At 54.5% G+C, this 115,343-nt stretch carries 105 protein-coding genes, 2 tRNA genes and 1 other RNA gene (2 of these 108 running past the window's edge); 70 read left to right on the plus strand and 38 right to left on the minus strand.

The genetic code is table 11. The features are described 5' to 3' along the window. The 9 genes in view from HY751_09410 to HY751_09450 are tightly spaced (at most 33 nt apart) and all read right to left on the minus strand, a layout consistent with a single transcriptional unit that may run on beyond the window. Positions 1-148, minus strand: partial view of a hypothetical protein gene (locus tag HY751_09410; protein MBI4666612.1) — the start only. Its footprint begins 347 nt before the window's first position; the window shows 148 of its 495 coding nt (coding positions 1-148); the start codon lies at positions 146-148; its stop codon lies off the left edge, out of view. A 7-nt stretch (positions 149-155) separates the two neighbouring features. Then, complete coding sequence (locus HY751_09415; protein MBI4666613.1) at positions 156-395, minus strand: sulfurtransferase TusA family protein; 240 nt, start codon at positions 393-395, stop codon at positions 156-158. Between the two features lie 16 nt (positions 396-411). Beyond that, entirely contained in the window at positions 412-687 is a 276-nt protein-coding gene (locus tag HY751_09420) for a hypothetical protein (protein MBI4666614.1), read from the minus strand. A 4-nt stretch (positions 688-691) separates the two neighbouring features. After that, complete coding sequence (locus HY751_09425; protein MBI4666615.1) at positions 692-1,654, minus strand: cysteine synthase family protein; 963 nt, start codon at positions 1,652-1,654, stop codon at positions 692-694. Positions 1,655-1,678: 24 nt separating this feature from the next. Continuing rightward, the gene (locus HY751_09430) at positions 1,679-2,014 is read right to left on the minus strand and encodes a DsrE family protein (protein MBI4666616.1); all 336 of its coding nucleotides are present in this window, start codon (positions 2,012-2,014) and stop codon (positions 1,679-1,681) included. Then, entirely contained in the window at positions 2,011-2,316 is a 306-nt protein-coding gene (locus tag HY751_09435; GenBank protein MBI4666617.1) for a DsrE family protein, read from the minus strand. The genes HY751_09430 and HY751_09435 overlap by 4 nt, the downstream gene beginning before the upstream one ends. A 5-nt stretch (positions 2,317-2,321) precedes the next feature. Beyond that, the gene (gene moeB / locus HY751_09440; protein MBI4666618.1) at positions 2,322-3,140 is read right to left on the minus strand and encodes a molybdopterin-synthase adenylyltransferase MoeB; all 819 of its coding nucleotides are present in this window, start codon (positions 3,138-3,140) and stop codon (positions 2,322-2,324) included. 22 nt (positions 3,141-3,162) lie between these two features. Then, on the minus strand, positions 3,163-3,447 hold the full coding sequence (locus HY751_09445; protein MBI4666619.1) for a MoaD/ThiS family protein: 285 nt from the start codon (positions 3,445-3,447) through the stop codon (positions 3,163-3,165). 33 nt (positions 3,448-3,480) lie between these two features. Then, positions 3,481-4,710: a threonine synthase gene (locus HY751_09450; GenBank protein MBI4666620.1), complete on the minus strand. Its 1,230-nt coding sequence runs from the start codon at positions 4,708-4,710 to the stop codon at positions 3,481-3,483. Between the two features lie 484 nt (positions 4,711-5,194). On the opposite strand from HY751_09450, the gene HY751_09455 reads away from it, so the two are divergent. Genes HY751_09455 through HY751_09465 form a run of 3 tightly spaced genes read left to right on the plus strand, consistent with a single transcriptional unit; the run spans position 5,195 to position 8,775 of the window. After that, positions 5,195-6,724: a flagellar hook-length control protein FliK gene (locus HY751_09455; GenBank protein MBI4666621.1), complete on the plus strand. Its 1,530-nt coding sequence runs from the start codon at positions 5,195-5,197 to the stop codon at positions 6,722-6,724. A gap of 14 nt (positions 6,725-6,738) precedes the next feature. Continuing rightward, positions 6,739-7,488, plus strand: a complete 750-nt coding sequence (locus HY751_09460) for a flagellar hook assembly protein FlgD (GenBank protein ID MBI4666622.1) — start codon at positions 6,739-6,741, stop codon at positions 7,486-7,488. A 36-nt stretch (positions 7,489-7,524) separates the two neighbouring features. Next, on the plus strand, positions 7,525-8,775 hold the full coding sequence (locus tag HY751_09465; protein MBI4666623.1) for a flagellar hook protein FlgE: 1,251 nt from the start codon (positions 7,525-7,527) through the stop codon (positions 8,773-8,775). A gap of 176 nt (positions 8,776-8,951) precedes the next feature. Here the strand turns inward: HY751_09465 and thiD are convergent, their stop codons facing one another. Continuing rightward, on the minus strand, positions 8,952-9,755 hold the full coding sequence (thiD, locus tag HY751_09470) for a bifunctional hydroxymethylpyrimidine kinase/phosphomethylpyrimidine kinase (protein ID MBI4666624.1): 804 nt from the start codon (positions 9,753-9,755) through the stop codon (positions 8,952-8,954). A gap of 145 nt (positions 9,756-9,900) precedes the next feature. Between thiD and dnaA the strand changes: the two genes are divergently transcribed. From dnaA to HY751_09560, 18 genes are all read left to right on the plus strand, one after another. Beyond that, positions 9,901-11,259 (plus strand): chromosomal replication initiator protein DnaA, encoded by a 1,359-nt coding sequence (dnaA, locus tag HY751_09475; protein ID MBI4666625.1) that lies wholly within the window; start codon positions 9,901-9,903, stop codon positions 11,257-11,259. 188 nt (positions 11,260-11,447) lie between these two features. After that, entirely contained in the window at positions 11,448-13,838 is a 2,391-nt protein-coding gene (gene gyrB, locus HY751_09480) for a DNA topoisomerase (ATP-hydrolyzing) subunit B (protein MBI4666626.1), read from the plus strand. Beyond that, positions 13,835-14,653 carry a sugar phosphate isomerase/epimerase gene (locus HY751_09485; GenBank protein MBI4666627.1) on the plus strand — a complete coding sequence of 273 codons (819 nt, stop codon included), beginning with the start codon at positions 13,835-13,837 and terminating at the stop codon, positions 14,651-14,653. The genes gyrB and HY751_09485 overlap by 4 nt, the downstream gene beginning before the upstream one ends. 23 nt (positions 14,654-14,676) lie before the next feature. Then, positions 14,677-15,498 carry a glutamate racemase gene (locus HY751_09490; protein ID MBI4666628.1) on the plus strand — a complete coding sequence of 274 codons (822 nt, stop codon included), beginning with the start codon at positions 14,677-14,679 and terminating at the stop codon, positions 15,496-15,498. Beyond that, positions 15,499-16,215, plus strand: a complete 717-nt coding sequence (gene rph, locus HY751_09495; GenBank protein ID MBI4666629.1) for a ribonuclease PH — start codon at positions 15,499-15,501, stop codon at positions 16,213-16,215. It begins immediately after the preceding gene. A gap of 117 nt (positions 16,216-16,332) precedes the next feature. Continuing rightward, positions 16,333-16,467 carry a 50S ribosomal protein L34 gene (gene rpmH / locus HY751_09500; protein MBI4666630.1) on the plus strand — a complete coding sequence of 45 codons (135 nt, stop codon included), beginning with the start codon at positions 16,333-16,335 and terminating at the stop codon, positions 16,465-16,467. Between the two features lie 2 nt (positions 16,468-16,469). After that, positions 16,470-16,856 carry a ribonuclease P protein component gene (rnpA, locus tag HY751_09505; GenBank protein MBI4666631.1) on the plus strand — a complete coding sequence of 129 codons (387 nt, stop codon included), beginning with the start codon at positions 16,470-16,472 and terminating at the stop codon, positions 16,854-16,856. 114 nt (positions 16,857-16,970) lie between these two features. Beyond that, positions 16,971-17,180 (plus strand): membrane protein insertion efficiency factor YidD, encoded by a 210-nt coding sequence (gene yidD, locus HY751_09510; GenBank protein MBI4666632.1) that lies wholly within the window; start codon positions 16,971-16,973, stop codon positions 17,178-17,180. Further along, a complete protein-coding gene (yidC, locus tag HY751_09515; protein ID MBI4666633.1) occupies positions 17,177-18,931 on the plus strand; it encodes a membrane protein insertase YidC in 1,755 nt (584 codons plus the stop codon). The genes yidD and yidC overlap by 4 nt, the downstream gene beginning before the upstream one ends. Positions 18,932-18,945: 14 nt before the next feature. After that, on the plus strand, positions 18,946-20,133 hold the full coding sequence (locus HY751_09520; GenBank protein ID MBI4666634.1) for a KH domain-containing protein: 1,188 nt from the start codon (positions 18,946-18,948) through the stop codon (positions 20,131-20,133). Positions 20,134-20,233: 100 nt separating this feature from the next. Further along, positions 20,234-21,643, plus strand: coding sequence for a tRNA uridine-5-carboxymethylaminomethyl(34) synthesis GTPase MnmE (gene mnmE, locus HY751_09525; protein MBI4666635.1), 1,410 nt, complete (start codon positions 20,234-20,236; stop codon positions 21,641-21,643). Continuing rightward, positions 21,640-23,511 carry a tRNA uridine-5-carboxymethylaminomethyl(34) synthesis enzyme MnmG gene (gene mnmG / locus HY751_09530; GenBank protein ID MBI4666636.1) on the plus strand — a complete coding sequence of 624 codons (1,872 nt, stop codon included), beginning with the start codon at positions 21,640-21,642 and terminating at the stop codon, positions 23,509-23,511. The genes mnmE and mnmG overlap by 4 nt, the downstream gene beginning before the upstream one ends. Next, positions 23,477-24,118 (plus strand): class I SAM-dependent methyltransferase, encoded by a 642-nt coding sequence (locus HY751_09535; protein ID MBI4666637.1) that lies wholly within the window; start codon positions 23,477-23,479, stop codon positions 24,116-24,118. Before mnmG ends, HY751_09535 begins: the two co-directional genes overlap by 35 nt. Positions 24,119-24,311: 193 nt before the next feature. Then, positions 24,312-25,220, plus strand: a complete 909-nt coding sequence (locus tag HY751_09540; GenBank protein ID MBI4666638.1) for a ParA family protein — start codon at positions 24,312-24,314, stop codon at positions 25,218-25,220. A 29-nt stretch (positions 25,221-25,249) separates the two neighbouring features. Beyond that, positions 25,250-26,095 carry a ParB/RepB/Spo0J family partition protein gene (locus HY751_09545; GenBank protein ID MBI4666639.1) on the plus strand — a complete coding sequence of 282 codons (846 nt, stop codon included), beginning with the start codon at positions 25,250-25,252 and terminating at the stop codon, positions 26,093-26,095. Between the two features lie 129 nt (positions 26,096-26,224). Further along, positions 26,225-26,647: a polymer-forming cytoskeletal protein gene (locus tag HY751_09550; GenBank protein ID MBI4666640.1), complete on the plus strand. Its 423-nt coding sequence runs from the start codon at positions 26,225-26,227 to the stop codon at positions 26,645-26,647. 95 nt (positions 26,648-26,742) lie between these two features. Further along, positions 26,743-26,818: transfer RNA gene (locus HY751_09555), tRNA-Arg, on the plus strand. Positions 26,819-26,947: 129 nt separating this feature from the next. Beyond that, the gene (locus tag HY751_09560; protein MBI4666641.1) at positions 26,948-27,247 is read left to right on the plus strand and encodes a winged helix-turn-helix transcriptional regulator; all 300 of its coding nucleotides are present in this window, start codon (positions 26,948-26,950) and stop codon (positions 27,245-27,247) included. 515 nt (positions 27,248-27,762) lie between these two features. On the opposite strand, the gene HY751_09565 is transcribed toward HY751_09560, so the two are convergent. From HY751_09565 to HY751_09575, 3 genes are all read right to left on the minus strand, one after another. Further along, positions 27,763-28,761 carry a hypothetical protein gene (locus tag HY751_09565; protein ID MBI4666642.1) on the minus strand — a complete coding sequence of 333 codons (999 nt, stop codon included), beginning with the start codon at positions 28,759-28,761 and terminating at the stop codon, positions 27,763-27,765. Positions 28,762-28,909: 148 nt separating this feature from the next. Then, complete coding sequence (locus tag HY751_09570) at positions 28,910-30,157, minus strand: trypsin-like peptidase domain-containing protein (protein MBI4666643.1); 1,248 nt, start codon at positions 30,155-30,157, stop codon at positions 28,910-28,912. Positions 30,158-30,306: 149 nt separating this feature from the next. Continuing rightward, positions 30,307-31,800 (minus strand): DegQ family serine endoprotease, encoded by a 1,494-nt coding sequence (locus HY751_09575; GenBank protein MBI4666644.1) that lies wholly within the window; start codon positions 31,798-31,800, stop codon positions 30,307-30,309. Between the two features lie 444 nt (positions 31,801-32,244). On the opposite strand from HY751_09575, the gene HY751_09580 reads away from it, so the two are divergent. The 3 genes from HY751_09580 to HY751_09590 all read left to right on the plus strand — a co-directional run bounded on the left by HY751_09580 (position 32,245) and on the right by HY751_09590 (position 36,701). After that, positions 32,245-32,430, plus strand: coding sequence for a ribbon-helix-helix domain-containing protein (locus tag HY751_09580; protein MBI4666645.1), 186 nt, complete (start codon positions 32,245-32,247; stop codon positions 32,428-32,430). A 522-nt stretch (positions 32,431-32,952) separates the two neighbouring features. Next, complete coding sequence (locus HY751_09585; GenBank protein ID MBI4666646.1) at positions 32,953-35,394, plus strand: hypothetical protein; 2,442 nt, start codon at positions 32,953-32,955, stop codon at positions 35,392-35,394. Next, positions 35,391-36,701: a hypothetical protein gene (locus HY751_09590; GenBank protein ID MBI4666647.1), complete on the plus strand. Its 1,311-nt coding sequence runs from the start codon at positions 35,391-35,393 to the stop codon at positions 36,699-36,701. Before HY751_09585 ends, HY751_09590 begins: the two co-directional genes overlap by 4 nt. On the opposite strand, the gene HY751_09595 is transcribed toward HY751_09590, so the two are convergent. Next, entirely contained in the window at positions 36,689-37,684 is a 996-nt protein-coding gene (locus HY751_09595; protein ID MBI4666648.1) for a sigma-70 family RNA polymerase sigma factor, read from the minus strand. The genes HY751_09590 and HY751_09595 overlap by 13 nt on opposite strands. A 166-nt stretch (positions 37,685-37,850) precedes the next feature. Here HY751_09595 and flgB point away from each other — a divergent pair, with 166 nt between their 5' ends. Together flgB and fliE are read left to right on the plus strand one after the other, a co-directional pair. Further along, on the plus strand, positions 37,851-38,297 hold the full coding sequence (gene flgB, locus HY751_09600; protein MBI4666649.1) for a flagellar basal body rod protein FlgB: 447 nt from the start codon (positions 37,851-37,853) through the stop codon (positions 38,295-38,297). 13 nt (positions 38,298-38,310) lie between these two features. Beyond that, a complete protein-coding gene (gene fliE, locus HY751_09605; protein MBI4666650.1) occupies positions 38,311-38,613 on the plus strand; it encodes a flagellar hook-basal body complex protein FliE in 303 nt (100 codons plus the stop codon). 16 nt (positions 38,614-38,629) lie between these two features. Here fliE and HY751_09610 read toward each other — a convergent pair whose 3' ends face one another. Together HY751_09610 and HY751_09615 are read right to left on the minus strand one after the other, a co-directional pair. Beyond that, positions 38,630-39,079, minus strand: coding sequence for a response regulator (locus HY751_09610; protein MBI4666651.1), 450 nt, complete (start codon positions 39,077-39,079; stop codon positions 38,630-38,632). Between the two features lie 2 nt (positions 39,080-39,081). Further along, complete coding sequence (locus HY751_09615) at positions 39,082-41,349, minus strand: MEDS domain-containing protein (protein ID MBI4666652.1); 2,268 nt, start codon at positions 41,347-41,349, stop codon at positions 39,082-39,084. A gap of 115 nt (positions 41,350-41,464) precedes the next feature. Between HY751_09615 and dut the strand changes: the two genes are divergently transcribed. Then, positions 41,465-41,914, plus strand: a complete 450-nt coding sequence (gene dut / locus HY751_09620) for a dUTP diphosphatase (GenBank protein MBI4666653.1) — start codon at positions 41,465-41,467, stop codon at positions 41,912-41,914. A gap of 1 nt (position 41,915) precedes the next feature. Here the strand turns inward: dut and HY751_09625 are convergent. Both HY751_09625 and HY751_09630 read right to left on the minus strand, forming a co-directional pair. Continuing rightward, positions 41,916-41,991: transfer RNA gene (locus HY751_09625), tRNA-Lys, on the minus strand. A gap of 145 nt (positions 41,992-42,136) precedes the next feature. After that, the gene (locus tag HY751_09630; GenBank protein ID MBI4666654.1) at positions 42,137-42,445 is read right to left on the minus strand and encodes an ATP-dependent Clp protease adaptor ClpS; all 309 of its coding nucleotides are present in this window, start codon (positions 42,443-42,445) and stop codon (positions 42,137-42,139) included. 85 nt (positions 42,446-42,530) lie between these two features. On the opposite strand from HY751_09630, the gene HY751_09635 reads away from it, so the two are divergent. From HY751_09635 to HY751_09645, 3 genes are all read left to right on the plus strand, one after another. After that, positions 42,531-43,670 carry a GAF domain-containing protein gene (locus HY751_09635; protein ID MBI4666655.1) on the plus strand — a complete coding sequence of 380 codons (1,140 nt, stop codon included), beginning with the start codon at positions 42,531-42,533 and terminating at the stop codon, positions 43,668-43,670. 316 nt (positions 43,671-43,986) lie between these two features. Beyond that, on the plus strand, positions 43,987-44,931 hold the full coding sequence (locus HY751_09640; protein ID MBI4666656.1) for a site-specific DNA-methyltransferase: 945 nt from the start codon (positions 43,987-43,989) through the stop codon (positions 44,929-44,931). Positions 44,932-44,949: 18 nt separating this feature from the next. Beyond that, positions 44,950-45,558 carry a hypothetical protein gene (locus tag HY751_09645; GenBank protein ID MBI4666657.1) on the plus strand — a complete coding sequence of 203 codons (609 nt, stop codon included), beginning with the start codon at positions 44,950-44,952 and terminating at the stop codon, positions 45,556-45,558. 32 nt (positions 45,559-45,590) lie between these two features. Here the strand turns inward: HY751_09645 and HY751_09650 are convergent, their stop codons facing one another. The 3 genes from HY751_09650 to HY751_09660 are packed head-to-tail and all read right to left on the minus strand — an operon-like array spanning position 45,591 to position 47,425. Then, on the minus strand, positions 45,591-46,217 hold the full coding sequence (locus tag HY751_09650; protein MBI4666658.1) for a class I SAM-dependent methyltransferase: 627 nt from the start codon (positions 46,215-46,217) through the stop codon (positions 45,591-45,593). Positions 46,218-46,244: 27 nt separating this feature from the next. Next, positions 46,245-46,535 (minus strand): c-type cytochrome, encoded by a 291-nt coding sequence (locus HY751_09655; protein MBI4666659.1) that lies wholly within the window; start codon positions 46,533-46,535, stop codon positions 46,245-46,247. Between the two features lie 23 nt (positions 46,536-46,558). Continuing rightward, entirely contained in the window at positions 46,559-47,425 is an 867-nt protein-coding gene (locus HY751_09660; GenBank protein ID MBI4666660.1) for an exopolyphosphatase, read from the minus strand. Positions 47,426-47,544: 119 nt separating this feature from the next. Between HY751_09660 and HY751_09665 the strand changes: the two genes are divergently transcribed. Together HY751_09665 and HY751_09670 are read left to right on the plus strand one after the other, a co-directional pair. Next, positions 47,545-48,024, plus strand: a complete 480-nt coding sequence (locus HY751_09665) for a DinB family protein (protein MBI4666661.1) — start codon at positions 47,545-47,547, stop codon at positions 48,022-48,024. A gap of 32 nt (positions 48,025-48,056) precedes the next feature. Continuing rightward, a complete protein-coding gene (locus tag HY751_09670) occupies positions 48,057-48,812 on the plus strand; it encodes a twitching motility protein PilT (GenBank protein ID MBI4666662.1) in 756 nt (251 codons plus the stop codon). Positions 48,813-48,815: 3 nt separating this feature from the next. Here the strand turns inward: HY751_09670 and nagZ are convergent, their stop codons facing one another. Next, positions 48,816-49,844: a beta-N-acetylhexosaminidase gene (nagZ, locus tag HY751_09675; GenBank protein ID MBI4666663.1), complete on the minus strand. Its 1,029-nt coding sequence runs from the start codon at positions 49,842-49,844 to the stop codon at positions 48,816-48,818. A gap of 333 nt (positions 49,845-50,177) precedes the next feature. Here nagZ and ssrS point away from each other — a divergent pair. From ssrS to HY751_09690, 3 genes are all read left to right on the plus strand, one after another. Beyond that, a non-coding RNA gene (gene ssrS, locus HY751_09680) (6S RNA) lies at positions 50,178-50,378 on the plus strand. Positions 50,379-50,845: 467 nt separating this feature from the next. Further along, entirely contained in the window at positions 50,846-52,411 is a 1,566-nt protein-coding gene (gene rny, locus HY751_09685; GenBank protein MBI4666664.1) for a ribonuclease Y, read from the plus strand. A 12-nt stretch (positions 52,412-52,423) separates the two neighbouring features. Then, positions 52,424-53,212 carry a TIGR00282 family metallophosphoesterase gene (locus HY751_09690; protein ID MBI4666665.1) on the plus strand — a complete coding sequence of 263 codons (789 nt, stop codon included), beginning with the start codon at positions 52,424-52,426 and terminating at the stop codon, positions 53,210-53,212. Between the two features lie 43 nt (positions 53,213-53,255). Here HY751_09690 and HY751_09695 read toward each other — a convergent pair whose 3' ends face one another. The 3 genes from HY751_09695 to HY751_09705 form a co-directional block, all read right to left on the minus strand. Further along, entirely contained in the window at positions 53,256-54,107 is an 852-nt protein-coding gene (locus HY751_09695) for a flagellin FliC (GenBank protein MBI4666666.1), read from the minus strand. A gap of 263 nt (positions 54,108-54,370) precedes the next feature. Continuing rightward, positions 54,371-54,787 (minus strand): response regulator, encoded by a 417-nt coding sequence (locus tag HY751_09700; GenBank protein ID MBI4666667.1) that lies wholly within the window; start codon positions 54,785-54,787, stop codon positions 54,371-54,373. A gap of 56 nt (positions 54,788-54,843) precedes the next feature. Further along, positions 54,844-57,456: a protein kinase gene (locus tag HY751_09705; protein ID MBI4666668.1), complete on the minus strand. Its 2,613-nt coding sequence runs from the start codon at positions 57,454-57,456 to the stop codon at positions 54,844-54,846. Between the two features lie 254 nt (positions 57,457-57,710). Between HY751_09705 and HY751_09710 the strand changes: the two genes are divergently transcribed. Continuing rightward, entirely contained in the window at positions 57,711-58,526 is an 816-nt protein-coding gene (locus HY751_09710) for an aldo/keto reductase (GenBank protein MBI4666669.1), read from the plus strand. Here HY751_09710 and HY751_09715 read toward each other — a convergent pair. Both HY751_09715 and HY751_09720 read right to left on the minus strand, forming a co-directional pair. Beyond that, positions 58,519-59,508 carry a Fic family protein gene (locus tag HY751_09715; protein ID MBI4666670.1) on the minus strand — a complete coding sequence of 330 codons (990 nt, stop codon included), beginning with the start codon at positions 59,506-59,508 and terminating at the stop codon, positions 58,519-58,521. The two genes, HY751_09710 and HY751_09715, sit on opposite strands and share 8 nt — an antisense overlap. A 695-nt stretch (positions 59,509-60,203) precedes the next feature. Further along, positions 60,204-61,148 (minus strand): aldo/keto reductase, encoded by a 945-nt coding sequence (locus HY751_09720; GenBank protein ID MBI4666671.1) that lies wholly within the window; start codon positions 61,146-61,148, stop codon positions 60,204-60,206. 136 nt (positions 61,149-61,284) lie between these two features. Between HY751_09720 and HY751_09725 the strand changes: the two genes are divergently transcribed. Genes HY751_09725 through HY751_09740 form a run of 4 tightly spaced genes read left to right on the plus strand, consistent with a single transcriptional unit; the run spans position 61,285 to position 63,742 of the window. After that, positions 61,285-61,743, plus strand: coding sequence for a M67 family metallopeptidase (locus HY751_09725; protein MBI4666672.1), 459 nt, complete (start codon positions 61,285-61,287; stop codon positions 61,741-61,743). Then, positions 61,740-62,561 (plus strand): ABC transporter ATP-binding protein, encoded by an 822-nt coding sequence (locus HY751_09730; GenBank protein MBI4666673.1) that lies wholly within the window; start codon positions 61,740-61,742, stop codon positions 62,559-62,561. Before HY751_09725 ends, HY751_09730 begins: the two co-directional genes overlap by 4 nt. After that, positions 62,554-63,357: a metal ABC transporter permease gene (locus HY751_09735; GenBank protein ID MBI4666674.1), complete on the plus strand. Its 804-nt coding sequence runs from the start codon at positions 62,554-62,556 to the stop codon at positions 63,355-63,357. The genes HY751_09730 and HY751_09735 overlap by 8 nt, the downstream gene beginning before the upstream one ends. After that, a complete protein-coding gene (locus HY751_09740) occupies positions 63,350-63,742 on the plus strand; it encodes a DUF309 domain-containing protein (protein MBI4666675.1) in 393 nt (130 codons plus the stop codon). Before HY751_09735 ends, HY751_09740 begins: the two co-directional genes overlap by 8 nt. Positions 63,743-63,745: 3 nt before the next feature. Here the strand turns inward: HY751_09740 and HY751_09745 are convergent, their stop codons facing one another. Beyond that, positions 63,746-64,516: a response regulator gene (locus HY751_09745; GenBank protein MBI4666676.1), complete on the minus strand. Its 771-nt coding sequence runs from the start codon at positions 64,514-64,516 to the stop codon at positions 63,746-63,748. Between the two features lie 403 nt (positions 64,517-64,919). Here HY751_09745 and pyrR point away from each other — a divergent pair, with 403 nt between their 5' ends. From pyrR to HY751_09795, 10 genes are read left to right on the plus strand one after another with little or no spacing between them, the layout of a single operon-like run. Continuing rightward, positions 64,920-65,477 carry a bifunctional pyr operon transcriptional regulator/uracil phosphoribosyltransferase PyrR gene (gene pyrR / locus HY751_09750; GenBank protein MBI4666677.1) on the plus strand — a complete coding sequence of 186 codons (558 nt, stop codon included), beginning with the start codon at positions 64,920-64,922 and terminating at the stop codon, positions 65,475-65,477. Beyond that, positions 65,477-66,451, plus strand: a complete 975-nt coding sequence (locus HY751_09755; GenBank protein MBI4666678.1) for an aspartate carbamoyltransferase catalytic subunit — start codon at positions 65,477-65,479, stop codon at positions 66,449-66,451. Before pyrR ends, HY751_09755 begins: the two co-directional genes overlap by 1 nt. Before the next feature lie 45 nt (positions 66,452-66,496). Then, positions 66,497-67,780, plus strand: a complete 1,284-nt coding sequence (locus HY751_09760) for a dihydroorotase (protein MBI4666679.1) — start codon at positions 66,497-66,499, stop codon at positions 67,778-67,780. A gap of 36 nt (positions 67,781-67,816) precedes the next feature. Continuing rightward, positions 67,817-68,947 (plus strand): glutamine-hydrolyzing carbamoyl-phosphate synthase small subunit, encoded by a 1,131-nt coding sequence (gene carA, locus HY751_09765; protein ID MBI4666680.1) that lies wholly within the window; start codon positions 67,817-67,819, stop codon positions 68,945-68,947. Further along, positions 68,935-69,600, plus strand: coding sequence for a hypothetical protein (locus HY751_09770; GenBank protein MBI4666681.1), 666 nt, complete (start codon positions 68,935-68,937; stop codon positions 69,598-69,600). The genes carA and HY751_09770 overlap by 13 nt, the downstream gene beginning before the upstream one ends. Continuing rightward, positions 69,601-72,822, plus strand: coding sequence for a carbamoyl-phosphate synthase large subunit (gene carB, locus HY751_09775; GenBank protein MBI4666682.1), 3,222 nt, complete (start codon positions 69,601-69,603; stop codon positions 72,820-72,822). Positions 72,823-72,838: 16 nt separating this feature from the next. Beyond that, complete coding sequence (locus HY751_09780) at positions 72,839-74,317, plus strand: transglutaminase domain-containing protein (GenBank protein ID MBI4666683.1); 1,479 nt, start codon at positions 72,839-72,841, stop codon at positions 74,315-74,317. Between the two features lie 18 nt (positions 74,318-74,335). Next, positions 74,336-75,115, plus strand: a complete 780-nt coding sequence (locus HY751_09785; GenBank protein MBI4666684.1) for a dihydroorotate dehydrogenase electron transfer subunit — start codon at positions 74,336-74,338, stop codon at positions 75,113-75,115. A 4-nt stretch (positions 75,116-75,119) separates the two neighbouring features. Then, positions 75,120-76,040 (plus strand): dihydroorotate dehydrogenase, encoded by a 921-nt coding sequence (locus HY751_09790; GenBank protein MBI4666685.1) that lies wholly within the window; start codon positions 75,120-75,122, stop codon positions 76,038-76,040. Positions 76,041-76,097: 57 nt separating this feature from the next. Continuing rightward, the gene (locus HY751_09795; GenBank protein ID MBI4666686.1) at positions 76,098-76,403 is read left to right on the plus strand and encodes a hypothetical protein; all 306 of its coding nucleotides are present in this window, start codon (positions 76,098-76,100) and stop codon (positions 76,401-76,403) included. Between the two features lie 25 nt (positions 76,404-76,428). Here HY751_09795 and HY751_09800 read toward each other — a convergent pair whose 3' ends face one another. After that, the gene (locus HY751_09800; GenBank protein MBI4666687.1) at positions 76,429-76,650 is read right to left on the minus strand and encodes a hypothetical protein; all 222 of its coding nucleotides are present in this window, start codon (positions 76,648-76,650) and stop codon (positions 76,429-76,431) included. Positions 76,651-77,113: 463 nt separating this feature from the next. On the opposite strand from HY751_09800, the gene HY751_09805 reads away from it, so the two are divergent. The 5 genes from HY751_09805 to HY751_09825 all read left to right on the plus strand — a co-directional run bounded on the left by HY751_09805 (position 77,114) and on the right by HY751_09825 (position 82,292). Then, the gene (locus tag HY751_09805) at positions 77,114-78,259 is read left to right on the plus strand and encodes an amidohydrolase (GenBank protein MBI4666688.1); all 1,146 of its coding nucleotides are present in this window, start codon (positions 77,114-77,116) and stop codon (positions 78,257-78,259) included. An 86-nt stretch (positions 78,260-78,345) separates the two neighbouring features. Next, positions 78,346-78,924 carry a MotA/TolQ/ExbB proton channel family protein gene (locus tag HY751_09810; GenBank protein ID MBI4666689.1) on the plus strand — a complete coding sequence of 193 codons (579 nt, stop codon included), beginning with the start codon at positions 78,346-78,348 and terminating at the stop codon, positions 78,922-78,924. Positions 78,925-78,936: 12 nt separating this feature from the next. Then, positions 78,937-79,344, plus strand: coding sequence for a biopolymer transporter ExbD (locus HY751_09815; GenBank protein MBI4666690.1), 408 nt, complete (start codon positions 78,937-78,939; stop codon positions 79,342-79,344). Beyond that, complete coding sequence (locus HY751_09820; GenBank protein ID MBI4666691.1) at positions 79,341-80,030, plus strand: energy transducer TonB; 690 nt, start codon at positions 79,341-79,343, stop codon at positions 80,028-80,030. The genes HY751_09815 and HY751_09820 overlap by 4 nt, the downstream gene beginning before the upstream one ends. Before the next feature lie 27 nt (positions 80,031-80,057). Continuing rightward, positions 80,058-82,292: a TonB-dependent receptor gene (locus tag HY751_09825; protein MBI4666692.1), complete on the plus strand. Its 2,235-nt coding sequence runs from the start codon at positions 80,058-80,060 to the stop codon at positions 82,290-82,292. A 148-nt stretch (positions 82,293-82,440) separates the two neighbouring features. Here HY751_09825 and HY751_09830 read toward each other — a convergent pair whose 3' ends face one another. The 6 genes from HY751_09830 to HY751_09855 form a co-directional block, all read right to left on the minus strand. Continuing rightward, a complete protein-coding gene (locus HY751_09830; protein ID MBI4666693.1) occupies positions 82,441-84,747 on the minus strand; it encodes a GspE/PulE family protein in 2,307 nt (768 codons plus the stop codon). A gap of 144 nt (positions 84,748-84,891) precedes the next feature. Continuing rightward, entirely contained in the window at positions 84,892-85,974 is a 1,083-nt protein-coding gene (locus HY751_09835; protein ID MBI4666694.1) for a YeeE/YedE family protein, read from the minus strand. Positions 85,975-86,129: 155 nt separating this feature from the next. Then, a complete protein-coding gene (locus HY751_09840) occupies positions 86,130-86,945 on the minus strand; it encodes a hypothetical protein (protein MBI4666695.1) in 816 nt (271 codons plus the stop codon). Between the two features lie 128 nt (positions 86,946-87,073). Further along, on the minus strand, positions 87,074-88,225 hold the full coding sequence (locus HY751_09845; protein MBI4666696.1) for an alcohol dehydrogenase catalytic domain-containing protein: 1,152 nt from the start codon (positions 88,223-88,225) through the stop codon (positions 87,074-87,076). Continuing rightward, positions 88,222-89,739 (minus strand): acyl--CoA ligase, encoded by a 1,518-nt coding sequence (locus HY751_09850; protein MBI4666697.1) that lies wholly within the window; start codon positions 89,737-89,739, stop codon positions 88,222-88,224. The genes HY751_09845 and HY751_09850 overlap by 4 nt, the downstream gene beginning before the upstream one ends. Then, positions 89,739-90,386: a sugar transferase gene (locus HY751_09855; GenBank protein MBI4666698.1), complete on the minus strand. Its 648-nt coding sequence runs from the start codon at positions 90,384-90,386 to the stop codon at positions 89,739-89,741. Before HY751_09855 ends, HY751_09850 begins: the two co-directional genes overlap by 1 nt. A 266-nt stretch (positions 90,387-90,652) precedes the next feature. Between HY751_09855 and HY751_09860 the strand changes: the two genes are divergently transcribed. Genes HY751_09860 through HY751_09880 form a run of 5 tightly spaced genes read left to right on the plus strand, consistent with a single transcriptional unit; the run spans position 90,653 to position 98,088 of the window. Further along, the gene (locus tag HY751_09860; protein MBI4666699.1) at positions 90,653-92,278 is read left to right on the plus strand and encodes an alkaline phosphatase family protein; all 1,626 of its coding nucleotides are present in this window, start codon (positions 90,653-90,655) and stop codon (positions 92,276-92,278) included. A gap of 14 nt (positions 92,279-92,292) precedes the next feature. Further along, positions 92,293-93,915, plus strand: a complete 1,623-nt coding sequence (locus HY751_09865) for an alkaline phosphatase family protein (GenBank protein ID MBI4666700.1) — start codon at positions 92,293-92,295, stop codon at positions 93,913-93,915. A 31-nt stretch (positions 93,916-93,946) separates the two neighbouring features. Next, the gene (locus HY751_09870; protein ID MBI4666701.1) at positions 93,947-95,473 is read left to right on the plus strand and encodes a B12-binding domain-containing radical SAM protein; all 1,527 of its coding nucleotides are present in this window, start codon (positions 93,947-93,949) and stop codon (positions 95,471-95,473) included. Positions 95,474-95,482: 9 nt separating this feature from the next. After that, the gene (locus HY751_09875) at positions 95,483-96,478 is read left to right on the plus strand and encodes a lysophospholipid acyltransferase family protein (GenBank protein MBI4666702.1); all 996 of its coding nucleotides are present in this window, start codon (positions 95,483-95,485) and stop codon (positions 96,476-96,478) included. Between the two features lie 5 nt (positions 96,479-96,483). Continuing rightward, positions 96,484-98,088, plus strand: a complete 1,605-nt coding sequence (locus tag HY751_09880; protein MBI4666703.1) for a B12-binding domain-containing radical SAM protein — start codon at positions 96,484-96,486, stop codon at positions 98,086-98,088. A gap of 63 nt (positions 98,089-98,151) precedes the next feature. Here the strand turns inward: HY751_09880 and HY751_09885 are convergent, their stop codons facing one another. Together HY751_09885 and HY751_09890 are read right to left on the minus strand one after the other, a co-directional pair. Next, entirely contained in the window at positions 98,152-100,800 is a 2,649-nt protein-coding gene (locus HY751_09885) for a glycosyltransferase family 39 protein (GenBank protein MBI4666704.1), read from the minus strand. Further along, entirely contained in the window at positions 100,797-103,571 is a 2,775-nt protein-coding gene (locus HY751_09890; GenBank protein MBI4666705.1) for a hypothetical protein, read from the minus strand. The genes HY751_09885 and HY751_09890 overlap by 4 nt, the downstream gene beginning before the upstream one ends. Positions 103,572-103,720: 149 nt before the next feature. Here HY751_09890 and HY751_09895 point away from each other — a divergent pair, with 149 nt between their 5' ends. The 10 genes from HY751_09895 (at position 103,721) to HY751_09940 (ending at position 115,316) form a co-directional block, all read left to right on the plus strand. Continuing rightward, entirely contained in the window at positions 103,721-105,178 is a 1,458-nt protein-coding gene (locus tag HY751_09895; GenBank protein MBI4666706.1) for a flippase, read from the plus strand. Between the two features lie 81 nt (positions 105,179-105,259). Further along, positions 105,260-105,880, plus strand: coding sequence for an adenylyl-sulfate kinase (cysC, locus tag HY751_09900; GenBank protein ID MBI4666707.1), 621 nt, complete (start codon positions 105,260-105,262; stop codon positions 105,878-105,880). 10 nt (positions 105,881-105,890) lie between these two features. Next, a complete protein-coding gene (locus tag HY751_09905; GenBank protein ID MBI4666708.1) occupies positions 105,891-107,387 on the plus strand; it encodes a B12-binding domain-containing radical SAM protein in 1,497 nt (498 codons plus the stop codon). A 5-nt stretch (positions 107,388-107,392) separates the two neighbouring features. Further along, positions 107,393-108,670 (plus strand): cobalamin B12-binding domain-containing protein, encoded by a 1,278-nt coding sequence (locus tag HY751_09910; GenBank protein ID MBI4666709.1) that lies wholly within the window; start codon positions 107,393-107,395, stop codon positions 108,668-108,670. 7 nt (positions 108,671-108,677) lie between these two features. Beyond that, a complete protein-coding gene (locus HY751_09915) occupies positions 108,678-109,619 on the plus strand; it encodes a lysophospholipid acyltransferase family protein (GenBank protein MBI4666710.1) in 942 nt (313 codons plus the stop codon). Beyond that, positions 109,616-110,470 carry a hypothetical protein gene (locus tag HY751_09920; GenBank protein MBI4666711.1) on the plus strand — a complete coding sequence of 285 codons (855 nt, stop codon included), beginning with the start codon at positions 109,616-109,618 and terminating at the stop codon, positions 110,468-110,470. Before HY751_09915 ends, HY751_09920 begins: the two co-directional genes overlap by 4 nt. Then, the gene (locus HY751_09925) at positions 110,463-111,602 is read left to right on the plus strand and encodes a glycosyltransferase family 9 protein (GenBank protein MBI4666712.1); all 1,140 of its coding nucleotides are present in this window, start codon (positions 110,463-110,465) and stop codon (positions 111,600-111,602) included. Before HY751_09920 ends, HY751_09925 begins: the two co-directional genes overlap by 8 nt. 8 nt (positions 111,603-111,610) lie before the next feature. Beyond that, positions 111,611-112,852 carry a DUF362 domain-containing protein gene (locus HY751_09930; GenBank protein ID MBI4666713.1) on the plus strand — a complete coding sequence of 414 codons (1,242 nt, stop codon included), beginning with the start codon at positions 111,611-111,613 and terminating at the stop codon, positions 112,850-112,852. Positions 112,853-112,854: 2 nt separating this feature from the next. Continuing rightward, on the plus strand, positions 112,855-114,321 hold the full coding sequence (locus tag HY751_09935; GenBank protein MBI4666714.1) for a radical SAM protein: 1,467 nt from the start codon (positions 112,855-112,857) through the stop codon (positions 114,319-114,321). Continuing rightward, complete coding sequence (locus HY751_09940; protein ID MBI4666715.1) at positions 114,318-115,316, plus strand: glycosyltransferase; 999 nt, start codon at positions 114,318-114,320, stop codon at positions 115,314-115,316. The genes HY751_09935 and HY751_09940 overlap by 4 nt, the downstream gene beginning before the upstream one ends. A gap of 15 nt (positions 115,317-115,331) precedes the next feature. Here the strand turns inward: HY751_09940 and HY751_09945 are convergent, their stop codons facing one another. After that, on the minus strand, positions 115,332-115,343 hold the end of the coding sequence (locus HY751_09945; protein ID MBI4666716.1) for an EF-hand domain-containing protein. 891 nt of this gene lie beyond the right edge of the window; only the last 12 of its 903 coding nucleotides appear in the window; the start codon falls outside the window, past its right edge; the stop codon is at positions 115,332-115,334.

The following is a 115,343-nucleotide window of genomic DNA, read 5'->3' on the forward strand; positions in this document are numbered from 1 at the left end:
CCACACACGCCACAAGCCAGCCGGAATCGGCCGTTACCTTGGCCTGGAAAATGTTTACCGTTAGCCCAAACCGGCGCACAAGGGTGTATAGCACCGGCTCTTTCACCAGCCATTCAGGAAGGTTTATGGAAAAATAGCGTTCGCTCATGGCTGTCTTAATTTTTCTTTATGTAAAATTCCCAGGTGTTGTCCGCAATCTTGTGCGGCGGAGAGAGTATCTCGTGTCCCTCGTTCTCCATGCTCCTGGGCACGTTCTTGGTGGCGGGCTCATGGTCGGTCACTATCCGCAAAACCTGGCCCGGAGTCATCAACTCTATCTTGAGCTTTGATTTCACAAAAGTGTACGGGCACACTTCTCCGCGGATGTCTATTTCCTCATCGGGCTGGATGCTCATTACCTTTTCTCCAGTATCAAAGGGTTATTACCCTGTCGTTCGTCTCTATGGCGGAGGCCAGCTCCGTGTAACTTACAAGCCGCGCCTCGGCGGTTATGTTCCGGGCGGCCACATCGTCGGCCAGCGCCAGGATTTCCGCCCCGGCCGCCAGCTTCAGCCCGTGGGCTGTCAACCTGGCGGGAGTGTTGTACACGCCGTCCTGAATTAACGCCACTGTCCTGGCCTGGGCGAAAACCGCCTGCCCCAGGGCCGAGGGTATTTTCTCCGCCGTTTTGGTGACTATAACCAGCATGGGCTTATTCTTCCTTGTCGCAGAAAACCCCGTGGGTTACGTCGCACTCGCAAGAGTCGGGAAGCACCGTGACCACCACGCCGTTTGTCAATGTTTTGGCCAGCGTCACCGCGCCCCTTACCGCCGCGCCGGAGCTGGTGCCCACCAGCAGGCCCTCTTCATCTTTCAGCCGGTTCACCATATCGTAAGCGTCGTCGGTTTTCACCGCCAGCTTGCCGTCCAGCTCCGCCTCGTTGTATATCCCGGGGACGATGGAGGTGGACATGTGTTTCAACCCTTCGATGCCGTGCAGGGATTCGGCTGGCTCGATGGCGTAGCATTTAACGCCCTGGCTTTTGTTCTTCAAACCCCTCGACGTGCCCATAACCGTGCCCGACGTGCCAATGCCCGCCAGGAAATGGGTTACCTTCCCGTCCGTTTGCGTCCATATCTCCTCGGCTGTGGTGAAAAAGTGGGCGCGCCAGTTGGCCGGGTTGTTGTATTGGTCTGGCCAGAAATAATGGCCGGGGTCTTCCTTGAAAATCTCGCGGCATTTTAGAATGGCGCCGTCGGAGCTTAACAGGGGGTCTGAAAAAACTATCTCCGCCTTGTAGGCGCTGGCCATCAGGTGCTTTCTTTCATTGCAAACGTTGGCAGGCATCACAAGCTTCACATGGTAGCCTTTAACCAGCCCGATAAGCGCGTAGGCCACGCCGGTGTTGCCGGAGGTGGAATCCAGAATGGTCATGCCCGGGCGGAGCTTTCCGCTTTGCTCCCCTTCTTCTATCATACGCAGGGCGGGGCGGGCCTTCACCGATCCGCCAGCGTTGTACCATTCCGCTTTGGCGTAAATCTCCACGCCAGCGGGCAGGTTCTCGTATTTGGCGATGTTCCGTAGCGGGATAAGGGGAGTGTTACCGATTTTCCTCAGTATCTCGGTGGTAAGATCCTCCACCTTCACAAAGGCGGTGGAAACCAGTTTTGACATAAATTCGAAAGCCTCGCTATTTATTCAGGTCAATATGGCGCCAGCCGCCGATAGCAGGTCTTTTAGCCCCTCGCCGTCCACCAGTTTCACCCCGAACCGCGAAAGCTTGACGTTCCGCTGGCCGCAGGAAGGCTGGTGGGCGTAAATATCTTTTTTCATCAACTCCAGCATCGCAAGATGCTTGTCTATCTCCACGCCGGTCTTGGACCGGTCATGCCCCAGCCCGGCGTAAACGCCATCGTCTATCATCAACACCGAAACGTTGTTCCCGTCTTCCAGGGTCAGGCCCACGGCCATACGCAGTTTCTCGGAAACGGCGGGCGACGGGGCGGACGAAACAACCACCAAAACGTTTTTCATGAGAAACTCACCACCCGGTCGAAATCATGGGTGTACCCGGCCAGGTCGTACTGACTGCCGTAGTTCACCCCGGCCACCCCCTCGGGAGCTTTGAACTGGCCCCGGTTGTGTTCACACACGGTTATCTGCGTCCCACCCTGTATCAGCGAGGTGAAATCCTCCCGCGCCAGGTTTAAAACCCCGGCGGTCATGATGAAAACCGTCACCTCATCGCCCCGTTCCCGGGCGGCGCGGGCCAGGTTAATCACCGTGCCTGTGTTAAGGCTGTCGGGACCCGTGTGCAGAACCAAAGCCAGACGCATGACGATTAATGGCCTCCAGCCGCGGGTATGCCGCAGAACTGCTCGTAATCAATAAGCCCGGTAATGGTCGGCTTGTCACCGCAAATAGGGCAGTTCACGTCCCGCCTTATCTTCAGCTTGCGGAACTCGGAGTTTAACGCGTTGTACAGCATCAGCTCGCCGATTAGCGGTTTGCCCTTGCCCAACACAACTTTTATCACTTCCATGGCCTGTAAAGAGCCCACCACGCCGGGAAGCACTCCCAGCACTCCGGCTTCCTGGCACGACGGAACCATGCCGGGGGGCGGAGGCTCCGGATATAAACAGCGGTAGCAAGGGCCCTCTTTCGGCTTGAAAACCGTCACCTGCCCGTCAAACCGGAATATGGAGCCATGCACGTTCACCTTGTCGAGCATCACGCAGGCGTCGTTTACCAGGTAGCGGGTGGGGAAGTTGTCGCACCCGTCCACCACGATGTCGTATTCATTGAAAATGTCGAACACGTTGGCGGAGGACAACCGCTCGTTAATGGCCACCACGTCCACGTCGGGGTTTAGCTTGTTGATGAACGTCCGGGCGGACTCCACCTTCAACACGCCCACCGTAGAGGTGTTGTGGATTACCTGACGCTGAAGGTTGGAATAATCCACCTTGTCAAAATCCACCACCCCGATTTTGCCGATGCCCGCCGCCGCCAGGTACATAAGCGCCGGAGACCCCAGGCCGCCCGCCCCCAGGCAAAGAACCCTGGCGCCCAACAGCTTCTGCTGGCCAACCCCGCCCACCTCGGGAAGGATTATATGGCGGCTATACCTGTATATCTGCTCTTCAGTGAAGTTGATCATTTCACTTACGCAACCGCTTCTTTCAGGCCGCGCCGCCGGCGATGGCGGGGATCACCGAAATGTCGTCCCCGTCTTTCAACGCCGTGGTCTCGCCATCCAGAAAACGGATGTCCTCTTCATTTACATAGATGTTTATGAAACGGCGAAGGGCGCCTTTATCGTCATAAAGACGTTCCTTGAAACCGGGGTATTTGGACTCCAGCCCCTCGAAAACTTCCTTTATATTGCCGCCATCGCCAGTAACCTCACCCAAACCGCCGGTAAGCTTTTGCAACGGGGTGGGAATGCGGATTTTAACTTGCGCCATATCCCTCAAAACTCTCCTATATGCCGTACATGTCTATAAAGATTTTTGTAATTCCTCAAAAGCCGAAAGCTTCGGCTCTATTACCACTGGCTTGGCAAGATGCCCGTCAAGCGACTCCATGGTCTTCAACCCTTGCCCCGTGATGGAGATCACCGTCACGTCGTCTTTCCCGAACCGGCCCTGCTCGGCCAGCTTTTTGGTTACAGCCACGGTTACACCACCGGCGGTCTCCGTGAAAATCCCTTCGGTGCGGGCCAAAAGCCTCATCCCGGCGATTATCTCGTCGTCGGTCACATCCTCGCCCCAACCGCCGGTTTCCTTGACCACCTTTATCCCGTAAAACCCGTCGGCGGGATTGCCGATGGCTATGGATTTGGCGATGGTATTGGGTTTTACCGGCTTGAAGTCTGTCCGCCCCGCTTTTATGGCGCCGGTCACAGGATTGCACCCGGTGGCCTGGGCGGCGAACACTTTGGTTTTCACGGGGCCGATAAGCCCCAGCATCTCGAATTCCTTGAACGCCTTGTATATTTTCGTTATCAGGCTGGAGCCCGCCACGGGAACGATAACGTTGTCCGGAGCGCGCCAACCCAACTGCTCGGCTATCTCGTATCCGTAGGTCTTGGAGCCGTCTCCATAGAACGGGCGGATGTTGATGTTCACAAAAGCCCATTTGAACACCGCCGCCAGCTCGGAGCAGAACCGGTTCACGTCGTCGTAAGAGCCTTTGATGCCCACAAGGGTGGGCTCATATATGGACGTGCCCAATATCTTGCCCGTCTCCAAATCGTGCGGGATGAAAATATAGCTCCTCATCCCGGCGGAAGCGGCGTGGGCCGCCACGGAGTTGGCCAGGTTGCCAGTGGAGGCGCAGGCCACGGTGTCGTAACCGAACTCCCTGGCCTTGTTCACGGCGGCGGCCACCACCCGGTCTTTAAAACTCAGGGTGGGGTGGCAAACCGAGTCGTTCTTTATATAAAGGTTGTTTAACCCCAGTACAGCGCCCAGGTTCTTGGCCCGCACTAAAGGGGTGAAGCCGTTCTGCAAGCCCACCACTGGGTCTTTGTCTATGGGGATGAGCTCCCGGTACCGCCACATGTTGGCGGGACGGGATTCTATCTCTTTTCGGGTGAGTACCCGCTTTATGCCCTCATAGTCGTACCGCACCTCAAGGGGGCCAAAACAAAACTCACAAACGTGGATGGGTTCTTTGGGATATTCCCTGCCGCATTCACGGCACCGTAAACCAGAGGCAAAACTCATATATGAAATCTTCCTGTCCGCGGATATTGAACACCGGGGGTCCTAACAAATCCCCCGGAAAATTAACAAAATACGCCCGGCCTGATTCAATTTAAATAAAACCTACTGTTCTTGTCAAGTATTAATCATGTTAATAAATTTTGGTAGTGTCTCAGCTTGAAAGTGCAGGGGAGATTCTTCACTTACGCTCAGAATGACAATATAAAAGCCGTTGATAACATTGTCATCCTGAGCGAAGCGCCAGCGAAGTGAAGGATCTGTCCATTATTTGAGATTCAAACCGGGACACCACCTAAATTTTGCCGGACCATACAGGCAACATTTGCCCCGGCAGAACGGGAAAAAACTTTAGTGGAATTTTTTGCAAATAGAAAATGTAAATAAAACAATATGTTGCAAACAAGGCCGGTTTTGGCACAGCCCTTGTTATCTATTGTTACCGAAACCAGAGCACAACAGGGAGAAACAGATGCTAAACCCGATCATGACCGACTTACTGAGCATGGTCACACCCAGCGCCTCGCAGGCCACCGAAAGTAACCGGTCTGTGACGGACACCACGTTCCAGGAGGTGTTCAATTCCATCCAGGACACCACCACCGAGATGGCCGCCAAGTCCACCGGGCCGGGAACGAAAAAAAATAGCGATAACTCCAATAAAAGCGCCACCAGCGAACCGGCGGCCAACACTGAAAGCTCCAGCAATAACGTAACTGATTCTGGCCGGGAAGATTCTTCTTACGAGTCCGCCAGCGTATCTTCGAATGAAACAGCGCAGGCCGACAGCGAAAGTTCCTCCAGCGCCGATTCCACTTCAGCCCTTGTGGCCGCCAAGGCGGCGGAACTGGCCGCCACCGACCCCTATGCCTATCAGCAGATGCTGTCCAGCCTGGACAACATGAGCATGAAAGACCTGTTCACCGCCCTGGGGATGAGCGCCGAAGAGATCAACTCGTTATCTGAAAAAATAGATCTCACCGCCCCGGTCTCCGAAGAAATGAAAACCGCCCTCGTCTCGGGGGACGCGGCTAAAATAGCTTCCGCGCTGACCACGCTAACCGAACTGCCCGTCGCCGAAACCATCGCGGTTTCCTCCAATGAGCAGGTATCGCAGGCGGCTTCGGACGCCTCGCAGAAAAACTCGGAAGTTTCCAGGACGGATTACAGCGCCGCCAAATCCAGCGACTCCACCACTGAAAACAAAACTGCCGTGGCGCAGGAACCGGCTTCCCAGGAATCCTCGCTTTCCAATTCCAGCGCGGACAATAGCGGCTCCCAGTCTTCCCTGAACGCTAATAGCCAGAACGCCGCCCCGGCGGCCACGCTGAATACAAAAACGGAAAACCTTGTGGTGGCCCAGGGCATAGAAACCGCCAATGCCGCCCAGGCGGCCCAAACCGCCAGCCCTAATGCCCAGGCGGAAGCGGCCAAGCCGAACCTGACGGTGGTCAACTCCAAATCCGCCGTGGACGGGGCTTCCACCGCCGGATCCACCAACAGCGCCACCGCTAAAGGCGACAGCGCCGCCACCCAGACCCGCGCCACCACCGAGTCCACCCGCCAACTGCTGGAACGGTCGGTGATGAGCCAGATAGTGGACAAAGCCAGGATAATCGTGCGGCCCAACGGAACTTCCAACATGACCATGCGGATGGACCCGCCCAACCTTGGCAAGGTGGACATGCGCCTGGAAGTGACCGACAACAGCGTAAAAGCCGTGTTCGTGGCCGAAAGCCGCGAGGTTAAAAGCATCATAGAAAGCAATCTGGAAAACCTGAAAACCTCGCTTAACCAGAGCGGCATAAAGGTGGACGAAATATCCGTTACCACCGCCGACGACCGGGGTTTCCAGTTCCGTAACGAAAACCAGGCCCAGAACGCCGGTTCCGGTAACACCAGAAGGCAGGGCAATGGCAGGGGAGGGTTTAGCGACGCCGGTCACGAAGGTGACGCGCCCGAGTCCAACGGGCATGCCGCCCTCCGGCACAACGGCATTCTGGATGTTGTAGCGTAAGGAGCGCTAAGGTAATGATAGTAAGCACTTATTCAGGCGGATCAACGGCAACCGACACTAGCTCCGCCTCCGCTTCCACCACCAACTCCGACATGGGGAAGATGGAATTCCTGACCATGCTGGTCACCCAGATAAAAAACCAGGATCCGCTGAACCCCATGGACAACCAGGAGTTCACCGCCCAAATGGCGCAGTTCTCCTCGCTGGAACAGCTGTTCAGCGTCAACGACAACCTTAACATGTTGCTTACCGCTTCCAACGCCTCCACCTCGGCCCAGGCCATATCGCTTATCGGCAAAGAGGTGACCGCGCTGGGCCACAACGTGCACGTGAAAAACGGCGTGGCCACCGATGTGGCTTTCGATCTGCCGGAGAGCGCCTCGGAAGTAACCATAAACATCGAAGACGAAAACGGCAACATTGTAAGGACCATCACCGAGGAAAACCTTTCTTCCGGCCCTCACGCGACCGCTTGGGACGGCAAAGATGAATACGGCAACCAGTTGGCCGACGGCCTTTACAGCTACTCCGTGGAGGCCAAAGGCACGGAAGGGCAGACCCTGGAAGTTACCACCTACGCCAAAGGCGTGGTGACTGGGGTCTCTTTTGAAGACGGTGTGGCTTATGCCCACATTGGGGATTTAAGTTTCATGATGAGCGAGATAACCGAGGTGCAAGACGCTTCCACAGGCTCCACCGCGGCGGACAGCTCGACAACCACCAGCCAGGGAACGTCCACCGACCAGGGGACGCAGACAGTATAAACGCGAAGGATTTTTTAGAGTTAAGGAGAAACGACCATGAGCCTTTCCAGCGCAATGTACGCGGGCGTCAGCGGCCTAATGGCCTATGGCGACGCCATGAACGTCACCGGCGACAACATCGCCAACGTAAACACCATCGGTTACAAGGGTAACAGGACGATCTTTGCGGACATCCTGGCCAACTCGGTGGCCAACGGTTCCACCACCCTGCAGTTCGGGCGCGGCTCGCACATTCTTGGGGTCACCGCCTCGTTCACCCAGGGTTCGTTTGAGACCACGGGCAACGCCACCGACATGGCCATCCAGGGTAGCGGCTTCTTCGTGGTGAAAGACCCGTCTTCTGGCGGTCTCTATTACACCAGGGCCGGCCAGTTTACCCTTAACGAAGCGGGCGAGCTGGTAAATCCCAACGGGTTCAACGTGCAGGGCTACCAGTTAACCACCAACGCTTCCGGCGCGGTGACCAAGGCCGCCTCCTCCACCAACATAGACGTTACCGGTGTGCAGAGCGTTCCGAAAGCCACCACCACTTTCACCCTTGGGCTTAACCTGAACGCCACCGCCTCGGCGGGCACCACTTTCTCATCCTCGTTCAACGCGTATAACGCCCTGGGCGAGACCACCACGGTAACTTATACGTTCACCAAGACCACCACGGCCCAGACTTGGGACTTCGTGGCCAGCGGCCCGGCGGGCACCACCCTGTCCGGAACCGGGTTGTCCGGTTCGGTAACGTTCGATAGCGCGGGCATAATGACCGGCCCGGCCACTGACCTGGACCTGACCATAAGCGGGTTCCCCTCTGGCTCGGCTCCGCTGACCATCACCTGGGACCTGCTAAACAACACCACCGGCTTGTTGAACACCGACATTACGGGATACGCCGCCGGATCGGTGATGAACAGCATGGTGCAGGACGGTTACCCTACGGGCGTGCTAAGAGGCCTTTCGGTAAGTGACGACGGTATCATCTCCGGTCTCTTCTCAAACGGACAGACCCAGCAGATGTGGCAGGTTCAGCTGGCCGACTTCCTGAGCCCCTGGGGCCTCTCCAGGCAGGGCAACTCCATGTTCGCCGAGACCAGCCAGTCTGGCCAGCCGATCCTCGGCACGGCCAAGTCCGGCGGGTTCGGCACCATTTACGGCTCGTCGCTGGAACTTTCCAGCGTGGACCTGTCCACCCAGTTCGTGGACATGATCCAGAACCAGCGCGCCTACCAGGCCAACAGCAGGATCATCACCACGGTGGACACCATGATGCAGGAAGTGGTTAACCTGGTGAGGTAATTTAGGTGAATAAACCGGGGCGCGGCGTTTGGTAACGCCGGCCCCGGAAAGAGTTCTACGCGGAACGGCTCAATCCTTGCCTTCGCTCGGGGCGCTTGTTTCTCCCTGGTTTTAAGCGCCCCGATGATTAAGCCCCGGCGGCTTCAACCGCCGGGGCATTTCATTTTAAGCCAGCGTTATTTTTTATCCCGCTCCAGCGGCGCCATATGGTTCACGGGCCCGGGGCCTGCGCCTACGGAATACGCTGATTGCAAGGCGAGGGTAATGTATTTTTCCGCGTCTTCAATGGCCATAACCAGATCCCGCCCCAGGGCAAGCCCGGCGGTAATGGCGGCGGAAAGGGCGCAACCGGTACCATGGGTGTGGTTGGTTTCCACCCTGGGTTTTCTGAATTTGAATATCTCACCATCGGCAAAAAGCACATCCACAGCATCTTTGTCTACCAGATGCCCACCCTTCACCAGGACATTGGCAGGGCCCAGCCTGGCTATTTTCACTGCGGCCTCTTCCATGGAGCTTTCATCGTGAATTTTAATATTTACCAGCGTGGAGGCTTCAGTGATGTTCGGGGTAACAAGATGCGCAAGGGGAAAAAGATCCATCACCAGCGCTTTGGCGGCTCCCGCTTTCAATAAAGCCCCGCCGGTGGAGGAAACCATAACGGGATCCACCACAAGTTTTACATCTTGCCGGTTGCCCATGAACTTCGCCACCGCCAAGATTACGCCCATATCGTAAAGCATCCCGGTCTTGGCGGCCGCAATAGGGATATCCTCGAAAAGCGTTTCCAGCTGGGTTGTTACAAAATCCGGTTGCACAGCTAAAACGTCTTTTACTTTCAGGCTGTTCTGGGCGGTAAGGGCGGTTATCACGGAAACGCCGTACACTCCCATGGCGGCGAATGTCTTGATGTCCGCCTGGATGCCCGCCCCGGCGGAAGGGTCCGACCCGGCGATGGTCAAAGCAACCTTGCGACCCATTATTTTTTCTTTCTTTGTAAATTCAGTTAAATACACTACTTACATTAAACCAACTTTATGTTAGCGACAAGGATGTCTCTTGACCGCTTGTGGATAACTCCATACAATCTCCCTTTCTAAAACAGTTGGTGGATGGTTCAAGTTAATGCCTTCAACGGGAAAGCTGTGGGACGAGGTAAAGAGCTCCCTAAAAGAGCGTCTTCACCAGCATAACTATGATTCATGGATAGAACCCGTTGAATTTGTTTCGTATAAGAACCATGAGTTACTGCTGGCTGTTCCTTCGGCCTTCTTTATCGAATGGATAAACGAGCATTACAAGGAAAGCATCCTTGAGTTGATGGAGGAAGCCACAGGCTCCAGGGTCACCCTTTCCCTTTCCCTTGGCGCCCAAACCAAACCCCAGCCCCAGCCCCAACCTAAGGAAAAAGAAAAAGTCAAGGTTGATGTTGCTCAGGAAACTTTAAGTATCAAGCAGTTGCGAGAAAAGTCCAACCTGAACGAAAAATATACTTTTGACAATTTCGTAGTAGATAAAAGCAACGAGTTCTGTAACGCCCTGGCCAAGGGCATCGTGGCTAAAATGGGTGAAAATAATCCCCTTTTCATATACGGGGGTGTGGGGTTAGGCAAAACCCATCTGATGCAGGCCATCGGAAACGCTGTATTGGAAAAAGCGCCTAATTACAACGTGTTGTATCTTAGCTCAGAAAAGTTCGTAAACGACCTTATAAATTCCCTCCAGCGCGGATCCATGTCCGCCTTCAGGAAGAAATACAGAAACCTCGACCTTCTTTTAGTTGACGATATCCAATTCATAGCCGGTAAAGAGCGGACCCAGGAGGAATTCTTTCACACCTTCAACACGCTCTTTGAGATGAAAAAACAGATAATCCTCTCTTCCGACAAGTTCCCGAAGGATATTACAAACATGGAGGAGAGGCTTCGTTCCAGGTTCAGTTGGGGAATCATCGCGGACATAAAACCACCCGAGGTGGAGCTTAAAACCGCCATTATAAAAAAAATCGCCAGGAAGAATGGTTTCCATATTGATGACGAGGTGGGGGCGTTTCTGGCGAAAAGGGTGAAGTCCAACATCCGTGAACTGGAGGGGTGTCTGGCCAGGGTTATGGCCTATGCCTCCCTCACCGGTAAACCGGTGGACATGGAAATGGCCCGGGAAACTTTGAAAGGTATCTACGACGAGGCGGCAAAGATACTGGACATAAAGCAGATACAAAAAGCTGTTTGCGACTTCTATCTCATTAAACTTGTTGATGTTAAATCAAAAAGTAGGCTCAAAAGCGTTGCCATGCCCAGGCATGTGGCCATGTTCCTTTGCAGGGAATTCACAAACGTGTCGCTTCCAGAAATAGGAAGGGCTTTTGGCGGGCGGGATCACACCACAGTTATGCACGCCGTAGAGAAAATAAGGAATGAAGTTGAGGTTAACACCCAGTTGTATAACGAGATAAACGAAATAAAAAAGAACCTGGACCTGTAGGATACTTGTGGAAAACCTAATGGTATCTTGTGAAGAAAAAGTACCGCAGTTCATTTTAAATTCCGGGGGTGGAAAAACCCCGCTAGTTGTGGAAAAAATAAGGCCTTTAATGTACAATTGCTTAATGGACTTTTACACAGGAATGCCCGCTCTTATATTCCTACAAATATCTTCTCTTTAAAAAATACATGAGTAATAAAGAAGTAGAAAGTTACGGCGCGGAATCCATAAAGATCCTTGAGGGTCTTGAAGCCGTCCGGAAAAGACCCGCCATGTACATTGGCGATGTTTCCGTACATGGTCTTCATCACCTGGTCTATGAAGTGGTGGACAACTCCATAGACGAAGCCATGGCCGGTTACTGTAAAAACATTGATGTTGTCATTCATATAGACAACTCGGTTACGGTAATGGATGATGGGCGTGGTATCCCGGTGGATATTCATCCAGAAGCGGGCATATCCGCCGCCGAGGTGGTTCTTACCACATTGCACGCCGGTGGAAAATTCGACAAAAACACATACAAGGTTTCCGGTGGTCTTCACGGTGTGGGCGTTTCGGTGGTGAACGCCCTGTCCACCTGGTTCGATGTGGAGATACGCAGAAACGGCAAGGTTTACGCCCAGTCTTACAAAATCGGCGCTCCCGCGCATCCGCTAAAAGAAATGGGGGAGGCCAAGGGAACCGGCACAAAGATAACCTTCAAGCCAGATGGGGAAATATTCACCGAAACGGAATATAACTTCGATGTTCTCGCCGAAAGGTTGAGGGAGCTTTCATATCTCAACAAAGGCATCAGGATAGTTATACGCGATGAGAGAACCGACAAGGAGCGGGAGTTTCATTACGAAGGCGGCATAGTATCTTTCATCGAATACATAAACAGGAATAAAAACCCTCTTTTCACTCCACCCATATATATCAGCGCCGAGCGGGACAATATCATCCTGGAAGTGGCCATCCTGTATAACGACAGCTACAAGGAAGACGTATTCTCGTTCGTCAATAACATCCACACGCGGGAAGGTGGAACACATCTGTCCGGGTTCCGGTCCGCGTTGACCCGCACCGTAAACGCCTACGCCACCGCCAACGGCCTTTTAAAAGGGGACGCGGCCATCACCGGCGACGACGTGAGGGAAGGGTTGACGGCGGTGTTGACGGTGAAAATACCGGAACCGCAGTTTGAGGGCCAAACAAAAACCAAGCTGGGTAACTCCGAGGTTCAGGGCCTTGCGGCTCAAGTGGTGAATGATGGGCTTTCCCAATATTTCGAGGAGCACCCAAGAGAAGCCCGGTTGGTTGTATCCAAATCCCTCCTGGCCTCCCAGGCGCGGGAAGCGGCTAAAAAAGCGCGGGAGCTTACCCGTAGAAAAGGCGCGCTGGAAAGCTCCATGTTGCCGGGAAAACTGGCGGACTGTCAGGAGAAAGACCCGGCGCTGTGCGAAATATTCGTGGTTGAGGGGGACTCTGCCGGTGGTTCCGCCAAACAGGGGCGGGACAGGAAATATCAGGCCATCCTGCCTCTCAAGGGCAAAATCCTTAACGTGGAAAAAGCCAGGCTGGACAAAATGCTGGCCAACCAGGAAATCCGCACGTTGCTTACAGCCCTGGGCGCAGGTGTAGGCAAGGATGATTTTGACATAACAAAGCTCCGCTACCAAAAAGTCATCCTGATGACCGACGCCGACGTGGACGGTTCGCACATCCGCACCCTCCTGCTCACGCTTTTTTACCGTCACCTGGAGGAGCTGATCCGCAGGGGTTTCCTTTATATCGCCCAGCCACCATTGTACAAGGCTCAAAAAGGGAAGATGGAGCGGTACATTAAGGACGACCGGGAAATGAACGTGTTCCTGTTGGAGATGGGTTTGTCGGGAGCCAAGCTGGGTATCAACGGCGGCGGCGAGAAGATAGAGGGCCAAACCCTCATGAACCTGGTGAACAAGTTTATAGACTATCAGAAGCTGGAAGAAAAACTGATCCGGCGTGGCTACCCCAAAGCGGTTATCGAAACGCTCCTTTCCAAGAACGTGTCTGGCAAGGAATATTTCCTGGAGAAAGACAACCTTGTGACCCTGTCGGAAAGCCTGACGGACGCGGAGCACGAGGTTCGTATCATAGTCGATGAACAGCATGGCGGGTTCGCCCTGGTGTGGAACGACAAGAAAAGCGGCGTGCGGCGCACCATAAACTGGGACCTTATAATCTCCGCCGAGTACCAGAAGCTTCAGGCCATCCGGAAACAGACGGAGAATTACGATAAAGCCCCGTTCACGCTTACCACGGAAAAGGGCGCCGAGATTACGCTGGCCGACAGGGAAGAGCTGGTCATCCACACCCTGGCCGCCAGTAAAGAGGGGATAAGCATCCAGCGCTATAAAGGTCTCGGCGAGATGAACGCGGAGCAGTTGTGGGAAACCACCATGGATCCCACCTCCCGCACACTCCAGCAGGTGAGGATAGACGATGCCGTGGAGGCCGATTCCACCTTCACAATCCTCATGGGTGAAGCTGTGGAGCCCCGGCGCGAATTTATCCAGACCCACGCGCTGGAAGTGCGTCAGCTGGATATATGAGGTTAACGCCTTTTCTCTCCATACCCTCCCGGAGCCTTTACAGCCACTTTCGTCTGGTGGAGGAGCGGGGGTTGAACCTGGAGATCCAGCTTGACTGGGACAGCTTGGACAATCCGCAAAACCACGCATTCCATCTCGTGAGAAAAGCCCGTGAAAAAACCGGGATGGAGATAACCCTTCACGCCCCATTTATCGATATGGCGCCGGGCGCGTCGGATCCGCTCATGCGGAGAGCCACCATGACGCGATTGGAGCAAACCGCCAATCTGGCCCAGGAGCTGGGGGCAAGGATGATAGTGGTCCATCCGGGTTATGACGAAAAAAGGTACTGGATGGATTTGGACGGTTTTAAACGACGAAGCGTGGAAACCTGGCGCCGCTTTATGGACATGGCGGAGCCAGCGGGTTGTGATGTGGCGCTGGAAAACATCTTCGAGAGGCGGCCCGAAATCCTGGTGGAAGTTATGGAAATGGTTGATACGCCCCGGTTCGGCGCATGTTTCGACACTGGCCATTTCAATGTTTTCTCGAAGGTTTCCGTTGAAGAGTGGTTGAAAGTGGTTGGCCCTCATGTGCTGGAGCTTCATCTGCACAACAATTACGGGGAGCATGACGATCACAATGGAATGAAATCCGGCGTGTTCGATTTCGCCCGGTTCTTCTCCGCCTTCAACCAATACATCCGGCCCGGGAAAACCCTTTTCACCCTTGAGCCCCACAAGGAAGAAGGGGTGGATGAAAGCCTGGAAGCCCTGGCCGGTTTTGGGTATTCGTTACCCATGCCAGCCACGCTGGCGCAGGCCCAGGCGGTCTGATCCAAACCTCTCATTAAATAATCATGGGCGACCAGCGGGCTATAGGCGTTTTCGATTCCGGCATCGGCGGCCTTACGGTGCTAAAGGAAATCCAGAAAAGACTGCCCCACGAGTCGCTGGTGTATCTGGGGGACACTGCCCGGGTTCCCTATGGCGCAAAATCCAAAGACACCATAATCCGGTATTCCATAAACAACACCAGGCATCTGCTGAACGAAGGGGTGAAAATGCTGGTGGTGGCGTGCAACACCGCATCCGCTTACGCCCTGGAGGAGCTGGAAAAAATGTCCAGCGCGCCGGTAATTGGCGTGGTTGAAGGTGGAGTGATGGCGGCGGTACGGGCAACTTCCGGCAAAGTGGGCGTGATAGGAACCGAAGCCACGGTGCGTTCCGGCAAATATGTAACCGAGATTTTAAAAAGAATCCCCGGCGCCGAGATCGTTACAAAACCATGCCCGCTTTTCGTGGCGTTGGCGGAAGAGGGTTGGACGGATAACGAAGTGGCCCACGCCGTGGCAAAAGAATACCTGAAAGACATGGAGGGGAAAATTGACACGCTGGTATTGGGTTGCACCCATTACCCGGTGCTGAAGAACTCCATCCGGTACGCTTTGGGCGAAAATGTGAAGTTGATAGACTCCGCGGAGGAGACTTCCAGGCTGGTGGAAGAAAAGCTCCGCGTTTTAGGGTTGGGCGCGGACGCGGACGCGGACAATCCGGCTTTAATAAGGTTTTTGGTGACCGATTCCCCCGAGAGAAACCTTCAGCTTGGCAGAAGGATGTTGGGCGATGGGATAAAGATCGACCGGGCGGAACTGGTGGACATAACGTGGGGAGATAAATAATTGCGGAACGATGGCAGGCGCTACGACCAGTTGCGCCCCGTAACCATAGAGCGGGGCATCATAAAACACGCCGAGGGGTCGGCGTTCATAAAAGTGGGGGACACCCATGTGATATGCGCCGCCACCGTGGAGGATAAAGCGCCCCCATTCCTGAAGAATACCGGCCAGGGGTGGGTTACGGCGGAATACTCCATGTTGCCCCGGGCCACAACGGAGCGCAACCATAGGGAGCGCAAAGGGTTGGGCGGGCGAACCATGGAAATACAGAGGCTTATAGGGCGGTCCTTGCGCGCCGTTGTGGAAATGGGTTTGCTGGGCGAGCGCACCATAACCATAGATTGTGACGTGATCCAGGCGGACGGAGGCACCCGGTGCGCTTCCATCACCGGGTCTTATGTAGCCTTGTGTGATGCGGTTAGCTGGCTGATGAACAAGGAAAAGATAGCCCGGAACGCCGTGAAAGACCACGTGGCCGCCGTTTCCGTGGGAATGATCAAGGGGCTGCCATCCATAGATTTAAATTACAAGGAAGACAGTTCGGCGGAGGTGGACATGAACGTGGTCATGACCGGGGCCGGTCTTTTCGTGGAGGTTCAGGGCACCGCCGAGTCCAAACCTTTCGGCCAGGAAGATATGGATAAAATGCTGAATCTGGCGCGCAAAGGGGTTTTCGAGCTGTTTGAAACGCAAAAAACAGCTTTGGGAACAAGGGCTTAAGGGGGCGGGAACCTCCTTTTATAACCCTGTCTTGACGGAAAGCCATGTTTTATTGTAAATTACCAGTTTAATCTTTTGGCGATTGTGAAAAATTGCCTCGACGGAAAAGGAGTTTAAGTGAAAAGGACATATCAGCCTCACAACACGAGGCGGAAGCGGACCCACGGATTTCTGGTCCGGATGAAAACAAGAGGCGGGCGTTTGGTGATAAAAAACAGGCGCGCAAAAGGCCGGAAAAGGCTGGCGGTTTAAGGCTGGGGGGTAACAGGTTCGGAAAAGAGAGCAGGCTCAGGAAAAAGCGGGAGTTTGACGGGGTTTTCGCGAAAGGCGGAAGGTACCGGGGCGAAAAACTGCTGTTCGTATTTAATCCGAATGGATCGGAAATATCGCGCCTTGGGTTGGCCGTATCGAGAAAGGCAGGGAAGGCCGTAGAGCGCAACAGGATAAAACGGTTGTTGCGGGAGGTGTTCCGGTTGAACCGGGACCGGCTGGAAAAAGGAATGGATCTCATAATGAGCCCCCTGCTAAAAGTAAGGCCCGCCGGATACCACGAGTACGAGGCGGATTTTTCAAGGTTTGTGGAAAGAATAACGGCAAAAAGCCGGGCGCCACAAAAAAGAGAAGGCAATACGCCTGAATAGAACAGCGATACCTGAAACCGGCGGGGATAGACGCCCCGCATTACTCGCGGCCCCCGCTAACCGGCTCCCTGGTTCCGGCCCTGAAAGGCTCCCAATGAAGGGCCAATTGGGGAAATGAGGCGTCTTTTCATTTTGGCGGTACAAGGATACAGGCTGATCGTCTCGCCTGTTCTGCCGCCATCCTGCAAATACCACCCCACTTGCTCCCACTACGCCATTGAGGCCTTTGAAAGACACGGCGTGTTTTACGGGCTTTGGCTTGCCGCCGGAAGAATATTGAGATGCAACCCGTTTGCTAAAGGAGGGTTCGATCCCGTTCCATGATGGATAGAAAATTTTTCCTCGCCCTCTTCGCCTCCATGGCGCTTCTTATTGGATACAACGTCTATTATGAATGGCGTTACGGAGCCTATCTGCAACAGCAGGAGCAAATAACCGCTGAAAAAGAGGAAGCAAAACCCGGAGACAAGCAGGAAGCCAAAAATTTAAACAAGCCAGCCGCCGGCCAGCCTCAGGCAGAGGCCCCCTCAAACGTTCCCGGCCAGGTTGCTCCCGTGGCCGGTAGCCAGGTTGATGAAGCCGCTCCCGGCCCCATGGCGGACAGCATGTTCGATAAAGCCGTTACCGCGGAAACCGCCGAGAAGCTTATCGTTATAAAGACCGGCGTCACCGAGGTGACCCTTACGAACCGGGGCGCCATACCCAAGAATTATCTGCTGGAAAAATACCGGGATAAGACCGGCAATAAAATGGATCTGCGGTTCAATTTCGAGCAGTATCAGCAGAAACTTTCCGAGCAGGGCAAATCCCTGCTGAACGTGAAGTACATACCCCCCATGGGGTTGAAATTCCCTAAAGACGCTTTTTCGGACCGGGTCAACGGCTCCCTTTTCACCCTTGGGGAAACCCGGGGCGAAATAACGCTAAAAGAGGGGGACAAACCAGTCACCCTGGTTTATCTGTTGGAAGACCCGTCTGGAATAAAAATCAGCAAAAGCTACACCTTCTACCCGAACTCTTACAGTTTCGATTTCTCAGTACAGGTGATTTCAGACCCCAAATGGGGCGTTTTCGACTATTCGCTGGTGTGGTTCGGGCTGGGGGATGAAGATGCGGACCTGACCGGAGCCGTGTATTCCTACCATGGCCCTATCATACTGGTGGGCAAGGAGCGGGTTGCCGAAGCGCCGGATTCCGACGAGCCGCGCAAGAAATATGCTGGGGATGTTCATTGGGCGGCCCTGACAAACCGTTATTACGCCATGGTTACCACCCCGGTGGCCACCGCCACTAAAACCGTAACGGCCCAGTATGTGGACGATAACAATTTCGCGCTGGAGTGGGATTTCAAGTCCACCCTGGATAAAAAGGCCGAATCGTTCAGCGTATTCGTGGGGCCCAAAGAGCACGAGGTGTTGGGTAAATACACCAACGGGGTATATTCGGTAATAGATTACGGCTGGTTCGACATTATCGCCAAACCGATATATGTGGTTCTGTCCACCTTCCATGGGTGGACGGGGAACTGGGGCTGGTCCATCATTATGCTAACGGTGCTGGCCAAGGTCCTGTTCTTCCCCCTGTCGCAGAAAGCCTTCCGTTCAATGCAGAAACTGCAGAAGCTTCAGCCGCAGATGAAAAAGCTTCAGGAGGTTTATAAGGACGACCGGGACACTTTAAACCGGGAGTTGATGGCCCTTTATAAAGAGCAAAAGGTGAATCCGCTGGGCGGTTGTCTGCCGGTTATCATGCAGATCCCGATATTCTTCGCGTTGTACAAGGTCCTGCTGGAGTCTATCGAGCTGAAAGGGGCCGGGTGGGCGCTGTGGATCCACGATCTGGCTCAACAGGACCCTTATTATGTCACCCCTGTGTTAATGGGCATCACAATGCTGATCCAGCAGATGATGACGCCTAAAACCGGGGATCCTTTGCAAAGAAAGATGATGATGGCCTTGCCGGTGGTGTTTACGTTCATGTTCCTGTCGTTCCCGGCGGGCCTGGTGATTTACTGGCTTGTGAACAACATATTAACGATTGTCCAGCAATGGATCATATACAGAGAAGCCAAGTGAGAGGTGAACAGGATATGGAATGGGTTGAAGTGGAAGGGGCCACTAAGGAAGAGGCGGAGCGCAAGGCATTAGGAGTTTTAGGCGCGGAGAAGCTTGAGGATATTGAGACCGAAGAGGTAAAAGTTACCCGGAAGTTTCTGGGTGTTGGGGGCAAGACATTTAAGATCCGGGCCAGGCGGAAGGCGGTGGCCCAGGAAGCGATAGGGGAAGAAGCCGCCAGCGAGGCCCCCGTCGAGACAAGGCATGCGCCCAGACGGGAGCATGTGGCCCTTGAGGAGCCCGAGATAGAACCGGCTGAAGTGGAAATTGCGCCGGAAGAAAAACCGGAGGCTATCTCCGCGCCAGAAGATATCGTCACTATGGAGTCGCTTTACAGGCCATGGGTGAAAGAGGGGCCGGGCGGTGTGGTGATGCCCAAGAAAGGCCGCGGGTTTGGCCGGAGGATTTATGACGCGGATCCGCTCCGCCCCACGGTAAGCGCCACGGCGAGGCATGAGTCGGAAATAGGCGAAGTGGAGCCAATCGAGGAGGAAGAGGATTTCGAGATTCCGGAGCTGGCGGATGACCAAAGTTCTCCCATTACCGAGGAAACCCGGGACAGGGCCGTGGATTTCATCAAGAAAACCCTGACCGAAATGGAATTGACCGGTGAGGTTAAAGGGTTCCGGATGGCCGACAGGCTTCACATCCAGATCGAAACCGAAAACGGCGGGCTTCTGATAGGGCGCAAGGGGGAGACCCTGGAAGCTTTGCAGTATCTGACGGACATTGTGGTTAACCGGCACCTGGAAGGCCGGATCCGCATAGTGCTGGATACGGAAAATTACCGGGAACGGCGGAAGTCTAAAATAGCCCATATGGCCCGGGATGCGGCGGAAGACGCCATTCGCACTCACAGGTCCGTACCGCTTCCTCCCATGAATCCCGCTGAAAGGCGGCTGGTGCATACCACCCTTGCCAAAGACACCAGGGTGGAAACCAAGTCTGAGGGGGAGGGTAGCAGGCGAAGGGTTATTGTCCATCCTGTGGGCGCCAAGAAATTCAGCCACAAAAAAGGTGGCGGAAGAGGCGGCCGCGGTGGCGGTTATGGTGGAGGTGGAGGCGGTTATGGGAACCGTGGCGGCGGCGGTGGGGGAGGCTCCTCTTATCGCGGTGGCGGAAGCGGGGGCGGCGGTAGCCGGGACAGGGGCCGGCGGCGCTAATCAGACTCTGGATAAAAAATGTCCGGCGGGTCAACACCGCCGGATTTTTTATTTTTACCCGTAGCGGATAATTTGAAAATGCGCCAGGCTTATAATTGAAATGATGAAAAAGGAAGAGATCCGGCAAGAAGAGACCATAGCCGCCATCTCCACAGCCACAGGCGAGGGGGGCATTGGCATGGTGCGCCTTTCCGGAATTGGGGCGCTTAAAATATCCCGCGAAATATTTAGAACCCCATCCGGCGGCGTCAAAGAGAAATTCGATCAACGAAAAGCTTATTACGGTTTTGCGGTGGACGCGGCGGGTAGCCGGATTGACGAAATATTGCTTACCATCATGAAATCCCCCAAAAGCTATACACGGGAAGACATGACGGAGATAACCTGCCACGGCGGCCCGTTGCTGGTGAAAAAGATATTAAACAGGGCCCAGGAGTTGGGGGCGCGTTTGGCCCTCCCGGGGGAGTTTTCAAAAAGGGCCTTTCTGAATGGAAGGATAGACCTGATCCAGGCGGAGGCCATAATAGATATAATCCGGGCACGGTCGGAGAAGGGCTGGAAAACCGCATTCTCACAGCTGGACGGCAGGCTTTCCGAGCGGCTTACGAAAATTGAAAATGAACTGGTGGAAGTTTTATCCCAGATAGAGGCTTCAATAGATTTCCCCGATGAAGAACTGGAAATAGTCTCCAACGAAAAAATATTTGGCATGATGACCGAATTGTTGGGGGACATCGAGAAGTTGACCGCCACATACGACCTGGGCCGGATATACCGGGATGGGGTGTCCGTCACCATTATGGGCAGGCCCAACGTGGGCAAGTCCAGCCTGATGAACGCCTTGCTCGAGCGGGACCGGATGATAGTGACCCCATATCCCGGCACCACCCGGGACACCGTGGAGGAGACGCTTCAGATAGAAGGGGTGGCCGTGAAAATGGTGGACACCGCCGGGGTGAGGGAAGTGGAAGACCCGGCGGAGCGGATGGGGGTGGAACGGACCATGCGGGCCGCGCAAGAGGCGGATGTGGTATTGATGCTTTTCGATGGTTCCGCGGCGTTGACCCCAGAGGATGAAAGGCTTATTGAAAACATGCAGGATGGGGCTCCGGACAGGGTGATTTTAGTGATAAATAAAAAGGATCAGCCCGCCGCATGGGACGAGTCGAAAATAGCGAATAATTATCCGACAGCGAAAATCCTGAAAATATCCGCAAAGACCGGCGAGGGGATGGAAGATCTGCGGAGCGCCGTGGTGGAGGAGGTCGAAAAAAAAGGGGACATATTAAGCGACGGCCCGGTTCTTACCCGACAGAGGCATATTGAGCAATTGAGACGAATGGGGCAGTCGGTGGAAAGGGCCATGGAGGCCGTAAGGGGAAACATGAGCCGGGAGTTCGTGGCGGCGGATTTGAGCGACGCCAGGGAGAGTCTGGAGGAGTTGACCGGCAAATCGGTGACCGACGAGGTGCTGGAAAAAATATTCAGCGAGTTTTGCATAGGTAAATGACGTTTAAAACCGAGGTGGTGGTGATAGGCGGCGGCCACGCCGGCATAGAAGCGGCGCTGGCCTGCGCCCGGATGGGCGTTCCCACGGTGATGATCACCATGAATATAGACCAGATTGGGGCCATGAGCTGTAACCCGGCCATAGGCGGGCTGGCCAAGGGGCATCTGGTTAGGGAGATAGACGCGCTAGGGGGCGAAATGGCCCGGTGCATAGACGCAACCGGCATCCAGTTCCGGGTGTTGAACAGCTCCAAAGGGCCAGCGGTCCGGTCTTTCCGGGCCCAGGCGGACAGAAGGCTTTACAGGGCGCGGATGATAAAGACGCTGGAAGGCCAGCCCAACCTTCTGATCCGGCAGGGCATGGTAACGAAAATAGTTACCGAAGGTAATAAAATAACTGGAGTGGAAACGGCGCTGGGGGAGCGGTTCGAGTGCCGGGCCGTGGCTCTCACACCGGGCACGTTCATGAATGGGCTCATCCACATAGGTTTAAAATCGTTTCCGGCGGGCCGTGCGGGGGATTTCGCATCTGTGGGGCTTTCGGACTCATTAAAAGAGCTGGGCTTCGAAATGGGGCGGATGAAAACCGGCACATGTCCCAGGCTGGACCGGGCCACCATAGATTTCTCGCGGACCCAGGAACAGCCCGGCGATGAACATCCGCGACCCTTTTCCTTTTTCTCCGATGGAATCAGGCAACCGCAGATATCGTGTTTCATAACATATACCAACGATGCAACCCATGAGACGATCGCGGGAAACCTGGACCGGTCGCCGCTCTACACCGGCGTGATTGAAGGCGTTGGGCCGCGATATTGCCCATCCATCGAGGATAAGGTTAAAAGGTTCCCCGAAAAGAACCGCCACCAGATTTTTCTGGAGCCGGAGGGGTTGGAGACAAAAGAGATTTACCCTAATGGGCTTAGCACTTCTCTGCCGGTGGACGTACAGCTGAAATTCCTTCGCACCATACCGGGGCTGGAAAAAGTGGAGATCATGCGCCCAGGATACGCCATAGAGTACGATTACTGCCCTCCAACCCAACTGCACCCCACATTAGAGACAAAGCTTGTTAACGGGCTGTTTTTCGCCGGGCAGATAAACGGCACTTCTGGATACGAAGAAGCCGCCGCCCAGGGGATAGTTGCCGGGATAAATTCAGCGTTATATACAAAGGGAGGGGCACAGGTAACGTTCCACCGGCAGGAATCTTACATTGGCGTGATGATAGACGACCTGGTAACGAAAGGAACCTCCGAGCCATACCGCATGTTCACCTCCCGGGCGGAATTCCGGCTGTTGCTGAGGCAGGACAACGCTGATCTGCGTCTATGCGACACAGGGCATAGGGTGGGGTTGCTGGCCAAAGCCGATTACGAAGCGTTTTCAAAAAAACGGGAACGCATTCAAAAAGAGTTGCAAGAAATTGAAAACAAAAGGATAAAGCGCGATAGTGTACTGGACGGCGAGAGCATGTTCGGCGGTAAAATCCCGGAGGACGGCATAACGCTGAAAGATTTGCTACGACGGCCGGAGGTCGCGTTTAATGATTTGCCAAAGTACGCCCGGCCCGATGATTTAACGGAAGAAGAGGCCGAGCAGATAGAGATCACCGTGAAGTACGAGGGATATATCAAACGGCAGGAGCGTCTGCTGGAGAAAACCCTGGAGTCTGAAAATAAAATGTTCCCTCCGGATTTTGATTTTTCGCAAGCGCCGGGATTGTCCTCCGAGGTGCGGGAGAAGCTGGTGAAAATCCGGCCCGCTAACCTTGGCCAGGCGTCGCGCATATCCGGCGTCACACCGGCGGCATTAACAATTTTGCACATCTACCTTGAAAAACTTACCCAAGAACAAAGGCGCCTTTGAGTTTTTAGGCGCGCTCCCGGAAGATACGAAAGAATCTCTGGAGGCCTTCACGGAGGAGCTTATCCGCTGGAACAAGAAACTCTCGCTTACGGCGGTGCCGGACGTGGAGATAATGGAAAAGCTTATAGCTCCCTCCGCGTGGTTGGGGATGGAGTATTCGCGGGAGAATATCGGCATTGTGGCGGATTTCGGATCGGGCCCGGGGGTTCCGGGGTTTGTAATGGCCTTGTGTGACAACCGGAACAAATATCTGCTAGTGGAATCGAAGGGCAAAAAAGCCGCATTTTTAAGGGAAGTAGCGAGAAAACTGGGGCTTGGGAGGGAGAGGGTGGAGGTGGCCAATATAAGGATGGCGCCGGAAGCCGCGCTCCCGCCCGTCCAAAGGCTGGTTTCCAGGGCGGCTGGGGATCTGGCCGAAGTGATGGGTTTGTGGAGGCAAAACATGACAACCGGAGGATCCGGCGACTTCTTTAAAGGCTCCGACGCGAAGGATGAGATAAAGGAGTTCAAGGAAACATACCCTAACGCCTCCGCCGAAATTCTCAAAACGCCGGATTGGTTCGGCGATCTCGTAATAGTAAGAGCGCGCCTGCCTTTATACAATTAAAGCCTTCGCGTTATTTCGATGCCCTTAATGTTTCACGTGAAACAAAACAGCCCCTCGGCCAAACATTAAATCCCGTCCATCAACCCGATGAAAAACCGGGGATTGATTGTTTCACGTGAAACACAATTAAGTGCCTGGGTAAAATTTTGTTTTGAACCTGATTTTTTATTGATATACTCCAACTTACTTACCTATGAAAAAAATAATCGCCATTGTGAACCAGAAGGGTGGGGTGGGGAAAACCACCACCGCCGTAAACGTCGGGGCCTGTCTGGCCGTGGCGGATCAAAACGTTTTGCTCATAGATATAGACCCGCAGGGCAACGCCACCACCGGTTTGGGCCTCTCCAAAGCCGATGACGGGGAAAACAATATCTATTCCGCCCTGATGGAAGGGGAGATTACCGATGCCATGGTGTTCGACACCGCCGTGGACCGGCTAAAGGCAATCCCTTCCACTACAGACCTTTATGGCGCCGAAATCGAGCTGGTATCCTTCGAGAACCGGGAAAAAAGGCTGGCGCAAATAATTGATAAAGTGACAGACAAGTACGATTTCGTGATTATAGACTGCCCCCCGTCTCTAGGGCTTCTCACCCTGAACGCCCTCACCGCCGCAGACTCCGTGCTGGCCCCCATACAAACCGAATATTACGCCCTGGAAGGTTTGAGCCAGCTGGTGCGAACCATAGACAGGGTGAAAGGGGCGTTCAACCCCGCGCTTTCCATAGAGGGGTTGTTGTTCACCATGGTGGATGGCCGCACCACTTTGTCCAACCAGGTGATGGAAGAGGTGAAGAACCATTTCGGTGACGCGGTGTTTGAAACGGTTATTCCCCGGAACATCAGGCTTTCCGAGGCCCCCTCGCACGGCAAGCCCATCATCCTTTATGACGTGAAATCCAAAGGCGCAGACGCTTATGTGGATCTAGCTTACGAGATCATAAAAAGAAACAAAGGCGCGTTCCGGAAGGCCCAAGCGGTTCAAGAGCAGATGGGGCCGCCCCGGGCCGAAGAGGTGGAATCACCGGCCTTGGTAGAAGCGCAAACAGGTTCCATAGAGCCGGAAGCCATGGCGGCGAACCAACAAATAGATGCATAATATATTGATATTACAGGCGTTATAATAATATGAGTAGGCCAGCGCTAGGGCGCGGGTTATCCGCGCTTATCCCCTCAAGACCCGTGGAAGAACACAAAGGGGATGTTATAAAGAACATCCCCGTGGAGCAGATTTCCGCCGGGCGGTACCAGCCCCGGATGGTGTTTAAAGAAGACCTTATTCAGGAGCTGGCGGAATCCATCCGCGAAAAAGGGGTTATCCAGCCCATCATCGTGGCGGAGAAACGCTCCGGGTTCGAGCTTATCGCCGGGGAACGGCGGTGGCGTGCGGTTAAAATGCTTGGCCACAAAGAGATACCGGCCATCGTGAAAGTGGTGCGGGACTCGGACGCGCTGGAGATGGCCATTATAGAGAACATCCAGCGGGAGAATTTGAATCCCATCGAAGAGGCGCTGGCCTACGAGCGTTTGCTTAACGAGTTCGCCTTCACCCAGGAAGCTTTGGCCAAAAAGGTGGGGAAGAACCGCTCCACCGTGGCCAACCTTATGCGTCTCTTAAAACTGCCCGAAAAAATAAAGGCGGACATCGCCGACGCCCGGCTGACCATGGGCCATGCCCGCGCCTTGCTGGCGCTGGATGATGAGCGCGCCCAGTTGAAGTTGCGGGACGAAATTGTGAACGCCGGAATGAACGTGCGGCAGGTGGAAAGCCATGCCCAGGCCCGCTCCGGCAAATCGCCCAGAAAACATAAAGGCCCCGATGATGTCCATTTGAAAAGAGTGGCGTTAAGCCTGGAGCGGCGGTTGGGCTCCAAGGTGGAGATAAAAGCCAAGGCCCGGGGCGGCGTGATACACATCCAGTACCACAACGTGGACGAGTTGAACCGGATAATTGATCTTATCGGCGCGGATTAGACCTGTAAAAATCCGCGGCGGGCCAAACAAAAATGTTGTTTAAGCCCATCGGATTGATTTATCCTTTTGCTATTCCCTTTGGCTGGTGGCATGGCTGGATTTCTCGAACAAAAAATACGGGGTGGGGCAATGGCGCGCGAGAGCATAGAAAAACACGAGATTAAAGCCTTCCTTGGTGACGAGACCGAGTTCACCGGTTATCTCACGTTTGAAGGCACCGTGCGGATAGACGGCAAGTTCGAAGGCGAGATAAAAACCAACGACTACCTTATCATCGGCGAGACCGCCCATATCAAAGCGGAAATCAGCGTGGGCGCCATGATGGTTCAGGGCAAGGTTGAAGGCAACATTAACGCCTCCCGGAAATTGCACATCACCAGCAAAGGCGTGGTTATCGGCAATGTATCCGCCACCGCGTTGCATATAGAAGATGGCGCCACGCTGGAAGGCAGTGTGCACATGATGAAATCCGGCGCGGAAGACAACGTTTTGCCCCTCACCCGCCGCAAGGCCAAAGAAGGGGACGAGGCCAAGTCCGCCGTGTCGGCCTAGCGTCATTTCAAGATTACAGCGGGGCGCGTAAAAACGCCCCGCTTTTTTGTTTTTATAACGCGCGCCGCCGGGCAGGTTTATAATCCATCCTGTACGCGCCCGTGGCTCAACGGATAGAGCAACGGTCTTCGGAACCGTGGATTGCAGGTTCGAGTCCTGCCGGGCGCACCAAACATCCAGCCACGTTTCGCAATTGTTATGAGCCATCCCTGGCATGAAAAACTTGACGGCGGCGAACAGGATAAGTACATTAGTATTTGCTAATATACTTTATGGTGGGCCGTGAAGAAAGACGCGGAGTTGTTTAAGGTCTTGTCTGTGGACGCGCGGATCGAGATTATCGAGGCCCTGAAAAAAGAAGCCAAAAGCGTTAATGCGCTCGCCAAAACACTGGGAGTTACGCAGTCCGCCGTGTCACAACATTTGCGTGTGCTTAAAGGCGCGGGCTTGGTTAAGGACGAGAGAAAGGGCTTTTGGGTATTTTATTCCCTTAACCGGGACGCGCTGGAAAAGTGCCGCCAAAGGCTGAACAGGGTGTGCCTCTGCGGTTGCCGGGACCAGTCCGGAGCCGCTAAAGACAGGAATAAACCGGAAAGCTGACATTCTTTTTCGCCATATGTATTAGTTTTTACGCATATACTTTTTTAGAAGGGGGGTGAGGGTAGTGGAGAAGAAGGATTCTAAACAGGCGCCCGTTGAAGTCAGGCTGGAGGCCAAAGCTCCGGCAAAGAGCTGTTGCGCCTGCGGCTGTGTTCCGCCGCTAAAGCAAAAGTAGCCGGTGTCGGGCTGACGGCGGGGCATTTGCGCTCCGCCGGTAATTTTTTCGATGGTGGAGCCGGAGGTGATGAACACCTCGGGGGAGCTTTCTCCCCATTGTTCAAGGGGGAGTGGCTCTGCGAGAGCCGAGGGGGTGAATCTGGTTAGCGGCGCTTGTTATAGGAAAAACCACCCCGGCTCAGGCTTTGCCTTCGCCACCCCTCCTTGGTTAAGGAGGGGAAACTAATCGGATGGTTCTTCTTTAAAAGAAGCACCGCGAGGTGAAGTTTAACCGTAGTTGAAGAACGCCTGGCGGAGCAATTCGCTAGGAAACATAAACCCGTAACATCAGGACTGAATCAAACGCTGGTGTCCAGCGCCTTCTGTTCCGGATTTTTCGCGGCTTCATCCTGTGGGGCGTTGTACAGCGACGTAATCGAAAAACTTTCCTGCCGCATATACGAGTAACGAATCAAGAGCTCTTTCATCAGCATGTCACCGCCGGTGTCGCCCGATGGAGGAGGGGGCGGAGGCGGTGGTGGTGCGACAGCGGTTTCCTCAGCGGGTTCGCTGGCGTCTTCGGTTTTATTCTCCTCATCCCCTTTGCCAAACAAAGCCTGTTCGGGATTTTTCAGTTTTTCCAGCAATTGCGCGAAAATGTCCCGGAGGCGTCTTAAAGATTCGTTTTCCGGCGAGTCCTGCCCATTGTCTGGCAATTTGGGCATTGTATCCTCGATGAACTTCTGCAGATCGCCGGGGATTGCGTCATTGGCGGCGTTGAACAGGCCGGGTATGTCCAGCCCCTTGTTTGCCCCTTCGCCTAACGGGTTCTGTTTAAAATAATCCAGCTTGCCCTGAACGCCGTCTATGAACCCTTTGACTTCTTGGGAGAAAAACTGCGCCACATGGTCCAGCCCTGTGGGACCCATGCCCATCACCTTTTCTATCTCGTTGAAAAGCTGGTCGGTAGCGGTTACGAACTCTTCATAATCCTTTGGATTGAAAGACATCAGGTCGCCAGCGGCGGCGTTCCAGTCCGAAAAAACGCTGGAATCCAACTGGGAAAGTTTATCCGCCGCGCCGTTATATCTGGCCATAAAAGAAAAATCCAGGCTGAGGCTGGAAGAAAAGCTTCTAAAATAATCCTCCCGGGTGGTAACGGAGCCGGAAGAATCCTGCATTGTTACTTGCCGGGATAGCGATTCGGCCTGGGAATAAGAAAGATCCAGGCTTATATTGCCGAAAACGGCGGAGCCAAGCTTTTCGCTTTTATTTGCGTCATCGGACGGAACCGGTTGATTAGACGCGTCAAGCGCCTTCGAAAAATCGCCCGCAGATGGCTGTATTGATGGTTCCACTTGGGGTTGCCGGAAACGTTCCGCCGGATTAAAAAAGCTTGGGCCTATGGATGAAATATTCATAACTGTTCCTCACCAATAATTTTTTATCGGCAGGGAACGGTTTTAGCTAAAGAGGATTTTTAATTGACGGGGGGGAAGGGGAGGGTCAATCCCCAACGGTGATCTGGTAAACGAACTGGTCCCGCTGGATATATACAACTGCGCCGCCCATGGCCTGGCTGTCTATAATGGCGGAACGGTAATCGGCCATGGTATTAGTCTGGGTCAAATTTATGCGCCGGAGTACATCCCCCGCCTTCACCCCGGTGCGGGCCAGCAATCTGGCGTTATCAAGTTTTGTGATAAGAAGCCCCTTGGCGGTGGGAAGCTTAAGCCGGGTGGCGGTTCTGGCGTCCACCGGGGTCAACTGGATGCCCAGCCATTCATAACCTATTTTCTCGGCCAGCGGCCCGGTCATCTTTGTCCCCCTGATGGAAATCTCCAGCAATTTAGGGGACCGGAACACCGTAAAAGATAATTTGCCTCCTTCAGTCCACGACGATAACCTGGAGTAAAGATCGTCCTTATCGGTGATCTTCTTACCGTTCATGGTGGAAATGATGTCCCCAGGCGCAAGCCCGGCTGTGGCGGCGGGGCCGCCAGCGAATACTTTGGTCACCAGCGCGCCCCCTTTTTCCCGCCAGCCCAACCGGGCGCGAAGGTCGCTGGAAATATCCCGGACATAGAATCCGAAGAAGGGCCGGGTAACTTTGCCGTAGTTGATAAGGTCGTTGATTATGGCCTTGGCCTTGTCTATGGGGACAGCGAAACCAATGCCCTCCGCGGGCCTGAACACCGCGGTGGTTATCCCTATAAGCTCGCCGTTGATGTTCACAAGCGCGCCGCCGGAATTACCGGGATTGATGGAAGCGTCAATCTGGAGAAAATCGTGGTACAAACGGTCGTTTTCCCCCTGTATGCTCCTGCCCGTGGCGGAAAGCACCCCGGTGGTAACTGTGTGGGTCAAACCAAAGGGGTTGCCAATGGCGATTATGGTTTCGCCAATCATAAGGTCGCTGGATTTGCCGATAGGCGCCGCTGGCAGAGGGGATTTGGCGTTCACTTTTATCACCGCCAGGTCCAAACTTGGGTCCGTCCCCACCACTTCGGCGGGGAAAGCCCGGTCGTCCGCCAGGGATACGCGAATCTCCGTGGCTCCGTCTATCACATGGTTGTTGGTAAGGATGTACCCCTCCGGACGGATGATAACGCCGGAACCCAGCGATTCCCTTTCCGCAGGCTGAGGAGTAGCCCGGCCAAAAAAATCGCTCAACGGGCTTCTGCCCCGGAAAGGATTGGCGACCGCGCTCCGTGATGTGCTGATGTTCACCACCGACAGGCCGACCTTTTCCACCGCCTCCACCACAGGGGTCCTGCGGTTTGCGGCCTTAGCTGGAGAGGGGAGCGCTATTAAAGCAAGGGTGGCAAAGATAAAAACCGGGAGATTCCTGTTAAAAAATCCCCCGGCGCGTTTATTCAAGAATATGGCCCCAAAACCAGACATCAATTTTCCAAAGGTTTCACCACGATGAAAATGGTGCTTTTCCCGCGTTTAACCAGCATCAACACTGGCTCCGCCGGGCCGGATTTGGCCAAGGCGTTTTTGTAAGACGAAAGATCGTCCACCGGTTGCCGGTTCACCTCGGTGATAATATCTCCGGGGCGGACACCCGCTTCCGCCGCAGGCCCTTGGGGCGCCACGTTACGGACTAAAACCCCTCTGGAACTTTCGGCGTTGAACCGTTTGGCCAGTTCGGGGGTCAGTTTTTCCACCGTAATGCCAAGATCGTCCTTGGCTGGAGCTACCGGTTTCTCCTGCTCGGTCTCTTCCGGCATTTCGCCCAAGGCCAGGGTAATGGTTTTTTCAGACCCGTCCCGGATAATTTTCACTTTAGCCTTTACGCCAGGCTTCAAAGCCCCTACCAGTTTCGGCAAAGCGTCGGAACTTGGCACAGGCTGGCCGTTGAACTCCACAATCACGTCGCCCCGCTTCAGGCCCGCCGACTCCGCCGGGGATTTTTCAAATACATCCCCCACCAAAGCGCCCTGGGCGGATTTCAACTTTAGCGCCTTCATGAAATCCGGCGTGATCTTCTGTATCATCACCCCAAGCCAGCCTCGGGATACTTTGCCCACCTTCAGTTCGCCATAGATGGCTTTCACAGAGTCTATAGGTATGGCGAAACCTATACCTATGTTGCCTTGGGAGAACCCGCCGGTGAAAATGGCGGAGTTGATACCCACCACCTCGCCAGCCATGTTTAACAGCGGGCCGCCGGAGTTGCCGGGGTTGATGGAAGCGTCGGTCTGGATAAAATCGTCATAAGGCCCGGCGCCAATTGCCCGGCCCTTGGCGGATACAATGCCCACAGTGACCGACTGGGAGAACCCGAAGGGGTTGCCTATGGCCATCACCCATTCACCCACCTGAAGAGTGTTGGAGTCACCCAAAGGGATAGTGGGGAGCTTTTTACCCGCGTCCACCTTTATCACCGCGATGTCGGTTTTAGGGTCCGACCCGATGACTTTGGCGGAATATTCCGTGTCCGATCCGTTGTGCCCGTCGCCGAAAGTGACGATAATCTCGTCCGCCTGGTCCACCACATGGCTGTTGGTCAGTATGTAGCCATCCTCCTCCACCACGAAACCGGAACCCAGGCTCTGGCGCACCTGCTCTTTGGGCATGTCTTTATACCAGGGGAAAAACCTGTCGTAAAATTCCTGCATGCGCTCATCTTCCATTTCAGGAGCCATGCGGGATTTCACTTTCTGTTTTGTAGAGATGTTTACAACCGCCGGGGTCCTGTTTTTGGCGATATCGGTGAAAACGGTGGTAGGCATATCTTTGCCCTGCGCCACCACTTTGGGCGCCAGGGCGCTGGAGATGGAATCGGATGAGGAGCCGGATTTGGAGAGCTGGGCTCCGGCCACCGCCCCGATCAATATTAAAATCAAGCCCAAAGAAAACCACCTGGCGTATATTTTGAACTGGCTCAAAGTGTGTAACTCCTAACGGAATAGTTGCTCATTCCAACTAAAAAACATCCTTTAGATAAAAAATTATAACACATCGGCACTCGGCTAAAGTTCCCCGGCGGGAGCTTCCATGCCGGTTTCATTTCAGATTCAGCCAAAGGGTTTGTTTAATTATTAGATGGCCAAAGGTTCATTACGGCGCCCCAAGAAGTCAAAAAAAGGGTAGTGTCCCAGTTTGAAAGTACAGGGGAGATTCTTCACTTACGCTCAGAATGACAATATAAAAGCCGTTGATAACATTGTCATCCTGAGCGAAGCGCAAGCTAAGTGAAGGATCTGTCTATTATTTGAGATTCAAACTGAGACACCACCAAAAAAAGTCTTGACTTGATATTTATTTCTGTCAAAATATTTGTTAATTGAATGCAATTCTTTTATTTAGTGATATTTCGATAAGCGGGGGGAATGGCAAAAAGCATTGAGCAGGAGAAAAAAGTCCCTGTAACCACCCATTTGTATCAACGCCAGATTGATCAACTGAACGAGGTGGCCAGGGAGCTTAAGGTCACGAAGGCTGTCCTTTTCAGGGAGGCCATTGAGCAGTTGCTCAAGCGATACGAAGAGAAACAGTTGAATATAGGCATCAAATGATGCGCTTCCGCCTTTATGGCGGATTGGTTTTCCGGTGTTTGACATAGCGGAACGCACTGCCTGTAAGTGGCACCTACTTGGACGCGCTGGGCCGAGACCACCACTACTGTACTGACCACCAACCCCTGGCTGTCGCAAGACAGCCAAGCAAGAACCACCACATTTCGCCGGCGATGTTCAAGTTATGCCCTCCCGAGAGGGAGGTTAAATATGCCGGTTCCTGGACCCCAAAGCCGGGAACCGGCGATTTTTTTTGATTGGCGGCGCGTTTCCTAAAATTGGGTTGTGTCCCAGTTTAAAAGTACAGGGGAGATTCTTCACTTACGCTCAGAATGACAATATAAAAGCCGTTGATAACATTGTCATCCTGAACGAAGCGCAAGCGAAGCGAAGGATATGTCTATTATTTGAGATTCAAACTGGGACACCACCTAAAATTGACTTGCCTTTTAGGGCTATTTCCCGTCTAATACTTTCCAATATTTCAAGTTAGCCACGCGGTTTGTTAGGGGTGGTTTAGGTTTGAATTTCTTGCCAGTTTTTGTCCGGCGGTTAACGCTGGCGGTATGTCTTCTGGCCGTCGCCTTGTCTTCTTCGGCCTTCGCCCAATCTTTGGGTGTGGGCAGGCTTCTCTCCCCGGGCGACCTGGCCAAATCCCACGCCGAGCTGGACAGCATAAAAAGATGTACAGACTGTCACGACCTCCAGGGCGGTGTTAACGACACAAAATGCCTGGATTGCCATAAAGAGCTGGCCACCCTCGTATCCGCCAATAAGGGATATCACGCCCGCGCCAGCGTAAAAGAAAAGAAGTGCCAGAAATGCCACCCGGACCACAAGGGCAAGGCGTATTACATGATCCTGTGGGACGGGGGCAAGCGGGACTCTTTCAACCATGACACCACCGGTTATGCTTTAAAAGAGAAGCACCGGATATCCGACTGCGAAAAATGCCATAACAAAAAGACCGCCAAAGGCTCCGTCACCTACCTGGGGCTATCAAGGGAATGCGTATCCTGCCATAAGGATGTCCATCAGAAAACCCTTGGGGAAAAATGCGCCGACTGCCATGTGAATTTCCACTCTTGGAAAGGGCTGGACGTAAAGTTCGACCATGACAAGCAGGCCAAATATCCGCTGGAGGGGAAGCATCAGCGCATCACCTGCGACAAATGCCACCCGAAACGGGCAAAGGACGAGGCGCTCTTCAAGGTGGCCGGGTTCGAGCGGTGCGTCACCTGTCACAAGAAAGAAGACGTTCATAAGAACGCCTTGGGCGACCGGTGCGAGAACTGCCATTACGCCGATGACTGGAAGAGGATAAAGTTCAACCACGACAAGGCCAGGTTCAGGTTAAAAGGCAAACATGGCGACGTTAAGTGCGAGAAGTGCCATCCCGGCGGCGCAAAGGCCGGGTTCAAGGTGGCCAAGTTCGACGCCTGCGGTACCACCGATTGTCACGACACCGAGGCCCGCGGCCTGGTTCATGGGGAGCAGTTCAAGGGCCGCAGGTGCGAAGAGTGCCACAACGAGACCACATGGAAGCCGAGCCTGTTCAAGCATGAAGACCCCGCATATAAGGGTTACAAGCTCCGGGGCAAGCACGCCAGGGAAGAATGCGCCGAATGTCACAGGGCCACTTCCGCCACATCCAAATACAAGGGTGGAACGCCGGTGGCGTTGTTCAAACCCATAGAGTCTTCCCGGTGCGACAATGCCGGATGTCACGACATACCCAAACGGGGCGGGAAAGTTCATGGCGACCAGTTCAAGGGCCGCAGGTGCGAAGAGTGCCACAACGAGACCACTTGGAAGCCGAGCCTGTTCAAGCATGAAGACCCCGCTTACAAAGGCTACAAACTGGAAGCGGGCCACGCCAATGTCAAGTGCGAGAAGTGCCATGTGAAGAACACGGCTGGCGTGGTGGTGTTCAAGCCGATAGACACCAGGAGGTGCGACACCCCTGCCTGCCACGACAAACCGGAACGGGGCGCCATCCACGGCAGGCAGTTCGAAGGGGTCTCGTGCGACCAGTGCCATACGGCGAAAAACTGGAAGCCCGCCACTTTCAGCCACGAAAGCCCGTCGTATCGCGGCTTCCGGCTGGAGGGCAGGCACAAAGACGTAAAGTGCGAAAAATGCCATAAGAAAGACGAGTCCACCGTTCCAAGGTACGACGATAAGAGCTGGCCGCAGGTCCACTACAAACCCATCGGGTACGACCGGTGCGACACCAGCGCGTGCCATCCGGACCCGCACAAGAGGCTGTTCGTTCCCCGGCGGTGCGACGAGTGCCACGTAGCCGCCGACTGGAAGAACATGTCCGCCGTGTTCGACCATACGCTGGACACGCATTTCCCCCTGACGGGAAAACACAAAACCGCCAAGTGCGACGAGTGCCACAAGAACAAGACATGGAAGCCGGTGGCCATGGATTGCCTGGCCTGTCACAAGAAAGACGACAAGCATAAAGGCAAGCTGGGCGCGTTGTGCGAGGAATGCCACACCACCGCCACATGGAGCCCCAAAGTGGCCGCCCATGAGCGGACCGGTTTCCCGCTGACCGAGACCCATGCCCAGATGGTTTGCGCCGATTGCCACACCAAGGGCAAAGGGGATTTCTCGGGGTTGAGCCCGGACTGTCAGCAGTGCCATACCGACCCGCATTTGAACCAGATGGGAAGGCTTTGCAACGACTGTCACACCATGCGCAACTGGGAACCCATGAAGTTCAAACATAATTTGACTGGATTCCGGCTGGAAGGGGCCCACAAATACCAGCCCTGCGGCAACTGCCACCAGGGCAGGGTGTACAGGGTGATACCCGGCGATTGTTATAACTGTCACGTGAAAGATTTCATCAGTTCCTCCGCGGTGGCGTTCCATAAGGTATTCAACCCGTCCATGGATCCCAACTGTGCCGGGTGCCATACCCAGTTCACATGGAGCTTGCCGCGCCGATGAGTTTTCGTTATCTGGCAAGAACGGCGCTGATAATAGCGGTCTTGGGGCTGGCCCTTTCGGAGCCCGCCAGCGCCCAGCGGGACGACCATGGCCGTTTCGCCATCGGCCATATCAATATAGACGACACCGCCTCCGCCGGTGATTTCAGCGCCACCACGCTATTCTACCGTTACATCGCCGACAATTTCATGGGGTGGGAAAACCTGTCGTTCAATCTGGACGGCAACACCCGGTTCTCCAACCAGGACTATAACCACGACATCCCCGGCGGCAGGGTGAGCATGGCCAACGTGAAGTTGAAAAAACTTATGGGCCATGTGGACCTTACCCTGGGCCGGTCTTTTGTGGAGGAGTTTGTATCCGAATCGGTGGACGGGGTGGATGTGAAATATTGGCTGGACAACAAGACCGGCGCGGGGGTTTTCGGCGGTTTGCGGCCCGACCCGTATAAAGACAGCGTCAACGCCGATTACAACACCGTGGGCGGATACCTGTTCACCCGCACCGACGAGCTGGGCCTGTCCGCCGGGTACGCATACGACACATACAAAGGCAAGAAAGACCGGGAGCGGATAAACGGCGTTTTCTACATCATGCCGTCCATAGAGAACCTGCATTTCCAGATGTCCGCCGATGTGGACAATATCGATGAAGAAGCCGACGAAGAACACCCTGCCAAACAGGGATGGGAAGTAACCAACCTGTTGGCCCATTTCAACTGGCGGCCCGTCCGGCGGCTGGTATTGTCCGCCACCTATAACGAGTTCCGCGCCATTAACCGGGAAGCCTCGCATTTGGAACAGCGGATTGAAATGCTGGAAGACAAATACACCGTTGCCCGTGTGCGGGCCGAGGGGAGCCTGGGCAAGAGCTTTTATATCTACGGCGGCGTGGATCAACGCTTCCGCGAGGCCGATTCCGCCAACGCCACACAGTTATACGCCGGGTTGCGCGACAGCGATTTTGTGTTAGGCACGCGGTGGGACTTGCGCTATTCGGATCTGGATTATTTCACCTCCAAGGTCAAGGCCGTTTACGGCATGCTGGGTGTTACCGTTGGCGAGTCGTTCAACGTGGAAGGCTCCGCCACGTGGCTGAAGAACACCCAGGAGGGGCAGATGGGCGACCTGGAACAGTGGGTGTACGACGTGACGCTGGACTATTGGATAACAAAGAACATCTACGCCAACCTCATGTGGCAGTACTCTTCCGAGAAGTATCTGGATATAAACTCCATCTACGCCACCCGGTTCGCCGACAACTTCACCACCACCACACTGTACGGCCAGGTGGGTTATCGGTTCTGATTTCGGCCAACCCGGGGTTTTTGAGGCGCCTCCTCCACCTCCCCCACATCTTTCAGCTCTCCGGCCAGGTAGGTTTTCAACCGTTTCATCAACCGTTCCTCGGCCTGCCGTATGGCTTCGCGGGTGACGCCGTGTTTTTCGCCGATTTCCCGTAACGTGAGGGGATTATCGGAAAGCAGGCGATGCTCCAAAAGGTCTTTGTCCACCGGGCGCAGGGTCTGTTTGAACTTATCAATGGCGGCGTGGAACTTTTCCATCACCTGGCGGTTGGCCAGTTCCTCGGAAACGTCCGCCGACTGGCTGGCTACGGTTTCTCCCAGCTCCCTCTTGCCCTCGTCATCCACCGGCTGGTTCAGCGACGCGTCTGAAACGCCCAGGCTCTGCTGGATGTCTATAACATCCTGCTCGGTGGCGCCAAACCGTTCCGCCAATAGCTTGGGCCCGGCCTCAATACCCCCTTCTTCCAGCTGGGCCTGTAACTCCCGCAGGTTGTAGAGCAGTTTGCGCCGCACGTTGGTGGTGCCAACTTTCACAAGGCGCCAGTTGTCCAACAGATATTTTAAAATGTAGGCGCGAATCCAGTAGGAGGCGTAGGTGGAAAGCCGGGCTCCCCGGAACGGATCAAACTTCCTTATGGCGCGCAGAAGCCCATAATTGCCCTCCTGAATCAGATCCATCATGTTCTGGAACTGCGAACGGAACTCGTACGATATTTTGACCACCAGCATGAGGTTGGAAGTAACCAGCCGGAACGCCGCGTCCTTATCGCCCGTTTCACGGAACCGTTCGGCCAGCTCCAGCTCTTCTTCCCGGGTGAGGGCCGGGTATTGTTTTATCTTCTGGATGTAGATTTGGAGCGGGTCGGCGGGCGCCAGCGCTCCATAGTCCGCCCCCGGCACAGATGGCTTTGAAGCTTTCTCAAAACCATTGGGAGACACCTCTTCCCGGGGCGAGTCTTCTTCCAAGTCGTATATTTCGGCCATAGCCAAATTATTTTAACATGCCCCAAAAACCGTTGGAAAAATGACGCCAGCCCGGAAAAATAGGCCTACCCCGTCAATTTATCCACTCGCTCAATTAATGTATATGCTTACTTTACAACTGGATATGTTAGCCCGATGTGTGGCGCCATACTTGCTAAATTGATTGGTGAACGAAAATAGGGTTTTAATCGACATGGGCTTGATAAACGACATATTGCACTCCAACGCCACGCCGAAGATGGCCCAGAAGGCGCTGGATATTTACGCCCAGCGCTCTTTGCTTATCACCAGCAACATAGCCAACGCGGAAACCCCGGGCTACAAAGCGGTGGACATCAAGCCCTTCGAAAGCGCTTTGAAAGACGCCATGGAGTCCAAGGCGCCCATGCTCAAAACAAACGAAAAGCATCTTTCCGGCCCAATGGAAAACATCCAGAACTTTCAGCCGGAGATAGAGGTATCCAACGAACCTGGCCGGCTGGATGGAAACAACGTTAACCTGGATAAAGAAATGGCCGGCCTTGCCCAGACCTCTCTAATGTACCAGACGGTGCTAACCGCCCGCGCCAAGCGGGGCCAGATAATTAACGAAACCATAGACCAGTCCAGATAAGGTGAATTAAGCCATGGCCGATCTTAAGATATTTGGCAACATGGAGCCTATCGGCTCCGCGCTGAAACTTCCAAAACCCACAGCCAAACCCGAAGGGAAATCTTTCGCGGACACCCTTTCCGAATCCATCAAGGAAGTGAACCAGATGCAGAACGACGCCGACCGCGCCATAGAGGATCTGGTAACCGGCAAGAGCAAGAACATCCACGAAACCATGATTACCTTGAGCAAGGCCGAGGTTGCCATGAAGCTCACCCTGCAGGTGCGCAACAAGGTGGTGGAAGCCTATAAAGAGGTGCTGAACACCGGCATGTAGTCCAGATGGTGGCGGCCTAATGCGGAGGCAGGGTCACCACCACCAGCCAAAACTCCTTTAGCCGCTGGATGCTGTTGATGAACTGGTCGAAATCCACAGGCTTGGTTATATAAGCGTTCACCCCCAGTTTGTAGGAATCTATAACATCCCTTTCATGATTGGAGGTGGTGAGCATAATCACCGGGATGGCCCGCAGGATGGGATCTTTCTTTATTTCCATAAGCGTCTGTTTACCATCCATCCGGGGCATGTTTATGTCCAGCAGGATAAGGTCTGGCAGGGGGTGGCGGGCCTTGTCGGTATATTTCCCCTCGTTCCGAAGGTAGTTCAGGGCTTCCACGCCATCTTCTACGATGAAAAGCTCATTCACTATTTTGGAATCGTCCAAAACCCTTCGGGTCAACTCCTGATCCGCCAGATTATCCTCGGCCAGCAGTATCACCGCCGGGCCCGCGTAAGTTTTCATGGTCAGCCTCTTTCTTGGTCAATCCAGGGCTTTAAGGTGAATATGAATTTGGAGCCACCCCCCGCTTCCGACTCCACCCTGATAGCGCCTCCATGCCGGTGAATAAGCTTGCGGCATATGGTAAGGCCCGTGCCAGTCCCTTCATGGGCGGTTTTAGCGGGGATCTTTTTAAACGGTGTGAATATCTGGTTTAAATACCTTTTGTCGATGCCTATTCCATTGTCTTCGAAAGTAATTTCCAGCATTCCGTTCTGATGGACGCAGGACACTTTAATGACAGGCGTTTTGGCCCCACGGAAATTCAAGGCGTTTTCCAGAAGGTTGGCGAATACTTGCCATAACGCCTCCGGATCCCCCAATGCCGGAGGTAGATCTTCCACCAACACTTGCGCGCCCGCTTTTTTAATCCTGTCCGACTGGCCGGCGATAACCCCCTTGAGTAAGGTGTTTAGATCCACCTTGTTCATTTGCAAGGTGGATCTGCCCGCGTTGGAGAGGCTTAAAACATCGTCAACCAGGGTTTTCACCCGGCGGGCCGCTTCGCCAATGAACTTTAAATCCTCAGTCGCCTTTGGCGGCGGATCCACTGCCAGGTCGGTCTTTAGCAGGGCTGTATAGTTCAAGATGGCCCTGATGGGCTCTTGCATGTCGTGGCTGGCAAGGAACTGGAACTCCTCCAGTTCCCTGTTCATCTGCTCCAGCTCGTTTATTTTTTCCTTTATCAGCCGTTCGTTCCACACCCTGTTGGTTATATCCCGTGCGGCGATGGTATATAGCTTGCCGGGCTTGGTTTCGGTAACGCACAATTCCAGCGGGAACCGGGCCCCGTCCCTTCGCACACCGTCTATGATTATCGGCTCACCCCGAGTACCCGTGGCGCTTGCTTTCCAATAATCCTCGAAGATCCTTCCCTGGGTGTCTTGCGCGTCCGGCTGGACGATAAGTGAAATGCTGGCGTCCAGAAGCTCTTTCTCGCTGTACCCCCAAATGGCGTTAGCCTGGCGGTTGACGCGGGTTATTTTGCCTTCCGAATCGACCACAACAACCCCTTCACCGATGGTTTCAAGCACATCGGCCATCTCTTTTTGCGAGTCCAGTATTTTTTGCTGGACGCGCCGGTTTTCCTCCTGGGTCTTAACCCTGTCGGTCACGTCGAAAACGTAGCCTATATAATGGGTCAATGCGCCTTTGGCGTCGCGCTCAATAATGGTGTAGTCATACAGCCATCTTTCATCGCCGGAATAGGTGACAACCCGGTATTCCTGCTCGAAAGATGAAACGCCAGCTGTTGAAAACTCTTCAACCTCCCTGGCCACCCGCTCCCTGTCTTTTTCGCTCACGATTTTGGTGTATGGAACCGCGCCGCTTATGAAATCATCGGCGGGATAGCCGAACTGGAAAACATTGGGCGAAACGTATTCCACTGGCCACCCTTCGGCGGCGCGCCAGCGGAACACCACCACAGGCCCGCCCAGGAAAAGCGCCCGTTCCCTTTGCAAGGTATCATAGGCCTGTTCACGGTCGCCGATGTCCTGTTCCAGCAGGCGGTATGCGGTCTCCAGCTCTTCATTGGCGCGCTTGAGTTTCAGCTCCGCCTGCTCCCGGGAGACTATGTTGTGAAGTAGCCGCTCTACCTCCTGCGACTGGGTCTCCTCTTTGAGGAACTCGTCTGGCGGGATGAAATAATAGTTTCGCGCCACCGTGCCGCCGACGATCACATATGGGTGGGTATATATTATGTTGCGGATTATCTCGGGGCTGAACCTGTTCTTGTTGTATTGGCAGATGGCCAGCAGGGGATAGTCCGGGAAAAAATAGTTCAGCTTGGCTTCGTATTCGATAAGCCTGTCCACCCCGTCTTCCGACCCTAACGCCCAGGTCATTTCCCCGGTGGCCCGCACCGCGGAATAACCCTGCGCCAGCGTTTCATTGGTGATATTTTTCAGGTAATTTATCATCCAGTCCGGGTCGAAATGCCCCTGCTTCAGATAGGCGTCTTGCTTGGTTATCACCGCCAGCGCCCCGGAATCCAGCGCGTCCCGCACATTTATCCCTTCGCCCCTCATGGCGTCCAGCACGGACTCCACGGTGTTTTCATCGGCGATGTAAACGCAACGTTCGTTTCGCTCCAGCCCCACCTTAATGAAAGGGATTACGGCGTTGAACTGCTCTTCCCGGGTTTCATAGATAAGGCACAGATGGTCGTGCGGTTGTAACTTCTGAAGGGTGTCTAGCAGGTCTTCTCTATCGCTGAACGATTGCCCGCACATGCCGATTCACCACATAGCGTTGCTGACGATTTCAATTTACACCCCAGAAGCCTGGGTTCAAAGGGAAAATTGCGGGTTTGACCTTGGGCCTTCCACGGGTTAACATCACCAGCCTATGGACACTCTAAAAGTTAAAAAACTCCACCCCGCCGCCCATCCGCCGGAGAAAGCAAAACCGGGCGATTTGGGTTATGACCTGTTTGCGCTGGAGCATGTGGAAATACCCCACGGGCAGATGAAACCAGTAAAAACCGGCATTGCCGTGGAGTTCCCGGAAGGGTGGGGCGGGATAATAAAAGACCGCTCTTCCATGGCCTTAAAAAGAATCACCGTCTCCGCCGGGGTGATAGACCATGGCTACCGTGGCGAGATTGTTATCCTGCTCACGAACTCCTCTGGGGAGGATGTGACAATATTGCAGGACCAGAAAATCGCCCAGCTGATACCCTGCCCGGTAACCAACTGGAAAGTGGAGATAACCGGACAGCTAAACGACACCCATCGGGGCGAAGGTGGGTTTGGCTCCACCGGGGCGTTCAAGAACCCGGTTTTGACCTTGGAATGATTGGTGAGCCGTGGTGGACTCGAACCACCGACCCGCTGATTAAGAGTCAGCTGCTCTACCAGCTGAGCTAACGGCCCATCACGAAAAGAGAGATTCTAAAGCATCCAGCCGTAAAATGCCAGTTCTTATCAGGGAATTGTCGCCCTGAGCCTGCCGAAGGACAACAACTGGTTGTAACGCCTCGACTTCGCCCGGAGTGACAATTTGTTTGGCCGGTTTCCATCAATCCGGTTCCAATGTGCAGGTTAACGGAAACCCCTTCGACCGGGCGGAGCGATGGGTGATCTCCACCTTAAACTCGGCCCTCTCCAGTGGTAAAAGCGCCACCTTCTCCAACCCGTTGTTATGGATGGCCATCATCACGTCGTTAGCCTTCTGGAAATCGTAACCATATATTTTAATTAGTGTTTCTACCACAAAATCCATGGTTGTCACAGGATCGTCATGCATTACCACCCAGAAAAGGGGCGCCAGGCTTTGATGTGAAAGGGTATCGCTTTGACCCCGGGTTTCGGGCTTGAAAGTAGTCATAATCCGGAATTTTCGACCTATCCTATCCAACAGAAAAACCGCGCTTATGATAGCATGGCTATTACGCTACCAGCATATATACAAAATGGACGACAAGCTTCAGAAAGTCAATTTCCTGGGCCAATACCTGGCCGCCTCCCGGTCGGAAGAGCAGATTCTGGAAATGGCCATCCTCATATCCCACGACGTGTTGGGTTACGACCATGCCATTATCCGCCTGCTGAAAGGGGACGAGCTGGTTTCCAGGATATCCATAGGGTTCCCCCGGGAAGCGGAGGACTTGATAATCCATCTGGACGAGGGGATAAGCGGCGAGGCGGCCCGCACAGGCAAATCCATCCTGGTAGAGGACACGTTAAAAGACCACAGGTTCATAAAAGGTGTGGAAAACTGCCGCTCGGAACTGTGTGTCCCCTTAAAATACAACGAGAAGACCATAGGCATCTTCAACGTGGAAAGCGAACAGCCCGCTTTCTTTTCCGAGACGGACTTGCGCCTGCTGGAAACCCTGGCCTCCCAGATTGCGGTGTCGCTGGAGACTGAACGCCTGCGGGAAGAGCTTAACCGCGCCGAGAAACTTTCGGTGGTGGGTAGCATGGCATCTTCCATCCTGCACGACATACGGAATGACATCCATCAGCTTCATATAGCCTCCGACCTTCTGCGGAAGCCGGATATGCCAGCGGACCGGGCCGCCAAGGTGGCCGAGCTGGTCCGCAAGGCGGGGGATAACATATACGGCCTCATTGAAGACATATTCGATTTCGTTAAAACTGGCCACGCCAAACTGTTCAGGACCAGCACAGACCTGCGCTATGCCCTGGAAGGGGTGGTGGAGCAGGTGCGTAGTTTCGCAGAGCCCAACGTGGAAATATTGTTCGACGCCGAGCCGGGTATCGAGATTTCCATGGATCAGCGCAGGTTCCGCCGGGTACTGCTGAACCTTTGCCGGAACGCCGTGGAGGCCATGCCCAACGGCGGAACGCTTGTCATATCCGCCGCCAGGTCCAGCGGCGGCGTGGTTTTAAAAGTGGCCGATACCGGCGTGGGGATAGACCGGCAAAACCTGGCGAAGATTTGGGAGCCACTGTTCACCCACGGTAAAAAAGAGGGCACCGGGCTGGGCATGGCAATCGTCAAACAGATCGTGGAGGATCATAACTGGAAGATAGACGTGGACTCGGAACCGGGCAAGGGAACGGAATTTACGATTTTCATGTCATGAGTTTAGCGCAAATTCCAGACTTGACTCCAGTTTATAGATGACGCAAATTAAGCGAAATTGGTATTCGCTCTTAAAAGAGCGGTGTTCAGATTTTTATTGGTCAAACATAGCCTTCAATTTTAAGTGGGATTGATTCTTTGCAGTAGTCACCATGACTCCTATTGGAGTTAAAGGCACAGTGATTGGTGGTAAATAGGGAAGCTGGCTATTGCGAAGTGAAAGAACATCTCGCGAGATTGGAAGGTCTGACCAATCCCGATGTTGTTGACTGACATGGGGGTTATGCCATACTTTGATCAAAGGATAGTTATCGACAATGCCAAAAAAAGTTAAGAAATATGAACAAGCTGATCCAATTGCTTTTTATGTTGGAGAAGATCAGGTTTCTTATGGCGTAAATAAAAGGCCATATTCCGTTTATTACGACGATAAGGAGCATGCCGTTAAGCTACTCCAAGGAAACTGTATAGAGATATTAAATCAGGCTCGTGAAAAATCGGTGGATATGATTTTTGCCGATCCTCCATATTTTCTCTCAAATGGTGGAATTACCTGTCAGGCTGGCCGAATGGTTTCAGTTAATAAGGGGAAGTGGGACAAATCTAGCGGTCATCAAGAAAACCACGAATTTAACCTCAAGTGGCTACGCGCTTGCCAGCGAGTTTTAAAACCAAATGGAACGATTTGGGTTTCTGGCACTACGCATGTTATTTATTCTATTGGATATGCGATGCAGGAGTTAGGCTATAAAATATTGAACGACATTGTTTGGTATAAAAGGAATCCCCCACCAAACCTTTCCTGCCGCTATTTTACTCACTCTACTGAAACCATTTTATGGGCCGCAAAGAACAGTCAGAGCAAGCACTGTTTTAATTACCAGACGATGAAGCATTTAAATAGCGGGAAGCAGATGAAAAGCCTGTGGAGGTTTGACGCGCAGGAGGAAGCGGAGGGTGCTGACAATGTATGGGGAATTTCCGCTCCTAACTCGCGCGAAAAAAAATTCGGCAAGCACCCGACTCAAAAACCTTTGGAGCTACTAACCCGAATCATTCTTGCATCATCCAATGAAGGCGATTTAGTTTTGGATCCTTTTTGCGGTAGCTCTACAACTGGCGTGAGTGCAATGCTTTTAAAAAGAAGCTACGTAGGGATAGATATGGAGGAGGGCTTTCTGGCGCTTTCCAAGAGACGGTTAATAGAAGCTGCATCGGTGCCATTACTTATTTCCCCAGCCGGCGCATTGGCTTTCAAATAGATAATTAGGACTGAAAACATGGAAAGAGCCGAGGCTGTCGTAAAAATCAAGAAAATAGTTGGAGAGGATCTGAGACTGCTTGCTGATAAATATGAAGTAACAGTTTTTTCAAATGGCAGAAAGAATAAAGGATGGGCCGGACACGTTATTGAACGATACCTTGGCCTACCGCTGAATTCCTCGCAATCACCCAACTTTGGCTCATGGGAGCTTAAGACAATTTCATTGGCTCGCAAGAAAGATGGCGCCCTGCGTGTTAAAGAGACCATGGCTATAACCATGATAGATCCCGTCAATGTGAGAAAAACAGAATTTGAAAAGAGCCATATTCTTGCCAAATTGAGAAAGATGGTTGTGGTTGCGAGAATATGGGAAGGACAAGATGAAAAATCATCGATCCTGCATTCGGTACAAGCGTTTAATCTCGACGATCCTGAAATTTATAGGCAAATAAAGGCCGATTATGATTTAGTGCGTAAGACCATTATTAACTCTGGATTTACAGCATTGACTGGGAAGATGGGGGTTTATATTCAGCCCAGAACCAAAGGGGCTGGTCATGGTAGCGTTTCAAGAGCTTTTTATGCTCGCACCGGGATTCTTTCAAAACTCTTTCTTGAAAAATAGTATTTCTGAAATTCATACTAATCATACAACCATCATTTTTTGACAGCTTTCCCCAGATAAAGCCTTCCTAAAATTCCTGGGGCGTTTTTGAAAACCACCCGCTCGCGTTCCGTAAGCTCCAGCCCGGCGTTCTCCACTATCCGCCAAATGTCCCTGTCCAGCCGGCATCCGTCGGCTATCACCATATTTAGGGGCGTAAGCCGGGTTTGCCATTTCCCTGTACGCTCGTTTTCCGCCAGCCCGTGCTCCAGAAAATAAAATCCGCCGCCGGGTTTTAGAACCCGCAGGATTTCTTTCACCGCTGTGTCCACATCGTCAATACTGCACAGCGTCCAGGTGGAAACCACGCTGTCGAACGAATCGTCCGGTTCCGGCAGGTTTTCGCCGGAAAGATGATGGGAGGTCACTTCGATGGGTGATTTATTGATTCTGCGTAAAGCCAAGGCGTTCATGCCCGCGTTGGGTTCTACAATGGTGAGCTTTTTTATATGCGGGGGGTAATGGGGCAGGTTAAGGCCGGAGCCAAAACCTATCTCCAGCGTGGCGCCGGAAACGTTTTTAAGGACCAGCCGCCGGTGGCTCTCCACGTTTTCATTGTCCAGCGACCAGTCCAGGATCCGCGGGAATATTTTCGTCCGGTAAAAATCGTAAATTCCCATCACGTCCCCGCCGCCATCCGGAGGCGGTTAAAGCGACCGGAGGTAATCCACTATGGCGCCCAACTGTTTCGGGCTACACATGCCGGTGGGTGGGCACATGTGCGCGGCCCTTTTCAGCAATGTGGCCTTGCTGAATTTATTAGCCGCTTTCCGAAGGTTGGGGGCCGAACCGCCTTGGGCGCGCTGGCCGTGGCATGTGTAGCATTTGAACTTCTGGGAGTGATAAAGCTCCTTGCCCAGTTTTATCGTTTTAACGCTGGCCATGGCCGGGCCGGCCATTATTGAAAGCGCGACGAAGGCCACCACTATCTTTTTCATCACAACGCTCCTGGTTTATTCCGTTAGTCGGCGTATGGAACCTGGCATGTGCCCACCTTGGGGTGCCCACCACCGCCATATTTCAGCATCAGGCTTCCCACGTTCGTTTTCGACGTGCGGTTCACTATGGAATGCCCCACGGCGAAAACCGCGTTTTGTTTCGCCCGGCCGTCTATAAGCCATATGGATATGTTCTGCTCCGGGAATAAAGCGTAAACCATGAACCTGTTGCCGGTGTATATTTCGTCCACGCCGCGCAGGTCTGTGATTATCACGTTACCGTCAGCCCGGGTGTGGGCCAGGAGCATGTCGCGGAAATGCGCGTCCTGCTCGAAATATCGTTTCATCCTCTCCACCACGTCCGGATCCTGCAGTATCTCGCTGGCGGTTTTGGAATGGCAAAGGTCTATCATCCGCATCATCAGGTCGTAATTGCTTATGCGGTAATCCCGGTAACGCCCCAGCCCCGTGCGGGGGTCCATAATGAACGAAAGGAGAATCCACCCCTTGGGATTTAGAATTTCATCCACGGCCAGCCTGCCGGAATCGGCCTTGTCCACCGCCTCCATCATCGCGTCCAGATGGCCGAACTTTTCCTTGCCACCGTAATAGTCGTAGATAACGCGGGCGGCGGAATCCGCATGGTAGGAGGCGCCCCTGTAACGGCCCTTCAGGTCTTGCCGCTCATGCTCGCTGGCATGATGGTCGAACCACAGGCCGCACCCGTCGGCGAAGGGGATATTGGCCAGGATGTCATTATCGGTGACTTCCACAAGGCCGTCCTGCACATCCTTGGGGTGGACGAACTTGTAGCCGTCCACAAGGTTCATTTCTTTTAACAGCACCGCGCAAGCCAGGCCGTCGAAATCGGAACGCGTAAGAAGCCGCATTAAACCCGCCCTCCTTCACAAACCGCATCGGGATTGTCCTGTGGAATAAAAGTTATAATAGCACAGCGCGATTTATCGCTTTTACAGGAAAAACATTTAACCACGCGGGAGAATCAAAAATGGGCGCACTGGATGTTTTTTTGACAAGGCAGGGTGAGGTGGTGGAGCAGATGGCCAAGGCCGCCGAACAAATCCCCCAAACACAAATGATGTGGAAACCTTGCGGCAAAAGCCTGCCGTGGATATATCTTCTCCACCATACCTGCGTCCACCGCAGGTTTTTCCTGAAAAGTATCAAGGGCCAGCCCTACGATTTTCCCGGAGACTACGGCGCTCCCGCCAACCAGCCCCACAGCCCCGCCGAGGCCGCCAGCCAGATACGCCAATCATGGCAGGAGCTTAAAAATTATCTGTCCGCCATGGGAGACCCGATTTTAAAAACGACGCTGAAACCCTACTGGGGCGGCGAGGAGCTTACGGTGGAGCAAATCCTGTGGGAGCTATACGCCGAGAACGTCCACCATCGCGGCCAGGCGTGGCTGTATGCCCGGATGAACGGCATCACCCCGCCTGTGATATGGGGAACCGAACAGGCCTAGGGGGGCGAGCCACGTCATCGGGAATTAACGCCATGAACAACGCCGATGACTGCGGGTGGTGTGACATCCGCGTTTACGCGGAACTGAACAGCTGTCTGCCGCCGGAGAAAAGACAACGGGTGTTTACCCATCTTTTCACGCCGGGGGATTCTTTGGAATCCATCCTGCGCGGCCTGGGGATCGCCGTGGAGCTGGTGGACGTGGCGCTGGTGAACGGAGAATCGGCGCCGCTCACCTATCGGCCTCATGGTGGGGAGCTTATCAGTGTTTACCCGGTGTTCGAGTCGTTTAACGTGGCCTCGCTGGGAAAAATCCGGCCCGAGCCGCTCCGTCAAACCCGGTTTGTTCTGGACGCGCATCTGGGGCGCCTGGCGAAATATCTCCGCATGATGGGGTTCGACTCGGCCTACCGGAACGATTACAGCGATGACACCCTGGCCGCCATTTCCATAAGCGGGAAAAGAATACTCTTAAGCCGCGACACAGAGTTGTTGAAACGAAAATCCGTTACCCGGGGTTATCGAGTAAAGTCTGAAAATCCCAGGGAACAGGCAAAGGAAGTCTTGGAGCGGTTCGACCTTTACGAATCCATACGCCCCTTCACCCGATGCGTTCGATGCAATGGAAATGTGGAGCCATTACCTAAAGACCGGGCGCCCAGCCTGCCCCCGGTGGTTCTGATGGAGCATGAAAATTTCTGGCGTTGCGGCGGTTGCGGAAAGGTATATTGGCGGGGAACACATTACCGCAGGATGGAAAGGTTTCTGGCGGCCATTACCCGCCGGTGAAAACTAGGCCAGCCTCCCCTTGAGCTTTAAAATCCGCGCCAGCCTTGCTTGCGTCTGGTCGCCGTCCAACTCACCGGCGCCTATCATGGCCCGCGTGGCGTCGAACACTTTTTGCCGGCGAGGCGTTTCGTGGCACACCATGGCCATGTCCGCCCCGGCGAGGAAAGACAGGCGGGTTCCTTCCTCGTCAGGCCAATGCTCGGCGATGGCTTTCATGTCCAGATCGTCGCCCACTATCACCCCTTCATAACCCATCTGTTCACGCAAAATGCCTGTAATGATCTTTTTTGAAAGGGTGGCCGGATAGGTTTCATCCAGTTCCGGGTATATCACGTGCGCGGTCATCATAAATTCCACCCGCTCCTCCACCGCCATGCGGAACGGGTTCATCTCCACCTCTATCAGCCTCCCTGAGGGCCGTGCGTCCACAGGCAAATCCAGATGGCTGTCTTTGCTGGTGTCGCCATGGCCGGGGAAATGTTTTCCGCAAGCCAGGATGCCAGCGCCTCTCAACCCCCTTATGGCGGCCCGGCCAAGGCGGGCCACTTTATCCGCATCGGGCGAGAAAGCGCGGTCGCCTATAACGGGGCTTTCGGTGTTGGTGCCCAGGTCTAGCACCGGCGCGAAATCCACGTTAAAGCCCAGGTCGCTAAGTATTGCGCCAATCTGCCCGTAGGTTTTCTCTACCAGTTCCTCGCTTCCATCTTCTCCAAGTTTCGCGGCGGTGGGGAACGCGGGGTAAGACTTGGGAAGCCTGGACACCCGGCCACCCTCCTGATCCACGCACACAAACGGAGGCAGGCCGGTGATGTCTTCAATAAGGTTTTTAATGTCGGCTATGAGGGATTTGGTTTGTCCGCCGTTTTCAATGTTCCGTGCGAACAGGATCACCCCGGCGGGTTTTAGTTTTTTAAATCCGGAGCCCATGGCGGGGGTATATCTTGTCCCGTCGAAACCTACTATCAATAGTTGGCCCGCCGCGGATTCAGCGGTAACATTTTTTAAAAATCCGGCGTATTTATCTTCAGTCATCACAAGGAAGTTCTCTGTTTTTAATTGAAATTAGACTATAAATTGCCTTAATACCCTCTGGCAAGCCTCGTTTTTTCGGTGGTGTCCCAGTTTGAATCCCAAATAATAGACAGATCCTTCACTTCGCTTGCGCTTCGTTCAGGATGACAATGTTATCAACGGCTTTTATATTGTCATCCTGAGCGTAAGTGAAGAATCTCCCCTGTACTTCAAACTGGGACACTACCGTTTTTTCATTGTTCTTGAACGCTCTTTATGATATATAAATGATTGAGAATAGTCGCATTCCAAAGAGGGGCGGGCTAAAAAACAGCCGTTTCGGCAGAAATTAATACTCCCCTGCCGCGTGCGACCCTGGCTGTGATTTTTTTGAGCCATTAAATCTTTGAACGGGAGCTGTTTAGATCCGCGAGTTGCGCAGACCCGGAGGTCTTCCATGGAAGATGGCCGGGGAGCCTGAAAACGGATACCATGGCGCCCACCTGGTTAAACCAGGTTCAAAAGATGCGGCCAGCCGGCGATGGCGGGGGATTTTGATAAGAAAAAATTGGTTTTATTTGGATTCCGTTTGATTTCAATGGTATCTGTCATGATAGGGTTTGTAGGGGCTGGCGTTTTAACCTTAGGCTTAGCTGTTTGCCTTGGGTTTTTAGGGGTGGTTTCCGCCCATTGTTTGCAAAACGCCTCCATCCTTTGCGAAAAGTGGAATTCCAGCGCCGGACGGGTGTTGTTCCGTTCCGGCCTTAACGCGCCTTGTGCCCATATATACGCGGTAGTGCCCGGCTTTGAGGGGGTTCGCATGCCTCCAATTGTCCGTTTGCGCTCTCTTGCGGGCCCTCCTTGCGCGTCGCTGGCATAAATTCCCGCTAAAGTAGCTATCTAACCTAAGACTGATCCATAGTCATCCGGCTTCCCTAACGGTCCGCGATGGAGGCGCTTTGTCTCCTTCATTGCCGGAACTATTTGAATGTATACGTCTTCTGTAGGGAAAGGCAGAATTTATGGATATTCTGATCTACGTATTTGCCGCATTGGCCGCAGGTGTTGGTTTGGGGTTTGCCATTCGCAAGAACGTCGGTGGCAAGCAGGCGGAAGAGACTGTAAATGCCGCCAAAAACGAGGCCGGCCAGATATTGACCCACGCCAAAAAAGAGGCTGAAACCATCACGAAGGAAGCCAGCCTGGTAGCAAAAGAGGCGGCCCTGAAAGCCCAAGCGGAGTTCGATGTAAAGATCACCGAGCGCAAGAATGAGATTGAGCAGTTGGAGAAACGCCTGCTCAACCGGGAAAAGATCCTGGACAAAAAGCTGGAGCAAACCGAACGGCAGGAGCGGGAACTGGCCCGCAAGGAAACCCGTGTTACCGAAATAGAAAAGAGCCTCGCCAAAAAAGAGGAAGAGTATGGCCAGTTGGTGGAGGACCAGATTTCCAAGCTCCAGCAGGTCTCGGGCATGACTCCGGATGAGGCCAAAGAGGAACTTAAAGAACGTTTGCTGGAAACCGCGCGGCTGGAGTCGGCCATGGTCATAAAGAAAATCGAGGACCAGGCCAAATCGGAAGGAACGGAGCGCGCCCAGAAAATCATCGCTAACGCCATCCAGCGTTACGCCTCGGACTATGTGGCCGAGAACACCGTTTCAGTGGTGGATCTGCCCAGCGACGAGATGAAGGGAAGGATCATCGGCAGGGAAGGGCGCAACATCCGCGCGCTGGAAGTTGCCACCGGGGTGGACCTGATAATAGACGATACCCCCAACGCCGTCATCCTTTCCTGTTTTGACCCGGTGAAACGCGAAGTGGCCAGGCTAACGCTGGAACGGCTGATCCACGACGGCAGGATACACCCTGGCCGCATCGAGGACACCGTGGAGAAAATGACCAAAGAGGTAAACAACCTCATCCGTGAAGAGGGCGAGAAAGCCTGTTTCGAGCTGGGCGTGGACGGCATCCATCCGGAGCTTATAAAAATCCTGGGCCGGCTGAAGTTCCGCACCTCTTATTCGCAGAACGTCCTGCGCCACTCCATAGAGGTGGGTTTTCTGGCGGGCATCATGGCCGCGGAACTGGGCCAGAACGTGAAACTGGCCAAACGGGCCGGGCTGTTGCACGACATAGGCAAAGCGCTGGACCACAACGTGGAAGGCACCCACACGCAGATTGGGTTCGACGTGGCCCGGCGCCATAACGAGCCGAAGGTGGTGTTAAACTCCATCGCCTCCCATCACGAGGACGTGCCCGCCGAATCGGTGATAGCTGTGCTGGTGGCCGCGGCGGACGCGCTTTCCGCCTCCCGTCCGGGCGCCCGCAGGGAGATGCTGGAAAACTACATCAAGCGGATGCAGAAGCTGGAGGAGATCGGCAACTCGTTCGGCGGCGTGGAAAAAACCTACGCCATCCAGGCCGGGCGCGAAATCCGCGTGGTGGTAAAACCGGAAACGGTGAAAGACAGCGAGGCCTTCTTCCTGGCCAAAGACATCGCCCGCAAAATAGAGGGTGAGTTGGCATATCCCGGCGAGATAAAGGTTACGGTGATAAGGGAAACCCGCGTCACCGATTTCGCGCGGTAAAGGCTGGACTGGATGAAAATTCTCGTAATCGGCGACGTGTTCGGCAGAACCGGCCGGCGCATGCTGAAAACAGGCCTGGCCAACATCGTAAACCTGATGAAGGCCGATTTTGTCATCGCCAACTGCGAGAACCTGGCGGGCGGTTTCGGCTTCACCAAAGAGATGCTCGAAGAGGTTTACGCCGCCGGGGTGGAAGCGGTTACCACCGGCAACCACGTGTGGGACAAGAAAGAGGCGCTGGATATAGCCAAGGTTGACGCCCGCGTTCTGCGCCCGGCCAACTACCCGGAAGGGGTTCCCGGCAGAGGCTCCGCCGTGTTCACCACCCGGGGCGGGAAAAAGGTGGGCATACTAAACGTGATGGGCCGGGTGTTCATGGACGCGCTGGACTGTCCTTTCAAAGCCGCAGAACGGGAGCTGGAAAAACTTAAAGCCGAAACCAACATAGTAATAGTGGACGCCCATTGCGAGGCCACGTCTGAAAAACAGGCGTTGGGATATTTTCTGGACGGGCGGGTGTCCGCCGTACTGGGAACCCACACCCATGTGCAAACCGCCGACGAGAAAATCATGTCCCGCGGCACGGCGTTTATAACAGACGTGGGCATGACCGGCCCGGCCCATTCCATAATCGGCGTGCGGGTGGACATAATTCTCAAAAGGTTTTTACAGAAGTTGCCCGAGAGGTTCGAGGAGGCCCATGGCCCCGGCCAACTAAACGCCGTGCTGGTGGAGGTGGATGATTTGACCGGGCTTGCAAAAAATATTAAGCGGGTGCAAACCGCCGAGCCGGAGAATTAAAAAACCCGCGAGGGTTTCGCGGGTCTAACCGGAAAGGACCACCCTAGCCTTTGATGTTCAGCAGAGAGCCTATCGCCCCGGCCTGAATTTTCGTTCCCTGTTTCAGCGCCGAAGTGGCCGCCTGGTTCAGCACGTTGTTCCGGTTCATGTCCGACACGCCTTGGGCATAATCCAGGTCGCTGATGTTGGAGTTGGCCGCAACAAGGTTTTCCTTGTAAACGCCCAGGTTGCTGGCCGCCGAGTCGAACCTGTTCTGGAGCGAGCCGATGTTGGCCCGGCTCTCGGTCACGTTTTGGATTGCCGTATCGAAGGCCGCCAATGCGTCCCGCGCCCCTTGCTGGGTGCTGATGTCCACCCCGGAAACACCTAACGCTCCCGTGTCCGCCTGGTCCACCACATTCAGGTTTATCTGGTCCGCCGGGGTGCTGTTGATCCCGGCCTGAACGTTCACCTGCGTGGCGGCGCCAGGGGCCAGCTCGCCACTGAGCAATTTTTGGCCGTTAAACTCTGTGGTTCCCGCCACCCGGTCAATTTCAGACTTGATGGCGCTGATTTCATTGTTTAAAAGCGCCCTCTGCTCGCTGTTCAAGGTGCCGCTGGCGGCCTGGACGGCAAGCTCCCGCCCTCGGGTGAGCATGTCCGACACCTCTCCCAGAGCCCCTTCGGCCACGCGGGTCATAGACATTCCATCGGATATGTTCCGCTGGGCCTGTTCGGCGGAAGCGATGTCCGCATTTAACTGTTCGGCAATGGCCAGACCCGCCGCATCGTCCGCGGCTTTGTTTATTCGCTTGCCGGACGCCAGTTTTGAAAGACTGTCCGCCAGCCGGGAGCCAGAGGAGGCAATGTTTCTCTGGGCGGAGGTAGTGAAAGAATTGTTTATGCTAATAGGCATACGAGCCACCGATTGTTAAGGAATGTTCCCTACCTATTTAATTTAAGCTTGTTTAAAAGGGTTGTCAACGAATGGCTTAATTCGGTAGCGTCTCAGTTTGAAAGTACAGGGGAGATTCTTCACTTACGCTCAGAATGACAATATAAAAGCCGTTGCTAACATTGTCATCCTGGGCGAAGCGCAAGCGTAGTGAAGGATCTGTCTGTTATTTGAGATTCAAACTGAGACACCACCCTTAATTCTAAAGGGTTACAGGCGGATCACTAATCCTGGGAGGGGGGCTTTGGCGTATAAAGCCGCTCCAGGTTACCTCTCACCTTTTCGCCAAGGTCTTCGGTGGTCAAGGTTTTTATGATGTATCCTTTCACCCCCAGCTTGATGGCTTTCTGAACCGTGTCCTTGTCCGACTCACCGGTCACCATGATTACATGGATATCCTTGTTCAACCCGGCGGCTTTCCCCGCCTGCAAGGCTTGAATGCCGGACATGTCGGGAAGCATCATGTCCAGTATCAACACGTCGAAAACCTCAGTGGCAAGCTTTTCAACCGTCTCCCGGCCTGTGCCCGCCTCCGTTATGCTTGTGGCGCCGATGCCCTCCAAGGCATGTTTTTCGACACTCCGCATGAACTTGCTGTCGTCAACTATAAGGAATTTTAAACTGGCTATATCTACCGGCATTGTTTATAGCTTAATCAAAGGGTGGTTGCTAAAGGATATTATAATACATTCCGGTATTATTCCTTTGCCTGGTTCAGCCTTTTTAAGATCAAACAGTGGAGTTTTTCCAGCTCCGGGTAGCTGTTGAACTCTTCCGATTTCATAAGCCCCGGATTATGGAAAAGGGCCTCGATTAACCTGCTACAGGCTTCGGGCTGGTCTCCGGTCTCCAGGTCGGTGGACGCCAGTTCGCATAGCACCCATTCCTTACCCATGGGGTTTTGTACAAGGATGGTTTTATACACCATTTTCGCGTCTTCAAACCGCCCCATGTTCCGCAGTTGCAGGGCATGCCTCAATCCTGCGGTTTTCATGTTTTCCAAAACGATGTGCTTTTCCGGGATGGTGTATTTGAGAAGCTCCAGGTATATTTCATAAGCCCTGCCATACTCCCCGGCTTTTCTTAAGGTGACGGCGTAATTGTTGAAAGCGGGCGCTACAATGGCTGGATCCCGCTTCAGGGCGCTACGGAATATTTTCTCCGCCTCGGCCTGGTTTCCGCTGGCGGCCAGGATCAACGCCCGGTCCAACAGCATTTCCAGGTCTGTTTCCGGATCGTCCGCTTCCATGTTTCGGGTCTTGTAGGCCAGCCGCGCCGCCAGCTCCGCCAAGCGGTTCTTGATGTCATCCAAGCCCGTTATTTCAAAATCCACCTCGTGCATGGCCGAAAGCAACGCCGCGTATGGATTTTTGGCCAGTTTCTCGGGAGTGGCGCGATTCTGCCTTTCGTATTGTTCTATCAACCTTTCCGATTCAAGCAGGCGCTTAATGCCCACCTCAAACCAGTTCCTGGCTTTTTCCGTGTTGTCCTCCTCCATCTCGCGCCGGGCCATTATCAAACAACAGGCTCCGATTTTCGCGTATGGGATGGGGGCGGTCTGGTTCAACCGGTTGGCTTCCCGGTAGTCGTTAAGGGCGGGAACGTACCGGCGGATTTTGTAATAGGCGTCCCCCCGGTTAACCAATAACGCAAAGTCCGGTTTGAATAGCACCGCTTCAGTGAAAACTTTTATAGCTTCTTCAAACTGTCCTGATCTCATAAGGCTTTCACCCAGGGCCAGCAGACCTCTGTAAGTGTCTATATCCTCGGTTCCGTTTTTCTTGATTTCAGGGAGTTGCTTCTCCCTGACCGAAAAACCGTTCACATCCAAATCCGCGTACCGGACCAGATCGCTCATGATTTCGGCGATGTTCTGGTCTAAAACCACGTTTGGGGTGAGGAAAACGGCGTATTTCACACCGAAATCCGCCAGGAATTTGAATAGTGTGTGCTGTTGCTCCGATGTCACGGTGCTACGGAAAATAGGGATTACCACACCCATGTCTATGGTCGGATTTAAACGCAGTAGTTCCCTAAAAAGATCCACCAGGTTGTAGCCGGACTGTTTGGGCTTATAAAGCAGTAGATAAAGGTGACCCCGTTTAGTCTCGTAATTTATTTGCCGGGCCAGGTTGGCCATGGGGGCGGTGATGCCCGCATGCAGATAGAAGCCCATTTTAGTGAGCATCTCTTCAATACGTTCCGCCAGCATGTTTTCATCCATGCTGTATGAAATATGGGGGAATTTCGATAAAAGCTTTGAAAACTTGGCCTTTAGCGCCGTATCCCCCTTTTGCCTAACCATGCTGGCCGGAATTTCCAGCGTAGGCTCTTCACCTGCGGAGGGCTCCAAAAAAGCCTCCTCCTGTTTTGCGGGAGCGGGGATGAAATCCTGGGTAACTTCCCCCTCAAAAAATGAAACGGTCACAGGGGTTTCCTCATGGCCTTGGAAAGGCGTTTCTACGGCAATACCCGCTGTTTTTTCAATTGGTTTAGCAGATATTGCAGATTCACCGGCGGGTAGGGCTCCCATAACCAGATTCAACGCGCCCAGATATTCGGTGAAGTTTGAAAACCTGCCCTCCAGTTCCTTGGACAACCCTCTTTGGATCAGTGAGTTCAAAACTGGGGGCAACGCCGGGTCTAGGCTTGTGGGCAGGGTTGGATCCTGATTTATAACGTTGAAAATTATGGATGTTATGTTGCTTCCTGTGAAAGGCTTTTCCCCGGTTACAAGCTCATAAAGGATAACTGTCAGCGAAAAAATATCCGTCCGCGCATCCACCCGTTTGCCATAAATCTGCTCTGGCGACATATAGCTGGGAGTACCCATGATTGCGCCGGAAAGAGTCAGGGAAGAGTCCGGCACCCGGGCCAGGCCGAAATCGGTAATTTTAGGATGATCCCCCTCCACCATGATTATGTTGGAGGGCTTTAGATCCCTATGGATTACGCTATGGCGGTGGGCATATTCCATCCCTTCCGCTATTTCTTTGATTATTTGAAGCTTTTTGTCGAGGCTTTTATATGTCTTGTTCTTGATGTGCCAGTCCAACCCTTTACCTTCAAGGAATTCCATAGCAATATAAACGCTGAGAGAACCGTCTTGAAGGGTTTCCTCCCCCACGTCATAGATGGTTACTATGGCGGGGTGGGAAAGACGCCCGGCGGCTTGGGCCTCTACCATGAACCGTTCCATTGGCCGCAGATGGTGGATTTCTTTATCCTTGGCCAGGGTGGAGGAGCGGATGACCTTTAAGGCTACAGGGCGGTTGATTTTAGGGTCTAGTCCTTTAAAAACAAGGCCCATACCCCCACTGCCGATCTTATCCTGAATTTGATATCGGCCAAGCTTCTTCATATAGCGTTACAATAAATGGGCGAAACCAAGGGTTCCACGCCCATGAAAGTATATAGCCAAAACTAACCAAACACCCTTGAGCCTTAAGGCTCTTCTATATTGTAAGATAATAAAACCTTACAAGTTATTCAAATTTTAATATCCGGTTGCCCCGCTTGGTTATAAGGTCGTACATTAAACCAATAAGTTAAAGCGGGGAAGTTATGCTTACCAAGGAAGCTTTTAGGGAAGGGGTGTTGGGCCGGACAGGCCGGAAAGTATTAAGGCTTGGCTTGGCCGGGGGATACGGCGTGTCGGCCGAAGGTGTTGAAATGGCGGTGGAAAGGGGGGTTAACTACCTGTATCATGGCTCCATCCGGCGGGACGGCATGACCCAGGCCATAAAGAACCTGACAGGCAAAGGCAAACGGGAGCAGTTGATCATTGTCGCCCAAATATACTGGCGGGAATGGGCTTGGCCGTTTAACAGGAGTTTCTATTCGTTCTTGAAAAATAACGGGTTGGAATATGTGGATGTGTTACTGTTGGGCTGGCACAACGGCCCTCCGTCCCAGAAGACGCTGGATATTTGTAGTGACTTAAAAGTTAAGGGGTTATTCCGGCACCTGGCCATTTCGGGGCATAATAGGAAAGCTTTCCCTGAATTCGCCGCCTCTGGACTGTACGATGCAATGATGACCCGTTATAACGCCGTCCACAGGGGTGCGGAAGACGAGATATTCCCTCATATAGACAAAGAAAGGTCTGTCCGCCCAGCAATCACCACATACACCACCACCTGCTGGGGACAGTTATTGAAATCTGGTAACACCCCCTCTGGCGAGGCGACACCTAAAGCCTCTGATTGTTATAGGTTTGTGATGAGCAACCCTACAGTTGACGTGTGCATGAGCGGGCCTAAAAATATGGATGAGCTGAAAGAAGCCCTATCCGCGCTGGACAAGGGGGAAATGAGCGAGGCGGAAATGAAATGGATGAGAAAAGTTGGGGACTATATCCATTCGGGTAAAGCTAAATAGACCCGTATAACTCAATAAGTTGAGGAACCACATAGACCCGGTTGCGCCGTCTTCCCGTATGTTCCGCCAAAATCCCCAGCGACACCAGCTTCTCCACATTGAATTGCGCCGCCCGGAAAGTAACCCTGCAAACCCGGGCCGCCCGGTTCACCGTTATGGCGGGCAGGCTGAAAAGCTCGTCCAGTAGCTGGGGGAGCACGTTTGAGGCCCGCTCTGCCACCAAAAGCTTTGAATAATCATGATGAAGGGTATCCAGCCTGCCAGTGATATCCACAAGCCGGGCGCTTTGATCGGCAATCATGTCCAGAAACAAACCGGTCCACCCGGCCCAGTCTCCGTTTTGCATAATTTCATAAAAAGCTTTGGCCAGCTTTTCCTTATTTCTTTCAATATAAGGGGTTAAAGGTAATAGTGCCCCATCATGGCCTCCCTGCTTAGATGTCATGAGGCTAAATATCAGGCCCGCCATGATACCGGAGCCCATTTCAAAAGGTTGAAGGGCAACCAGCTGATAATAAACCAGTGTGGCAATTACCAGATCGGGCAAAGAAGGCGGGTGACGGAAGAATTTGTCCAAAGAATACAGGGCTGGCTTAAGGAAATCGACCGGAGGCGGGGTAAAAATATGGGTTGCAGACTCAACACCTAATAAATTAAAGGGTTCCAACTGGGTTTCCCGGAAATTTCCTGCCTCGGCACCCATCTGGCCGAACAGGATATTGTGCAAATCCAGGGTAAGCATAAGGTTTACCGGCAGACCTTTGGATAACTGAAAAGAACCTTGCTCCAAAGCCCGCTGATAATTATCAACCAGTTGATTTATCCGAGCATCGGCTTGATTGTCCATGGCGCGTGATAAAATGGCCGATTCAAAACTGGTTGGCTGGCCATTTAAGCGTGAAAGCGCCGCAACCTCCGCTATCGGCAGGACGCTCCGCAAGAAGCCTAGCAGATTTGGGTGGGCGCCACGTCCAAGAAACATCCCAAAAGCCCGTTCCGCGTTGGCTAATTGGTGGGCAAGAGGCCAAGAAGCCTCCAATGCAGGGGGCAATGGCTCTGGACACCAAGCCCAAACCCCACGCCTAAGGTTTACTAACTTGCCAGGGGAGTTTCTGGTTAGATCAATCCGCCTCATGGCCCTGTTATTATAGTAAATCGTTAATCAGTATATCTAATATTTAATCCCCAAGTAAAGATAAAGGTGAAATGCACGCTATATGATGTATTAATGGCAAGTATTCTGTACTATTATTTTAGATAATAAGGGTTTTTTATAGTATATGGTGTACCGCCCGTCGCGCAGAAATTGATATTCTTGGCCCATAAAGAAAACTGGAATTTCATCATTGCTGACATGGACGGCGGATTACCGGGAGAACCATGCGGCATCTAGTCTTGCGCTCCTCAGGGATGGCGTTTGCGGGGAAGCTGGTGGCGCAGAAGATATATCTGGTTGCGGGCATGGGGCAATAGGGTATATGGCTACCTTTGGCGGACACTCGTGCAATTGTTGATTATTATAAATATATCTATAATAGTATATTTACTTCTCTGATATATCGCTTGCTGGTGAATATAGTGCGACCTACTAATAGAAAAGCCCCAGAGTCACCTCTGGGGCCGGAAAAGCAGTTATTTTAATTTTACAGCTATGGATATATTAACGCTAAAATGCCCCTACCCGGCCAGAGCGGTATCAATAGCGGTAAGGAACTGGCTGTCGATCCTGAGGCTGACAGCGGTGACGTTCTCTTCCACCTGCTCCGGGTTGTTGCATCCCACAATGGCGGAGGTGACCCCTTTCTGTTCCACAAGCCACCGGATGGCAAGTTGGGGCAAGGTCATGCCGTAATCTTCCGCCACTTCCTTTAGCCGTTCCACCTGGTCCATGCCTTTTACGAACGTTTCCGGACGGAAGATGCCGAAGTTTTTCCCATCACGCCAGTCGTCGAACTTGGTGTCTTTCCCGTATTTGCCCGACAGCACGCCGGAAGCCAGTGGGCTATAAGCCAGCACCCCAATATGGTTCTGTGCGCAAAACGGAAGCAAATCCGCCTCAATTTCCCGCTCCAGCACGTTATATTTGGGCTGGACGCAGGCTATTGGCGCTATGCCAATAGCCTCCTGCAGTTGCTCTAGAGTGAAATTGGAAACACCTATCTCCAAAATCTTCCCCTGTTCCTTCATTTTTATCAAAGCGTTCATGGTATCGGCTATGGGCGTTGCGGGGTCTGGCCAATGGATCTGGTATATCTCCACCCGGTCTGTACCAAGTCTTTTAAGGGAATCTTCCAGCTCCTGGGTGATGGACTGGGGGGTCAAATCTTTATAAATTCCGCCGATGGTTGCGTCTTTCCACTTTAAGCCGCACTTGGTGGCAAGAACCACTTTGTCGCGACGGCCCGCGATGGCTTTTCCGATCAACTCTTCGGCCAGCCCCATCCCGTAAACCGGGGCGGTATCTATGCAATTTATCCCGGCGCCGATGGCTGTTTGGATGGCCTGGACGGATATCTCTGAATCCTGCGGCGCCCAGAAAGGGGCGCCCCCTATTCTCCATGTACCCAGGGTCAATGGCGTTACAGATATTTTGGAACCGCCGGCCAGTTGTCTGGTTTCCATTTTCATCCCACTTCAAAATTATTGAACTTCGGGTTTCATTGTAATTTAATTTCGGGCCCGTTCACGAAAATTAAATCCCGCCGCCAAGTTTGCCGAATATAATAAACTTCTCGAAATTCAACGGTAAATGGTGGAAATGTTTAAACTCAGGCCGGAAGACCTGGAGGTAATGTTCGCCCACGCAAGAAGGGAGTTTCCCAACGAATGTTGCGGGGTTATTTTGGGCGCTCTGGGGGATTATTCCAAGAACGAGGTGCGCCCATGCGCCAACATCCAGCATCAATTGAAAGAGAAATACCCCGAGCTTTACACCCGGGACGCGGATACAGGTTATTTCATGGATCCCAAGGATCTAAAACACGCGTTCGAGGATGCGATGAAGAATGGAAAAACGGTGATCGGTTTCTATCATTCCCATCCGGGCCACGAAGCTTATTGGTCCGGCGAGGACCACCGGGCCGCCATGTGGGCTGGTAGTGACGAGCCATCTTTCCCGGACGCGTCCCACGTGGTCATCTCCGTCTATGAAGACGGCGTAAAAGGCCATGCGGTTTTCTCATGGAGCCCGGCGGAAGGAAGATTTGCGCGAAAATGAAGCCTAACTCCGGAGCCGGGCCCTATGTGGTGGAGGTGGAGAACCTTGTGGTTCGCTACAAGGGCAGGGTGGCCCTGGACGGGGTCACCTTACGCATCGCCGCCCAACGGTTCGCCGGTATCATTGGCCCCAACGGCGCGGGGAAAACCACGTTGTTGCGGGCCCTGTTAGGGTTGGTGAAACCCGAAAGCGGGATAATAAAAGTGTTCGGCCACCCGCCTGGCCACTCACACAATTTGATCGGGTATGTGCCCCAATCCTCGGTATTCGAAAGCCGGTTCCCCATCAAATCCCGCGAGGTTGTGATGATGGGCCGTTACGGCAGGCTTGGGTGGGGTAAGGCGCCGGGTAAAGAAGACCAGCTGGCCGTGGACGACGCCATCACCCGCGTGGGCATCCTGGATCTGGCGGATAAGCGGTTCGGCTCCCTTTCCGGGGGTGAGCGCCAAAAGGTTTTGATAGCCCGCGCCCTGTGCGCCCAGCCGAAGTTATTGTTGCTGGACGAGCCCACCACCGGGGTGGATATCCTTTCGCAAGACTCTTTTTACACGCTTATAAAAGAGCTACTGCTCGATTTAAAAATGACCGTTGTCCTGGTGAGCCATGACGTGGGCGTGATCTCCAGCATTGTGGACGACCTTATATGCATCAACCAGCGGGTTTTCTGCCACGACTCGCCGGCCAATGTTATCGCCGGGGGTGTGATTGGGGATGCCTACGGGAGCCAGTGGGAGATTCTCATGCACGGCCACGCGGTGCCTCACAGGCTGGTAAGCCAGCACGGGCACAAGCATGAAGAGGACAAGGGCCATGATTGAGCTATTGTCCCAGGGGTTCATGGTTCGCGCCCTGGCGGCGGGGCTGATCATCGGTTCGCTCTGCGCGATATTGTCGGTGGTGGTGGTGCTAAAGAAAATGTCATTCATGGGGGCTGGTATATCCCACTCAGCTTTCGGCGGCGTGGCCTTAGGCGCATTGCTGGGGACGGATTTCATGTATTCGGCGCTGGGCTTTTCGGTGTTTGCGGCGCTTTGCATAGCGTGGATGTCCAGAAGAGGGGGCATTCACGAAGACACCGGCGTGGGAGTGATGTTCGCCGCCTCCATGGCTTTCGGCGTGTTGTGCCTTGGCCTGGCCAAGGGATATAACATAGACCTGTTCGCTTTTCTGTTCGGCTCAATCCTGGCGGTTTCCGAGGCGGATTTGATCCTGGCCATGGGGGCGCTTATTATCACCGCCGCGCTGATGATGGTGTTTTACAAAGAAATTAAAGTCTATTGTTTCGACGAGGAATGGGCCAAAGTTTCCGGCGTGAACGTGGAACGGCTACAGGATATGCTGTTGGTGATGATAGCCGTGGCGGTAGTGGTGTCCATAAAACTTCTGGGTATCGTGCTGGTGTCGGCCCTGCTGGTAATCCCCGGCGCGGTGGGCTACATGCTGGCCAGCACTTACAAGTCACAATACATGATTTCCCTGGCCTGCGCCGTTATCTCGGTAATATGCGGGCTTGTCCTTTCTTACCATTTCGATATCGCCTCCGGCGCCACCATTGTGCTTTCCGCCACGGCGCTTTTCGGATTGACGGCCATTGTGGCCCCAGCGCGTGGATAACGGAAAAATAGTCCTGCCGGAATCTGGCGGAAAAGGGGTGGAGCTTTTCAACGCGGGCAAATATTTCCAATGCCACGACGTTTTCGAGGAGCTGTGGATAAGCGCCCGGGGCGAGGAAAAGATATATTACCAAGGGATCATCCAGCTCGCGGTGGCGTTATACAAAATAGTGGACGAACCGAACTGGCGCGGCGCCACAAGCCTTCTAACCACCGGCTCCAGCTTATTAAAAAGCGTCAACGGAGAGAGGGCCGGGATAGACATAAAAGACGCGGTGGATAAGGCTGAAACCCTGCTGGCGTCTCTGGAAAAGATGGGGCCTGAAAGAATGGGGGAGATAAAGCGGGAAGGGCTGTTTAAGCTGAATTACCGACAGCAGTTGTAAAACTCACTCGGCGAAGGCCACGCTGGTTTCCTCGTCGGAAAGCGCTTTAAGCTGTTTTATCAGGCCGCTTAAATTCTCCATGGCCGTCTCGTCCAAATCCATAAATTTGAACGCGGCCAATATCAACAAATCGCTTTCCGGCTGGCTCTTGCAGTTTTCCACCCGCATAAGCTCCGCCTTCACGCTGAACACGCTATGGTTAAAATGGAAGGCCACGTTGGCTATGTCGTAGATACAACCGCTACCGGCGCGGAATACCGGGGCCAGCGTCAAGAAGCCGCCCATAGACAGGTTCACAAGGGAGCTTTGATATGCCCCGCCGGTGGAGAACCTGATTTCCACTTTAACGTTCGAAAGACTCAAGTAACGCTCCATAGAGCGGCGCTCCTGCAAACTCAAGACACGCCGGATTTTTTGCACCAGGGCTGTGGCCGTGAAAGGTTTTACAAGGTAGTCGGTTACACCGGCCTCAATAGCGGCCATCAGCGACTCTTTGTCGTTCCTGCCGGTTATCATTATAAATGGGGTTTTGGCTGTTGCCGGATTTTGGCGGACTCTTTTTAAAAACTCGTCCCCACGGACACCGGGCATTTCCCAGTCGCTGAATATCCAGTCTATCCTTTGGGTCCCGCCTTCCACCATGCGGCACGCGTCCAGCCCGTTGCCCATGCTGATAATCTGGTGGCAATTCAAATGGGTTTTCAGGACGGACGACACATAACTTCTTATCGTGGCCGAATCCTCCACGATAAGCGCGATGGTGTTGTGAAACATGCCTATCCCCTCACTATCCGGTTAGATGATAACAGATGAAGGGTGATGGATTCACTCTTATTTCAAGTCTATTCAGTGGGTTCAATAAAACGCGCGAAAATGGGGGAAGAAAAGGCGCGATTGCCCTTGCAAGCTGTGACGGCTCTCTGATAAAGTTTTTCAGGAAGGCGGAATCTTTAAAGTAGTCCGGTGAGGCTAAAAAGATCGCTCGGAAGGCGGTGGTTCGCCCACACGCTTAAGCCCGACAGACTAGAGATGTGACCCATGGCGTATGTGGTGGTTTCAATCTCTCCTCCAATGCCGCTCCGGCTCTGGTTCCCTTTCAACAAGGGTTGGCTGTTTATTTAATCCCTAACAGGCAAGGTCATAATTGTCCCAGGCTGAAGAGAAAAAAAACGACAAGCTGGCGGATTCCAGCGTAATCCTAACCCCGGTCAAGATGCGGCAGACCATAACCCGCATAGCCCACGAAATTGTGGAGCGGAACCGGGACTTGAACGATTTGGCCATCGTTGGGATTGTCACCCGGGGCGCCGTATTGGCCGACAGGCTGGCCAGGGAATTGAAGAAAATAGCGGAAGTAACCATTGCGACAGGATATTTGGACCCTACCTTCTACCGGGACGATTTCCACAGCCGGGGCCAGGAATTTGAGGCCAAGAAGACAGACATCCCTTTTTCGGTCACCAATAAAACAGTCCTTCTGGTGGACGACGTGCTGTTCACCGGAAGGACCATCAACGCGGCCATAGCCCATCTTTTCGATTTGGGAAGGCCAAAGCAGGTCCAACTGGCCGTATTGATAGACCGGGGGCATAGGGAATTGCCCATCCGGCCGGACTATTGCGGCAAGAGCGTGCCTACCCAATATGTTGAAAAAATAAGGGTACGGTTCAAGGAATGTGACGGGAAAGATATCGTGGTGAGCGGCTTAACCGAAAAAATACCGGATCTGGATTGATGTCGGAAAAAGGATTTACCCAGAAAAGGCGGCTACTTTCCGCGGCGGACCTTACCATCGAGGATGTGGAGAGGATTTTAAACACCGCCTCGGCCATGAAAGAGGTGTCCACCAGGGATGTAAAGAAAATACCTCCGCTCCGGGGCAAAACCATTATCAATTGCTTTCTGGAGCCCTCCACCCGGACTAAAACCAGCTTCGAGATAGCCGGAAAACGGCTCTCGGCGGACGTGATAAATATCAGCGCCACCGGCTCCTCCCTTTCCAAAGGAGAAACCATTAAGGACATGGCGAGGAACCTTTCCGCCATGAAACCAGACTTGGTGGTTGTCCGAAGCCAGTACTCCGGGATTCCCCTCAGAATCTCTGAATGGATAGACTGTGCTGTGGTAAACGCCGGGGATGGAAGGCATGAACACCCCACCCAAAGTTTGCTGGACCTGTTTACCATCCGGGAGAAAAAAGGCCCCCTGGACAATTTGAATATTTCAATAATTGGAGATATTTTGAACAGCCGGGTAGCCCGGTCTAACATCATATTAATGAAGCTATTAGGCGCAAACATCACGCTCTGTGGCCCTGCCACTTTGCTACCTGTTTGCGATATATCCTGCGATAATAACAGGCCTGCCGGACTGGTTGTGGACAGGGTGACGAATTCACTTAAAGAAGCGGTGACCGGGGCCGATGTGGTGATGATGCTCCGCATCCAGACCGAACGCCTTAACGAGAAGAAATTTCCAAACCTGAGAGAATATTCTAAGCTGTACGGATTGTCCCCGGAAACCCTGAAACTGGCCGCCAAGGATCCGCTGGTTCTGCACCCCGGCCCCATCAACCGGGGGGTGGAAATATCCCCTGAAGTGGCGGATGGGCCTTGGTGCGTGATGCTGGACCAAGTCACCAACGGTGTGGCTGTCAGGATGGCGGTACTATATCTTCTCCTTGGGGGAGGTTCGGCTAGTAATGCTTGATTTATCACACTTTATAATTGTACATATTAGTTCTATATCTGCACTATGAGCGTAAAAAGGTTATTGATAAAAGGCGGCAGGGTGATTGATCCCGCCAGCGGTGTGGATGGAATCCGAGATGTTCTCGTTGAGAAGGGTATTATTTCAATTATTGATATATCTATCCAGACTGAGGACGCAAAAGTTCTAAGCGCCGAGGGCAAATGGGTGGTTCCTGGCTTGGTGGACATGCATGTCCATCTCAGGGAGCCGGGGTACGAATATAAAGAAACTATCGAAACTGGAACTAAGTCCGCCGCCGCTGGAGGGTTTACCTCGGTGGCATGCATGGCCAACACCAACCCGGTAAACGATTGCGCCCAAGTTACGGAGTTCATCCGGAACATGGCCAAATCCAAAGGAGCCGTAAACGTATTCCCCATCGGCGCCATCACCAAAGGATTAAAGGGGGAAGCTTTGGCGGATATTGCGGAAATGGCCGAAGCCGGGGTGGTGGCATTGTCGGATGACGGCAAATGCGTGATGAACGCGGCGGTGATGCGGGCGGCCATAGAATATGCAGGCATGTTTGGGCTTGCCATTATCGAGCATGCGGAAGATATTGATTTAAAACAGAATGGCGTTATGAACGAGGGGGTGGTATCCACCCGGCTTGGGCTGGTGGGTGCGCCAAGGATCTCGGAAGACACCATAACCGCAAGGGATATTAGCTTGGCGGAATATACCGGGGGGCATGTGCATTTCGCCCATGTGTCCACCGCCGGAGCCGTGGAGCTTATCCGGTTCGCCAAGCAAAAAGGGGTTAAAGTGACGGCCGAAGCCGCGCCCCACCATTTCACCCTGACAGACGAGGCGGTGGGTGAGTACGACACCAACGCCAAAATGGCCCCTCCACTAAGGGAATCCAGGGATATTAATGCAATAATTCAAGGACTTGCCGATGGGACGATAGACTGTATCGCCACCGATCACGCGCCCCACGGCATAGCGGAAAAAGAGGTGGAGTTCGATTCCGCCGCATTTGGTATCGTAGGGCTGGAAACGGCGGTTCCTTTAAGCTTGGGCCTGGTAAGGGATGGCAGGCTCACCCCCTTGCGGCTGGTGGAGGTGATGTCCTTTAACCCCTCTAAAATATTGAAGATAAACCGTGGGACCATCCAGCCCGGAGCCGTGGCGGACATAACTATAATAGACCCGGATAAAGAATGGGTTGTAGAACCCTCCCAGTTTAAATCCAAGGGGAGAAACACCCCCTTCGCGGGCTGGAAAATGAAGGGAAAAGCGGTGGCAACGATTGTAAACGGAAATGTGGCCTACGAAGATAACTAATTAATAACATGATATATATTTATTTCAGTATTTGATATGTTAAAAGAGAGAGCGTATCTGGCGTTATCTGATGGAAGGGTATTCACAGGCAGGCCATTAGGCATGCGCGGGGAGACTTCCGGCGAGGTTGTCTTCAACACTTCCATGATGGGGTATCAGGAGATACTTACCGATCCTTCTTATGAAGGGCAGATGGTTACCATGACATACCCTTTGATCGGCAATTATGGCGTGAACACGGAGGATGTGGAGTCGCGCCGGGTGTTCTCATCGGGTTTCATAATAAAAGAGGAGAGCGCCATGGCCTCCAATTTCCGCCAGTCCCAGAGTTTGGGTGATTATTTGCGGGAGATGGGGGTGGTGGGTATTCAGGGGATAGACACCCGGGCGCTCACCAAGCACATCAGGGAAAAAGGCTCCATGCCGGGGGTGATAAGCTCCAGCGGTAACAATATGGACTTGGTGGTGGAGAAAGCCAAAATCCTTAAAAACCTGGACGGGATAGATTTGGCGGCCAAAGTTACCTGCTCGGCCCCATATAAATGGGATTCCGGGTTATGGAGGCTGGGAAAAGGGTTTGAGCCGTTGGCCAAACCGGCCAGGTTCAAGGTTGTGGCTGTGGATACTGGTATAAAGCACAACATCTTGCGCAACCTTGTGTCCGCCGGGTGTGATGTGACTGTCGTCCCGGCGAATATGAACGCCGAGGCGATCCTGGATTTTGCCCCGGATGGCGTATTTTTGAGCAACGGCCCGGGAGATCCGGCGGCGGTACCTTATTTGGCGAAAACCATCAAACAGTTGATGGGTAAAAAACCCATTTTCGGTATATGCCTGGGTCATCAGATACTATCAATCGCCCTGGGCGCCAAAACTTACCGGTTGAAGTTCGGCCATCACGGGGGTAACCAGCCGGTGATGGATTTGACCACCGGGAAAGTGGAAATTACCGCCCAGAACCACAATTTCGCGGTGGATAAAGACTCTATCCCGGCGGATGTGGAAGTTACCCATGTCAATTTGAACGATGGAACCGTTGAGGGGATACGGTCAAAATCGGCTCCGGTGTTTTCGGTGCAATACCATCCGGAGGCGTCGCCGGGTCCGCACGACTCATCTTATCTCTTCACGCGGTTCACGGATATGATGGAAAAATGGCCGCAGTAAAGATTTCATACGAAGCGCCAATCCGGGGATTGCTGGAGGATATTTCCCGGTTCGCCGCCACCGGACGGTTCGAGACCATGGCGCGCAACGCCCGTTCGGTTTATGACCGGCGCGTGGGAGTTATCCATTCAGACGACACTTGGTACGAGACGCGCATGGTTTCGTTTATGGAATGGTTTATCTTCGACTATGCGGAAGACCCGGCCAATGGAGGCAAAACCATTTTCCAGCTATTCCTGGAAGAAAACACCTTCGCGCTGGACACGCAGAACCGGGAAATAGCCGAAGCGCTGGCCAAACATGAGATGGACGTGTTCCGCGTAAAATGGAGCGCCGAAGGGGTGATGAAAGTCACGGCGATATTCAAGGACGTGAACATTCTGTTCGCCGACGAGCGGAGCGGCACTTTTAAGAGTGGCGACCTGTTCAGCGGCCGGGCCCTTTTTTATAAAGAGCGGTGGTACTTGTCCAACGGCCTTTGCGTGCACCCATCCAAAGCCCGGCGGACGATTAAAAAAGAGATGAAAGGCTTTAGAAAAACCGCTGGCGCGGACATAAGGGATTACCTGCTCACCCTCACCGCCATGAGTTTGAAATGGGAACGTTCCCGGAACATAGACATAAACGACATTTACAAACCGGTGATCGTATAAATGCCAAAACGTACTGACATAAATAAAATCCTCATTATCGGCGCGGGGCCGATCGTGATAGGCCAGGCTTGCGAGTTCGACTATTCCGGCGCCCAGGCCTGCAAGGCGCTCAAGGAAGAGGGTTACACCGTTTGTCTCGTCAACTCCAATCCGGCCACGATTATGACCGACCCGGAGCTGGCCGACCGCACATATATAGAACCCCTCACCGTGGACATGCTGGAGCGGATTATCGCGAGGGAACGGCCGGACGCCATCCTTCCCACAGTGGGAGGGCAGACGGCGCTGAACCTTGCCGTGGGACTCGCGGAGGCGGGCGTTCTGGACAAATACGGCGCGGAGCTTATCGGCGCCAAACTGCCAGCCATTAAAAAGGCGGAAGACCGCAACCTGTTCAAACAGGCCATGCTGGAGATAGGGCTTACGGTGCCATTGTCCGCCATGGCCCACAACATGGAAGAGGCTCGGTCTGCGTTGAAAACCGTGGGGCTTCCGGCAATCCTTCGCCCCGCGTTCACCCTGGGGGGCGCGGGCGGGGCCGTGGCCACCACCGAAGAGGAATACGAAAAATATTGCGCCTACGGGTTATCTGTAAGCCCTGTCTCCCAGCTCCTAATCGAGCAATCCATATCGGGCTGGAAAGAGTACGAGCTGGAGGTGATGCGCGACCTTAACGACAACGTGGTGATCATCTGCTCCATCGAGAATTTCGACCCCATGGGCATCCACACCGGCGACTCCATCACCGTAGCCCCGGCCCAAACGTTGACGGACAGGGAATACCAGATTATGCGCGACGCGGCGCTGAAAATAATCCGCGAGATAGGGGTGGACACCGGCGGCTCCAACATCCAGTTCGCCGTGAATCCAAAGACCGGCGACCTGGTGATAATAGAGATGAATCCGCGCGTGTCCCGCTCGTCGGCGCTGGCGTCGAAAGCCACGGGGTTCCCCATCGCAAAGATAGCGGCGAAACTGGCGGTGGGCTACACGCTGGACGAGATAAGGAACGACATTACCAAGGTCACACCCTCATCGTTCGAGCCTTCCATAGATTATTGCGTGGTAAAAGTCCCCAGGTTCGCGTTCGAAAAATTCCCGAAGGCGGACCGGCGGCTGACCACGCAGATGAAATCCGTGGGAGAGGTGATGAGCATCGGCCGCACCTTCAAGGAGGCGTTCCAGAAAGCCATCCGCTCGCTGGAGCTGGGCTCTTTCGGTTTCGAGGAGCATACATCGGCCACCATTGAAGAGGTTATCGAAAAGATGGCCGTGCCCTCATGGGACAGGCTATGGTACGTGGCGGAGGCCATGCGGCGCGGCCTGCCGATGGAAAAGGTGTGGGAAATAACGGCCATTGACCGCTGGTTTTTGCGAAACATAAAAGACATTCTGGACGCCGAGAGGGACATAAAAGAAAAAGGGCTGGAGGACGCCGACAACCTGCGGTGGTGGAAGGCCATGGGCTTTTCGGACCGGCGGCTGGCGGCGTTGACCGGGAAAACCGAAGACGAGGTGAGACACCTGAGGGGCGATACCGGCGTGAAACCGGTTTACAAACGGGTGGACACCTGCGCGGCGGAGTTCGAGGCCCATACGCCATACCTTTATTCCACGTATGAAGAGGAATGCGAGGCGGAGCCGACAGACCGCAAAAAGGTGATGATATTGGGCGGCGGGCCCAACCGGATAGGGCAGGGGATAGAGTTCGACTATTGCTGTGTCCACGCGGCGAAAGGGCTGAAGAAAGACGGTTACGAGACCATCATGGTCAACTGCAACCCGGAAACCGTATCCACGGATTACGATACGTCCGACCGGCTCTACTTCGAGCCGCTGACGCTGGAAGACGTGCTTTCCATCATCGAGGTGGAAAAACCTTACGGCGTTATAGTCCAGTTCGGCGGGCAAACCCCGTTGAACCTGGCCAGGACGCTCAAAAAAGCCGGGGCGCCGATTATCGGAACCACGCCGGAATCCATCCATCGCGCCGAGGACCGGGAAAGTTTCAAGGAGATGCTTCACAAACTCGGCTTGAAACAGCCGGACAACGGCATCGCCACCAACCCGGAGCAGGCGCTTACCATAGCGCGGCGGATAGGTTACCCGGTGGTGGTGCGCCCTTCATACGTGCTGGGCGGTCGGGCCATGGAGATAGTTTACGACGATGAAGCGCTGGAATATTACATGGCCCATGCCGTGAAAGCCTCGCCGGACCATCCCGTGCTTATAGACAAGTTTTTGAGCGACGCCATCGAGATGGATGTGGACGCCATATCCGACGGCGAGATGGTGGTCATCGGCGGCGTGATGGAGCATATAGAAGAAGCGGGAGTGCATTCGGGAGACTCCGCCTGCTCCCTGCCTCCGCGCAACATAAGCAAAAAGCTGGTGGACGAAGTGAAACGCCAGACAAAAGCCATGGCCATAGAGCTGGGCACAGTGGGCCTGATAAACGTCCAGTTCGCCATAAAAGACGACCAGATATATGTGCTGGAGGTGAACCCAAGGGCCTCCCGCACCATACCATTCGTGTCGAAAACCATCGGCGTTCCGCTGGCCCAGCTGGCGGCGCGGGTGATGGCCGGAAAGAAACTTCCAGAGCTTGGATTCACCGAAGAAGTGGTTCACGAACATGTGGCGGTGAAAGAGTCGGTGTTCCCGTTCATAAAATTCCCGAACGTGGATACCATTTTAGGCCCCGAGATGAAATCCACCGGCGAGGTTATGGGGTTGGACAGGTCGTTCCCCCGTTCATTCGGCAAGGCCACGCTGGCCTCCGGCTCCACATTGCCGGAAGGGGGCACGGTGTTCATATCTGTGATGGACAAAGACAAAGCCCGCACCATGAGCATCGCCAAAACCCTGGGCGAATTTGGTTTTAAAATTCTGGCTACCAGGGGAACCGGCGGTAAGCTTAATGCGGCTGGGATAGCAGTGGAGGTCGTCCATAAAGTGGGGGAAGGCACCCCCACTTGCGTGGACCGTATAAAGGAAGGCGGAGTGGACCTGGTGATAAACACCACATCCGGCAAGAAATCCATTGAAGACTCTTATGAGATCCGGCGCATGGCGCTACACAAGAATATTCCGTACTTCACAACCATCCAAGGGGCCGAAGCGGCGGTGCTGGCCATTACGGCCAGGTTCCGGCAGGACATGGAGGCGCGAACGCTTCAGGAGTATTTTGAGGATATGGCCCTGCGAGGCGCCGCCAGATAATTTTCAGGTATCGGCATTGAACCATAAATTGGCCTGGGTTCTTGCGGCGTTATTCCTTGCCCTGCCGTTCAACGGCTACGCCGCGGAGCCGATGAGGGAGTGGCAGAACCGGACATACGAGAAAACCCTGTCCGAAAACTGGATGAACATCTTCTTCCAGGGGCAGAAAATCGGTTTCTCCTTCGAAAAGGTTGAAACCGGCCCGAAGGGTTTTCGGGTTACAGGCCGGGCGGTGGTGAAGTTCGCCGTGGCGGACACCACGCAGGACATGTCTTTTTCCCAGACCTATTATCTCGAGCCCGATTACCGCATGAAAGGGTTCGTGTCGCTCCACACCATGCAGAACCAGCGTCAGCAAACCGTGGGCGAGGTGGCAGGTAAAGATCTGAACCTGGACATCACCGGGGCGGGCGGCTCCCGGCGGGTAACAAAAAAACTGGAAACCGGCGTATATTTCGCGGAGACGCTGGAGCTGATGCTGAAGGATAAACTGAAACCCGGATTCAAGGGCAAGTTCCCCATCTATCTGGCGGAAATGCGCGCCATGGATGAAATCGCTGTGGAGGTTATAGGCCGGCAAACCATTCAGCATGAGGGCAAACCGGTGGATACGCTGGTGACGCAAACCAGCATCCGTGGCATATCCACCAAAAGCTACATAGGCGCTAATGGTGAAAAACTCCGGGAGGAAAGCCCCATGGGGTTCACCTCCATAAAAGTGTCAGAGCGGGAGGCCATTAGCATGCCCGCGGCCACCATACCTATAACAAGCCTTATCACGTTCAGTCTTATAAAGCCGAGCAAACCAATTAAAGATCCGCTGGCGCTAAAAGAGCTTAAATTAACGGTGGGCGGGTTTGAGTCGCCGGTAATCCTTCCCTCCGACGAACGCCAGACCACGGGCAGGCCGGAGTGGAGAAAAGGCGCGGACGGGAAGAGCAAACTGAGCATACCGGTGACCATAAAGAAGCTGGCGCCAAAGCAGGATTTGCCGCTGGCGCGGGTTTCCCGGATGGAGGAGGGTTACTTGAAACCCACGCCGGAAATCCAGAGCGACAACAAGCTGATAGCCTCCGAGGCCAGAAAAATGGTGGGTCATGAGAAGGACGCTTACAAGGCGGCCATCCTTATCAACCGGTGGGTTTTTTCCAACGTGAAAAAAAAGCTGGTGGACTCCTTCACGGCCATTGACGTACTGTTGTCAAAAGAAGGAGAATGCCAGAGCCATACAAACCTGTTCGCCGCCTTGGCTAGAAGCGTGGGGATACCAACCCGCGTCGCGGCGGGGCTGGTGTATTCTGTGGAGCACCAGGGGTTTTTATTCCACGCCTGGCCCGAAGTTTACGTGGGCCAATGGATAAGCGTTGATCCTACATTGGGGCAAGACGTGGCGGACGCCACCCATATTAAACTAACAGACGGGGAATACGAAAACTTGATAAAGCTACTCCAGTTCCTCGTTAAGATAAATATTACTGTGGAACCGGCGGGTTAAACCGGGCCGGGAACCTATATGAATTATTCCATTGATTGCATCGTGAGAGCCTCGGACACCTTGTCCGACGGGTTCTTCCACCTTTCGCTGGAGCCGGTGCGGAAGATATCGAAAATCGTTCCGGGCCAGTTCGTGATGGTGCGGTGCGCGGCCCAGCTGGATCCTTTCCTGCGAAGGCCCATGAGCATAGCGGACTTTGAGCCGGACGGATCCCGGTTCGGTTTGCTGATAAAACAGGTGGGCAAAGGCACCCGTTATCTGGCGGGTCTTGCGCCCTGGAGCAGTCTGGACGTAATGGGCCCGTATGGCCAGGGTTTTACTGTTCCTGAGGGGGTAAGAAAAATATGGATAGTGGCGGGCGGCTCCGGCGTGGCTCCGTTTCTGGGTTTGCTTGCCAACAGCCCTAAAGGCGCCTATGAGCACACCGTTTTTCTTGGCGCCAAGAACGAAAGCGAGCTTTTATACCTTAACCGGCTGGAAAAACACGCCCGGGTTATCACGGCCACGGAAGATGGATCCCACGGCTTTTCAGGGTATGTAACGGAGCCGTTCTCCACGGAGATTTCCGGCGGAGCAAGACCCGACATTATTTTCACCTGCGGCCCCACGCCCATGATGAAGAAAGTTGCCCAACTGGCCGAAGAGCTGGGCATCCCCTGCCAGGTGTCATTGGAGAACAGCATGGCCTGCGGGTTCGGGGCTTGCCTGGGGTGCGTGGTAAAAGCCAGGGGGCAGGACAAATATTTAACCGTGTGCAAGAACGGCCCCGTGTTCGACGCGCTGAGGATAGAGCTTTAGCCCCATGGGGAATGTAAACCTTTCGGTGAACTTTGGCGGCGTGCCGCTGAAAAACCCAATAGTGGGGGCTTCGGGCACGTTCGGTTACGGCATAATGTACAACCGGTTTTACGACCTGGAGGAGATCGGCGGGTTCGTAACCAAGGGTCTTTCCAATTTCCCCAGGGCGGGCAACAAGCCACCGAGGATTTTCGAGACCGCCTCCGGCATGCTTAACGCCATCGGTTTGCAGAACATCGGGTTTGAAAAGTTCGTTAAAGACAAAATGCCGGTTTTGCGGGGTGTGAACACCGCCGTGATAGCCAATTTTTTCGGCGCCACGGTGGAGGAATACGCCCAGATGGCCGAGAAACTGGGGAATGTGGACGGAGTGGCGGCGCTGGAGATGAACATATCCTGCCCCAACATAAAAGAGGGTGGCATAGCTTTCGGCTCCGATGTAAAACTTACAGGAACCGTGGTGAAGGCATGCAGAAAGGCCACCACCAAACCTTTGATAGTGAAACTTTCCCCCAACGTGGGGGATATTACGGAATTCGCCAAGGCCTGCGAGGCCAACGGGGCCGACGGGTTGAGCGTGATTAACACCATCGTGGGCATGGCCATAGACATCAGGAAAAGGGAGCCCGCCCTTTCAAACGTCACCGGCGGGCTTTCCGGCCCGGCCATAAAACCCATCGCGTTACGGATGGTGTGGCAATGTTACAAATCCGTTAAAATACCTATCTTCGGCATCGGTGGCGTGGTGTCGGCGGAGGATGTGGTAGAGTTCATCATGGCCGGGGCCACGGCCGTGCAGGTGGGCTCCATGAACTTTGTGGACCCGTATATCTGCAAGCGCCTCAAAGATGAACTGCCCGAGGTTCTATCAGACCTTGGGGTTCAAGACATAAACGAAATAATCGGCGCCGCCCACAGCCTGTGATAAACAAGGCAACAGGGCCGGGAAACGCGCAAGTTTAACATTCTGGATAAATCAAATATGAAATCATTCAATCCCGGCAGAGGACGGGGCGGCGGAAAACCTGGCGGTGGGAAACCTGGTGGAGGAAGACCTGGCGGTGGAAAGCCCGGCCATGGGAAAAGGAGTTTCTCGAAAGCCAAACCCGGCAAATCCGGCAAACCGGAGGGCAAAAAAAGGTTCGGCCAGGCCCAGCGGGCTGATTTTAAAATGAGCCTGCCCAAGGATGACCGTTACAAGGATGTGAACCCCATGTCCATCGAGGAGCGTAAAGCGGCCCAGCTGGAGAAATGGCGTAAGGAGCTGGGACTGGACGAAGAAGAGTAAAAAAGCTTGAGCGCCCGGCCTGGCGCTACTTTTTGCAAAGGCTGGAGATCATTTTCTCCACATCTTCAGCGGACGCGGTGTTGTTCATTATCTTGTCCACTATCTCATTGGGCGTCCTGCCGCGCAGATGCTCCATGGTGGCTTCCGCCACGGCGAAAAACTCTTCGGGGGTCATTCCTTTCTGGATAGCGGAAAGGAGAATTCCTATGAATTCGTTCTCAAGCTCGTCCTTAACGTTATGTGTCACAAAACCACCTTTGAATGACTGGGCGAAGAAGATGCCAGGCCGGAGCGGCCAGAAAGACTACCCTTTCCATCGTAATCCGGGTTCCGGCGGGTGTCAATCGTGTAAAAGATCCAGGTGGTCTCCCAGTTTGAATCTCAAATAACAGACAGATTCTTCACTCCGCTTGCGCTTCGCCCAGGATGACAATGTTATCAACGGCTTTTAAATTGTCATTCTGGGCGTAAGTGAAGAATCTCCCCTGTACTTTCAAACTGAGGCGCTACCAAGATCTATGAAACTCAACAACTCCGTTAGTTGCGAAATACTGCCGTTTGTCCTTTCCCGCCGCCGTCCATCGGAAAAGTGTGGAACCGATAGATTCCACCGGTATAATTTTTTGAAAACATTAAGCGCGATTACAGTACAATTCATCGAAAACCAGCAGTGGAACACCATGAATCATAAAAACCTGGCCCTTACGGGGATGGATGTTGTCACCCCGGACGAAACCATAACAAAGGGATTAATACTCACCAAAAAAGGGCTCATAGAATACGTTGGCCCCGGCAGGGCGTTCGACAAGAACGCGTACGATACCATTGATCTATCGGGGCTTACCTTATGCCCTGGCCTTATAGACGCCCACACGCACCTGGGGGTGTATGCAGAGGGGGCCGGGGAGCCGGGGGAGGATGGCAACGAGATGAGCGACCCGGTTACCCCCCATGTCCGCGCCATAGACTCCATAGACGCCAACGACATGGCCATTATGGAGGCCAGGAATTCCGGCGTCACCACGGTGATGATAACCCCCGGCTCGGCGAACGTCATCGGCGGAATGGTTTGCGCCGCCAAAACCACCGGGAGGACCGCCGACGAGATGGTGATAAACACTTGTATCGGCCAAAAAATGGCCACCGGCGAAAATCCGAAACGGGTTTACGGCTCCAACAAAAAATCCCCCATGACGCGGATGGGCATAGCCGCCCTTATCCGGTCGGCGCTGGTGGACGCTGTGAATTACAAAGAGAAGCTGAAAAAGAAGAAAGCGGACACCGCGCGGGACTTGAAGATGGAAGCCCTTGTGCCGGTGATAGAGGGTAAAACCATGGCCAGAGTCCACGCCCATAAGGCCGATGACATTATGACCGCCATCCGCATCGCAGAGGAGTTCAAACTGAAGGTAGTCATTGAACATGGCACCGAGGCTTACAAGATCGCCGATATCCTGGCTAAAAAGAAAATCCCCGTTAACATAGGCCCCACAACTTCCACCCGGAGCAAGGTGGAGCTTAAAGACCTGGCGCGGGACAACGCCGCAAGGTGCATCAAGGCGGGAGTCCATGTGTCGCTTATCACGGACCATCCCGTAATCCCCCTGGAAGAGTTGAGGCAGGAAGCGGTGAAGCTGGCGCGGGACCATGGGGTTGCCCGGAGCGTGGCGCTGAAAACCGTCACCATAAACCCCGCCATTACTTTGGGGATTGAAGGGCGCGTGGGCTCTTTGCGGAAAGGCAAGGACGCGGACATGGCCGTGTACACGGGCCACCCGATGGATCCGGCGGCCACATGCGTTATGACGGTGATAAACGGCTGTGTGGTGTTTGACGGCAGGATAAAGAACCCCTAGACAGTTTACAAAGGAGGCGCGTTTTGGAGTTAATCGCGGAGCAGGCCGGTTCCATCACCCTCACGTTTCAGCAGGGTGGCATTGTCATGTGGCCCATCCTGTTCTTTTCAGTGTACGCGGTGGCCCTCATCGTGGAGCGGTGGCTCAAGTACAGAAAAGACGAACACGCCTTAAACGGTGAGCTGGCATGTATGCTGGAGCTTTCTGCCTATTCGGCGAAGGATCATGAAAGGTTCGCCGGATCGGTGGTTACGGGCAAAATAGCCACGGCCATTTATAAAGGTCGTGATATGGACCACGAGCATCTAAAAGACAAGGCCCGCAACGCGTTCATGGACGAAACGGCCGCCGTGGAGCGGCATCTTGGGGCCATCTCGGTTATAGCCACCCTCCTGCCGATGCTGGGCCTTTTGGGGACGGTGGTAGGGATGATAATTTCCTTTAACTCCATTGCCCTGCACGGCACGGGGGACCCGAAGGTGCTTGCCAACGGCATCTCCCAGGCGCTTATCACCACAGAGGCTGGGCTGGTGGCCTCCATACCCTTAATTTACCTGCATCAAATACTTAGTGTACGGGCCGAAAGCATAATAAGGAAGCTGGACGAGTTCGCCACCCATCTGACGCACATCATCCGGAATGAGAATTCCGAGGTAGGCGAATAGCGGGCGCCCGGCATGTATTACCAGCGAACCCGCAAGAAGGGGCCGGAAATACAGATGGCCCCGCTCATAGACATGGTGTTTCTGCTTCTCATCTTTTTTATGGTGGCCACGGTTTTCCCGGAAGAAACCGGGGTGGAGGTGGAGAAACCCGAGGCAGACACATCCAAGCCTTTACAGAAGGGTAACCTTATATTCGCAATAACCCGGGACGGGCAACACTTCCATGCCGGAGAGAACATTTCTATGGGCCGGGCCAACGCCATAATCCGTGGCGCCATGGCCGAAAATCCACAAACGATGATAATCGTGGAAGTGGACAAGAACGCAATTACAGATTATTTGATCCGGTTTCTGGACACCGCCAGGGAAGCTGGCGCTAAAAACATAGCCGTGGCTACAAAGCCGGGTTATGAAAAATGAACAGCCAGGACCGCCGCTGGCAGGTAGCTTTCCTGTTATCTTTTCTCATAAACGGCGCCCTGCTATGGCTTTTGCCTCTGCTGACCTCCTTCAGGATATCGGATACGGATCGGTCCAAAATCATCCCCATCCAGGTGGTGCGGTTGGACAGCGTCCCCGGGCCGGAATCCATGACCATGAGCGGTTCCGCTCCTCCACCTCCGCCACCGGCGCCAGCGCCGAAAAAGGAAAAAATAATCCCGGTAAAAGAGGAGCGGGCCGTAAGCCCGGTGGCGCAAAAGGAGGTGATAGGGCTTAATGCGGAGGTAGCTCCCGTAGAGGAGGAATCAACTGTGGCGGGCGTGCCGGGCGGCGTGCCCGGAGGGGCGCCGGGCGGCGTTGTAAGCGACAGGCCATATTTTCAGCCGGTGTATTCCCTTACAAAGATCCCATCTTTTTCCAGAAGGGTGGACCCTAAATATCCCGAGTCCGAACGTATGGCCGGCAAAGAGGGCAAAGTGCTGGCGGAGGTGGACCTGGACGAAAAGGGCATTATCGTAAATTTCCGGATAATTAAAAGTGGAGGTAAGAATTTCGATACCGCCGTGGAGACTGCTTTACGAAAAAGCGTGTTCCTGCCGGGATACATCCGTGAAACTCCGGTGCCGGTACGGGTGCAGATTCCGTTTGTGTTCAAGCTTAGATAATTATTACCAGATGTGGAGGTAAAGGCATTGCGCAGGTTGTTTTACTTGTTGGTTTTCCCCCTCTTTTTCATCAACGACCCAAACGCGTCGGCCGCCGGTTTCCTTGTTAAAGGGACAACTGTGGAACAGGCTACCGGCAAACCTGTGACAGGCGTGACAACCAGCGTTTCCGGCATGCCGGGCTTATCGGCGGTGTCGGATTCCTCAGGGAGTTTTACAATCCATCTACCCGGCGAGGGAAACTATGAGCTGACCTCCACGGGAGAGGGGTATCAAAGCGCAAACCCTGTGCGCGTAACCTTGTCCGCTGAAAAACCCATGGCCCAGGTGACAATGAAAATATACCACTTGAGCGCCCTGGGCGAGGTGGTGGTGGCCGCCGAGCGTAGGAGAGAAGCGGGAGTTACAGTCACAAAAGCCCGGGAGATGGCCGCTTTGCCCGGCACCGGGGGCGACCCGTTAAGAGGCATCCAGAGCCTTCCCGGGTTCACCACCGTGTCCGATACCTCCGCCAATCCGGCGGTGCGCGGCTCCTCGCCGGGGGACAACCTGTACTATGTGGATTTCCTGCCGGTGGGTTACCTGTTCCATATGGGCGGCATGTCCAGCAACTTCAACTCCGGTGTCATCGAAGATTTCAACCTGCGCACCGCCGCGTTCGGCCCCCAGTATGGCGACGTGATCGGGGCCGTGGTGGACGTGACCCTTCGGGAACCTAAGAGCGACAAGTTTGGCGGACAGGTGGGCATAAGCATGCTGGAGGCCGATTTCCTGGTGGAAGGGCCCGTCACCGCAAACCAGTCTTTTTACTTTGGAGCCCGGCGCAGTTACATAGACTTGTTTTTACCTAAAACCGGCAGTCTGGACGATGGGGTGGATTATGTGCAGTTTCCGCAATATTACGACTATCAGGGCAAGTACCTGTGGAAACCCGATGACCGCAACAGCGTGAGCCTTCAGCTAAGCGGCTCCCACGACGAGCTGATTTTTAATATAAAGGAGGATTCCGCCATTGGCCAGCGCGACCCTCTGGTGGTGGGGGAATATTCCCACCAGCTCCAATATCACGGGCAGGGGGTGGTTTGGGGTTACAGGGGCGATTCGTTCCAGAACCGGGCCGCGCTGGGCAGGCTTTTCACCGGACTGGAGGAGAAACCGCAAAACCTGGGACACGCCATCGCCAACATAACCTCCTACTATTTGCGGGACGAGGTGGTGTTCACGCCGGTATTGAACCATGAGGTGACAGTGGGCGGAAAAATCACTCACGACGACGCCGATGTGAACCTGGATATCGTTAAGGAAATGCCTTCCGAGTTCGACCCGAACGTGGATTTCACCAGCGCGGAGCGCGCCGTTTATAAGGAAGTGGTCCGGGTGAACATTTGGGAGTTTTATTTGAACGACCGGTGGCGTATAGCCAATCCCTTCACGGTTTCGCTGGGCGCCCGCGTTGCCGGGGACGATTACGCCAACGAGAATTTCCTGGAGCCCAAGCTGGGGCTGGAATACCGGCTGACCGAGGACACGGCCATTACAGCCGCGTGGGGTAAATATCATCAATCACCCCCCGGGCCGGAGGTGGTGGCCGAGTTCGGCAACCCCAGCCTTTCCGCATTCAAGGCGGAGCATTACGTGGCCGGCGTGGAACAGAAAGTGGCCCCAGGCCTTATGGTGAAAGTGGAGGGGTATTACAAGAAATTCGACGACCTCTCCGTCCCAGACGACGTTTTCAATTATCTCAGCCTCGGTAGCGGGCAGGCCTATGGCGCGGAGCTGTTGGTGAAAAAGGAGGTTTCGGAAGACATTCACGGATGGGTGTCCGTGGCATACGCCCACACGGAGAGGAAAAACGAAAGCACCGGCGAGGTGTTCGCCCCGGCTTATGACCAGCCGGTAATCGTTAACGCCACAGCCTCATACCGGTTCCGGGAACACTGGACATTTGGCGCCCGCTGGCGGTATCAGAGCGGGGCCCCATTCACCCCGGTGGCGGGGACTTACATCGGGGACGATGGCCGGTTGATGCCGGTTTACGGCGGGATAGGCTCGGAACGGTTGCCGGACTATCACCGGCTGGATTTGCGGGTGGACAGGGAGTTCCAGTTTGACTCGTGGAAACTGGGAACGTTCTTTGAACTGATAAACGCCTATGGCCGGAATAACATTTCCGGTTACCAGTATGAGGCCGATTACGTGACACGCAAGGAGATTAAACAGTTGCCCATGCTGTTTTCGTTCGGCGTGAAGGCGGAGTTTTAGGGGGTATGCATTATCCGCGGACATGTTGGACATTGTCATTCCGGAAGGCGTGAAAAAGCCTATCCGGGTTCATCGCTTCCACGGCATAAAGGAATAGAGACCCTGATGCCGGGTCAAGCCCGGCATGACATTTAATAGACGTTGAATCCTACACCGAGCAGACCTGGCGCACTTTCTCCATGTCCGTGTCCCCTTTCAGCACTTTCCAGATGCCATCCATCTTTAGCGTGCGCATCCCATGCCGCAGGGCGGAGGCGCGGATGTCGTCCACCAGCGCCTTGCTCTGGATAAGGCGTTTGGTTTCCATATCCATAACCAGAACTTCGTGCAAACCTGTCCGTCCTTTGTAGCCGGTCTTGTTGCACTTCTCGCACCCTTTGGGTTTGCACATGTTCAGCGTGTCGGGTTTCACGTTCAACTCACCCCAATACTCTTTTCCGTATTCCACGGACAGAAGCTCCAGCTCCTCACTGGTGGGAGTGTATTTCTCCTTGCAGAAGGGGCAAAGTGTGCGCACCAGCCGCTGGGCCAGAACGCCAAGCAGGGCGTCGGCGAAGTTGAACGGGTCTATCCCCAGGTCTATAAGCCGGGTGATTGTTTCCGGGGCGGAGTTTGTGTGCAACGTGGAGAACACCAGGTGGCCCGTGAGCGACGCCTCTATACCCATGTTGGCCGTTTCATGGTCGCGCATTTCGCCGATCATTATGATGTCCGGATCGGCGCGGAGGAATGCCCGCAACGCCGTGGCGAATGTAAGGTCTATATCCGCCTGCATCTGAACCTGGCGCATGCCGGACTGGGTTATTTCCACCGGGTCTTCGGCTGTCCATATCTTCGTGTCCACGGTGTTCAGGTGCCCCAGCACCGAGTGGAGCGTGGTGGTCTTACCGGAACCCGTGGGGCCCACCACCAGGAATATGCCGTATGGTTTGGACACGGCGTCCAGGAAGAACTGGTGGTTGCGCGGGGAGAGGTTCAGCTTGTCCAGCGGCAAAGGCTCCGAGGCGGCCAGTATGCGCATGACCGCGTCTTCGTTCCCGCCGTAAGTGGGAACGGTGGCCACGCGAAGCTCGATGATTTTATTGGCGGAAAGTTTTAGCTGTATCTTGCCGTCCTGGGGCAGGCGTTTCTCCGCTATGTTCAGGTTGGACATGATCTTTATGCGGGCGATGATGGCCTTTTTCCAGTTGGCGGGTATCTGTTTGTACTCCACCAGGTCGCCGTCTATCCTCACGCGGATGATGGTGTTCTGCTTGCCGGGATATGTCTCCACATGGATGTCGGAGACGCCCCGGTTATACGCGTCGAGAATGATCTGGTTCACCAGTTTCACCACGCCGGAGTCGGACTCGCCCACGGACATGCCAGAGTCGTCTATTTCGCCCTCGCCACCCTCGTTTTGCGCTTCGATGTCCGCCAGCACCGAGTCTATATCGCCGCTGGTCACGGTGACAGCCCTGCCGGAGAGCTTGCCGATAATCCGCAAAATGTCGTCTCGCAGACCAACGGCCAGCTCGTACTTGCCGTCTTTTACCAGCAACTGGATATCCGCCACCTTGGCCGGGTCGCCAGGGTCGTCACAAATAATGAGCAACTGGCCCCCTTCAAGCTGGCGGTAGGTGACCCACCCGTTGCGCTCCATGAACTTGAACGGGTTTTTCATTTTCAGCCGGTCGAGCAGTTCCAGAGGCGGGTTGTAGCTGTCTTCGTATTCCACAAAGCGGACGTTGTAGAAAGCGGAAAGGGATTTGCCGATATCCTGTTTGGAGATCTTCATCACCTTAAGAAGGACTTCGGTAATGTCCCACTTTCTCATCCTGGCCTCGTCCGCCGCCTTCTCCAGCTCCGCCCGGGAGATTATGTTTTGATGCACCAGATAGTCGAACTTGGTTTTGTACTTTACGGCCCGTTTCTGGTGGTTGTAGAACGCCAGGCCCAGCACGTCGGCGATTTCCTGGATGCCGGAGCGGTCCTGGGCGGAGAAGGGCCCGCCGGATTTCTTGTTTATAAGCTGGATGACCCCCATGAGATATTTTTCGTACATCACAGGATGGGCCAATATCTGCTTGGTGCGGTATCCGGTTTTCTGGTCCCAGGAGCGGTCGAACTTCAAATCCGGGAAAATGGCCAGAAGCTCCAGGTCGCTATACGCGTCGTTTATGGAAATGGTGGTGCCGGTGGCGGCCACATACCCGGCAACGGACTGTTTGTTGATGGGCACCCGGATTTCCTGGGGTACGTCGCCAACTTTGTATTTGGAGTATATCTCCCGCCGGATTTTGTCCACGGCGTAAATGGTTATCCGGTCGGCGTCGAATACGGAAGCTATGGAGTCTTTGAGGTGGATGAGGATTTCGTCGATATTCTCGGCGGAATGTATCTGGTGCGTTATGTTTTTCAACCGCTCCAGAAAAGCCAGCCGTGTTTCCGTGCTGGAGGCCTGTGTTTCCGCCATACCCACCCTGTGCCCTCGCAGGTTAAATAAACGGTCCTGGAAAAATCCCCCAGCCCCATTCCGGGGCGATTCACCCGAAGCATATTATATCAGAGGGTTTGAAATGGTGAATACGCCAAAAAATATGTTTCCGGGGCGCGGTGGCTAACTCATCATCCGCTCCCTTATCCAGAGCGCCGTCCATGAACCCAAGATTATAAACACAACCGTTATGACGCCGCCCAGCCCGAGGATGGAGCATCCGGTCAACCCCTGACCAATGTTGCATCCCATGGAGATGATGGCGCCGTAACCCATCAACAACCCGCCGATAAGATGGCCCAAAAAGGCGCCCTTATGAGGGGGAACCACCCAGTTGAAACTTTTTGTGGCCAGCGCGGCGGTAAGCGAACCCAGAAGGACGCCGATGACCGAGGCCACGCCAAAATCCAGGGCAGAGCCGGAGGCGGTGGCTATGTATGTGAAAAAGTCCGCGTTGGGTTTGGCGAAGGTTAGGCTTGTGGGGCGGAACTTGCCGGTGATGGAACTGTCCATGGCCAGAAACTCGTCGGCCATGACCTTTGAGTGGGCGTCGCCGGTGATGTACCACCCGGCCAGCACCAGCAGGCCCACCGCCAGGCCGGTCAACGGCCATTTGGCGCCGATAAAATCATCTTCACTCCGCGATTTGTAAAACCACCCGGCCAGGAATACGGCGAACGCTCCGATGATTATCCAGGCGTTCACGCCGATTAAGTCCGGTATTGAGGATGATGGGAGTTCCAGCTGGAAATTCCTGAAAACGTACTGGTTCGTATAGGCCAGATGCCCCCCCAGCGCCGAACCGGCGGTAAGGTTGAACGCGAAAACGCTCACCAGCGCCCCCAGATTGCCCTCGCCCACCCGCACCAGTATCCGCGAGGCGCATCCCCCGGCGAACACTATACCGATACCGAATATGAACCCTCCGGCGATGAAGCCTAAAACCGGAAGCTGGGTGGGAAGATAAATGGAAGCCGAGGGATCCAGGATTTTCATGTCCTTTAAAAACTGCGCCCCGGCCATGGCCACTAAAAGCGCTACCATGTAAGCCTTGAATTGCAGGAACGAGCCGTAAATCCTGATGCTTGTGAAACAGTTCGCCATGCAGAAGTTGGAGCGTTGCACCAGCGCCCCCAAAAGAAAGCCGATTGCAAGCCCGGCCCACATCAATTGGGACTGCAACTGAGGGACTATATTGTCTTCCACGCGAAGAACCCCTTGTTATATGAGAATGATTTTGGAACACAAGATGTCCAAGCTTAGATGCGCGCCGGGGATTATAGTTTCAAACGGCATAAAAAACCGGCAGGTTTTCAGGCCTGCCGGTTTGATAAGTTACGGTAATAACAGGTGTTGGAGACCTACTCCATAACCGAGAACCTGAAATTGGTCATGGTCACGGGCATGTTGGTCTTCCTAAACTCCCCGCTGGAGTTGCCACCAGCGATAAAGAACCGCAGGGTGGGCAGAGGCCCGCTGGTAGGAACGGTTAGCGTGGTGATGTAAACCGGGTTCGCCGTATCTGTGACATCGGTGATGCTACAAGACACCAAGCCATCGCCAGTGCCGGTGGTTCCACTGTATTCCCCCAACATGCTGTCGGCGGAGGTGTCCCACGAACAGTCCCACTTATAGCTTTTGGAGGAGTCGAACTTGGGATTGTCCATGGCATAGGTGCGTTTTTCACAATATTGGATGCTGTAAGGGATGCACACGCCATCGAACCGCTGGCTAACGATTCTGGTTTCGATCTGGCCGTCTCCCGAGTATCGGTTGCCAAGGATGTGCCAGTTCACCTCGCTACCGTTTACACCGTAGCCCATAAAGGCCATGAACACGATGTCGTCGGTGGGCCAGGGATACATGCTCCAGTCCAGGTTTGTCATGGTGTAAGTGACTCGCCCCTTGTTCATTGTGGTGATGCCAAGCATCCGGCCATAATCGTCCAGCGTGTCCTGGAGTATCTTAACCGTCTCGCCATTGGCGAGGGGGCCGCAATTGGACAAAGTCCACACCACGTTGCCCTCATGTTCCGGGGCGCAGGATGAAGCTGTGGATGTATCGGTGGATGCCGTATCGGACGATGAGGAGGAAGGGGATGAAGAGCCGCCGCTACATCCAGTCAGCGCAAGAAGGGCAAGAGCCATCGCTGGCAGATACGATTTGATATTGAACACTACCGTTTTCCTTTACTTGGGTTTTGTTAGTGATGAGTTGACCGCTTAAAACCCTGCGGCTGGGTATATATATTATGAAACCGGCCAAAACACAAAGAATAACGGCCGCCGGGAATGGGTGGCGCGGTTCAGAACGACACCATGATTTTCCCATCCTTGCGGACGGTGGATGCTTTCAGCGCTTCGACGGTGGAGGTGAAAGGGTATCTTGAGGTAATCATGCCCTCCACATCCAATCTGCCCGTAGCCATCAGCCTTATAATCTTATCGAATATGCCATACCCCGCGTGGCCCCTGGCGCCAATGATGGATCCTGCGCTGGTGACCATCCGGTTGAGGTCCACAGACACGGTCCTTGCCGCCCGGCCCAAATAGATGAGCTTGCCATTGTTGGCCAATGCCTTTTCCATGACCGGCACGGTGTACTGCCCAGCTCCGGCGGCTTCCACGCAAACCTCGGCCCCCCGCCCGCCGGTAAGGCTTTTAATTTGGGTTACGGGATCCCCATCGTTAAAGTTGAAAACCTTATCAGCCCCAAGTTTGCGCGCAACCTCTAACCGTTCTGGAATTACATCGAACCCTAACACTTGTGAGGCTCCCGCTATCCGGGCCAGCGCCACAGCGGCCAGCCCAATTGGCCCCAGGCCGAACACCGCCACCACCGAGCCGGGCATAAATCCGCCACCGGCCACGAACAGGCCGTTATAGGCGCACCCCACAGGCTCTATCAGCGCGCCCAATTCCATGGCGTTTTCATCGCTATACCGCTGGCGGAGGCTGTTGAGGCTCCAGCAGTGCCATTCCTTAGCCTTGGCGTATTCGGCCAGGGCGCCGTCCGCCGTCAACCCGGCCAGTTCCACCCGCTCGCACTGGTTCACCGCGCCGCTCCGGCAGGCAAGACACCGGCCGCACCAGAGAACGCTTTCCACCGCCACCAGGTCGCCCGGTTTGAAGAAAACCACATCCTCCCCCACGTTCTCCACCACCCCTGCGTATTCATGGCCGATTACACAGGGCAGGCGGGTGGGGCCGGAGAATATGATGTATCCCTCATCGTCGGTTTCATACAGATGGGTGTCGCTCCCGCAAACGCCGCACCGTTTCACCTTTATCAGCAATTCATCCCGGCCCGTGTCAGGAACCGGCATGTCTTTCATTTCGAACGAAGGGTTCCGCCACACGCGGTTGCCCACATTGGCCAGGGAGCTTTGTTTTTCTAACGGCGAGAGCTGGTAGTCTTTTCGGGGGGCCCATTGGGCGGAGGCCACGAAGGCTTTCATTGCGCCACCCCGATGGTTTTAAGGTAAGACTCCTTGAGTTTCATCTTGTTTACTTTACCACTGCCTATCCTGGGCAGGTCATCTACTATTTCCACTTTCCGGGGCGCCATGTAGGCCGCCATCCGGTTCCGCACAAAGGCTTTAATTTCGTCTTCCGTCACCGACCGGCCAGGCCGTATGGTTATAAAGGCCACCGGGGCCACGCCCCTCAGTTTGTCTTCCACCCCGATAACCGCCGCCAGGGCCACGGATGGGTGTTCCATCAAAGTTAGCTCTATTTGAAGGGGATAGGCTTTCAACCCGGCGATCTTCAACATGCCGCTCTTGCGCTCTACGAAATAGAGGAACCCTTCATGGTCCCGCCGCACCAGGTCCCCCGTGCGGTACCAGCCACCTTCCGATATGGACGCGCCGCCGTTTTCGTAGTAACCGGAGATAACCGCGCCGCTTCTCACGGCCATTTCGCCCACTTCGCCATCCACGATTGGCGCCCCGTCATGGTCCAAAACCGCCACCTCGTAATGGGGGCAGGGTTTACCCATGGAACCGTCCACCCTGTGGGCGCCGGGCGTATTGGCCACGGCGATGCCGGTGGTTTCGGTGCTTCCCCACACCGAATAAATGGGTACGCCGAAGCTGTCTATAAAATCCCGGTTGATGTCGGGCATGGTGTACATGCCGCCGCTCTCGGCGATCCTCAGGGATGGAATTTTCAAACTGGCGCGGTGTTCCGTCATCATCCTGTACATGGGGGCAAGGCCCATGACGCAAGAGACCGAATGGCCAGACACGGCCCGGGTGACGGCTTTGGGGCTTATTTCTTCCAATAGGACCATGGAGCCGCCAGTCCAGATGGGGCGGGCGAACAGCTCGTGAGGATGGGCGAAAGAAGCGAACATGCAAAGATGAACGTCGTTCTCGCCGATGCCGAAAGCCTCCACCGAAGCCAGGGTGTTCCAGTATATGTTGGCATGGGTGGCCAAAGCCCCCTTGGGGGAGCCGGTGGAGCCGGTGGTGTAGTTTAGATACGCCACGCTTTGCGGATCAGTCACCGTATCAAATGGGGCGCCCCCGCCCGCCACCGCGCTGGCCCAGGGAATGGCCCCGGGAACCTCAGCGCCCGTCACCACCACTTTTAAACCTTTTCGGGAGACCATATCGGCGCCCAAAATGGGGTAAAGCTTGTCTGTGGCCACAATCACCGCCGGGCCAACTTTGCCTATGAAGGCGTTTACCTCCGCCGGGCTTACAAGATAATTCACCGGGGCGGGCCAGACGCCGATTTGCGAGGCGCCAATGAAAGCTATTAAAAGCTCCGGCGTTCTGGGCAGGAGCAGGCAAACCCTGTCGCCCGGTTTTACGCCCGAGGCCAGCAGGAATTGCGAGAACCCGTCCGCCAGGCGGACGATGTCTGAATAGGTGTATGAATCACCATGATGGTAGGCCAGAATCTTGCCGGGGCGTTTGGCGCTTTGGGCCCGCAACGCCTGGCCCGTGGTCATCAAGGGCAACATCAATGAGCGCCTTTTCTCCTTAACACCACCGAGAAGGTCGCGAGAAGTATTTGGACATCCATGAGAGGGGACCAGTTATTGACATATTCCATGTCATAGGTCACCCAATCCTCAAACCGGCCGGAACCACGCCCGTTCACCTGCCACAATCCGGTTAGACCCGGTTTAACCATAAGGCGGGTGCGCCGCCACAGGTCGTTCCCCATCATCTCCTTTTTGGCCAGGGGCCGGGGACCTATTAGGCTCATCTCCCCGCGCATGACATTGATGAGTTGCGGCAGTTCGTCCAGGCTTAACCGGCGCAGAGCCTTGCCGATGGCCGTAATGCGCGGGTCGTCCTTCTTCTTGAACATGGGGCCGTCGGTGTCGCTCTTAAGATTTTTCTTAAAAGCGCCAGAAGACCTGCTCATGGTGCGGAACTTTATCATTTTGAAGCGTTTACCGTGCAGGCCGCACCGTTTTTGATAGAAGAAGACAGGGCCGTCATCGGTAAGTTTAATGATTAACGCCACTAAAATGAAAAGCGGCAGGGAAAGCAAAAAGAAAAGGGGGGCCAATAACAGGTCGAACACCCGTTTGTAACGGCCCATAACTTCAGAACTACCCCCCTCGACCAGATCAATCCGTTCTTCAATGGCAGTACGCATAAAAAACCCCCTTTGCGCCAAATGCCATAACATTTTGGCCGTCTACCCGGCGGCCACACCAACCAACAACTATTTTACCCTTATCCCTTGGGCTGATAAAGGACATATGACCAGATGTTTTAAGCTAATAAGGAAAAATCAGGCGGGCCGATTCTACTCTTGTAACCTCGTTCCTTCAACATTTATTATTCGTAACACCAGCGGACGCAATGCCGTAGCTGATGAAGTTATGCTAAACTTGAAACTTGATATAAAGTGGTGAAGTCTTGGTAAGTAGCGCGCCCCGGCGTCTTGTTTTAATCGGGCTGGACGGTTGTGAATGGAGCCTGATAAACCCGTGGATAGCCGAAAAACGTCTGCCGAACCTGGGGAAAATAAAGGATAACGGCGTACACGCCGGAATGCTTTCCACCATCCCCTCCATCACCGCCCCCGCGCTGGCCAGTTTCATGACCGGGTTAAAACCCGCCACCACTGGAATAACAGGATTTATTGGCCGGGGTGGCGGGTTGATCAGTTTTAAAGACATCCAAAACCCCTGTATCTGGGATTACCTGGGGACGGCGGGCATCCGCTCGCTGGTGGTGGGGTTGCGGCTTACCTACCCGCCCAGGGAGATAGACGGGATAATGGTTTCCGGCGGCCTGTTGCGCGCCCAGGGGGACGATTATGTCCTCCCGAAAGGGTATCTGGAAAAGGTCCGGGGCTATCACCCGGAAAAAGATACCCATCCGCAAATGTTTCTCACCATGACCAAAGGGGTTGTGGGCGATGCGGAGAAACTGACCGATGAGCTTTTAGCCCTCACGGCCCGGCAGTTTGAGGTGTTCAACACGCTGTCGGCGGAGGAAAACTTCCCATTCTCCCTTCTCTATATAGAGAACACCGATTTTGCCCAGCATTTCCTTTGGCACAGGCCGGACCTGCTCTTAAAACTGTACGAGTTGGTGGACAAAGCCATAGGCGAGGTGATGGACAAAAATCCCGGCGCCGATTTCATGGTTATGTCCGACCATGGTTTCCACCCGGCGCCCAAAGCGGTGTTCCACGTCAATAAATGGTTGGAGCAGGCCGGATTTTTGACCGAGGCCAGGATAAACCCCATAAAAACTGTTTTAAGAAGCCTGAAAAGAAACGTGAAAAAAACTTTTTGGGATCCTCTGCCACAATTGACCAAACGCAACGTGAAGTCGTATTTGGCGCGGCCCCGGCCCAGCGGGATTAACGCCATAGAGAACGCCCCGTCGTTCACCCAGCCTCTGGGGCAAGCGGCTGTGCGCATAGGGTTCGATCCACAAAATACAAGCGTTTGCGCCGTGGAGCCTTGGGGGGTCAGGATTAACCTGCCGGAGAATTCATCGCGCCGCGCCGCCATAAAAAACGAGATTATGGAATTGATGCGGAGCCTTACGGACACCGAAGGTCGCCGGGTGTTCAAAGTTTTAAGGGACGGGGAATTGGAGCGGGGCTCCGGCCCCGTCAACAGCGCGCCGGACATTTTGTTCACGGTCAGCGAACAGTACCGGGTGGACGTGGGGCTGGGCGGCGCAGTTTTCGAACCCCATCATGGCGGTGAATCCATCACCGGCTCCCACGACCAGGCGGAGACCGGCGTGATGATGGCTTATGGGCGGTCGGCTCCCCAGGGGCTTACGCTTCCGGAATTTCCGATAGCCGATTTTCTGCCGACGATTCTGGAGTATTTCGGGCTGAATCCGCCGGATAATATAGATGGCGTGTCCAGGGCCCGGCAAGTGTTCCCCGGCGCGCTTGGCCAAGGGGATTTAAAGAAGGCCGAGGCCAAAGCCTATGCCGATGACGGGGCAGGGGCGTACAAGGAAGACGAAGAGGCCCAGATAATAGAAAGGCTGAAAAGCCTGGGGTATATGTGAAGAGGGACAACCTGATGAGCGTTGAAAACAAAGAAGGCCGTGGCCGCGTTTACGTTGTAGGGCTGGACGGGGCCACGTTCGACATAATAAACCCCATGGTGGCCAGGGGTCTGCTTCCAAACCTGGCCGCTATCATGAAAGAAGGGGTGCACGCGCCGTTGCGCTCCACGGTTCCGGCCTTCAGCCCCGTGGCGTGGACATCCATAATGACCGGCGTAAATCCCGGCAGGCACGGCATAGCCGACGCGTTCATCCATCATCCCGATTACCGGATGAGTTTCGCCAACTCCACATACCGCAAATGCCGCCCAGTATGGGCCATCCTGAACGAAATGGGATACACCACAGGCGTAATGAACGTGCCGCTCACTTATCCCCCTGAACATGTGGACGGATTCATGATAACCGGCATGTTCACCCCCGAAACGGCCACGGATTTCACATGGCCCGTGGAATTGATGGGGGAGCTTCGCCACCGGTTCGGCAAATACCGGTTCGAGGCGGTGCAATCTGAAAACCTGGACAAGGTGATAAGCACCACCTACGAGTCCATAGACCAGAAAGACCGCGTTCTGGAGCATTTGCTGGAGAAGAGCGACCCTGATTTTGTATTCATGGTTTTCGTGGAGACCGACAGGATCCAGCACCAGTTCTGGAAATTCATAGACCCGTTGCGGCCGGATGTGGACGATGCGGGCCGGGCTAAATACGGCTCTGTTATAAGCGACGTTTACGCCAGGCTGGACCGGTCGCTGGGCAAGATAATGGCCCGGCTTACGCCGAAAGATTCGGTGGTGATAGTGTCCGACCACGGGTTCGGCCCGTTGCGCCGGGCCTTCTCGCTTGGCAACTGGTTAATTGATAACGGTTACACGGCCTATTCAGGAAACAGCGAGCAGACGAAACCTTCATTCGCCAGTTCGTTGATAGACGTGTTCAAACGGAAAGCTTTGGGCGTGGGGCCGGACAAGGACAAACAGATAAACCGGTTCTTCAACGGGGTGGACTGGGCCTGCACAAAAGCCTTCACCGAGGGAGCCGCCGGGGGGATATTCATCAATTCGAAAGACGCGTATCCCAACGGATTGGTCAACCCCGGCGACGAATATGAGAACCTTCGGGAGGAGATAATAGACGGGCTGATGAAACTTCAGGACCCGGCCACGGGGAAGCTGGTGGTGGAAGCCGTCCACCGGCGGGAGGATGTTTATAAACCCATGCCATCCACCCAGGGGATACCCGATTTGATAGTCACCTGCGCCGAGGGTTATCACACCATTTCGCCGTCCGAGGCCGCCTATTACAAGCTGGACATCGAGGGGATGTTCTTCACCCATCGCTGGTCCGGCAGGCACGCGGATTATGGCGTTTTCATGATGAAAGGGCCATCGGCGCGCCAGGGGGTAAAGCTTGAGCGGGCGCACGTGAACGACGTGACCCCAACGGTTATACATTTGATGGGCTCTCCGGTTAGCGGGGAGTTCGACGGCAGGCCGTTATACGAGGGGCTTACAGGCCCGGAAATCGGGACTGATGCGGCATATTCCCTGGCTAACGCGGGAGTGGTGAGGGATTTCTCCAGCGACGAAGCGCGGCAGATAGAAGAAAAGCTAAAAGAGCTGGGGTATTTGGATTGATGGCCGCAAGAGGTGACGCAGGGAGGTTAACGTGAGGGTATTGCTGATAAGGCCGCCATACACGAGGATTCGCGGGGCGGGCCAGGTTCCATATTTCCCGCTGGGCATAGGCTATGTGGGCGCCATGCTGGAGAAGAACGGTTTCGAGGTGGGCATATACAACGCGGACGTGCCCGCTGGCCGCAGTGAAATGGTGTTCCACGACGAACGGGACGTGTTCTCCCAGCGCTCGGCGGCCCACGCCAGATATAAAGCGGCGCTGAATAACGACGAGCATCCGGTGTGGAACGAAGTGCGGGAAACCCTGCGGACGTTCAAACCGGACGTGGTGGGGCTTTCCATCCTTTCGGTGGAGTATCCTTCAGCGCTGAAGATAAGCAAAATAGCCAAACAGATGAATCCCTCCATAAAAGTTGTATGGGGCGGGTTCCATCCCACCTTCATGCCCGAGGGGAGCTTGAAGAACCCCGAGGTGGACGTGGTGGTGGCCGGCGAAGGGGAGCAGACCGCCGTGGAGCTTATGAAAGCCCTGGACACGGGCGGGGATCTCACAAAAATCCTGGGGCTGTACTTAAAATCCAACGGTGGCGTGATTTTCACCGGGCCCCGGCCCATCATGGACGATCTGGACTCCATCCCGTACCCCGCGCGGCATTTGAGGCTTTACCCGGAGCGGTACGACCCGCGCAACATGGGCAACATAATAACCTCCCGCGGGTGCCCGTTCCGTTGCACATTTTGCGGGTGCAGGAACCTGTGGGAGAAGAAGTTCCGCCGCCGGTCGCCGGAAAATGTCATCGCCGAGCTGAAAGATCTGGTGGGGACATACCGCGCAAACCATATCTTTTTCATGGACGACACCTTCAGCCTGAAGAAAAACTACGGCATCGAAATGTGCCAGGCCATCATAGACTCTGGCCTCAACGTGGTGTGGACCACCGACACCCGGGTGGACAGGGTGGACGACGAGCTGATCGGTTACATGAAGAAGGCCGGATGCGTGTATCTGGACCTGGGGATAGAGACCGGTAGCGACCGGATGTCGAAGATAATCAAGAAAGACATCACCCGGGAGCAGGTTTTCAGCGCCGTGGACATAATCAACAAACACGACATGGCCACAGGCGCGTTCCTGATGGCAGGGTTTTTGGAAGAGACTATTGAGGATCTGGATGAGACCTTCTCGCTCATCAGGAAGCTGAAAGTCACCCATATCGCGCTGAACGTGTGGGATCCCATGCCCGGCAGTGAGCTTTACGACCAGTCGGTAACTATGGGTGTGGTGGCAAAAGACGCCGACTGGAACGATTTCCCCTTGTGGCCGGACACGCATTTCGCCGTGCAGATGAAACCAGACGAGTTCCTGGCCAAGTGCAACCAGATCGCCGAGCATGTGTACCAGCATAATAATTCGTTCATGGCCTATGTGCGCAAGATAAGGCCAAAAGTGATAGCCCTGGCCAAACGGGATCCGGTATATCTCATGTTCAGACTGTCGCTCTGGATCAGGGAGCGCTTTTTGCGCATGGTGGGTGGCTCCAGGGCAGAGCAGAGCTGACAGGCTCCCATGTCCAAAAAAGACATAGCCCTCTGGCTGTACTGGAAACCGTTCAGGAAAATCTTGCGGGCCTTGCCGCCAGGTTCCATATACCCTGTGGCCCGGATTGGCGCCCATGCGCTTTGCGCGATGGCCAAGGGGAAAAGAAGGGCCATAGAAGCGGTTTTTAACGAACTGGATGGCCGGTTCGGACCGGAAGCGGTGGCGGAGGCGTTCCGGTCGCTTATGTATAACGAGCTTGAGACGCTGTTGTTCCCGGACCTTCGTCCGGGGAACATTGACAGTTACGTTGTGTGTGACGACTTCGCCCGGCTGGGCGCGGCGCTGGCCCATGGCAAAGGGGTGATGCTGTTGTTCGCCCATTTCGGGGCCAACCAGATGGTGATGCCAGCCGTGGGGCACAAGGGTTACCGGATGTGCCAGCTTAGCGCGCCATCAACGGTGTGGGAAAACGTGCTTCCCGGCAGAAAGTTCTCCAACATGGAGAAAGAGGCCATGCGCCTGCGGTGGGAGTGTGAGCTTTCGTTGCCGGTGACGCATATAAACATTTTCGGGTCGCTGAAAAAGGCGTTCCAATGCCTTCGTGGCAACGAAATATTGGGCATAGCCATAGACGGAGGCGGGGGCAAGAACCGGGTGGCGGTGGAGTTTTTCGGGAAAACGGCCTATTTCTCCACGGGGGCTATGGACCTGGCATTGCGTTCCGGTTGCGTGGTTCTGCCAACGTTCATGACGCGCACGGAGAGCGGAGCCAGTAAAATGATATTTGAAGACCCAATGACCCTCGTTTCTGGTATGGAGCATGAGGAGGCGTTGAAAATAAACACCCAGGCGTTCGTGAAAAGGCTGGAGGATTATGTCCGCCGGTTTCCCGGGTTGTACGGCAATTTCCTGGCCCTGCGGAAATTCATGGAGACCCAGGGCGAACTTCCATTTATCGAGTCCCGCCAAAACGCTCAAGACCGCCCGTCGCAGGGCGCGGGGGCGCTGGCGGAAGGGGTATAAGTAAAATGCGAGCCACATTAATAGCTCCGGCTCCGCCGGACATCAGCGCCTTTGGGGCGCGAAGCCTGTCTGCTTACCTGCGCTCCAACGGTTATGAAACCCGCGTTATCTTCCTGCCGGGAAGCATCGGCCTGTTAAAAGAGGGCGGGGACTACGTTTACAGCTACAACAAGGAGACCCTGTCGTCCATTGCCCGGCTTTGCGAGGGATCGGCGCTTGTGGGCGTTTCGTTCATGACCAGTTATTACGACCGGGCCTTGCAGATAACCGAGTATCTAAAATCGGCTTTGCCCGGTGTTCCGTTGATTTGGGGCGGCATCCACCCTTCCAGCAAACCCGAGGAAGCCCTGCGCGTGGCGGACATGGTGTGCGTGGGGGAAGGGGAGGAGCCCCTTCTAAAACTCATGCGCCGGATCGAGGCCGGGGAAGAATTGGCCGGGGTGGAGGGCATTTGGACGAAGAAGAACGGGGCGGTGGTGAAAACCCCTCTTCATCCACTGGTGAAAGCGCTGGACGATTTGCCCTATTTCGATTTTAGCAACCACGAACATTATGTGCTGGACAGGTTAAGCGGACAGATGGAGCCGTTGACCGACGAACTGTTCAAGCATCACCTGCCCCTGCTTCCATATTTCGACGGGTCGCTCATAAGGGCGTTCCGCACCATGACAGACCGGGGATGCCCCCACATGTGCTCGTACTGCAACGTCACCAACATAAAACAGATGTATAAGGATGATAACGCCGCGTATTTCCGCTCCCGGAGCGTGGAAAACGCAATGGCGGAACTGGTGGCCATCAAGACTCGATACCCCTTTGTGGAGGCTATACAGTTTTTCGACGACACCTTCTTCGCCCGGCCTTTAAAACAGATTGAGAGTTTCGCGGAACTGTATAAGGAAAAAGTGGGTTTGCCGTTCTATTGCCAGGCCAGCCCCAACACCCTGTCGGAGGCAAAGCTTTCAGCGTTGGTGAATGCGGGGCTTGTATATGTGGAGATGGGGGTGCAGACCGGGAGCGACCGGATAAAGAAAATGTACCACCGGAACGAGTCCAACGAAAAAATCCTTGAAGCCACCAGGCTTCTAAAAGGGTATGTGGAAAACGGGAAGCTCATGCCACCCGATTACCACGTGATCATAGACAACCCGTGGGAAACGGAGGAAGACACATTGGCAACCGCCCGGCTTCTTTACGACATTCCGAAACCATACGGGCTGTGCATATCCAGCCTGGTGTTCTTCCCCCAGACCGAGCTTTATAACAAGGCGCTGGAGGACGGGATAATCGAAGACGAGATGAAGGAGATTTACCGGAAACCCTTCTATGTCCCGCCCAAACGGACGTACATGAATTTCATCATCTACCTGCTCACCTTCCAGCGGTTCCCCAAATCGCTGGTGAAACTTTTAATGAGCGATGGCGCCCGGAGCCTTTTTGGTGGAATAAGGTCCGGCTTTCTCTATGGCGCGTTTTACGCGATGGGGGAGACAGCCCGGCTGGCGGCCAAAGGCCTATCCGCCCTGCGGCGGGGCGACCTGGGCAGGATAGCCGCGTTCTTGCGGAAACTTGTGATCCACGATCCGCTGGTGGCCGGACGCAAACAGTAGGCCGGTTCGCGCTGTGGCTTGGCCGGGATGACAATCCTTGGCTGGCGTCACATTGCCCGCCCGTCACTTAATATAGCGGAATGACGGCCCTTTGACGCCCATCAACATCACCCGTTTATCATCCATACCTGGAGCTGGGGCCACAGGCGCGTCCACGGGGCGCAGGGTGATTACGTTTTTCCCGGCGGCCACTTTTAGTCTGGCGATGGAGTTTTTACCCGGAGCGAGGGTGATTTGAGTTTCCGCTCCGCCGGATGAAATTTTCAACCCGGCGCTGGCTCGGTTGGGGGCCGAGGCGCCTATTAGAATCTCCGCCGATAATTCCACCACGCCCGCCCGTTTGGCCAAAATTTCCATTTCAGCGCCGGTGGAGTTCAACCAGAAAGCCGTGGCGCCGTTCCACTCTTCCACGCCGTTCTCGTTGTTGATGGATGTGACTACCACGCCACTCTTTTCATTTTTCAGCCATGCTTGCGTGTCGAAGGAGTACAAGCGGGCCCCGCTGGCGGACTTGAACAACAAGCGCGGAGCCGGTGAGATAAGCGAAGCTATGGCGTCGCCATAACCGTCGAACTTGTTCCACGAAAGCAGTAACGAGCCATCCCGTGCGGACTTTAAAATTTCCACCGCCGCGTCCTCGGGTTTTAAAGTGATAGCCATGGGGCGCAGGTTTTTGTGATGGGTTAATAAATCATGTGTGGGGGGCCATTGCCGGTAATAAATTGCGTGAGGTTTGCCCGATACCTCGCGCAAAACCTTTTCCAGCCCGGCGTCCGGTTCTGGCGCCCAAGGACGCGCGTCGGCAACTCCTCGCAGAACCCTTGCGCCCAATATCATGGGGCGGGTGTCGGCAATGTTCGGATTGCGGGTGTTGGGCTTGTCCAGCGGCTCTAAAGTGTATGCCCCGCCAGTTTTGTAGTAGAAAGTGGCCGGGCCTTGGCGTGGGGCCAGAACCGCCTCGCCCGATACCGATAATTTTGTGGCCGCCCTTCCGGAAACCCCCGGCGCCGGGAAAAGCTCCAGCGTTATTGGGATAATTTCGGCGCCCGACGCGATGGCCGAGAATTTTGTGGCTTCGCCACCAATCCAGAAATTTTCCACTCCGTTCACGTATTCCACGCCGTTGGGGGATTCCACGCTGGTAACCACGGAAGTTGAATCGCCGAACCGGAACGATTCCACTTGAGAAATGTCGAATATCTTGTAGCCCCGTTTCTGCTCGAAAATAAGTTTAGGCATGGGGACGAGGGTGACGCTGGCGTTGAACGTTTTGATGCTGTCGTTATTGGCCAGCAGAAACCGTTTGCCGGATGCGGTTGCAATGCGTTCAAGGGCGGCGGCGGCGTCCCTCTGGCAGGTGACCGGCTCCACGCTCCAGACGATGTTGTTAATATCCCGCGTCATTAACGGGAATATACGGGTGGCGTACCCGCCATCGATCACGGTGACGGAAATTTTCTCCGGAACGGCGGCAAGTTGTTTGAGCCTCTCCAGCGTTTCCATGGAGCCAACGCCGCTGGGCCATCCGTGATGGTATTGGAACTTGTCGTCATCGGGCACGTTCAAAGGATGGGGGGACCGGGAGAAATCCAGCCCGGAACTTATCCATTGATAGCCTGTTCCGGCCAGCAATATAGCTATCAAGGATGACGCCGTGACGGTTTTAAGGCGGTTCGCATTGACCCAATTTGCGCGTATGGCGGCGAGCCATTCCGCAAGCGCGACTCCCATAAGCATCGCCAAAGGCAGAAGACCCGGAAGGTAATAACGGGAATACCAGCCCTTGAAAATCACGATATACGCCGATGCGGAAACGGCGAAGGCCAGCCACAGGCAGGTTTTAATGCGAGTGGGTTTAGCTACCGACCAGATACCCGTCAACGCCATAAGCCCAATGAACGCGCCGCCATTAAAAATGCTCAAGCGGGAATAGAGCAGGGATGAGTTTAGAATAAGCCGCTCCTCCCAAAACCGTTTAAGCGTCAGGGGCTCGGCGGAGCCTGAATCATCCCCGCCGCCGATGAACATGTGCAGGAAATCCATATAAACATCGGCGTTAGCCAGCGCCTTTGGGAGAACAATTAGAAGCGGAACCATGGCCGAGGGTATGGCAATTAACGCCAATCGCAAGACCCGGCGCGGTTGTGCCCTTTGGGCCATGAGAATAAAGAAGATGAAGAACAGCCCCACCATGGCGGTGACCTTTGTGATCACGGCCAGGCCCAGGGCCACCCCCCCCGCGACAGCTGGAACGGGAGTTTTTGCGCTACCAGATATGGAAAAGAAGAAAAGCGCCCAAGCCAGGAAGAAACAGATTATAGGGTCATGAATGGCAAGCCGGTCGTGGAACACAACAAAAGGCATGAGGGCCCATATGATTCCGGCTACCATGCCAGAGGCGGTTCCGGCCAGGCTCCTGGTGGCGAAGAATATCCCGATGGCCGTTCCCGCCCCCAGAAGGGCGATGAACATCCGGGTGGCGGTAAGGGCGTTATCGGCGAAATGGGCAGTGGGGTAAAAAAGGGCGTATCCCAGCACCTTGAACCCCACGGTTACTTCGGAGGTGAAGTTGGCCATGGCGGCCCGCTCGATATAAATGGACTCATCAATAAACGGCCCCAAAATCCCCAGGTTGAAAACCCGGAAAGATATGGCGAGGGCGGCTATCAAAAAGACAGCCGCCAAGGTTTTCGAATTGGCCTCTTTAATCATGTTTGCGATTTTTCAGGCTGGTGGTTTTCGCGCCGCTTGGCGAAAAGGAAGAAAAAGCCCAATATCCACAACGGGAACAGAGGTATGCCCCAGCGCACGGCGTAGCCCGCGTTAATGTTGTAAAAGAAAAAATGGAGAATACACCCGCCCCAGGCGAAGGCCGATAGCCCCAGGGGGATTTTCGATAACGGCCCGATTCTAACAACGCTTCCCGCCAATAATGCCAGGAATCCGGTTGCCATTATTGCGGCCATGACGCCCCCCACCTTGTCGGTATCGGCAAACCGGCCATAGGGGAGCCCCGTGGCCATGGCCATTACCGAGTTAACCCTTTCGCCAATTGTTCCCATCCTGTACATGTCTTTAACCGCCGGGGCGATATATCCAAAATAATCACATTCGGCGTAGTTGCGGAACGAGAAAATCAAGACCCACAGGAACATGGCCCCGCCAATTGCTAGAAACACTTTCTTTCTATTCCAGGCGGATTTTAGAAAAACCTTTATTCCCCGGTTCTCCGGGTAACTTAACGCCGCCTGCCCCGCCATGAGCGCCCACGGAAGAAAATTGGGCCGCCATCCGGCCAGCAGGAACGCAAGCGCGGCGCATATCGCAAGGCTCCATCTTCCGCCCGCGCCGGAGACCAGCAGGATGATAATCGAATATATGATCAGCGAGCTGGGGTGTTCCGTAAGTCCGGCGCCCATGTAATTGTAATAGCCCAGCGCGAAATGGGCGTACAGGAAGAACAGCCCCGCGCACAACGCCCCGCGCGGGCCAAGCCCCCACCGGCGGCCCAGCGTGAGCATCCCCGTTGCCATGGCCGCCAGCGCATAAATGTCGAACATCTCCTGGGCGAACAGCGATTGGCCGAAAATAAGGTGTAACGCCGCCACAAAATAGGCGAAAGGCAGGTTCCACGTGGGCGGACATTCCACGCCGGACAGGGTGGAGTTGCCGGACATGATAACGTTAGCCCACCGCTGGAACGTGCGCCAGTCGTTCCCATCGGCGAGGATTTTAAATTTGCCGATGTCGTCTAAAAAGATGGGGCCGTAAAAGGCGAACAGCGCCAGAAACGCCGTAACGAAAACCTCCCTGCTTTTTAACCGGGATGAGCGCACCATCAACCCCACGGCCAGAAGCGCCAGGAATTTTATTGAAGAGGCCAATTTGACGGGAATCAGCGATATAAGCCAGGAGCCTTCCAGCGCGCCTTCAGGGAGGCAATTGAAACCCAGCCAGATGGCCATCATCAAAGTCCAAGCGGCAAGCGCCCGGGACGATGACATAGCCAAGGCCGTTAGCGCCCCGATGGTGAGAATGAGCGTTATAGCGGTGTCGGCAATAACACCGATACTCCAATTAAGCGCTCTGGCTGTCAGGCTGGCGGAAGGGGGTTCCGCAAAAAAAGCCCCGCTGGCCGGTTCATGGATCATCAATCCCATGTTGTCCAGAAAATATGGCGCCAGCCGCCAGCCGGGGGTCCCCCAACTGTATATTACCGACCCCCCCACAAATCCAGGGGCCGATACACCTGCAACGTCGAAAACCACGCCCCCGTCCGGGCCGGGCCGCCGGGAGGATTTATCCACTCCGGTGATACTCGAAAATTCCGGGGTGGAGCCCGCCGTGTCTAACACCAGAGATCTGGCCCCGGCGGGGGGTATGAAATAAAACCTGAAACTCAATTTAGGGTCTGGTTTATCCGTCAGACGGTTGTAATGCTCCAGGGGAAATTGGTTATGGTCAAAAATCCCTGCGCCAGCCTGGTAACAGCCCTTGCTCCAGACCCCCTCGTAAGTTTTAACCGGTTGGCCCTTTTCATCCAATGGCTGGACGCATATCCCCGAGGTAGCGGAAAATATGGAAAGGATTATTTTGCAAACCAGCGCCAGAGCTATTAATGGTTTAACGAAAGGCGCCTGCAAAAATTTCAATCCCGCCAGCGAGACAATCAACACACCGCCCACAAGCACAGCAAGGGTTTCCACATGGTTGGAGAGTGGCAGCCCATCAAAAATGTTCACGCCGCCGGAAGGGATAAGAAGGGCGCTAATGATTAAACCGGGCCAAAGCCAATCCACCCTGGCCGGAGGAGAGGACTCAAGCCGGTGTGCGAACTCCTGTCGGGCCAGGCGGATGGTTTTGATGTACCCGTTCAACACGCCAATGGATGTAAGGTAAAGAGCCGCCAACAGGATGAACACCGGCCATCCGAACATAACCAGCGGTTTAAGATATATAGGGAGAGCCGGTTTTATGGTGATGGTATCTATGGTTACCCACGAACCGCTCACGCTCTGGATGGAAACATCAATGCCGGGCGACGGGGCGACGGTTTCCGGAACTGTGAATGAGAAACCGGCTTTGCCCCACCGGTGCGCATGCCCCAGGTTAGCTGGCGACTGGAAAGTGTCGAGCAGTTTGTCGTCCACCCGGATTTCGATAACCGGCGGCTGGTCGGGATGGCTGTCGGCCAGGGTTATTTCAATGTCGAAAGGCCCAGCCACCGGGGATATTAACCTGATGGATTTTTTTTGAGGCCCGGCCCAGCTGTCCAGCGGACCCGGAAGCTGAGCCGGTATGGTGTTTAACAGGGGATGGGCTTGTACGCGCTCCCTGTCTCTCCAGAACCCCTCGCCGGCCAGTTGAGACTCCCCGCGGATTGAAAGGCTTTCATGGCAATTGAAGGCCAGGCGCGCCGTGGCCACAGCCAACAAGACAAACGCCAGCCCCACAACCAGAAGGCCCGTTTTTCTACGCCGCATGGCGGATAATCTGCACGCCGGTGTTTGACATTTAACGATATTTTTATCACACCCTGCCCGGCGGGACAAAACCGCTCTGTGCCAATGGGGGCTTTTACAGTATCCTTATGTACTCGTTAACCAGACGATGAAGGTGTTTTGGGGAGCCGATGAGGGGAAATATAGTAAGAAACATGGTTTTCGCCCTGATATCCAGGGGGATGCAGATCACCGTGTCTTTCGTCATGGTGATCGCCGTGGCCAGATACCTTTCGGTGGAAGGTTACGGGACTTATTCTTATGTGTTGGCGTTCGCGGCCTCCATCATGACCCTTTCCTATTTCGGCATCCAGAATATCCTGGCCCGGGAAATAGCCAAAGATAACTCCAAAGCCTCCATCCATTACGGCGCCGCCACCATGTTGCGGGGGATGATGTCCGCCTGCGCGGTGACGGCCCTGCTTATAGCCATATTTTTCACCGAAAAAGGGGAAATACCTTTCTGGATATTTCTCGTGGCCGCCGTTTCCGAGGCCATGATGGGGTTCACCCTGCTTCAGCGTTCGGTGTTCCAGGGGCTGGAGCGGATGAAAAGCGTGCCCATACTCACGTTCATCCAGTCCACGGGGCTGGCGGTGGCGGTGACGCTGGTGATAGTGGCCGGGCTGGACTATTACTGGTTTTTCGTGGCCACCATGGTCTCGTACATTCTGCAACTATTCGCGGGGTCGCGGGCGCTCAGCCAAATCGGCGTATCCGCGCTGGGGCGAGGGTTGGACCGGGGTTATCTGAAGAAATTCCTGGGCGACTCGCTGGTAGTAGGCGTCGGCGTGATTCTTTATAAAAACCTTTTTCTGATAAACGTTCTGGCCATCAAGTGGTTCAGCGGCCTGTCGAACCTGGCTTTTTTCCAGGCGGCCCATGGGCTTGTTCTCCAGTCGCAAATCCTGCCCATGTCCCTCTCGATGGCGGTGTTCCCGGTGGTGGCGCGGCTGGCGAAAGATGATTTGCAACAGGCCTCGTTCATTCTTGGCAGGGCCGTTAAATATTCATTGTTGTTGAGCGCCGGGGGGGCCGTATTATGCTCCGCTTTTGCCGGCGAACTTATGCCGTTAATCTATGGCGCTAAATATGTGGAATCGGCCAACGCCTTCCAGGTGCTGGCCTGGGCCATGCCGGCCCTTTGGCTGGACCTGTTGTTAAACGGCGCCCTGATGGCCATTAACCAGCAGAAATACAGCGTCATATACGCCGGGCTGGCCTTGGCGATAAACGCGGGGCTTGCCCCCATATTTATACCTGATGGAGGGCATGTGGCCGCCGCCTGGCTGGCCACAGGTTCTTACACTTTCACCAGCGCGTGTTCGCTTTATTTTCTCCGTAAAGCGGGGATGGTTTTTCCCGCCGGGCGCTGGATAGCGCAGGTCGCCCTGATGGCGGCCGTCACATGGGTAACCATATTGGTCATCAAACCCCTATCCCTTCCGGCGGCGGTTTTAGCGGGCGCCATGGTTTATTTAACAGCGTTGTTCGCCACCCGGGCTATTTCAATGGATGAAATAAAAAAACTTAGGGCCGTTTTGCGGGACAGGCCGAAGAAGGACGATAAAACGGCGCCCGGGTTATGAGGTGGCGCTTCTTTTTTGAACTCACCCGCCAATTGCATTAAAATTGAATGATATATATATCGTAGTGGGTTAAGGGGGCTAATGACTAAAAAGAACGTGGTTTGGCATCATGCTACTGTCACCAGGGACAAACGAGAGAAGCAAAACGGCCATAGAAGCGTCGTAATCTGGTTTACCGGGTTATCCGGCGCCGGGAAATCCACCCTTGCCCATGCTGTTGAAGAACGGTTGCATAACATAGGATGCAGGACGTTTGTTCTGGATGGTGACAATGTGCGCCATGGCCTTTGTTCCGACTTGGGGTTCTCGAAAAAAGACCGGGAAGAGAATATAAGGAGGATAGGAGAGACCTCCAAGCTTTTCATCGAAGCTGGGGTTATCGCCATTACGGCGTTCATATCCCCTTTCCGGGCAGACCGGGAGAGGGTGCGGAACCTGATGATGCATGGCGACTTCCTTGAGATATATTGCAAATGTTCCCTGGAGACCTGTGAAAAACGGGACGTAAAAGGGATGTACAAACGCGCCAAGGCTGGCGAGATTCCAGAGTTTACCGGCATTTCCTCCCCATATGAGGAACCGGTAGATCCTGAACTGACTGTGGATACCGATGGGTTCACGGTGGATCAGTCGGTGGACCAGGTTATGGATATGCTGGCCACCAGAGGAGTAGTGAACGGCGTGACCGCCAACCGCCGCTAGAAGTATTTGTATGAAAGTAACTTTGATCTCGCCGTACCCGGATATTACCGCGTTTGGCCTAAGGACGTTATCCGCCCATCTGCGCGCCGCCGGATTTAAGACCCGCCTGCTGTTCCTGCCAGATCCATTCGGCGACGATTTTGTGGACGACCCGGAAAACCGCTATCCCGCAAGCGTTATGAATCAGTTGGTGGCGTTATGCGAAGGCTCCCAGCTAATCGGCGTAACGCTGATGACCAACTTTTTCGATGGCGCCTCGCAGATAACCAGGTCCATCAAAGGCGGTCTGGGCTCTGTCCCCGTGATATGGGGAGGCGTGCATCCCACCATCCGGCCTGACGAATGTATGGAAATAGCGGACATGGTGTGCGTGGGAGATGGCGAGGACGCCTTGCTTGAGCTTACAAAGAAGATGGCCGCAGGCCAGGATTACAGCGGCACGCCGAACCTGTGGGTGAAACGGGGCGGGGAGGTAATTAAAAACCCATTGAGTCCCCTGCCCAGGGACCTAGACATATATCCCGCGCCCGATTACAGCATGGAAGACCATTTTGTATTGGTGGATGGCGACATCAAACCGCTGGACCATGACATCATGGAGCGGTTTCTCAAAAAGGGCACCGTTTCGGGGATGTTGGGCAAAACAGGCTACCAGACCATGACCAGCCGGGGTTGCCCATACGCCTGCACATACTGCATTAACGATACCGTCAACGAAATGTACGGCGGCAAGGGGAAGCTTAGGTGGCGGTCGGTGGGGCATGTGATGGAAGAGCTTTCATGGGCGCGACAAAACATGCCATATGTGGATTTCATCTGGATATCCGACGACGAGTTTTTCGCCCGGAAACTGGAGGATATCCGTGAATTCTGCGTGCAGTATAAAGAGAAGATAGGCGTTCCTTTCTCATGCCTTGTGAGCCCTCTTACGGTGTCCGAGGACAAAATGGGCCTTCTGGTGGACGCGGGGCTTGTGTATGTGCAGATGGGGGTGGAGTCCGGCTCGGCGCGGATGCAGGAGCTTTACCGCAGGAAGAACATGAACAACACCCGCATGATAAAAGCCATGCGGATAATAAATTCGTTCAAGGATAAAATGGCGCCCCCCAGCTACGACTTTCTGCTGGACGCCCCGGAAGAAACCGACGCGGACAGGATTGAAAGCCTGCGGCTGATAGCCGACATCCCAAAGCCGTTCCGCCTGCAACCGTTCAGGCTGATACTTTACCCCGGCACCCAGCTTCATAAAGAGGCGATGGATCAAGGCCTGATCAAGGACGAACGCGCAGAGATATACCGCAAAACCTACACCATGCGGGAGCCAACATATTTAAACCTGCTCATAACCCTGGCCAAGGGGGGCAAGATGCCTGGACCTTTGCTTAAGGCGTTGGTGAGCAAACCCGTGGCCGGAACGCTGAACAGCCAGATCATGCGGCCCTTCATCAAGTGGCTCTACATCCTTTTAAGGGGCGGGTACCACCTGGCCAAGGCCACCCTGGGGTAAAAAAGATGAAGGTTCTTCTGGTTCAGGCCTGGCTGGGCGGGGCGGAGTCCCCCGTTTACCCCATTGGGTTGGCCAGCATCGCCGCAACCCTCAACGGACATGATGTAAAGGTCTTCGACCCGAACGTGTCGGCCCGTCCATACGAAGATCTGAAAGAGATCACGCAAAGTTTCGCGCCGGACGTGGCGGGAGTCTCCTTGAGGAACATAGATTCCACCAACAAACGGGTGGTGGTGTTCTATTACGAACGGCTCCGGGAGATGATAGACGTCATCAAGTCCGCCGCGCCTCATACTAAAATCGCGGTGGGCGGCGCCGGGTTCTCCATGTACGCCGAAGAGATCATGAGAGACGAGCCCCGCATTGATTACGGCGTATATCTGGAAGGGGAGGAGGTTTTCAACCGTCTGTTGGACAGATTAGCCGAACCGGAGAAAACCGCTTCTGTCTATTACCGCGCCAACGGCTCCGTGGCTTTCTCTGGCCCCGGGGTTCCGCCGAGCTTCAATCGCCTGCCCGCGCCGGCCATGGATTTGGTCCCGGTAGAAAGCTACGCGCCGTTCCGAGACTCCATAGGGGTGGAGACTAAACGGGGTTGCGCGTTGAATTGCATCTATTGCATATACGGATTCCTCAATGGCAGGGAATACCGCTTAAAGGATCCCTCACGGATAGTGGACGAGATAGAGATCCTTGTGAACCGCCACGGCGCGCAAAAATTCACCTTCGTGGATTCAGTGTTCAACATACCTAAAAGCCACGCCGAGGCCATAATGAGGGAGATGATAAAACGCCGCGTTCAGGCGAAATGGTCGGCATGGTTCAACGAAAAGGGATTCACGCGGGAGTTCGCCGAACTGGCAAAGGAAGCCGGATGCTCTAATTTCATCATGTCGCCCGACGGGTTTTCGAACGAGTCTTTGAAAGCCCTGGGAAAGAACATCTCGCGCAAAGACATACTGGAGGCATACAGCGTTTTAAGGGATATGGACGGGGTGGAGGTTAGCTATAATTTCTTCAAGAACCCGCCCGGGCAGACCCTGCCGAATTTCATCGCCATGGCGCTGTTCTGCGTCCGCGCCAAGAGGGCCATGGGCAGGCGCGTCCATTTCGAGTTCAACTCCATCCGGGTGGAGCCTCACACCAGGCTACACAAGATAGCTCTGGACGAAGGATTGGTGAGCCCTGCGGACAGCCTGCTGAAACCCTGCTATTACACAAACCGCAAAACGAAGTATATAGAGACGGCGTTAAACTTCCTGCTGTCGCTCAAAGGCAAATAAACGCTCCATGCAAATCCGCGAAAGTCTTGGCCGGGACGTAATACGGCTCATCTTCTGGTATCCGGCGCGGTGGCTGATACTGGCCCTGCCGCTGGAATGGGGAATTGGCGTGATGCGGATGATGGGGGACATGCATTATCTTGCGGGCCGGGGTCTGCCGGGCTTGTTGAGGAACAACCTTGCGCGGATCAAGGGTGATAGCGCTTATGGCCCGGAGGGCTCAAAAACCGCCAGGGAATACCTGCAAATGCATTATGTGGACAGGCTTTCGATACTCCTTTTCCCGCGAATGGGAGCGCGGGAGGTGGAACGGCTGATAGAGTTTGAAGGTCTGGAACGGCTGAAAGCCGGATTGGACAAGGGTAAAGGCGTGGTGCTGGTGCATGGCCATTTCGGCCCCGCGCTGGTTCCGCTGGTGGCGCTGGCGCGGCTGGGATTCCCCATGAAACAGGTGGGATTCCCCAGTGACGAAGGGCTGAGCTGGATCGGCAGGAACGTGGCGTTCCGGTTAAGGATGAAATACGAGGCCATGATGCCCGCCCAGGTGGTAATGGCGGACGCTTTCATGCGGCCGGTTTTCAAATGGCTTTCCGGCAACGGGGTGATAATGATCACCGGCGACGGGAGCGGCACGGAGAAGAAGCTTGGCAAGCAGGAGACGTTAACGTTTCACGGCCAGCCGGTGATGTTCCCGCTTGGGCCAGCAATTCTGGCCGCCAAGACCGGGGCGGAGCTTATCCCCATGTTCATTACGCCGGGGGAGAAGAAGCCATTCAAAATCGTTATGGAAGATCCCATACGCATAGAAGGCAATGGCGATGAAACCTTTAGCGCCGCAATGAAAAATTTCGCGCGGTTGCTGGAACAGTACACGGCCCGTTATCCAGCGTATATGCGGTTTCTGGACAGGTTCAGCCCCGGCGCCCTCATAGAGGAGCCGGACCGGTGAGTTTCTTCACATCCGTTTTCAAACGGCGCAACCGGCGAAAGATAGAGCGGTTTCTGGGGCGAAAACTTGTGGAAACCCATATGCGGGAAGTTTGGATAAACACCTTGGCGGGTGTGAAATTGTGCGCCCATCTTCATACACCCTTGGAACCTCGGAGCAAACTGCCCGGCGTGGTGTTCGTGCCGGGCGGGGAGAGCGCCGGGCTGGACTATGACGAGAAAGGGGAAATGAGCGCCCACGAGGTGGCGGGGCTGGGTTACGCCGTTCTGACGTATGATCCTTCGGGCCGTGGGAAATCCGGGGGGAAAGAAAATTTCTGGGGCGCCAGCCACCAGCGGGAGTTGAAAGAGGTCATCGAATGGTTTGGCGCCCAGCCGGAGGTGGATGCGGACGACATGGGAGTGCTGTCGTTCTCAATTGGGGTGGTAATCGCCACGGGCGCATTGGCGATGGGGCCTTCGGTGAAGGTGCGTTACTTGTACGACTGGGAAGGCCCATCTAACAGCAAGGTCATAACGAAAAACGACACCCATAGGCCGCTTCTGCGGTTTCCTTCCGCCGATAGGGAGTTTTGGGACGAGCGGGAGGCTTCCAGATACATTGGGCGGATAAACTGCGGATATTTCCGTTACCAGGCGGACATGGACCATGTTCAGGGCAAGTTCAAGGGACACGCCATAGAACTTGTAAACGGCGCCGTGAATGGCCGGGCGACATGGGTTAGGCTCAACGACAATCAACCCGATATCACTTTGGACGGGAACCGGCCGGATGAATACCGCTGGATACCGGAGGAGCGAAACCACCGGGGGCAGATGTTAAAGTTTCTGCTGGAATTGCGTCATGTATAAAATAATCAACCGGAAGAAGCTGGTGGTGACGGCTGTGGCGGATACGCTGGGGAAAGCCATGTCCCTGCCCTGGCGGATGTTTCAAGGCGACGTTTCCATAGCGCCGGATAAAATAAAATCCATCTTGGTCATCCGCACAGCTTACATGGGGGACGTTATTATGACCCTCCCCATGCTCAAACCGCTCAAAGGACAGTTCAACAACGCGTCCATAACCTTTCTGGCGCCCAACGCCGCAGGGGAGTTGTTCGCGAACAACCCCTACGTGGACGAGGTGATGACATACAGCCCTTTCTGGTTCTATAAAGGATCGTCCATTTCTGATTATTTCCGATTCCTGGGCGGCTTGAGGGCGAAAAGTTTCGACCTGGTTATAGAGGCCCGGGCGGACATCCGGGACATCATGGCCATAGTGGCCCCGGCCCGCTCTAAACACAAGGTTAGCTACGATGTGGGTGGCGGCGGATGGATGCTAACCCATGTAACGCCTTACGCCGGGCTTAAACATAAAGTAGAATATCATTTAGATATAGCGCGCGACCTTGGTTGCTCCATGGATGGGTTGGATTGGGGCATAAGGTTCACAGGGCAAGAGCGGCAAAGGGTAAACGCCATTCTTGAAAATAGGGGTGTATCCAAACCGTTCGCCCTGGTTCATCCCGGCTCCCGGTTACCTCTTAAAATGTGGGCTCCGGAGAAATACGGGGAGTTGATAGGGAGAATGACGGCGGAGCTGGGCATGCGGGTGGCCGTGCTAGGCCATCCCGCCGAGAAGATGGCAACGGAGATCACGCTGGCTTCCGCCAAGGGAGCCGCCATAGACCTGTCGGGCGCATTTTCGGCGAGGGAGCTGATGGGCGTTATCGCCGAAGCGTCCGGCCTTGTGTGCAACGACAGCGCCCCGATGCACATGGCCAGCGCAGTGGGCACAAAGGTGGCGGCCCTGTTCGGCCCATCCAAGAGCGTGGAGACGGGGCCGTATGGCGTGAAGAGTAAAGTGGTGGAGCGGGATTTTCCGTGCAGGTTCACCTGTGACGAAAACAGATGCCTGTTCGCCAGGCATAACGCGTGCATGAAAGACATCACCGTGGAAGAGACATTCGCGGCGGTTAGGGAGTTGGTGGAGGCTTAGGTAGCAAGATGTTCAGGTTCGACGCGGTGAAAGCCGATGGTGTTACGGCCATAAAGGCCGCGGTTAAAAACACCCTGCGGGAAAAATACGCCGATAAACTGCCCAAGGACAAATCCGCGCCCATACTGATAAAGCCCAACCTCAACAGCAATATGAACGCCCTTACCGGCAACACCACGGACCTGCGCCTGCTGGCCGCGGTCCTGGAGTTTTTAAAGGAGACCGGATATACAAACATCGCCATGGGGGAAGGCACCAACAGCGGGTTCTACCGGAGCGGAATAAACGTGATTTCCCGGCTGAAGGTGGACTCGCTGGCGCGCCATTACGGCGTGAAGGCGCTGGATTTGAATTACTCGGAGAGGGTGGAAATACCTTTCGAGAATGGCGTGAAAGCCTCGGTGGCCAAAGAGGTTTTAGAGGCGGCGCTTTTGATAAACATGCCCAAGATGAAAACCCATTTCGAGGTGGGCATGAGCGTGTGTCTCAAAAACCTCATTGGGACGCTGGTGGGGCAGGAGAACAAGAAAAAGACGCACCTCTCCCTTTCATCCAACATTCTCAACATTAACAAGGCGGTTAAACCCCATCTGCATATCGTGGACGGGTTGATGGCCATGGAAGGGCTTGGGCCAACCCGGGGAACGCCCCTTAAGACCGGTGTCATCCTTTTCGGTGACGACCCGTACCTGATAGACATGATGGTGGCGAAGCTGGCCACCTTCGATTACGCCAAGGTTAAAACCCTGGCCGAGGCTGAACGGCGGGGGATAATCACCGGGGCGCACAAAAAATTCCATGACGAGTACCAGTTCGGCGACCTGTTCCGGTTCGAGCCGCCAAAACCCGGCCCCATCGCCGCGTTCATCCACAATCCCAAACGGCAAAAATATTTTTTGGCCATCCGTAACACGGCCTTCTTCAACGCCGTATGCTCCACGAACATTGTGGGCAAGCTGTTGTTCCTCACGGGATTGAGGCAGGACGTTTTTATAGACGACGAGCTGGAACTGGAAAAACTTGCCGCCGACACCTCAAAATGCGGCGATTGCCCTAAAAAATGCGCCGATTATTGCCCGGTGGATCTGGATTTGCCGGCGGCGCTTAATGCGGAAGCCGCCACGAAATGTATAAACTGCATGTATTGTTATTGTGTCTGCCCCAATGGCGCTATCGAGTTCTCCGGCAAGGCGGGGTTTCTTGATGAACAGATGCGCCAGTATGGCCAGATAATTAGAAGGATCGCTTGATAATGGGCAGACTGAAAATCACGTTTTTAAATCCGCCGTTCCTCAAAAGTTTCTCGCGGCCCCAAAGAAGCCCGGCGGTAACCAAGAGCGGCACCCTGTATTTTCCCATGTGGCTGGCGTACGCCTGCGGCGCGGCGGACAAGGCCGGGTTCGAGGTGGACTTCATGGACGCCCCGGCGGACGGGTTCGACCTGGATTATGTAAAAAAACGGGTGGCGGATTTTGCGCCGGGTCTCATAGTGGCCGACACATCCACCCCCAGCGTTTATAACGACGCGGCGGTTTGCCAGACCTTGAAGGATCTGGTTCCCGGAGCCTTTGTCCTGCTGGTAGGGACACATGTGACAGCCCTTCCGGAAGAGTCGTTAAAGCTTAACGGCTCGGTGGGCGCCGTGGCAGTGGGGGAGTACGACCAAACGGTGACGGACCTGGCCCAAACGCTGGAGAGCGGCGGGTCTTTAAAAGACGTGGCGGGAATATGCTGGCGGGACGGGGATAAAACCGTAAACAATCCCCGCCGGGAATTTATCGAGGATCTGGACAGCTTGCCCTTTGTAAGCTCCATTTACCGGCGGTTCCTTCGTATCGAAAACTACTTCAACCCCAACGCCATCCCGCCGATGGTGACTATCACCACAAGCCGGGGATGCCCCTACCCATGTTCGTTCTGCGTCTATCCGCAAACGCTCATGAGCAGGAAAGTGCGTTACAGGAGCGTGGCCAACGTGGTGGACGAGATAGAGTACATCACCAAATCGTTCCCCGAGGCCAAGTCCATATTCTTCGAGGATGACACTTTCACCATAAACCGCAAACGGTGCGTGGAAATATCCGAGGAGATGATGCGGCGCGGGATAAACATATCGTGGACCATTAACGCCCGGGCGGACCTGGACTACGAAACGTTGCGTGTAATGAAACGGGCCGGGTTGAAGCTTATGTGCGTGGGGTTTGAAAGCGGGAGCCAGCAACTGCTGGACAACATCGCCAAGAAGACCAGCGTGGAGAAGATGGAATCTTTCATGGCAGACGCGCGCAAGGCCGGGGTGCTGGTGCACGGCTGTTTCATGGTGGGCCTGCCCGGCGAGACAAAAGAGACCATGCAGGGCACGCTGGATATGGCCAAACGGCTTAACCCGGACACGGCCCAGTTCTACCCCATAATGGTGTATCCGGGCACCGACGCTTACCAGTGGTACAGCGAAAAGGGGTACCTTACCACCAAGGATTTCTCGCAGTGGCTCACCCCCGGCGGCCTGCATAACACCATCGTGAGAACCGAACAGCTCACCTCTGAGGAGATGGTGCAGTTTTGCGACCACGCCCGGCGGGAGTTTTACCTGCGCCCCCAATACATAGCCCGGAAGATGCTTAACGTGGCCGTGAACCCGGACGAGATGCGCAGAACGCTCCGCTCCGCCCGCACGTTCATAAAGTACCTGGTTAAAGGCTCCGACGTGGCCCGGTGAACAAAACCGTTTCTGTGGTGGTGCCCGCCTACAACGCGCAAAAAACCATCACCGCCTGCCTGGCGGGGCTGTTCAGCCAATCGTACCCGGAGGAGCTTTACGAGGTGATAGTGGTGGACGACGGCTCCACCGACAACACCGGGGCCTTCGCCAAAAATTTCCCGGTCCGCTACATAAGGCAGGAAAACAGCGGACCGGCCACGGCAAGGAACGCAGGGGCTAAAGAGAGCCGGGGCGGGTTGATAATGTTCACCGATTCGGACTGCGTTCCCACCAACAAATGGATTGAGGAAATGGCCAGGCCCTTCGGCGACCCGCAGGTGGCCGCGGTGAAAGGAGCCTACAAGACCACGCAAGGATCACTCACGGCCAGGTTCGCCCAGGTGGAGTTCGAGGAACGGTTTGAGATGTTGAAAGCCGCGGACTCCATAGACATGGTGGACACATATTCCGCCGCGTTCCGGGCGGAGGTGTTTTGGGGCGCCGGGGGTTTCGACGAGTCTTTCCCTGCGGCCAACAATGAAGACACGGACCTTTCATACAAACTTTCATCCGCCGGGAAACGCATGGTGTTCAACCCTTCGGCCATCGTGTTTCATATGGGCCATCCGGCAACCCCCTGCCGCTACGCCAGGGTGAAATTCTGGCGGGGATACTGGCGCATGGTGGTATATGGCCGCTATCCGGAAAAAATGGTGAAAGACACCTATACGCCCCAAACCCTGAAGCTCCAGATAGCCTTCGTCTTCGGCGGACTTGGTTTGCTATCGCTTGCGCCGTTTTCAGACATGGCGGCCAAGGGGGCCATAATAATGGCGCTGGCTTTTTTAGGCGTGGCGGCGCCTTTTACATCGTTCGCCCTGATGCGGGATCCGGCGGTTGGGTTGTTGGCCCCGCTGTTTTTAGCCTGGCGGGCGCTGGTGATAGGTTCTGGCGTCGCCTATTATCTGGCCAAAAAGAAAAGGAGGGCCACCCAACCGGGCGAACCCTCCTGAACTTGAATTGTCTAATCAGGCCGTGAC

Source organism: Nitrospinota bacterium, assembly GCA_016208975.1.
In the GTDB taxonomy this organism is placed as follows: Bacteria; Nitrospinota_A; UBA7883; order UBA7883; family JACRLM01; genus JACQXA01.

Excerpts from the sequence above, each read along its gene's own strand:
- HY751_09595 (MBI4666648.1), bottom strand. The coding sequence starts at position 37,684 with ATGGCCGAAATATACGACTTGGAAGAAGACTCGCCCCGGGAAGAGGTG.
- HY751_09435 (MBI4666617.1), bottom strand. The coding sequence starts at position 2,316 with ATGCGTCTGGCTTTGGTTCTGCACACGGGTCCCGACAGCCTTAACACA.
- HY751_09720 (MBI4666671.1), bottom strand. The coding sequence starts at position 61,148 with ATGGAAACCAGACAACTGGCCGGCGGTTCCAAAATATCTGTAACGCCA.
- mnmE (MBI4666635.1), top strand. The coding sequence starts at position 20,234 with ATGATGAAAAAGGAAGAGATCCGGCAAGAAGAGACCATAGCCGCCATC.
- HY751_09905 (MBI4666708.1), top strand. The coding sequence starts at position 105,891 with ATGAAAGTAACTTTGATCTCGCCGTACCCGGATATTACCGCGTTTGGC.
- HY751_09830 (MBI4666693.1), bottom strand. The coding sequence starts at position 84,747 with ATGGCGGAAACACAGGCCTCCAGCACGGAAACACGGCTGGCTTTTCTG.
- HY751_09665 (MBI4666661.1), top strand. The coding sequence starts at position 47,545 with ATGGGCGCACTGGATGTTTTTTTGACAAGGCAGGGTGAGGTGGTGGAG.
- HY751_09805 (MBI4666688.1), top strand. The coding sequence starts at position 77,114 with ATGGATGTTGTCACCCCGGACGAAACCATAACAAAGGGATTAATACTC.
- HY751_09735 (MBI4666674.1), top strand. The coding sequence starts at position 62,554 with ATGATTGAGCTATTGTCCCAGGGGTTCATGGTTCGCGCCCTGGCGGCG.
- moeB (MBI4666618.1), bottom strand. The coding sequence starts at position 3,140 with ATGATCAACTTCACTGAAGAGCAGATATACAGGTATAGCCGCCATATA.
- rny (MBI4666664.1), top strand. The coding sequence starts at position 50,846 with ATGGATATTCTGATCTACGTATTTGCCGCATTGGCCGCAGGTGTTGGT.
- HY751_09815 (MBI4666690.1), top strand. The coding sequence starts at position 78,937 with ATGTATTACCAGCGAACCCGCAAGAAGGGGCCGGAAATACAGATGGCC.
- HY751_09690 (MBI4666665.1), top strand. The coding sequence starts at position 52,424 with ATGAAAATTCTCGTAATCGGCGACGTGTTCGGCAGAACCGGCCGGCGC.
- HY751_09755 (MBI4666678.1), top strand. The coding sequence starts at position 65,477 with ATGTCGGAAAAAGGATTTACCCAGAAAAGGCGGCTACTTTCCGCGGCG.
- HY751_09845 (MBI4666696.1), bottom strand. The coding sequence starts at position 88,225 with ATGAAAGCCTTCGTGGCCTCCGCCCAATGGGCCCCCCGAAAAGACTAC.
- HY751_09460 (MBI4666622.1), top strand. The coding sequence starts at position 6,739 with ATGATAGTAAGCACTTATTCAGGCGGATCAACGGCAACCGACACTAGC.
- HY751_09490 (MBI4666628.1), top strand. The coding sequence starts at position 14,677 with ATGGGCGACCAGCGGGCTATAGGCGTTTTCGATTCCGGCATCGGCGGC.
- cysC (MBI4666707.1), top strand. The coding sequence starts at position 105,260 with ATGACTAAAAAGAACGTGGTTTGGCATCATGCTACTGTCACCAGGGAC.
- HY751_09445 (MBI4666619.1), bottom strand. The coding sequence starts at position 3,447 with ATGGCGCAAGTTAAAATCCGCATTCCCACCCCGTTGCAAAAGCTTACC.
- dnaA (MBI4666625.1), top strand. The coding sequence starts at position 9,901 with ATGCCTTCAACGGGAAAGCTGTGGGACGAGGTAAAGAGCTCCCTAAAA.
- HY751_09635 (MBI4666655.1), top strand. The coding sequence starts at position 42,531 with ATGGACGACAAGCTTCAGAAAGTCAATTTCCTGGGCCAATACCTGGCC.
- HY751_09415 (MBI4666613.1), bottom strand. The coding sequence starts at position 395 with ATGAGCATCCAGCCCGATGAGGAAATAGACATCCGCGGAGAAGTGTGC.
- HY751_09820 (MBI4666691.1), top strand. The coding sequence starts at position 79,341 with ATGAACAGCCAGGACCGCCGCTGGCAGGTAGCTTTCCTGTTATCTTTT.
- HY751_09760 (MBI4666679.1), top strand. The coding sequence starts at position 66,497 with ATGAGCGTAAAAAGGTTATTGATAAAAGGCGGCAGGGTGATTGATCCC.
- HY751_09930 (MBI4666713.1), top strand. The coding sequence starts at position 111,611 with ATGTTCAGGTTCGACGCGGTGAAAGCCGATGGTGTTACGGCCATAAAG.
- HY751_09890 (MBI4666705.1), bottom strand. The coding sequence starts at position 103,571 with ATGCGGCGTAGAAAAACGGGCCTTCTGGTTGTGGGGCTGGCGTTTGTC.
- HY751_09745 (MBI4666676.1), bottom strand. The coding sequence starts at position 64,516 with ATGTTTCACAACACCATCGCGCTTATCGTGGAGGATTCGGCCACGATA.
- nagZ (MBI4666663.1), bottom strand. The coding sequence starts at position 49,844 with ATGACTGAAGATAAATACGCCGGATTTTTAAAAAATGTTACCGCTGAA.
- HY751_09715 (MBI4666670.1), bottom strand. The coding sequence starts at position 59,508 with ATGTTTCTTGGACGTGGCGCCCACCCAAATCTGCTAGGCTTCTTGCGG.
- HY751_09875 (MBI4666702.1), top strand. The coding sequence starts at position 95,483 with ATGTCCAAAAAAGACATAGCCCTCTGGCTGTACTGGAAACCGTTCAGG.
- HY751_09850 (MBI4666697.1), bottom strand. The coding sequence starts at position 89,739 with ATGTTGCCCTTGATGACCACGGGCCAGGCGTTGCGGGCCCAAAGCGCC.
- HY751_09645 (MBI4666657.1), top strand. The coding sequence starts at position 44,950 with ATGGAAAGAGCCGAGGCTGTCGTAAAAATCAAGAAAATAGTTGGAGAG.
- HY751_09790 (MBI4666685.1), top strand. The coding sequence starts at position 75,120 with ATGGGGAATGTAAACCTTTCGGTGAACTTTGGCGGCGTGCCGCTGAAA.
- HY751_09730 (MBI4666673.1), top strand. The coding sequence starts at position 61,740 with ATGAAGCCTAACTCCGGAGCCGGGCCCTATGTGGTGGAGGTGGAGAAC.
- HY751_09610 (MBI4666651.1), bottom strand. The coding sequence starts at position 39,079 with ATGAAAACTTACGCGGGCCCGGCGGTGATACTGCTGGCCGAGGATAAT.
- HY751_09935 (MBI4666714.1), top strand. The coding sequence starts at position 112,855 with ATGGGCAGACTGAAAATCACGTTTTTAAATCCGCCGTTCCTCAAAAGT.
- carB (MBI4666682.1), top strand. The coding sequence starts at position 69,601 with ATGCCAAAACGTACTGACATAAATAAAATCCTCATTATCGGCGCGGGG.
- HY751_09705 (MBI4666668.1), bottom strand. The coding sequence starts at position 57,456 with ATGGGCCTTGTTTTTAAAGGACTAGACCCTAAAATCAACCGCCCTGTA.
- HY751_09910 (MBI4666709.1), top strand. The coding sequence starts at position 107,393 with ATGAAGGTTCTTCTGGTTCAGGCCTGGCTGGGCGGGGCGGAGTCCCCC.
- HY751_09615 (MBI4666652.1), bottom strand. The coding sequence starts at position 41,349 with ATGTGCGGGCAATCGTTCAGCGATAGAGAAGACCTGCTAGACACCCTT.
- HY751_09590 (MBI4666647.1), top strand. The coding sequence starts at position 35,391 with ATGAGTTTTCGTTATCTGGCAAGAACGGCGCTGATAATAGCGGTCTTG.
- HY751_09655 (MBI4666659.1), bottom strand. The coding sequence starts at position 46,535 with ATGAAAAAGATAGTGGTGGCCTTCGTCGCGCTTTCAATAATGGCCGGC.
- HY751_09465 (MBI4666623.1), top strand. The coding sequence starts at position 7,525 with ATGAGCCTTTCCAGCGCAATGTACGCGGGCGTCAGCGGCCTAATGGCC.
- HY751_09650 (MBI4666658.1), bottom strand. The coding sequence starts at position 46,217 with ATGGGAATTTACGATTTTTACCGGACGAAAATATTCCCGCGGATCCTG.
- HY751_09810 (MBI4666689.1), top strand. The coding sequence starts at position 78,346 with ATGTGGCCCATCCTGTTCTTTTCAGTGTACGCGGTGGCCCTCATCGTG.
- HY751_09725 (MBI4666672.1), top strand. The coding sequence starts at position 61,285 with ATGTTTAAACTCAGGCCGGAAGACCTGGAGGTAATGTTCGCCCACGCA.
- HY751_09695 (MBI4666666.1), bottom strand. The coding sequence starts at position 54,107 with ATGCCTATTAGCATAAACAATTCTTTCACTACCTCCGCCCAGAGAAAC.
- HY751_09430 (MBI4666616.1), bottom strand. The coding sequence starts at position 2,014 with ATGAAAAACGTTTTGGTGGTTGTTTCGTCCGCCCCGTCGCCCGCCGTT.
- HY751_09520 (MBI4666634.1), top strand. The coding sequence starts at position 18,946 with ATGGAATGGGTTGAAGTGGAAGGGGCCACTAAGGAAGAGGCGGAGCGC.
- HY751_09455 (MBI4666621.1), top strand. The coding sequence starts at position 5,195 with ATGACCGACTTACTGAGCATGGTCACACCCAGCGCCTCGCAGGCCACC.
- HY751_09880 (MBI4666703.1), top strand. The coding sequence starts at position 96,484 with ATGCGAGCCACATTAATAGCTCCGGCTCCGCCGGACATCAGCGCCTTT.
- HY751_09915 (MBI4666710.1), top strand. The coding sequence starts at position 108,678 with ATGCAAATCCGCGAAAGTCTTGGCCGGGACGTAATACGGCTCATCTTC.
- HY751_09550 (MBI4666640.1), top strand. The coding sequence starts at position 26,225 with ATGGCGCGCGAGAGCATAGAAAAACACGAGATTAAAGCCTTCCTTGGT.
- gyrB (MBI4666626.1), top strand. The coding sequence starts at position 11,448 with ATGAGTAATAAAGAAGTAGAAAGTTACGGCGCGGAATCCATAAAGATC.
- thiD (MBI4666624.1), bottom strand. The coding sequence starts at position 9,755 with ATGGGTCGCAAGGTTGCTTTGACCATCGCCGGGTCGGACCCTTCCGCC.
- HY751_09660 (MBI4666660.1), bottom strand. The coding sequence starts at position 47,425 with ATGCGGCTTCTTACGCGTTCCGATTTCGACGGCCTGGCTTGCGCGGTG.
- yidD (MBI4666632.1), top strand. The coding sequence starts at position 16,971 with ATGAGGCGTCTTTTCATTTTGGCGGTACAAGGATACAGGCTGATCGTC.
- yidC (MBI4666633.1), top strand. The coding sequence starts at position 17,177 with ATGATGGATAGAAAATTTTTCCTCGCCCTCTTCGCCTCCATGGCGCTT.
- HY751_09785 (MBI4666684.1), top strand. The coding sequence starts at position 74,336 with ATGAATTATTCCATTGATTGCATCGTGAGAGCCTCGGACACCTTGTCC.
- HY751_09925 (MBI4666712.1), top strand. The coding sequence starts at position 110,463 with ATGTATAAAATAATCAACCGGAAGAAGCTGGTGGTGACGGCTGTGGCG.
- HY751_09770 (MBI4666681.1), top strand. The coding sequence starts at position 68,935 with ATGGCCGCAGTAAAGATTTCATACGAAGCGCCAATCCGGGGATTGCTG.
- HY751_09425 (MBI4666615.1), bottom strand. The coding sequence starts at position 1,654 with ATGTCAAAACTGGTTTCCACCGCCTTTGTGAAGGTGGAGGATCTTACC.
- HY751_09700 (MBI4666667.1), bottom strand. The coding sequence starts at position 54,787 with ATGCCGGTAGATATAGCCAGTTTAAAATTCCTTATAGTTGACGACAGC.
- HY751_09580 (MBI4666645.1), top strand. The coding sequence starts at position 32,245 with ATGGCAAAAAGCATTGAGCAGGAGAAAAAAGTCCCTGTAACCACCCAT.
- HY751_09540 (MBI4666638.1), top strand. The coding sequence starts at position 24,312 with ATGAAAAAAATAATCGCCATTGTGAACCAGAAGGGTGGGGTGGGGAAA.
- HY751_09450 (MBI4666620.1), bottom strand. The coding sequence starts at position 4,710 with ATGAGTTTTGCCTCTGGTTTACGGTGCCGTGAATGCGGCAGGGAATAT.
- mnmG (MBI4666636.1), top strand. The coding sequence starts at position 21,640 with ATGACGTTTAAAACCGAGGTGGTGGTGATAGGCGGCGGCCACGCCGGC.
- HY751_09885 (MBI4666704.1), bottom strand. The coding sequence starts at position 100,800 with ATGATTAAAGAGGCCAATTCGAAAACCTTGGCGGCTGTCTTTTTGATA.
- HY751_09420 (MBI4666614.1), bottom strand. The coding sequence starts at position 687 with ATGCTGGTTATAGTCACCAAAACGGCGGAGAAAATACCCTCGGCCCTG.
- fliE (MBI4666650.1), top strand. The coding sequence starts at position 38,311 with ATGGCCGATCTTAAGATATTTGGCAACATGGAGCCTATCGGCTCCGCG.
- HY751_09865 (MBI4666700.1), top strand. The coding sequence starts at position 92,293 with ATGAGCGTTGAAAACAAAGAAGGCCGTGGCCGCGTTTACGTTGTAGGG.
- HY751_09795 (MBI4666686.1), top strand. The coding sequence starts at position 76,098 with ATGAAATCATTCAATCCCGGCAGAGGACGGGGCGGCGGAAAACCTGGC.
- HY751_09545 (MBI4666639.1), top strand. The coding sequence starts at position 25,250 with ATGAGTAGGCCAGCGCTAGGGCGCGGGTTATCCGCGCTTATCCCCTCA.
- HY751_09640 (MBI4666656.1), top strand. The coding sequence starts at position 43,987 with ATGCCAAAAAAAGTTAAGAAATATGAACAAGCTGATCCAATTGCTTTT.
- carA (MBI4666680.1), top strand. The coding sequence starts at position 67,817 with ATGTTAAAAGAGAGAGCGTATCTGGCGTTATCTGATGGAAGGGTATTC.
- HY751_09670 (MBI4666662.1), top strand. The coding sequence starts at position 48,057 with ATGAACAACGCCGATGACTGCGGGTGGTGTGACATCCGCGTTTACGCG.
- HY751_09485 (MBI4666627.1), top strand. The coding sequence starts at position 13,835 with ATGAGGTTAACGCCTTTTCTCTCCATACCCTCCCGGAGCCTTTACAGC.
- HY751_09855 (MBI4666698.1), bottom strand. The coding sequence starts at position 90,386 with ATGCGTACTGCCATTGAAGAACGGATTGATCTGGTCGAGGGGGGTAGT.
- HY751_09895 (MBI4666706.1), top strand. The coding sequence starts at position 103,721 with ATGAGGGGAAATATAGTAAGAAACATGGTTTTCGCCCTGATATCCAGG.
- dut (MBI4666653.1), top strand. The coding sequence starts at position 41,465 with ATGGACACTCTAAAAGTTAAAAAACTCCACCCCGCCGCCCATCCGCCG.
- HY751_09710 (MBI4666669.1), top strand. The coding sequence starts at position 57,711 with ATGCTTACCAAGGAAGCTTTTAGGGAAGGGGTGTTGGGCCGGACAGGC.
- HY751_09630 (MBI4666654.1), bottom strand. The coding sequence starts at position 42,445 with ATGACTACTTTCAAGCCCGAAACCCGGGGTCAAAGCGATACCCTTTCA.